Raw genomic sequence first — 112,878 nt, 5'->3', positions numbered from 1 at the left:
ACGTCAGCCGCCTGTCGGGGCTGTCGGTGTACACCGTGTCCAAGGCCCTCAACAACGCCGACGGCGTCTCCGCCCGCAGCCGCGAACTCGTGCTCAAAGCCACCCGCGAACTGGGCTACGTGCCCAACAGGGCGGCGCAGGAACTGCGGAGGAACACGCGCAGTTCCGTGGCCGTCATCACCGCCAGCACATCGAACTACTACTACATCGACCTGATGAAGGGCATCGAGCGGACACTGCGGCTCAGCGACCGCACGGCGGTGGTCGCCGACATCGCCGCCGAGGGCGTGTACACGCCCGATCTCGAGGACGCCACCATCCGCAACCTCATCCAGTCGCGCACCGCGGGCGTCATCTCCACACTGACGCTGCGACAGGAGAACGTCGAACTGCTTGCCGACTGGGACATCCCCGTGGTGTTCGTGGACTCGCACCCGCCGGAGAACACCGGGCTGCCGAGCATCACGATGGACAACGCGGCGGCCAGCCTGCGCGTGGGCGCGCATCTGGCCGAACACGGCTACCCAGACTGGCTTTTCCTGGTCTACCCGGCTTTGTGGTCGACCCGGCTGGCCCGGGAGCGAGGCATCCGCGAAGCCGCCCGGCTGCACGGCGCCGAGCTGACCGTGCTGGAGAGCCGCAACGACGCCGCCTCGGCCCACGCGACCCTGAGCGCCCACCTGGACCGGCCCGGGACGACGGCACCTCGCGCGATCATCGCCGGTAACAACCCGATGGTGCACGCGACGCTGACCGTGCTGGGAGAGCGCGGCCTCCGCGTACCCGACGACGTCGCGATCATCGGTTTCGACGACTTCGCCTGGGCACCGCTGCTCGATCCGCCACTGACCATGTTGGACGAGGACAGCGAGCACATCGGCGTCCTCGCCGCACAGACTCTGGCTCGCCTCATCGACGAGCAGCTGGACGCAGAACGCCAGGGCCGGTCACCTACTCCGGTGTATCGCCCTGAGGACAGCCGGGAGGTGAGCGCCGATCTCGTCATCCGGCGGTCCTGCGGCTGCTGAGCTGCCGCGCCGACAACCGCACACCTTTCCCGTTCCGGGCCCGCTCACGGAGCACGGCTCGCCGGTACCCCCATGCCTCGTGGCGACCGGTATGCCCTCCTGTTCCGCGAAGGCTCCCCCACCGAGGAGGCACAATGAAGTCCCACTCGTTCCGGGCCGCCCTGCTGAGCATCGCGGCCGCCGCCACCATCGGTCTCGCCGGGTGCACCTCGGGTGACGCCGACACGCAGGCGAACCGGCCGGAGAGGATCGAGTCGATCGGCCTGATGGTGCAGGACATGTCGAACCCGTTCTTCTCCGCCATGGACAAGGGCGCCAAGCAGGCGGCCGAGCGCATCGGCGCGACGATCAACACGCAGGACGCACAGCTGGATCTGGCCAACCAGAACAACCAGATCGACGCGTTCATCCAGCAGGGCGTCGACCTCATCATCATCAGTGCGGTGGACGAGAGCGGCATCGAACCGGCCATCGTCAGGGCGCGCCAGGCCGGGATCATCGTGATCGCGGTGGACACCCCGGCGAAGGGCGCGGACGCGGTCGTCATGACCGACGCGGTGCAGGCGGGCGAGAAGTCCTGCCGGTACCTCTTCGAGCAACTGGGCGGCAAGGGCAACGTGCTCATCGTGGACGGCACGCCGATCCAGACCATCCGCGACCGGATCACCGGTTGCCGCAGGATGGTCGAGGAGTATCCCGGCATCACGGTGGCCGGTCAGCAGGCGTCCAAGAACGACCGTGCCTCGGGTCTGGCGGTCACCACGGACATGCTCACCGCCACGCCCGACGTGCAGGGCATCTTCGGAATGAACGACCCGTCCGCGCTCGGCGCGGTGCTCGCGGTGGAACAGGCGGGCCTCAGCGACCGCGTCAAGGTGACCGGTGTGGACGGCAGCCCGGAAGCCGTGGCCGAGTTGAAGCGCAAGGGCTCCCCGTTCATCGGTACCGCGACGCAGGATCCGGCCGAGATGGTGCGCCGGGGAGTCCGGATCGCACAGGACATCGTCGCGGGCAACCCGCCGAAGGAGTCCACGATCCTGATCCCCAGCGAGCTGGTCACCCGCGAGACCGTCACCGAGTACCCCGGCTGGTGACGAGCGAAGGACGAGCGATCATGACATCCGACGACGTCTTGCTGCGCCTGGAGGGCGTGACCAAACGATTCGGCGCGACCCTCGCGCTGAACCGGGTCGACTTCGACCTGCGCGCCGGCGAGGTGCACGCGCTGGTCGGCGAGAACGGCGCGGGCAAGTCCACGTTGATGAAGATCCTGGCGGGCAACGAACAACGGGATGCCGGACGCATCCTCGTCGACGGCCAGGACGTCGAGATCCGATCCCCCAACGAGGCGGCCCGGCACGGCATCGCGATCATCCACCAGGAACTGAACACGGTGCCCACCATGACCGTCGCGGAGAACCTCGCGCTCGGGCAGGAGCCCCGGAACTGGCACGGGGCACTCGACCGCCGCGGCATGGTGCGGGCGGCGCGGGCCAAGCTCGCCCGCATCGCCGCAGACATCGATCCGCGCCGCACGCTGGGAACGCTGAGCGTCGGCATGCAGCAGATGGTGGAGATCGCGCGCGCCGTGAGCGAGGACGCGAGGATCCTCGTGCTCGACGAACCCACCGCCGCGCTGTCCCGTGCCGAGGCCGCGCAGCTGTACCGGCTCGTCGGCGAGATGCGGCGCGGCGGAGCCGGACTCGTCTACATCACCCACCGCATGGAGGAGGTGTGGCAGCTCGCCGACCGCATCACCGTCTTCCGTGACGGCGCGCACATCGGCACCCGCCGCCGGGACGAGGTGCATCCCGACGACGTCGTGCGGATGATGGTCGGCCGCCCGGTGGAAGACCTCTACCGGCACGACCGTCAGCGGCCCGGCGACACCGTGCTCGACGTCGAGAACCTGGCCGGCCCCGGCGTCGGTCCCGTCACCTTCCGGGTGCGAGCCGGCGAGGTCGTCTGCCTGGCGGGGCTGATCGGCTCCGGCCGCACCGAGGCGGCCCGGCTCGTGTTCGGCGCGGACCGGGCGACGGCGGGCACCGTGCGGGTGCGTGGCCGCGTCGTCAACGCGAGGACGCCACGCGAGGGCATCCGCGCCGGGCTGGCGATGGTTCCGGAGAGCCGCAAGGACCAGGCGCTGTTCCTGCCGCACTCGGTGGAGCACAACATCGCCATCAGCTCGCTCGACCGGCTCAGCAGCGCCGGCGTGCTGCAGCGGCGCCGGATCCGGCAGGAGGTGACGGCGCGGATGGACCGGCTACGCCTGCGGCGCAGCGCCCTGCGGCTTCCGGTGCGGTCGCTCTCCGGCGGCAACCAGCAGAAGGCCGCGCTCGCGCGGTGGCTGATGCGCGAGCCGGACGTGCTGATCCTCGACGAACCCACCCGCGGCGTCGACATCGGCGCCAAACGGGAGATCTACGAGCTCGTCAACGAGCTCACCGAACGCGGCAAGGCGGTGCTCGTGGTGTCGTCCGATCTGCCCGAGGCCATCGGAATCAGCGACCGCATCCTCGTCATGCGGGCAGGCCGGATCGTGCAGGAGCTCGACTCGCGTCTCGCGAGCGAGGAGGACGTCATGTTCCACGCGACCGGTGCCGCGCGGCGGAACCAGGGAGAGACCCATGACTGACCGCACACTCGACAAGGCCGAGCTGACCGCCCCCCGGCCGGAGCAGAGCACCCCGTCGTTCGACTTCGCCTACTGGTGGGACCGGGTCGGCATCCTCGTGGTGCTGATCGCCCTGGTGGTGCTGATGGCCACGATCGCGCCGAACTTCGCCTCGATCGACAACCTGTTCAACATCGCCAGGTCCATCGCGATCAACGCGATCCTCGCCGCGGGCCTCACCTTCGTGATCCTCACCGCGGGTATCGACCTTTCGGTCGGCTCCACCCTCGCCGTGTCCGGGGTGGTGGCCGTGCTCGCGGCGATCGGCGGACTGCCCGCCCCGGTGGCCGTGCTGCTCGGGGTGCTCGCGGGCGCGGCCGCCGGCCTCGTCAACGGCCTGCTCACCGCGTATCTGTCGCTCGCCGCCTTCATCGTCACGCTGGGGTCCATGACCTATCTCCGCGGGCTCGCGTACACGATGACCGACGGGCAGCCGGTGGTGGACAACATGCTCGGCTTCCGCGACATCGGCAACGGCTACTTCGCGGGCATCCCGGTGCCCGTCGTGGTCATGGCGGTGGTCTACGTCGCCGCCTGGTTCGTCCTCGAGCGCACCCGGTATGGCAGGCACGTCTACGCCGTCGGCGGCAACGCCGAGGCGGCCCGGCTCGCGGGCATCAACGTCAAGCGCGTGATCACCTCGGTGTACGTGATCGCGGGCGCGTGCGCGGGGCTGGCGGGCGTCATCTTCGCCGCCCGGGTGGTGTCCGCGCAGCCCACCGCGGGCACCAGCTACGAGCTGGACGCGATCGCCGCGGTGGTGCTGGGCGGCACGAGCCTGATGGGCGGTCGCGGCCGGATCATCGGCACCCTCATCGGCTCGGTGATTCTCGGCGTGCTGAGCACGGGACTGATCCTCATGAACGTGCCGTTCTTCACGCAGCTGCTCATCAAAGGTGGCGTGATCATCTTCGCGGTCGCCGTGGACAGCCTGAAGCAGCGCCCGCTGCGGCTGGGCCGCCGAACGGGCGGCGCCGCACCGGCACACTGACGGCCCACACCGGCACCGATCCTTCACCGCACCGGCGGCACCGCCCGGTGCGCCCCAGGCAGCCCGAAAGGAGTACGACGTGCCCTTCACCGTCGTCGTGACAGACCCCCGCCCCGGCAGGCGGAGCAAGGAGCCGGTGACGTTCACCGTTGACGGCGTGCTGGAGGGCGACCTCTGGCGCGCCCGCACCTCCGGCGGCGAGGAGGTGCTGTGCCAGCGTCTGTCTACTCAGAGCTGTCCCGGACGTACCACACTGGTGGCCGTGCTCGATCTCGATGGCCGCACCGAGTTCAGCCTGGTCGAGCCGGTCACTCGAGCGCAGGCAGGGATCCGGCTCGGGCAGCCGCAGGAGCCCGACGGCTTCGCCCGGCTCGACACCGGCTACTTCGACCTCGAACTCTGCTCGGGCACCGCACAGGGCACCGGCTCGTCCAAGTGGGGACTCCGCCACTTCCGGCAACTGGACGAGGACGTCGACCTGCTGCCGTCGGGCAACAACGCCATCGGCGGCTTCTACGGACCGTTCTTCACGCCCGAGAACGGGCTCATCAACCCACCGGAGCACACGATGGTCGAGATCGAGACCGTCGAGCACGGGCCCGTCCTGCACCACTACCGGATGCACGGGAGGATCCCGGACGGCCTGCTCGACGAGCTGAAAGGCAAGACGTTCTCGATCGACTGGTGGTTCACCTACGGCACGCCGTACTTCCGCCGCCGCTACCGCGTGGACGACTTCGAAACCGTCGTCAACGGGCGATCCGTGACCAACAGGATCACGGTCGGCGACGAGTTCGAGGGCGGCCAGGGCCGGCTCGTGTTCGACCGGTTCGAAAGCTACGCCGGAACCTGTTACCGGCCCGGCGATCCCTACGCCGACGAACTGGCGGCCATGGTGGAGGAGACGCTGGCCGACTCCGCGTCCGACTCCCCGAAGTTCAAGGATTTCCGCGGCCAGCTCACCGGGGACATCGAGGCCGCGCACTGGGACCTGTACTGGCGCCTGTTCTGTGTGTGGGAATCCGCGCTCGACGAGACCGAGATCCGCAAGCGCCTCGACCGGGTGCGGGCGGCGGCCCACGTGCGCGCGGACCTGCGGGACCGCTGGTGGCTGCGGGCAGACGGTCCGATCGACGTCTCGGCAGCACCCGGCGAGACGGTCTTTCCGGGTCCCGCGGCGAAGACCGCGGAGTTCCGGTCGGATTCGCGGCGGTGCATGGTGTGGTGGACCTCCCTGCCCTCCGGTGCGTTCCAGATCGTGCAGCGACCCCGGTCCGGCTGGGTCAACTGGGGCACCAACGGCGAGAACGAGTGCCCGGAGCTGCCGGTCGGCGTCGAGATCAAGACGGCCTACGGGATGTTCGCCGACACCTGGCGGGAGGTGGCGGACCAGCTGGAGTCACCACCCGAGGTTCGTATCCTGCCCGCGAACCGGTGACTTCGGCCGCGCGAGTTCGGTGGTGGGATCGATCGCCGTCCGGGACCCGTTACGTGAACGGATATCACGTTCCAGACTCGGCACTGGCTACCGCACTGGTCGACCGGATCGTGACGGATTCACCGTGCTCCCACGCCGTTCCCGAAGCTCCCCAATGTGGCATTCGTAGCGTTCAGCGCCACCAATGCGGCATTCGTAGCGCCCCCACCCCGTCAGCGGCGGGTGCGCCGCACCAGCCGCGCCACGGCACGCTCGACGCGCTCGCGTTCGCGGTCGTCGGTGAGGGCGCCGCCGCGCGTCCTGCGCAGCGTTCCCCACACCGTGCGGCCCTCCTCGAACGCCGTCACGACACGCGGATCCACATAGGACCTTCGCGCGACGGCAGGCGTGTTGCCGAGTTCCTCGGCCACCTCCCGCATCACGGCCGCGACCGCACGCCTGCGGCCCCGCTGCGACGGCGGCCGGTCGGTGCACGCCAGCGCGACGGCGGCCAGCACGGTCGCGTTCCAGGTCCGCAGGTCCTTGACGGTGAACTCCGGTCCGGCCAGTTCCTTGAAGTGCTCGTTGACCTCGCCGGAACGCAACTCGTGCCAGCCATCACCGTTGCGGCACACGAACAGCCGCCGCGAGCCGGTCCGGCACCGGCGCAACGCCGCCAGCGCCTCGGCCAGCTCCCGGTCGCGCAGGGTCAGCTGCCGGTCGAGGCCTCCCTTGGCGGGGTATCGGAAGGTCAGCTCGTCTCCGCGAATGCGCACGTGTTCCCGCAGCAGCGTGGTGGCACCCCGGGAACCGTTGGCCTCCGCGTACTCCTCCCCGCCGGTGCGGAACACGCCGCGATCGATCATCCGCAGCGCCGCGGCGAGCATGCGCCGCCGGTCCACGCCACCGCGGCGGAGATCGGCGACGATCTCCTCCCGCACGGCGGGCAGCTTCCCGGCCAGCGCCAGCACCCGGTCGTGCTTCTCCTCGTCGCGGGCCCGCCGCCACTCCGGGTGGTACAGGTACTGCCTGCGTCCGGCGTCGTCGAACCCGACGGCCTGGATGTGGCCGAGCGGATCCGGCGAGATCCACACGCGCCGCCACGCGGGCGGGACGACGAGCCCGCGCACCCGGTCGAGCGTCTCCGGATCGGTCAGTGGCGAGCCGTCCGAGTTCAGGTAGCGAAAGTGCCTGCCCTGCCTGCGTCGGCGGATTCCCGGCCGAGACAGCTCGCTGCGCCGCAGCCGCATCGTCAGTGCTCGCCGTCCAGCCTGCGCAGTGGCCGGACCGCGGGACCCTGCACCACCGTGCCGTCGAGCGCGAACCGGGAGCCGTGGCACGGGCAGTCCCACGTCCGCTCGGCGTTGTTGAACGCCACCAGGCAGCCCAGGTGGGTACAGCGCGCGCTGAGGGTGCGCGTCTCCCCGTCGAGCGCCCGGTAGACGGCGGCCATCGTCGTGCCGATGCGGGTCACCGTGGCCTCGCCGGGCGCAAGATCGTCCACAGCGGACCGGGTGGCCAGCGCACGCACGTGGTCGCCCACCAGGTACCGGGCGACCGTCGCGTTGTCCTTGGCCACGGCGGGCGCCGACCGCGGGTCGAGCCGGTTCGGATCGTACAGCGACGCCGCCGGGTTCTCCCTGCCCAGGATGGCGTCGCGCAGCAGCAGGCCGGCCGCGGTGCCGCCGGTCATCCCCCACTGGCCGAACCCGGTGGCCACCCACAGTCTGCGCGCCACCGGGTGGTAGCGCCCGACGTAGGGCACCGAGTCCGGAGTGGACATGTCGTGCGCCGACCAGCGGTGGGTGACGCGGTGCAGGCCCGCGTGCTCGGCAGCCCACCGCGCGAGCCTGCGGTAGCGGGCCTGCACGTCCTGCCGGTCGCCGGTGCGGTAGTGCTCACCGCCTGCCAGCGTCACCGCGTCCTCCCCCTCGCCGTGCCCGCGCACCGAGTGGTGGGTGCGCGCGTCGAGGTACATGCCCGGCGGTGGTTTCCCGGCCGACGACGGCCCGGCCAGCACGAGGTCACGGACGACGTCGAGACGGGCGAAGAACAGCCCCCGGTCGAGGATCGGGTAGTGCGTGGCGATCACGACGTCCCCTGCGCGCACGGAGCCGCGTGGCGTGCGCACGAGCGGGCGGGGCCACTCGTCGACGCCGGTCACGCGCACGTCCTCGACGATGCGCCCGCCCAGCCGCTCGATGTGCTCGGCAAGTCCCAGCAACCACTGCCGGGGATGGAACTGGCCCTGGCCGGTGAAGCGCACCGCGCCCACGGCGGGCACGTCCAGCGCGACGTCCGTGGTGAAGGACGCGGGCAGGCCCGCGCGTTGTGCGGCGTCGGTCTCGGCCTTCAGCTCGTCGAGCTGCGCGCTGTCGGTCGTGTAGACGTAGGAGTCGAGCACGCGGAAACCGCAGTCGATGCCCAGCTCGGCGGAGGTGCGGGCGATCCAGTCGAGCGCGCCGAGCTGGCTCCGCCCGTAGCGGGCGGCGTCGTCGGCGCCGCGGCGCCGCTCCAGGTAGCGGTACTTGAGCGCGTGCTGGGCGCTGACCTTGGCGGTGGTGTGCCCGGAGACGCCGGAGGCCACCTCGCCGGATTCCAGCACGAGCACCGAGCGTCCCTCCGCCGCGAGCAGGTATGCGGTGGTCAGCCCGGCGATCCCGGCGCCGACCACCACCACGTCCGCGTCGGGCGGCAGACGGCGCCCGCGCCGGTCCGGCGCGGGCGCGGTGTCCACCCACAACGATCGTGGCGGCGGCAGCTCAGCCGTGTCCGCGTCCATGACCGGCCTCCTCCTCGTGGGTACCGCGGTCCGTCTGCGGGTACCCACGGGCGGGAAACCGACACGACACCGGCTCGCTCCCCCGGAGCGTCACGTCGGCGCCGTTCCCGCGCACGAGGTCGGCAAAGCGCCCGACGAGGCCGTCCAGGCCTCCTCCGCCGCGCAGGCCCGGACGGTCCGGAAGAACGCCCGGACGTCGGCGGTCAGCGCCTCCGGCACCTCCAGCGCGGCGAAATGACCGCCCCGGCCGAACTCGGTCCAGTGCGTGATCGTGTACTTCCGCTCCACCAGCGACCGCACCGGAAGGATGAGGTCGTGCGGCGACACCGCGACACCGATCGGTGCCGGGCACGGCAGCGGCGCGCCACGCACGCCGGCATTGGCCCGGTAGTACCACGCCGAGGACGCGCCCGCGCCGGTGAGCCAGTACAGCATCACCGTGGTGAGCACCCGGTCGGCGGCGATCGGATGGCCGGGATCGGCCCACCCGACGAACTTTTCCGCCAGCCAGGCCAGCTGCCCCGCCGGTGAGTCGGTGAGCGCGAACGCGAGCGTCTGCGGCCGCGTGGACTGCTGCACGAGGTGCCCGGAGGGCGCCGCGAGGTAGCGCCGCGCCCGCTCGACCCGCGCCAGGTCCTCGTCGGACAGTCCGGTCGTCTCCTCGGGAGGCACGAAGGGCAGGTAGTTCAGGTGCACGCCCACCACGTGGCCGGGATCGACCGCGGCGACGAGACGGGACACGACGGAGCCCCAGTCGCCGCCCTGGGTCCCGTACCGCTCGTAGCCGAGCCTGTGCATCAGCTCCGCCCATGCCCTGGCGGTGCGCTCGACGGTCCAGCCGCCGTCGAGGACGGGCTGCGAGAAGCCGAAACCGGGCAGGGAGGGCACCACGACGTGGAACGCGTCGGCGGGATCGCCGCCGTGCGCGGCCGGATCGGCCAGCGGGGCCACCACATCCAGGAACTCGGCCACCGAGCCGGGCCAGCCGTGGGTCAGCAACAGCGGCAGCGCGTCCGGCTCCGGCGAGCGCAGGTGGAGGAAGTGGATGCGCTGGCCGTCGATGACCGTGGTGTACTGCGGGATCGCGTTGAGCGCCGCCTCGTGCGCGCGCCAGTCGTAGCCGGTGCGCCAGTACTCGGCGAGGCCCCGCAGGTAGCTCACCGGCACGCCGTGGTCCCACTCGGCCGCAGGCGCCTCCGCGGGCCAGCGGGTGCGCTCCAGACGTGCCACGAGATCGTCGAGGTCGACTTGCGGGATGGCGATGCGAAACGGCTCGATCAGGTCGGTCATGACCCGCCTCCTGTTCGTTGGTAGCGCCAACGTTAGTGCAACCAACGATCTGCCGCCAGCGCCCGCGCACGAACGACAGCCGCCCGCGCCCCCGGGGTCAGGGAGCGCGGGCGGCTCACGTCCACCGCCTGTGCGGGCTAGCGGAACCGGCGCAACCGAAGGCTGTTGCTCACGACGAACACCGAGCTGAACGCCATCGCGGCGCCGGCGAGCATCGGGTTGAGCAGCCCCGCGGCCGCCAGCGGCAGTGCGGCGACGTTGTAGGCGAACGCCCAGAACAGGTTTCCCTTGATGGTGCGCAGCGTCCGTCGCGACAGCCGGATGGCGTCGGCCGCGGCACGCAGGTCACCGCGCACGAGCGTCAGGTCACCCGCCTCGATGGCCACGTCGGTGCCGGTGCCCATCGCCAGGCCGAGGTCGGCCTGGGCGAGCGCGGCGGCGTCGTTGACCCCGTCGCCGACCATCGCCACCGCCCTGCCCTCGGACTGCAGGCGCTTGACCACGTCCACCTTGTCCTTCGGCAGCACCTCGGCGATGACCTCGTCGATGCCGACCTCCGCCGCCACGGTGCGCGCGACCGCCTCGTTGTCGCCGGTGAGCAGCACGGGGGTGAGCCCGAGCTCCCGGAGCCTGCGCACCGCCTCGGCCGAGGTGGGTTTGACGGCGTCGGCGACCACGAGCACGGCCCTGGCCTCACCGTCCCAGCCGACCGCGACGGCCGTGAAGCCCTTGGCCTCCTCGGCCGCCTTGGCCTCGGCGAGCCCGGCGGGCAGCCGCTGGCTCCACTGTTCCAGCAGCGCCGTCCGCCCGGCGAGCACGGCGTGCCCTTCGACGACGCCGTGCACGCCAAGACCCTCCACGTTGGTGAAGCCCTCGGCCTCCGGCAACGCGCCGACGCGCTCCCGGGCGCCCTGGGCGATGGCCCGCGCGATCGGGTGCTCGGAGGCGTTCTCCAGCGCTCCGGCCAGCCGCAGTGCCGTGGCCTCGTCGACACCCTCGGCCACGTGGACCCCGGTCAGCGTCATCGTGCCGGTGGTGACGGTGCCGGTCTTGTCGAGCACGACGGTGTCGACGCGGCGGGTCGACTCCAGCACCTCCGGCCCCTTGATGAGGATGCCCAGCTGGGCGCCGCGGCCGGTTCCCACGAGCAGCGCCGTCGGCGTGGCAAGGCCGAGCGCGCACGGGCAGGCGATGATGAGCACGGCGACGGCGGCCGTGAACGCCGCCGACGCCGCCCCGCCGGAGCCGAGCCAGAATGCGAGCGTGCCGACGGCCAGCGCGATGACGATGGGCACGAACACCGCCGACACCCGGTCGGCGAGGCGCTGCACCTCGGCCTTGCCGGTCTGCGCCTCCTCGACCAGCCGGGCCATCTGCGCCAGCTGCGTGTCCGAGCCGACGCGGGTGGCCCGCACCAGGAGCCGGCCGCCCGCGTTGACCGTCGCGCCCACCACCGTGTCGCCGGGGGCGACCTCGACGGGCACCGACTCACCGGTGAGCATGCTCGCGTCCACCGCCGAGCTGCCCTCCTCGACGACGCCGTCGGTGGCGATCTTCTCGCCGGGCCGGACGACGAAGACGTCGCCGACGGCGAGGCTGCCGATGGGCACCCGCTGCTCGATGCCCCCGCGCAGCACGGCCACCTCCTTCGCGCCCAGCTCCAGCAGCGCGCGCAGGGCCGCGCCCGCCCGCCGTTTGGCGCGGGCCTCGAAGTAGCGGCCCGCGAGCAGGAACGTGGTGACGCCCGCCGCGACCTCGAGGTAGATGCTGGCGCTGCCGCTCATCCGCTCGATGGTCAGCTCGAACGGGTGCTTCATGCCGGGCATGCCCGCGCCGCCGAACAGCAGCGCGTACACCGACCAGCCGAACGCGGCGAGCGTGCCCATCGAGACGAGCGTGTCCATCGTCGCGGCACCGTGCCGCAGGTTGACCCACGCGGCCCGGTGGAACGGCCAGCCCGCCCACGCCACGACGGGCGCGGCGAGAGTGAGGGAGATCCACTGCCAGTAGTCGAACTGCAGGGCCGGGATCATCGCCAGCGCGATGACGGGCACGGACAACACCGCCGCGCCGATCAGCCGGTGCCGCAGGGAACGGGCCGGGTCGTCGGCCCCGGACGGCTCCTCGCCGCCGGCGCCCGCCTCGTCGGTGGGTTCGGGCGGCAGCGTGGCCGCGTAGCCCGCTGCCTCCACGGTCTCCAGCAGCTGTTCGGGCCGGACCTCCTCGCCGTAGGTGACCTTGGCCTTCTCGGTGGCGTAGTTGACCGTCGCGCTGACGCCGTCGAGCTTGTTGAGCTTGCGCTCGATGCGCGTGGCGCAGGACGCGCACGTCATGCCGGTGATGTCGAGCTCGATCTCGCGTTGCGCGACCGGCCTGCTGCCGATGCCGGAGGTCATGAGTGCTCTCCTTCCACCGTGAACGCGGCCGTGTGGACCTCTCCGTCGTGCTGGAAGTCCAGGAACAGCCGGTAGGTACCCGCCGAGGGCACCTCGGCGAGGAACCGGATCCGCGGCCCGCCCGTCTGCTCGCCGGGGTGGACGTGCAGGTAGGCCAGGTCGCCCGTGCGCAGGGCGACGAGGTGGCCGTCGGCGCCGAGATAGGGCTGCAGGTCGGTGACCGGCCTGCCGTCCCTGCTGACGCTCAGCGTCACCGGCGAGGTCCGACCGGCCACCAGATCGCCGTCGAGACGTACCCGGTAACCGTCGACCTCGTCCACGCGCGACGGCTCGTGGCCGACGGGCCGGAACTCGCCCTGCGCGGCCAGGTCGACGCCCAGTGTCGTCGGCTCGCCCCCGGCGGGCGCGAAGTCGGCGAAGGCGCGGTAGCTGCCCGCCTCGGCGACCGTCAGCGGCACCGTCCAGGTGCCGTCGGCGGACATCGTGGGATGCACGTGCCGGAAGAACGCGGCGTCCCGGCGCACGACGATGAGGTGCATCCGCTTCTCGTGCTCGACCTCGAACCGGGTCACCGGGTGGCCGTCCGGTCCGACGATGCGGAAGGAGAAGTCCGCGGTGGTGCCCGTGGGCAGCGTCGTACTGGTGGGCGTGAGGGTGTAGCCGCCCCTGGACGACGCGAGCCCCGCGGGCTCGTCGACGTGCTCGGCCTCCGCGACGGTGCCGCTGTGGGTGTCCTCCTCCGCGTGCCCGGCGACCTCGGGGCCGGGCGCACCAGCGGTGCTGGTGAGGGGACCGACAGCGTTGCCGATCGCCCACGCGCCACCGGCGACGAGGGCGAGCGCCACACCGTAGGCGGAGAGCTTCGCTGCTGTGTTCATGTCAGGTCACATCGCGTCCGCTGCTAGGCGGCCAGCTCGTAGCCGGCCTCTTCGACCGCCGCCCGCACGTGCTCGGCGCCGATCTCCCGGGTGCTGGTGACGGTGACCTTGCCCGTCGGCAGGTCGACCGCGACGTCGGTGACGCCCTCGATGGCGCCGACCTCCTCGGTCACCGAGCGCACGCAGTGCTCGCAGGTCATGCCGGTCACGGTGTAGGTCGTCGTCTCAGCCATCGGAATTCCTCTCGTCGTGGTGGGTCGGTACGTCAGGAGCGGACGAGCCGCGCGATGGCCTCGCTGGCCTCGCGCACCTTCTCCTCGGCGTTCTGGCCGCCCTCGGCCAGGGCCTCGGCGACACAGTGTTTGAGGTGCTCGTCCATCAGCCCGAGGGACACCGCCTGCAGCGCCTTGGTGGCCGCGGCGATCTGGGTGAGCACGTCGATGCAGTACTCGTCGTTCTCGACCATCCGCTGCAGTCCGCGGATCTGCCCCTCGACGCGGCGCAGCCGCTTGAGGTAGGCGTCCTTGTCTCCGGTGTATCCCCGCATGGCCTGTCTCCCTTGCTGCTGCCGGAACCTGGTGCCGATTTTACCCCCTACCCGTATCGGTCGGGGACGGCGCGGCTCCGGCATCGCGATTTATACCCTACGGGGGTAAGGCAGTCAACACTGGCGCGGCGCGCACCCGCCTGCTAGGTTCGCCATCGCCATATACCCCCTACAGGTATGGAGTAATGATGTCGACAACGGAACAGCGGGCAGGCACGCGCCGATGGTGGGCGCTCGGGCTCATCGCCGCGGCGCAGTTCATGGTCATCATGGACACGTCGATCATCGGCGTCGCGCTTCCCCGCATCCAGACCGATCTCGGCTTCTCGCAGGAGAACCTCTCCTGGGTGTTCAATGCGTACGTCGTCGCCTTCGGCGGGCTGCTGCTGCTCGGCGGCAGGATCTCGGATCTGCTGGGCGCACGCAGGGTGTTCGCGGCAGGCTGGGCCGTGCTGCTGGCCGGGTCGGTGGTGGCCGGAGCGGCAGGGCACGTCTGGGTGGAGCTCACCGGCCGCGCGGTGCAGGGCGTCGGCGCGGCGCTCATCGCCCCCTCCGCGCTGACCCTGCTGATGATGCTCTTCGGCGGCGAGCCCCGTGAGCTGACCAAGGCGCTGTCCCTGTACGGCGCGGCGGCACCCGCGGGGGGTACCGCGGGTGTGTTCCTGGGCGGCGTGCTCACCGAGTACCTCAGCTGGCCCTGGGTGTTCTACATCAACGTTCCGATCGCGCTGGCGGCCCTGGCCGCGACCCCGGCCCTCATGCCCGCGGGCAGGGCCCGGCGCGGCGGCACGGACCTGCTCGGCGCGGCCAGCGTCACGGCCGGACTCGCCGTGACCGTGTTCGCGATCGTCCGCGCGCCCGAGGCGGGCTGGGGATCGGTGGAGACGGTGCTGACGCTGCTCGCGGGCGCCGCGCTGCTGACCGCGTTCGTCGGTCTCCAGGCGAGGCGGCGCAACCCGCTGGTCAGGCTGGGCATCTTCCGCACGCCGAACCTGGGCGCGGCCAACGTCGCCCAGTTCCTGCTCGGCGCGGCGTGGATCCCGATGTGGTTCTTCCTCAACCTCTACCTGCAGCAGGTGCTCGGCCTCGGTGCGTTCGAGAGCGGATCCGCCCTGCTGCCCATGACCACGGTCATCATGGTGGTCATGATCGCGGTCGCGCCTCGGCTCATGGCCACGTTCGGCGCCAAGCGGCTGGTGGTGGCGGGCCTGGTGGTGCTGGCACTGGGCCTGGTTTGGCTGGCGACCGCACGCGACGCCGGAACCTACTGGGTGGACGTGCTTCCCGCGTCGCTGGTCGCCGCGCTGGGCATGGCGCTGGCGTTCGTGCCCTCGCTCGGCACGGCGATCTCGAGCGCGCGCCCGGAGGAGGGCGGCCTGGCCTCCGGCATCGTCAACACCAGCTATCAGGTCGGCTCGGCGCTCGGCCTCGCCACGGTGACCGCGTTCACCACCGGGCTGTCCGGCGCGTTTCTCGCGGCGGCCGGAATCGCCGCGGCGGGCGCGCTCATCACGAGTGCGGCCCTCGGCAGGGAAGCCAGGCGGTGACACCGTGCTGTAACAGCCTGTGCGTCCGGCGTGTCGAGCCGCGCCCCTCCAGCAAAGATCCGATGTATCCTGACGCCTCCGGAAGAGGAAGGATCAGCGATGCCGCAGATCGCGCTGCACACGGTCTTGCAGGAGGGGCGCGAGCTCGACTACGAGGCTGTGCACGAGACCATCCCCTCCGATGTCGCCGCGGCGCTGGCCGAGCACGGCGTGCGCGACTGGCGGATCTGGCGGGACGGGACCCACCTGTTCCACCTCATCGACGTCGACGACTATCCGGCGATGCGGCACGCGCTGCGCGACCACCCGGCCAACATACGCTGGCAGGCGACCGTCGCCCCGATGCACGCGAAGGCCGACGACTACTCGGGCGAGGACGAGGGCATACCCCTGCTCTGGAGCCTCGCAGGCCAGCTTGCCCGCCAGGAACGCTGAGGAGCACCATGTCCGTCACCGACGACGCCATCGAGGCGATCAAGCAGATGATCGTCGACGGCGAACTGCGCCCCGGCGACCGGCTGCCGCGCGAACCCGACCTGGCCGAGCGGCTCGGCCTGTCCCGCAACTCGCTGCGCGAGGCCGTCCGGGCGCTGTCGCTGATCCACGTGCTCGACGTCCGGCAGGGCGACGGCACGTACGTGACGAGCCTGGAACCGTCGCTGCTGATGGACGCCATGGGCTTCGTGGTCGACTTCCATCGCGACGACACCGTGCTGCAGTTCCTGGAGGCCCGCCGCATCATCGAGCCCGCGGCCACGGCCATGGCCGCCGAAAAGATGTCCAAAGAGGACATCGCCGGCCTTGCGGACCTGCTGGACGCGCTCGGCGAGAACCCCACTGTCGACGAGCTGGTGGCCAACGACCTGGAGTTCCACCGCCGGATCGCGGTCGGTTCGGGCAACCAGGTGCTGTCCTCGCTCGTGGAGAGCGTGTCGGGCCGCACCCAGCGGGCCCGGACCTGGCGCGGCATCACGCAGGAGGCCGCCGTGCAGCGCACCCTCTCCGAGCACCGGGCTATTCAGCAGGCACTGGCCGCGGGCCAGGGCGAGGTCGCCCGCGCGTGGGCCACCGTGCACATCGCCGGCGTCGAGCAGTGGATCCGCCAGACACTGGTCGACAACGTCTGAGCGGCAACGCTCAGCCGCGGGGGCGCAGGCGCAGGTCCTGCATGCCGCCGTCCACGGCGAGACCGACGCCGCTGGTCGAGGCGGCCAGCGGGCTGGCGAGATAGACCACCGCGTGGGCGATCTCGGCCGGCGAGACGAGCCTGCCGTGGGGCTGCCTGGCCTCCAGCGCCGCGCGCTCGGCGGCAGGGTCGTCGGCCCGGTCGAGCAGCCTGCCGATCCACGGTGTGTCCGCGGTTCCGGGGTTGACGCAGTTGACGCGGATCCCCTCGGGCAGGTGGTCGGCGGCCATCGCCCGCGACAGCGCCAGCACCGCGCCCTTCGACGCGCTGTACAGCGCCCGCTGCGGCAGCCCTGCCGTCGCGGCGATCGAACCGACGTTGACGATGGCGGCCGACGCCGAGCGCCGCAGGTACGGCAACGCCGCGCGCGTCGTGCGCACCATCCCGAGCACGTTGACGTCGAGCACCCGGTGCCATTCGGCGTCGTCGTTGTCGGCGACCGTGCCCTGCGCGCCGATGCCCGCGTTGTTGACGAGGATGTCCAGCCCTCCGAAGCGTTCGGCGACCGTCTCGATCGCGCGGCGCACCGAGGCGTCGTCGGTGACGTCGGCCCGTATCCCGGCGACGCCGCCCGCGCTCACCTCGTTGACGTCCAGTGCGGCCACCGCCGCGCCGCGCTCGGCGAGCTCTGCCGCGACGGCGGCCCCGATCCCGGACGCCCCTCCGGTCACCGCCGCGACCAGACCGTCGAACTCCGCCATGCCTCACGCGCCTTTCTCGTACGCCACGAACTCCTGGCGCTGGCGGCCGAGGCCCTCGATCTCCAGCTCCACCACGTCGCCCGGCTTGAGGTACGGGAACTTCCCGGACAGCGCAACGCCCTGCGGCGTGCCCGTCATGATCAGATCACCCGGCTCGAGCGTCAGGTACTGGCTGACGTGCCACACGAGGTGCTCGACGCCGAAGATCAGGTCGGCCGTCGTCGAGTCCTGCCGGGGCTCGCCGTTGACCCAGCTGCGCAGCCGCAGGTCGGCGTGGTTCACCTCGTCCGGGGTCACCAGCCACGGCCCGAGCGGGTTGAACCCGGGCGCGCACTTGCCCTTGCTCCACTGCCCGCCCGAGTCGACGAGCTGGAACTGCCGCTCGGAGACGTCGTTGCCGACGACGAAGCCCGCCACCCGGGCCATGCTGTCCTCGGCGGAGTCCAGGTACGCGGTGCGCGCACCGATGACGATGCCGAGCTCCACCTCCCAGTCCGTGCGCTCGCTGCCGGGCGGGATGGTCACCGCGTCGTGCGGGCCCACCACCGTGTTGGGAGTCTTCAGGAACAGGATCGGCACCTCCGGCGGCGCCGAGCCGGATTCGGCGGCGTGGGCGGCGTAGTTCATGCCGACGCAGATCACCGCACTGGGCCGCGCGATCGGCGCACCCACCCGCAGCGTGTCCGCTCCCGCCAGCTCCTGAAGCTCACCGGCCGCCAGCGCGCGCCGCGCGGCGTCGATCCCGCCCGCGGCGAGGAACCCGCCGTCGATGTCGCCGGTGAGGCCGCTCAGGTCGTAGGTCGTCGAGCCGTCGAGCAGGGCGGGCCTCTCGGCGCCGCCGGGTCCGAGCCGGGCGAGCTTCACAGCATGCTCCTCGTCGAGTGATCGGGTGTCTGCGCCGCGGCGACTGTAGATCATCCGCGCCCGCGGCGACCAGCATGGCGGCAGAACCCACCTTGACGCGAAATACATCCGATGTCTAGGGTTCCGCTCAGCAGTGACCTAGACCATACCGACAGGAGCTGGTTCGTGGCGCGCATCGTTGCCCTGCAGACCCATGACGTGCGGTTTCCGACATCCCAGTCGTTGGACGGGTCGGACGCCATGAACCCCGACCCCGACTACTCGGCCGGCTACGTGCGGGTGCGCACCGACGCAGGCGACGGGCTGGAAGGCCACGGCTTCGTCTTCACGATCGGCCGCGGCAACGACGTCCAGGTCGCCGCGTTCGCCGCGCTGGAGGAGCACCTCGTCGGCCGCGACGTCGAGGAGGTGCTCGGCGACCTCGGCGGCGTGTGGCGCGAGCTGGTGCACGACTCGCAGCTGCGCTGGCTGGGCCCCGAGAAGGGCATCATGCACATGGCCATCGGTGCCGCGGTGAACGCCCTGTGGGACCTCAAGGCGAAGCGGGCGGGCAAGCCGCTGTGGCAGCTGCTGGCGTCGATGACCCCCGAGCAGATCGTCGACCTCGTCGACTTCCGCTACCTCACCGACGCGCTGACCCGCGACGAGGCGCTGGAGATCCTGCGCGCCGCCGAGCCGGGCCGCGCCGAGCGCGAGGCGGAGCTGCTGCGGGACGGCTACCCCGCCTACACGACGACACCGGGCTGGCTCGGCTACGACGACGGCAAGCTCGCACGGCTGTGCCGCGAGGCGGTCGAGGAGGGCTTCACCCTCGTCAAGCTCAAGGTCGGCGGCAACCTCGACGACGACGTGCGCAGGCTCGGCATCGCCCGCGACGTGTGCGGCCCGGACATCCGCATCGCCGTCGACGCCAACCAGCGCTGGGACGTCGCGGAGGCCATCCACTGGCTGGAGGCGCTCGCGCCGTTCGACCTTGCCTGGATCGAGGAGCCGACGAGCCCCGACGACGTGCTCGGGCACGCCGCCATCGCCAGGGCCGTGGCGCCGATGCCGGTGGCCACCGGCGAGCACGTCGCCAACCGGGTGCTGTTCAAGCAGTTCCTGCAGGCCGGGGCGCTGCACATCCTGCAGCTCGACGCCACGCGCGTGGCCGGGGTCAACGAGAACATCGCGATCCTGTTGCTGGCGGCCAAGTTCGGGGTGCCGGTGTGCCCGCACGCGGGCGGTGTCGGGCTGTGCGAGGCGGTGCAGCACCTGGCGATGTTCGACTTCGTGGCCGTGTCGGGCAGCACCGAGGGCAGGGTGATCGAGTTCGTGGACCACCTGCACGAGCACTTCGTCACGCCGGTCGACGTGCACGACGGGCGCTACCACGCCCCGAAGGCGCCCGGCGCGGGCACCGAGATGCTGCCTGCCTCCATCGCGGAGTACTCCCGTGGCTAGCCCGGTGCTCGGGCGGCTTTCCCTGGGCACGGCGAGCCTGGGCAACCTCTACCGGCCGATCAGCGACGAGCAGGCCCACGCCGTGCTGGAGGCCGCGTGGGAACTCGGTGTCCGTTACTTCGACACGGCGCCGCACTACGGCCTCGGGCTCGCGGAGCGCCGCCTCGGCGCGTTTCTCGCGGGCAAGCCGCGTGGCGAGTACGTCGTGTCCACCAAGGTCGGCAGGCGGCTGGTGCCCGACCCGGCGGGCGCGGGGCGCGGCGACGACGCCAACGGCTTCGCCGTGCCCGCCGACCACCGGCGGGTGTGGGACTTCTCCGCGGAGGGCGTCCGTCGCGGGCTCGCCGAGTCGCTGGAGCGGCTGGGCCTGGATTCCGTCGACGTGCTCTACCTGCACGACCCGGACGAGCACGACACCGGGCCCGCGCTGGCCTCCGGGTTGCCCGCCGTGGCCGCGCTGCGCGAGGAGGGCGTGGTGACGGCGGTGGGTGTCGGCTCCAAGTCGGTGCCCGCCCTGCTGGCCGCCGCGCGGTCCGGTGTGCCGGACCTGCTCATGGTCGCGGGCCGGTTGACCCTGCTCGAACAGCCCGCGCTGGACGAGCTCGTGCCGGAGTGCCGCGTGCGCGGCATCGGCATCGCCGCCGCGGGCGTGTTCAACTCCGGCCTGCTCGCCTCGCCGGAACCCCGCGAGGACGGCAGGTACGAGTACGGCACGGTGCCCGCCGACGTGCTGGCCAAGGCCCGCGTGCTCGCGGGCGTCTGCGCGGGGTTCGGTGTCGAACTGCCCGCCGCCGCCCTGCACTACCCGCTGCGCGAGCCGATGGTGCGCACCGTCGTGGTGGGCGCGGCCTCGGCGGGCGAGATCCGGCAGAACCACCGCCGCCTGAACACGCCGATCCCCGACGAGCTGTGGGCGGCGTTGCGAGACAAGGGACTGACCCGGCCATGACGTCCATTGTGGATACCCACCTGCACCTGTGGGACCTCACGGTCAGCGACTACGCGTGGCTGCCGGAGGGCACCCCGCTGCACGCCACGTTCACCGCGGGGCAGGCGCACGCCGAGCTGGCCGCGGCGGGCGTCGGCGCGGCCGTGCTGGTGCAGGCCGAGGACTCCGAGGCCGACACCGAGTTCATGCTGCGGCAGGCCGCCGAGCACGACTGGATCGCCGGGGTCGTCGGATGGGTCCGGCTCGACGACCCGGCAGCCGCCGAGCGGCAGCTGGACAGCTGGCTCGACCACCCCGCGCTGCGCGGCATCCGGCACCTCGTGCACGACGACCCGCGTGACGGCTTCCTCGCCCTGCCCGGCGTGCGCCGGTCGCTGGCGCTGCTCGCCGAGCGCGGGCTGCCGTTCGACGTCCCCGATGCCTGGCCGCGCCATCTCGGCGCCGTCGCGGAGCTGGCGGCGGCCCTTCCCGAGCTGACGGTCGTGGTGGACCACCTCGGCAAGCCGCCCCGCGACACCGAGTCCTTCGACCGCTGGCGGGCCACGCTGGCCGAGGTGGCCCGGCGGCCGAACACGGTCGCCAAGGTCTCCGGCCTCCAGCTGCCCGGCGAGCCCTTCACCGTCGACGCCGTGCGCCCGGCGTGGGAGGCGGCGCTGGAACTGTTCGGACCCGCCCGCCTGATGTACGGCGGGGACTGGCCGATGACGGTGCCCTTCGGCGGCTACGCCACGGCCTGGCGAATCGCCACCGAGCTGATCGGCGACCTGAGCGAGGCCGAACGGGACCGCGTGCTCTCGGGCACGGCGTACGCGGTGTACGGCGTGCGGGAGCCGGCACGATGACGGGGGTCGCGACCATGACGAAGCCGCTGCTCGAGGTCGAGGGCGTCAACAAGAGTTTCCCCGGCGTGCGCGCGCTGCGCGACATGCGGCTGGAGCTGCGCGCGGGTGAGGTCCTGGCGCTGGTGGGCGAGAACGGCGCGGGCAAGTCCACGCTCATGAAGCTGCTGTCGGGCATTCACGTCCCCGACTCGGGGACGTTCCGGCTGGCGGGCCAGGACTACCGGCCGCAGGGGCCGCGCGAGGCGCTGGAGCTGGGGATCAGCATCATCCACCAGGAGTTCAACCTGGTGCCGCACCTCACCGTCGCGCAGAACATCTTCATCGGGCGGGAACCGCGGCGGCTGCGGATGATGCTCGACGAGGGCAGGCTCAACGCCGGCACGCGCACGTTGCTGGAGCGGCTGCGGCTGCCGCTGGACCCGCGGGCGGTCGTCGGCACGCTCACCGTCGCCAACCAGCAGATGGTCGAGATCGCCAAGGCACTGTCCTACGAGCCGAAGGTGCTCATCATGGACGAGCCCACGGCGGCGCTCAACGACGCCGAGGTGGCCACGCTGCACGAGCTGATCCGGCGCTTCGTCCGGCCCGACACCGGCGTCATCTACATCTCGCACCGCATGGAGGAGATCCGCCGCATCGCCGACCGCGTGACGGTGATCCGCGACGGCGAGTACGTCGGCACCCGCGAGATCGCCTCGGCGAGCACCCCGGAGGTCATCTCCCTGATGGTGGGCAGGGCCATCAACACCGAGGCGCGGCCGGAGAACGTGCGCCCCGGCCGCGAGACGGTGCTCACCGCCACCGGGCTGAGCACCAAGGCGCTGCTCAAGGACGTCAGCTTCGACCTGCGGCGCGGCGAGATCCTGGGCTTCGCCGGGCTCATGGGCGCCGGTCGCACCGAGACGGCCAGGGCGCTGGTGGGCGCCGACAGGCTCGACGCGGGCACGATCACGGTCCATGGCAGGCAGGCCCGCATCGGCAACCCGGCCGACGCCGCCCGGCTCGGCATCGGCTACCTGTCGGAGGACCGCAAGCGGTACGGGCTGCTGCTGGAGCAGGACGTCCAGGCCAACGTCGTGCTGGCCGCGCTGCGCGACCAGTTCACGACGGGTGGTTTCGTGCAGGACGGCGCGGCCCGCGCCAGGGCGAAGGAGTACGTCGACACGTTGCGCATCAAGACACCGTCACTGGATCAGACCACCAAGCATCTCTCCGGCGGCAACCAGCAGAAGGTGGTCATCGCCAAGTGGCTGGCCAAGGACTGCGACATCCTCATCTTCGACGAGCCCACCCGCGGCATCGACGTCGGCGCGAAGGAGGAGATCTACACCCTGCTCAACGAGCTGGCGGGCCAGGGCAAGTCGATCATCATGATCTCCTCCGAGCTGCCGGAGATCCTGCGCATGTCCCATCGCGTCGTCGTGATGAGCGAGGGACGCGTCACGCACGTGCTCGACTCGGACGAGGCGACCCAGGAGAACATCATGCACTACGCGACTCTGCGGCCGGACGAAAACCCGGCCGATGCCGCGGAACTCGGACTGGACAAGGCAGGGCAGTCATGACAGCGGTCAAAGCTCCGGCGCCGGAGCAGCAGGCGGGTGGCGGTCTGGTGACGGCTGTCAAGGGCAGGCTGCAGCAGCTGCTCGCGTTCGCCAGCCTGCTCGTCATCTACGCGTTCTTCTCGTTCGCCAGCCCGTACTTCTTCTCCTACGGCAACTTCACGGCGATCCTGTTCTCCACCGTGGTCATCGGCACGCTGGCGATCGGCACGACGTTCGTGATCATCGCGGGTGGTATCGACCTTTCGATCGGCACGGGCATGGCCCTGTGTGCGGTGATGTCCGGTGTGTTCCTCACCAAGCTGGGCCTGCCGCTGGCGCTCGGCGTTCCGGCCGCGATCCTGTTCGGCGGCCTGATGGGCCTCATCAACGGGATCAACGTGGCGCTGCTGAAGATTCCGCCGTTCATCGCGACTCTGGCCATGATGCTGGTCGCCGAGGGGCTGGCGCTCGTGTTGTCGGACAGCGCGCCGATCTACTTCAACAACGTGCCCGGCTACACCGACATCTCCACCGGAAACCTGATTCCCGGCGTCGAGTTCCCCAACGCCGTGCTGATCCTGCTCGCGGTGGCGCTCATGGCCGGGCTGCTGCTGACCAAGAGCGTGCTCGGCCGCTACACCTACTCCATCGGCAGCAACGAGGAGGCCACGGCGCTGTCGGGCATCGACGTGCGCCGGTGGAAGATCGCGATCTACTGCTTCGCCGGGCTGTTCATCGGCCTGGCCGGCGTGATGATCTCGGCCCGCCTCGGCTCGGCGCAGCCCGCCACCGGCATGGGCTACGAGCTGCAGGCGATCGCGGCCGTGGTGATCGGTGGCACGTCGCTGTCCGGCGGCAAGGGCTCCATCGTGGGCACGCTGATCGGCGCGCTGATCATCTCGGTGCTCAACAACGGCCTGCAGATCATGTCGATCCCGCAGGAGTGGCAGAACGTGATTCTCGGCTGCGTGATCCTCGTGGCCGTCTACACGGACCGCATCCGCAAGAAGGAAGCTTGACCAGGACAAAGGAGATCTGGCGATGAGAATGCGAAAGGTCGTCGCGGCGTTCGCCGGTGCCGCCATGGCGCTGGGCCTCGCGGCGTGTGGTTCGGACGGCGGCTCGGGTGGTGGATCGGGTGGCGACGGCCCGTTCATCGCGATCGTGTCGAAGGGCTTCCAGCACCAGTTCTGGCAGGCCGTGAAGAAGGGCGCCGAGGAGGAGGCCGCCAAGCACGGTGCCCGGATCACGTTCGTCGGCCCCGCGACCGAGCAGGAGGTCGAGGAGCAGATGAACATGCTCACCAACGAGCTCGCCAAGAGCCCCGACGCGCTCGGGTTCGCCGCGCTGGACTCCCGCGCGGCCGCGCCGCTGCTGCAGCAGGCGCAGTCGCAGGACATCCCGGTGATCGCGTTCGACTCCGGTGTGGACAGTGATGTTCCGGTGACCACCGTGGCCACGGACAACAAGGCCGCCGCGGCGGAGGCCGCCAAGCACATGGCGGAGGAGCTCGGCGGCAAGGGCAAGGTCGCCATGGTCGTGCACGACCAGACCAGCAAGTCCGGCACCGACCGCAGGGACGGCTTCAAGGAGTGGATGCAGCAGAACGCTCCCGGCATCACGGTGCTCGACGCCCAGTACGGCGGCGGTGACCAGCTGGAGTCCGCCAACATCACCAAGTCGATCATCTCGGCGAACCCGGACCTGAAGGGTATCTACGCGTCCAACGAGGGCTCGGCGATCGGCGTCATCAAGGGCGTGCAGGAGAGCGGGAAGAAGGGCATCACCGTGGTCGGCTTCGACTCCGGCAAGGCCCAGATCGACGCCATCAAGGACGGCGTGATGGCCGGCGCGGTGACGCAGGACCCGATCGACATGGGCCGCCAGCTGGTCCAGTCCGCGATCAAGGCGGTCAACGGGGAGCAACTGCCGAAGACCATCGACACCAACTTCTACTGGTACGACAAGAGCAACGTGGAGGACCCGAAGATCCAGGCGGTGCTGTACCAGTAACCACCAGCCCCGCGGCAAGCTCCCCAATGCCACATTTGTAGCGCTCAACGTCCCCAATGTGGCATTCGTAGCGCTCAACGCTACGAATGCCACATTGGGGAGCTTTGGGCTGCGCGGCTACGGGCGGCGACCGGTGAGCGCGGGGTAGCGGGCACGCCAGGGGTATCGGCGGCGACCGGTACCGGTTCCCGGTGGATACCCCGCTCGCGCCGGCATTGGTGACCCGGCAGGGCCGCCTCCCCGGCCGCCTCCTTGGCCGCCGCCATGATCCGCCGGACATCGCCGGCGGCACCCACGCCTCGTCACAGGCCGCTTCGCCGGCCTGCACGAACTCCTCTGCTTCGCGGATCCTCGTCGGTCGCTTCCGTCCTCTCTGCACTGTCTCGCGCTGCCGGCACGAGCACTCAGGTCAGGTTTCGGCCTGAAAGACGGCTGGTTCATTACTCCGTTCGGCCCATCACTTCTGTCTCAACGCAGCATAAGTCGGCTTACTTCGACCGTGCATATTTACGTACGCCACAAAAGTGATTAACGTCCGAGCCGAAATCCTCGGCAAGGACGGGCGGGGTTGGGGGTGGTCGGGCATGTCACGACACGGCGAGACGGTGCCGCGTTCCCCTCCTCACCCCGCCGGAGCCCGCGGCGGCCGCCGCGCTCCCCCGCGCTCTCCCTGAATCCCCCACCACGGCGCGGGGTCGTCCCCGTCCCGCGCCACCGCTGTTCTGCCTGGTCCCCGGGGACACCGAATGGAGAACACCACGATGCACAACCATGCTCAGAACGGGCCGTCCGGCCGCACGGTCTCCCGCAGATCGATGCTGGCCGGGGCCGCCGCGGTCGGGGTCACCGCCCCGGCGCTGGCGGGGCTCACGGCGGCCGCGGCCCCGGTCGCGGCGGCGCAACAAGGCAAGACCCGGCGCATCACGATGTACGCCGAGGAACTGCCCGGCGGCGACATCGGCTACGGCCTCACCCCCGGCGGGGCCACCGTTCCCGGGCCCGTGCTGGAGATGTGGGAGGGCGACACCCTCGAGATCGACCTGGTCAACAACACCGACAAGCGGCTGTCGATCCACCCCCACGGCGTCGACTACAGCACCGACTCCGACGGCAGCCCGCTCAACGACTCGTTCAACGAGCCGGGCGAGCGGCGCCGCTACGTCTGGCGCACCCGGGAGCCGTTCCGCAAGGACGGCGTGTGGCTGCCCGGCAGTGCGGGCTACTGGCACTACCACGACCACGCGATGGGCACCGACCACGGAACACAGGGCCTCATCCGCGGCCTCTACGGCGCACTCATCGTGCGGCGCAAGGGCGACGTGCTGCCGGACAGGCAGTTCACCGTCGTGTTCCAGGGCATGACGATCAACAACAAGATGGCCCCGCACGCCCCCCTGCTGGAGGCCCGGCTCGGTGAACGCGTGGAGTTCATCGCGATCGGCCACGGCGACTTCTTCCACACCTTCCATCTGCACGCCCACCGCTGGGCGGACAACCGCACGGGACTGCTCAGCGGCCCGAACGACCCGACCCCGGTCGTGGACAACAAGGACCTCAACCCCGGCTCCTCCTTCGGCTTCCAGGTCGTGGCGGGAGAGGGAGTCGGGGCAGGCGCGTGGATGTACCACTGCCACGTCCAGAACCACTCCGACACCGGTATGGCCGGTGTCTTCCTGGTGCGCAACGCCGACGGCAGCATGCCCGCCGGCGCGCAGGAGGCCCTCGATCGCTACTACGGCCACAACCACCCCCACCACTAGACCCGGCACCACGTGAGGTGAAGGAGCACACCACATGGGACGAAGAGGTCTCTTATCCCGCAGCGGACGGCAACGGCCGGCTTCGCTGCGCCGCACGATGGTTCTGGTGACCAGCGCGACGCTGGCACTGGGACTGTCCTCGATCCCCGCACTGGGGCAGGCACAACAACCCGTACCACAGCAGAACGCGCCCCGGCAGAACGCCGAGAGCCCGGTCGACGTGCTGGTGTTCCACGGCGCCGCCGACAAACAGGACGACCCGGTCGGCGCCGCCACGCAGGCCATCAAGGACCTCGGCGCGCAACACGGCTTCGACGTCGAGTCCACCACCGATCCGGCCGTGTTCAGCCCGGACAAGCTCGACGACTACCGCGGCGTGGTCTTCCTCTCGGCGGAGGGCACCGAGCTGACCAACGGCCAGGAGGCCGCGCTCAAGGACTACGTCAACGACGGCGGCGGCTTCCTCGGCATCCGGGACGCCGCCCGCGCGCAGGCGCGCTCCGAGTGGTTCACCGGGCTGATCGGCAGCCGCCCGGTGGGCAACCTCCCCGACCCGGCCGAGGTCGCCGAGATCAGCGCCACCGGCGAGAACCCGCCCAACGAGATCGCCACCAACCTGGTCGACGGCGACGTGGACACCAAGTGGCTCACGTTCAACCCCACCGCCACGATCACGCTGCGGCTGGCCGAGCCCGCCGTGGTGTCGCACTACGCGCTCGCGTCGGCCAACGACTTCGCCGGGCGTGACCCGAAGGACTGGACCCTGCGGGGCTCGACGGACGGCCAGAACTGGACCGACCTGGACAGCCGGTCGAACGAGGACTTCCCCCAGCGGTTCCAGACCAAGGAGTACCGCTTCGACAACACCGAGTCCTACGCCTATTACCAGCTGGACATCACGGCCAACAGCGGTGACGGCCTCACCCAGCTCGCCGAATGGCAGCTGTTCTCGGGCGAGGGCACCACGGAGCCGCCGCCCGAGGTGCCGGTGCAGGAGGCGACCGTCAGCCTCACCGACCGCCAGCACCCGGCCAACGAGGGCCTTCCGCTGACGTGGACGCGCTCGGACCGCTGGCTCAACTGGTCGCCGAACCCCATCGGCGAGGTGCACACCGTCGCGCAGGTGCAGGAGCACACCTACAACCCCGGTGAGGGCGCCAACGGCCCCTTCCACCCGGTGTCGTGGTGCCGCGACTACGACGGCGGCCGGTCGTTCTACACCGGCATGGGCGGCACCGAGCAGTCCTACTCGGAACAGCGCTTCCGCAACCACCTGCTCGGCGCCCTGCAGTGGACCACCGGCATGGTGCGCGGTGACTGCCAGGCCACCATCGGCTCCAACTACAAGATCGAGCGGCTGACCGCGCAGAACAAGCAGGGTCAGCTCGACCAGATCGGCGAGCCGCACGGCCTGACCATCGCCCCGGACGGCACGGTGTTCTACATCGGCAAGGCGGCCTGTGCCACCGGGCCCGTCCCCAGCTGGGACGACCCCAACGTCGGCCTCGGCTGCGGCACGATCCACCAGTGGGACCCGGAGACCAAGCAGGTCAAGCTGCTCACCACGCTCGACGTGATGGGCAACCGCGGCAGCGGTGACGAGCTGGTCAAGAACGAGGAGGGTCTCGTCGGCATCACCCTGGACCCGGAGTTCGCCGACAACGGCTGGATCTACGTGTACTGGATGCCGCACGAGTCGATCGACCGCGACAAGCGGATCGGCAAGCGGACCGTCTCGCGGCTGACCTACGACCACGCGAAGCAGTCCATCGACCAGTCGACCCGCAAGGACCTGCTGTCCTGGGACACGCAGATCCACAGCTGCTGCCACGCCGGTGGTGGCATGGCCTTCGACAACGACGGCAACCTCTACATCGGCTCCGGTGACAGCAACTCGTCGGGAGGCTCGCAGGGCTACTCCGGCAACAACTGGACGCAGGACTACAAGGGCATCTCGTTCCAGGACGCGCGCCGGACCGCGGGCAACACCAACGACCTCAACGGCAAGATCCTGCGGATCCACCCGGAGGACGACGGGACCTACACGATCCCCGAGGGGAACCTCTTCCCCGAGGCCGAGGACCCCGGTGACAAGACCCGCCCTGAGATCTACGTGATGGGCGTGCGCAACATCTCGCGGCTGGCCTACGACAAGAAGAACGACTGGCTGACCGCGGCCTGGGTGGGGCCCGACGCGTTCTCGCCGAACCCCGAGCTGGGACCGGCGAAGTACGAGACGGCCACCATCATCACGTCGGCGGGCAACCAGGGCTGGCCGTACTGCATGGGCAACCGGCAGCCGTACCGCGACCGCAGCAACACCGACGCCAGCGTGCTCACCGGCTGGTACGACTGCGACAACCTGAAGAACACCTCGCCGCGCAACACCGGCCTGGTGGACATCCCGCCCGCCAGGGACAACATGATCTGGTACTCGCCGGGTGGCGGTGGCCCCGTGTTCCCGCCGCGCGGGGACGGCAGCGGGGTGCCGACGTACGACAACGACGACGCCACCTACACCTGGCCGTACCTCAAGGGCGGTGGCCAGGCCGTCATGGACGGCCCGACCTACCATCGCTCGGAGGTCGACACCAACAGCGGTGTGGCGTGGCCGGAGTACTGGGACAACAAGTGGTTCATCGGCGACCAGTCCAACCCGAACAACCGCATCGCGGTGACGGTGGACCGCAAGAGCGTCGAGGAGCAGAAGCCCCCGCCGTTCGCGGAGGACCTGCGCCACATCATCCGCTCCGGCAACGGCGGCAACCAGCTGCAGAGCTGGATGGACGCCAAGTTCGGGCCGGACGGCGCGCTGTACCTGCTCGACTACGCGGGCGGTTTCTTCAGCCTGCACGGCAACCAGAAGCTGATCAGGGTCACCTACGAGGGCGGCCCGGCGACGCCGAGGCCCACCGCGCAGGCGACGGCGGTCCAGAACAAGCCGCTGATGATCGGCTTCACCGGTGAGCGTTCCGGCGGCGTGTCCTACCACTGGGACTTCGGTGACGGCTCCACCTCCACCGAGGCCAACCCGAGGCACACCTACGCCGACACGGGCACGTACACGGCGACGCTCACGGTGACCTACGCCGATGGCGAGAAGGCCACCACGAAGACCGAGGTCAACGTCGGCTGCGCGGTGCCGGACGACCGGCGCAACGTGTGGCTGCGCGACACCGAGACCTCGGTGGCCAACCACCAGGCAGGCGGCGGTTGCACGGTCAACGACCTGATCGACGACGAGAGCACGTGGCCCAGCCACGGCGCGTTCGTCGACCACGTCACCAGCGTGGCCAACAAGCTGCGTGGCGACGGCGTGCTCACCGCCAAGGAGGCGAGCACGCTGAAGCAGGCGGCGGCGCGCTCCGACATCGGCAGGAAGGGCGACACCGGCTACGAGGCCATCTTCGACGGGACGCCACAGTCTCTCGAGCCGTGGCAGCAGGCACCGGGTGGCCGCTTCGACCTGATGCCGGACGGCTCGCTTCGCAGCATCGGCGGGCTCGGCATGCTGTGGTACCCGGAGAAGGCCTACGGCGACTTCTCGCTGAAGTTGCAGTTCAAGGACGTCTCGACCGGTGACCACCGGGCCAACAGCGGCGTGTTCGTGCGGTTCCCCGATCCGAGGACACCGCTCGACCAGCGGCCGGACTCCAGCTGTGGCACGCAGGGCTCGGCACGGGACTCGCAGGCGTGGGTCGCGATCTACTGTGGACACGAGATCCAGATCTACGACGGTCAGACCGGTGAGCCGCAGAAGACCGGGTCGATCTACAACTTCGACCCGATTCCCTCCGGCCAGGCCGGGGTGACGCCGAAGGGCGAGTGGAACGACTACGAGATCCGGGTCGTCGGACAGCACTACACGATCATCCGCAACGGCGTGGTGATCAACGAGTTCGACAACACACCCGGCAAGCAGTCGTCGCGAGCCAGCGACCCGCCGACCGACCTGCGTCAGTTCATCAACGGGTTCATCGGGTTGCAGAACCACGGCAACAGCGACCTGATCGAGTTCCGCAACATTCGGGTGCGGGAGCTGTGACCGCCATGACCCGCATGTCGAGAAGTGGAGACCACTCATGATCCAGCGGTTACTCGCGGGCTGGAAGGGCCTGCGGAGATCGCGGCGGGCACTGGCGGTGGCCGGGCTCAGCGTGGCACTGGCCGCGCTGTGGCTCGGGCCGGTGTCGGCGGCCCAGCAGGGCCAGGTGCGCGAGGCGGCGGCTCAGGCCGCGGACCAGGTGCTGACCTGGACCGCGGACGACAGCATGACCGAGTACGCCTCCGCGCCTGCCACCGCGACGGCCGGGCCGGCGACGATCGTGTTCGAGAACAGCGAGGCCACCGGCAACACCACGTTCATGACCCACACCCTGACGTTCGACACGTCGACGCCCGGGTACAACCACGACGTCAACCTGAACATCACCGCCAGCCCGCTGGACTCCAACGGCGGGCGGCACGAGGCCCAGGTGACGCTCACGCCGGGCAAGTACCGGTACTTCTGCGCCATTCCCGGACACGGCCAGATGGTCGGTGAGCTCGTGGTCACCGACGGCGGCAGCCAGGACACCACGCCGCCGGAGGTGACCCCGGAAATTACCGGTGACCAGGACGCCGAGGGCAACTTCATCGGCTCGGCGACCATCACGCTGAACGCCACCGACACCGGGTCCGGTGTGGACACCATCGAGTACGAGATCGACGACACCGGGTTCCAGCCGTACACGGGCCCGGTGACGGTGGACCGGATCGGCGACCACACCGTGCAGTACCGGGCCACCGACCTGGCGGGCAACACCTCCGAGACCGGCTCCACGCCGTTCCGGGTGGTCGAGCCCACGCCGGACGACACCACGCCGCCCGAGGTGACGGCGCAGGTCTCCGGTGACCAGAACGACGAGGGCGGCTACATCGGTTCCGCCACGGTCACGCTGAACGCGACCGACGCGGGCTCGGGCGTCGCCGGCATCGAGTACAACCTCGACGGCGCCGGCTACCAGCCCTACACCGCTGCCGTCCAGGTCAGCGAGGTCGGCGAGCACACGGTGACCTACCGGGCCACCGACAACTCCGGCAACACCTCGCCGGAGGGCTCGACCACGTTCACCGTGGTGGAACCGGCCGGGGACGACACCACGCCACCGGAGGTGACCGCCGAGGTCACCGGTGACCAGGACGAGTCCGGCAACTACGTCGGCTCGGCGTCGGTGACCCTTGCGGCCACCGACGCGGACTCGGGCGTCGCCAGCGTCGAGTACAACCTCGACGGTGCCGGCTACGAGCCCTACACCCAGCCGGTGACGATCGAGGGTGCGGGCGACCACACCCTGACGTACCGGGCGACCGACAACTCCGGCAACACCTCGCAGGAGGGCTCGGTGATCGTGACGATCGTCGACGCCGACCCGCAGGACACCACGCCGCCGGAGGTGTCGGCCGACGTGGCCGGTGACAAGGACGACCAGGGCCGCTACGTGGGCAAGGCCACAGTGACCCTGACCGCCACGGACACCGGGTCCGGTGTGGACACCGTGTCGTACGCACTGGACGACGGCTCGTACGGGCCCTACACATCGCCCGTGGAGGTCACCGAGCCCGGCGAGCACACGCTGCGCTTCCGGGCCACGGACAACGCGGGCAACACCTCGGAGATCAAGTCGGTGTCGTTCACCGTGGTCGAGGCCGACCAGGGTGACAAGGAGCCGCCGCAGGTGTCGGTGCAGCTGGTGGGCCCGCAGGACGCCCACTGGAACTACGTCGGCATGGCGACGGTGAGCCTGTCGGCCACCGACGCGGGTTCCGGTGTGCGCTTCGTGCGGTACTCGCTGGACGGCGGTTCCTACACCGCCTACAACGAGCCGGTCGTGATCACGGCGCCGGGCAAGCACACGGTGCTGTACCACGCGGTGGATCACGAGGGCAACCGTTCGGAGGACGGCAAGCTCACCTTCAACCTCGTCGCGGAAGAGGGCGACCAGTGTGTCGCCTCCGACGTGCGGAGGACGGTGGTCATCGATGGTCACGACAGCACGGTGCTCAACGTCGACACGGGCAACGGCTGCACGATCAACGACCTGATCAACGAGAAGGGCGAGTACGCCAGCCACAACGCCTTCGTCAAGCATGTCCAGGACGTCACCGGGGACCTGCGGCGCGACGGCGTGATCACGGCGAAGGAGCGTGACCGGATCGTCAAGGCCGCCAAGGCCTCCGACATCGGCCGGTAACCTCCCGAGCCACTGTCCTCAACGGCCCGTTACCGGCGGCGACGCCGGTAACGGGCCGTTGCCGTTGCCGAGGCGACCGGAATCGGTCCGCACAGGCTGTTCACAGGATGCGGGTGCATCGTGGACGATGCCGGTGGACGTGAAGGAGGAGTGACGATGACCGAGACCGACATCAGCAGGAGGCGCTTTCTGAGAAGGGCGGGGTGGGCAGGCGCCGCGGTCGCCGTCCCCGTCACGTCCGGATACGTCGGCTACCGGCTCCCCCGCTCGACAGCCAGTACCGAGCAGACGCCACCCGCCCCGGCGCCGCAGGCGGCCGATCCCACTCCCGACGTGCACCACTTCGTCTCCCGCCCCGACCTGTCGCCGCCCCGGCTCACGTTCACCGACGCCAAGGACGACGAGAGTGCGCTGCCCACCACGCCGGGATACCTGTTCCTCGGGCCGAAGGGCTACCAGGAGACCGGCCCCGGCCAGCAGGGCTGCATGCTGGTCGACCGCAAGGGCCGTCCCGTCTGGCTGCTGCCGCTGACCGGCGAGGACGAGGTGCCGATGGACTTTCGCACGCAGACCTACCGGGGCGAGCCCGTCCTCACGTGGTGGCAGGGAACGGTGCACACCGGGTACGGCACCGGCGTCGGCGTGATCTACGACAGCTCCTACCGCAAGGTCGCGGAGGTGCGCACCGGCAACGGGATCGCCGAGGCCGACCTGCACGAGTTCCTGCTGACCGACGAGGACACCGCGCTGCTGGTGGCCTACCAGCCGCACCGCGCCGACCTCACGGCCGTGGGCGGCCCGGCCGACGGCTGGCTGCACTCGGGCGTCGTGCAGGAGGTGGACGTCGAGACCGGCGAGGTGCTGTTCCAGTGGGACAGCATCGATCACGTCGCGCTCACCGAAACCGAGCAGAAGCTGGGCGAACAGGGTTCGAAGGACGCACCGTTCGACTACTTCCACATCAACTCCGCCGGCGTCGACGCCGACGGCGACCTGCTCGTCTCCGCCCGCAACACCTGCGCGATCTACAAGATCTCCCGCCGCGACGGCTCCGTCGTGTGGCGGCTCGGCGGAACGCGGTCCGACTTCGAACTCGGCGACGGCGCGCGGTTCTCCTGGCAGCACGACGCGCGGGCACTGCCCGGCGACCGGCTGTCGCTGTTCGACAACGCATCCTCGCCGCCGAGGGCCAAGCGCTCGCGAGGCCTGATCCTCCGCCTGGACCCCGGGGCCATGCGCGCCACGGTGCATCGCGAGTACGTCCATCCGGCCGATCTGCTCGCCGACAACCAGGGCAGCATGCAGGTGCTGCCCGAGGGGCGGGCGCTCGTCGGCTGGGGCGCGCAACCCTACACGTCGGAGTTCTCCGCCGAGGGCGAGCTGCTGGCCGACTGGCGGTTCCCCGCGCCGGACCAGTCGTATCGCGCCTGGGCCGGCGAGTGGACCGGCAAGCCCGTCGACCGGCCGGCCGTGGCGGTCCAGCGCAACAACGCCAGGGGCAACCTCGTCTACGCCAGCTGGAACGGCGCGACGGAGGTCCGGCGGTGGCGCATCCTGGCCGGGCCGAGCGCGCAACGCCTCGAGCCGGTGGCGACCATGCCACGGTCGGGGTTCGAGACCGCCGTCGCGGTCAACGCCGACGGCCCCTTCTTCGTCGCCGTGGCGCTCGGCGAGGACGGCACCGAGCTGGGCCGGTCCGACCCGATCCGCAAGGCGGGCTGAGCCGCCCGGCGCCGTGCCCACGGTGCCCGTGGGTACACAATGGGAACCCACGGGCACCATGGGCACGGAGGGAGACAGGACGTGGGCGCGAGCCAGGCGGTCACGCTCCGGTTTCGCGGACGCGTCGTCGAGCGTGACCGGGCGCTCGTGATGGCCATCGTCAACCGCACCCCCGACTCGTTCTACGACAAGGGCACCACCTACGGGCTCGCCGAGGCCCTGCGCGCGGCAGACCGGGCGGCCGCCGAGGGCGCCGACATCGTCGACATCGGCGGCGTGAAGGCGGGCCCCGGCGGCGAGGTCGGCGTCGCGGAGGAGATCCGCAGGGTGGTGCCGGTGGTGTCGGCCGTGCGCGAACGGCACCCGGATCTGGTCATCAGCGTCGACACCTGGCGCGCCGAGGTGGGCAGGAAGGCCTGTGCCGAGGGCGCCGACCTCATCAACGACACCTGGCAGGCCGCCGACCCCCGGCTGGCCGAGGTGGCCGCCGAGTTCGGTGCGGGCTACGTCTGCTCGCACACGGGGGGCGCGGCGCCGCGCACCCTGCCGCACCGGGTGCAGTACGCCGACGTGGTGGCCTCCGTCGCCGAAGAGGTCACCGCCAAGGCCGAGCGGCTCGTGGCCCTCGGTGTGCCCCGCGAGGGCGTGCTCATCGACCCCACGCACGACTTCGGCAAGAACACGTGGCACGGGCTGGAGCTGCTGCGCCGCCTCCGCGAGCTGACCAGCACCCCGTGGCCGGTGCTGATGGCCCTGTCGAACAAGGACTTCGTCGGCGAGACGCTCGGCGCCGGGCTGCGCGATCGCGTCGACGGGACCCTCGCCGCCACGGCCGTGGCGGCCTGGGAGGGTGCGGCGGTGTTCCGGGCGCACGAGGTGCGGCGCACCCGGCAGGTCCTCGACATGGTCGGCAGCATCCGCGGCACCCGCCCGCCCGCGGAGGCCCTGCGCGGCCTGACCTGAGGGCGTCCGTCCACTGCGGATGGTGCCGGGGCGGTCGCCGATCGCGGTCGCATATCCGGGACCCGCGCCGGGTAGCCCCTGGGCATGGCTGAGTTCGAGCACCAGCGAGTGATCCCCGCCGAGCCCAGGGCCGTCTTCGAGGTCGCGGCCCAGCCGGAACTGCTCAACAGCTGGACCCCGGACGGCGTCGACGTCGAGCCCTCCGGCCCCGGCGTGCTGCGCGCGTGGGTGTCCAGCGGCAGTGAGGTCGCCGACGAGCCCGGTTTCGTCGAGGCCAACGCCGACGAGCTGCGCCTGGAATGGGGCGGAGCGGGCGAGCAGGGCTACGGCGGCTGGCTGCAGGTGGAGCCGGACGGCGGTGACGGGCGCGGCAGCGTCGCCACCCTGCATCTGACGTTCACCGGCGGTCAGTCCGAGACCCTCGACGGCGAGATCAGCGAGGAGGCCGACCGGCGCGTCGAGGAAGCGCTCGACCGCCTCGCCGCACTCGTCGCCGAGCAGACGGCAGGAGAGTCACCATGACCACCCAGGGGCTGCGCGTCGTGGTCACCGGCGCGACCGGCAACATCGGGACAAGCGTCGTCGAGGCGCTCAGCGAGGATCCGGCGGTCGGCTCGATCGTCGGCATCGCCCGCAGGGAGCCGGACTGGACCCGGCCGAAACTGCAGGTCGTTCCTCTCGATCTGCCCGAGGCCGGCGCGGACGAGCTCGACGGTGTCCTGCGTGGCGCCGACGTGGTGATCCACCTGGCGTGGCTGTTCCAGCCCACGCACGACCCGGTGACCACGTGGCGCAGCAACGTGCTCGGCAGCGTGCGGGTGTTCGAGTCGGTGGCGCGCACCGAGGTGCCCGCGCTCGTGTACTCGTCGTCGGTGGGTGCCTACTCGCCCGGCCCCAAGGACAGGGCCGTGGACGAGCACTGGCCGACGCACGGCTGGCCGGAAGCCGCCTACCCGCGGGAGAAGGCGTACCTGGAGCGCGTGCTCGACGCCTTCGTCCGGGGCAACCCGCAGACCCGCGTGGTGCGGATCCGGCCCGGTTTCGTGTTCAAGCGCGAGTCCGCCACGCAACAGCGACGCCTGTTCGCGGGGCCGTTCGTGCCGGGCCGCCTGGTGCGGCCGGGCGTGATCCCCGTGGTGCCGGACGTGGCGGGGCTGCGGATGCAGGCGGTGCACTCGGCCGACATCGGCGAGGCGTTCCGGCTCGCCGCGGTGAATCCCGTCCGCGGCGCGTTCAACGTCGCCGCCGAGCCGGTCGTGGACGCGACGCTGATCGCCGGGCTGCTGGGCGCCCGTACCGTGCCGATGCCGGTGTGGGCCGCCCGTGCCGCCGTGGCGGCCGCGTGGCGGCTGCACGCCGTTCCGGCGTCACCGGGGCTGTTCGACGCCGTGCTCCGGCTGCCGATCATGGACACGACGCGGGCACGGACGGATCTGGCCTGGACTCCCCGGCACACCGCGGAGGACGCCCTCGGGGAGTTCCTCGCCGGGCTGCGGGGCAACGAGGGGCTGGCGACGCCTCCGCTGGCGCCGTCGTCACCGGGCTCGCGGCTCGGGGAGATCGCCTCCGGTGTGGGAAGCAGGCCGTGAAAGAGTGGAAGGGCGAAGCGCGATGGCGGATCCGGAGCTGCAGAAGATGACCATGGCCGAGCTGGCCGAGGTGGCGCACCGGGAGGGCATTCCCTCCGTCGAGCACATGAGTACCGAGGAACTGATCGAGGCGATCGAGCAGCAGCGGGAGACCAACGACGTGCTGACCGCCGAGCGTCGCACCTCGGCGCGGCAGAAAGGCGAGTCGAAACGCGGGAGCCACGGCAGCCTGCCGCAGGGCTGGGAGAACTTCCCCGGCTGAGAACCGGAGTTCCGGAGTTTCCGATGAGGACCGGCAGGAACGGCAGCGATGGCGGCGGCTCAGCGAGCCGCCGTCAGCTGCCTGCTGGCGTGCAGGGCCAGTCCCAGCTCACGGCCCAGCTCGGCACTCATCCGGTGCCCGCGGGCCAGCGCGACGACGGTCTCGAAGGTCAGCTTGGTGAGCTCGTCGAACTCCGCCCCGTCGCCGTCGCCGAGGGTGCCCGACCACATCCGCTGTTCCAGCCAGGTGCTCAGCTGGGGCAGGCAGCGCGCGACGTTCTCCATGGTCCGCTTGAGTGAGGACACGATCTCCGTCAGCTCGGCGGGATCGGCGACGCCGTCCTCGTCGAGAGTGCCCGCCATGCGCTGGAACAGCGTTCTGGCGGCGTCCTCGGCGCGGGCGGCGAGGACGGCGGCGGTCTCGGTCTCGGTCTCGTTGTTGCCGGGTAGGCCCATGATGCAGATGTCCTTTACCTGAAACGGACTCGCGTAGTCAGGCCTACCCGTTCGGGCCACCGCCAAACCACCTCCGGGCCGGTGCCGCGGTCAGCTGCCGCGGTTCTCCCCGAGTTCGTCGACGATCGGGTGCCCGGTGACGTCCTTCTCCTGCTGCGCCAACCCGGGCTTGTCGTGCTCCTGGCGGCGCTGCGCGACCTCACCGGGCTCGTGGCCCTGGTCGAACGGAGCCGACTGCATCACCTCGGCGAGGTTGTCGTACTGCACGGGCGGAATCGCGTTCAGCGCGCCGATGGTGCCGGAGTCGGCCTCGGCGCGCTCGGCGCAGCGCACGAGATCCTCCTTGCTCGCAGGGAAGTCCGCAGTGGACAGTGCGGCACGCAGCCGCTCGGCGGTCGTGACCATGGTTCTCACCTCCGCTGCGCGCGTACCCGCCCGCGCGGGCCGGGAAACGCTCCAGCCGGGCCTTCCACCGGTGCCGAGCGCAGGACTCGCGGGCGTGAGCGCAGGACTCGCGGGCGTGAGCGCAGAACTCGCGGGCCTGAGCGCAGGACTCGCGGGTCAGGTGAGGGCGTCCTCGTCGTCGGGGCTCGCCGTGGCGAGTGCCGCGAGCACGTCCAGCGCCCCGGACAGGGTGGCGGGCGGAGGGGACGCCAGCGCCAGGCGCACCGCGTTCGGGGCGTGCCCGGCGCCGACGGCGAACGCCCCGGCCGGGCTGACGGCGATGCCGCGCCGCGCGGCGGCGGCCACGAACGTTTCCGCGCGCCAGTGCTCGGGCAGCTCCCACCAGCAGTGGTAGGCCGCGGGGTCTCCGTGGACGGCCAGGCCGGCCAGCCGCGCCTGGACGATCCGCTGCCGGTGTGCGGCATCGTCGCGCTTGGCATCCTGCACCGCGACGGCCGTGCCGTCCTCGATCCAGTGGGTCGCCGCCTCCAACGCGAAGCCCTGCGCGGTCCACGTCCCGGACCGCACCGCGGAGGCGACCCGCCCGGCCAGCGCGGCGGGCGGCACGGCGAAGCCCAGCGTGAGCCCCGGCGCCAGCCGTTTCGACAGGCTGTCCACCAGCACCGTGCGTTCCGGCGCGTAGGCCGCCAGCGGCGGCTCGTCGCGCAGGAACGCGTAGATGGTGTCCTCGACGGCGGGGATGTCCAGCGACCGCAGGACGGCGGCAAGCTCCTCCCTCCGGGGTCCGGGCATGGTGCTGCCCAGGGGGTTGTGCAGCGTCGGCTGGACGTACACCGCGTGCGGCCGCGCCGCGCGCACGGCCTCGGGCACCAGTCCCTCGCCATCGGTGACCAGGGGCACGAGCGTGACGCCGAGCCTGGCCGCGACGCCTTTCACCACGGGGTAGGTCAGTGCCTCCACGCCGAGCCTTCCGCCGGTGGGCACCAGCGCGGCCACGGCGGCCGCGATCGCCTGCTTGCCGTTGCCCGCGAACAGGATCCGGCGTTCGTCCGGCGCCCAGCCGGAACGGGTGAGCAGCGCGGCCGCCGCGGCCCTGGCCCGCGGCGTGCCCGCCGTACCGGCGGGGCGGGTGGCCTCGGCGAAGGCACCGGGCCGCAGCAGCGGCGCCAGCGAGCGCGCCAGCAGGTCCGGCTGTTGCGGCAGCACGGGGAAGTTCAGCTCCAGATCGACACGGGCCTGTCCCGGCTCGACGAGCGCGGGCTCCCCCGGCGCCTGTCCCGCCCGCACGTAGGTGCCGCGGCCCACCTCGCCGACGACGAGGCCGCGGCGGCGCAGTTCGGTGTAGACCCTGGCCGCCGTCGAGGCTGCGATGCGGCGGTCGCGGGCGAACCGGCGTTGCGGCGGAAGGCGCTGGCCGGGGCGGAGCCTGCCCGCGGCGATGTCGGCGGCCATGGCGTCGGCGAGAGCACGGTAGTCGTCCACGGTGGGAGATTATTGCACCGAGCGCAATGTTTTTATTGCACCGACGTATCGCTCCGCATAGCGTCGGATGTGTGACCACCACACGCGCCAACGGCATCACGATCGGCTACGACGACGAGGGCACCGGCGACGCGGTCGTGCTGGTGCACGGCCACCCGTTCGACCGCTCGATGTGGCGACCGCAGACCCGCAGCCTCGCCGAGGCCGGCTGGCGGGCGATCGCGCCGGACCTGCGCGGGTACGGGCAGAGCAGCGTGGTCCCGGGCAGCACGTCGCTGGAGACCTTCGCGCGGGACATCCTCGCCCTGCTCGACCGGCTGCGGGTGCGCCGGTTCGCGCTTGCCGGGCTGTCCATGGGCGGGCAGATCGCCCTCGAGTTGCAGCGGCTCGTGCCCGACCGGATCCGTGCCCTCGTGCTGGCCGACACCTCCCCGCACGCCGAGACGCCGGAGGGCAGGGTACGCCGCCGGGCGCAGGCCGACCGGCTGCTCGCCGAGGGCATGCGCGGCTACGCCGACGAGGTGCTGACGACGATGATCGCGCCGCACACCGTGGAGACGGCGCCCCTGGTGGCGCTGCACGTCTCGGCGATGATGCGCGGCGCCCCACCGCAGGGGGCGGCGGCGGCCCTGCGGGGCAGGGCCGAACGAAGGGATTATGTGGACCTGCTCGGGCGTATCACGGTGCCGACGCTGGTGATGGTTGGCAGCGAGGACGAGTTCACCCCCGTGGAGGTGGCCCGGTTCCTGCACGAGCGCATCCCCGGCTCGCAGCTCGCGATCATCGAGGGCGCGGCGCACCTGCCGAACCTGGAACGGGAGCGGGAGTTCAGCGAGATCGTGGAAAAATTCCTTCTCACTACCTGAGATGGTTGTTGCTCACTGTGACAATTTGAGGCCCCATGTCCCCACATCGAGTGATGTCCTACCGTAAGTAGCCTCCGTTGAGTACCAGCCCGAAAGGCCTCACGCGGTGGACAACGACGTGTCGGTGACGCGGCTGCCCGACGACGACTGGAACGATCGCGGCCTTCCGGGGCCCGGGTCCCGGTTCCGCGTCGTGGCGGTCATGGGCGCCGTCGTCATCGGCTGCCTCGTCGCCGCGCTCGTCGTCGGCATCACGGGCGGCGGCTTCGACGAGCACGACGAGCGCGCGATCGTCGCGTTGCCCGAGGCCACCTCCGGCGTCGCTGGCCCCGACACCACGCCCACCACCGAGGTGACCTTCACGACCGGCAATCCCGAGGGCGGCGGCACGCCGGTGCAGGCCACCACCACGAGCAGCGCGGCATCGACCAGCACGACGACGACCACCTCGTCGAGCACCACCACCACGACGACGAGCGTGCCGACCAGCAGCGTGGTCACGACCACCACCACCGCGCAGCCGGACCCGATCGAACCGGACCCCTCCCAGCCGGGCGGCCCCACCACCTCCCAGCCGACGCCCCCGAACTCGCCGCCGCCGACCACCCCCACGGAACCGGACGACGACGACTGCTGGTGGATCTTCTGCCTGTAACCGCCGCGAGTCCTGCGCTCAGGCCCGCGAGTTCTGCGCTCAGGCCCGCGAGTTCTGCGCTGAGGTCGGCGGAGCCCGCGTACGGGTCGCCCCGGCCGCGTCGGCGGTCGATCGATCAGCCGTCGTGGTCGGTGGCCACGACCTCGGCCAGTTCGGCGAGCACCCGTTCGGCCTCCGGCCCCTCGGCGCGCAGCACGACCTCCTCGCCACTGCGCGCGCCGAGGCCGATCACCGAGAGCACGCTGCGCGCGTCCACCGGGTCCTGGCCGTCCTTGCCGATGGTCACGGGCACCGGCTGCGCGGCGGCGGCCTTGGCGAACACGGCTGCGGGGCGGGCGTGCAGGCCGACTCGCGACCCCACGGTCACTCGACGTTCCAGCATGGCTGTCTCCTCACTCTCAGACGGTGACCGGCGCCTGGGCCGACACGTTGGTGGTGTCGTCGGCGGCCTTCTGCCTGCCGACGCTCTTGGCCAGCACCACGCAGGCACACGTCACCACGGTGCCGATGGCGATCGCCAGCAGGTACAGGAGCGGCTGCCCGACGAGGCCGACCACCCAGACGCCGCCGTGCGGAGCGGGCGAGGTCGATCCGAAGAGGACGGACAACGCACCCGTGGTGGCGCTGCCGACCATCAGGGACGGGATGACCCGCAGCGGATCGCCCGCGGCGAACGGGATGGCGCCCTCGGTGATGAACGACAGCCCGAGCAGCCAGCCCGCCTTGCCCGCCTCCTGCTCGGCGGGGCTGAACAGCCGCTTGCGGATCACGGTGGCGAGCGCGAGACCGAGCGGCGGAGTCATGCCCGCCGCCATCACCGCGGCCATGATCACGGTGTCACCGCTGGAGAGCGCGGCGATGCCGAAGGTGTAGGCGACCTTGTTCACCGGGCCGCCCATGTCGAAGGCCATCATCAGCCCGAGCAGGCCGCCGAGCAGCCACGCGGTGCCGCCGGAGAGCCCGGAGAGCCAGTCGGTCATGCCGCTCTGCGCGGCCGCGATCGGCTCGCCGACGACGATGACCATCAGTAACCCGACGACCACAGTGGACACCAACGGGATCACCACGACGGGCATCACCCCGGCGACGCCGCGCGGCACCGTGAGCCTCTTCAGGCCCAGCACGACGAAACCGGCGAGCAGGCCCGAGACCAGGCCACCGAGGAACCCGGCACCGATCGCGGAGGCTAGCAGGCCACCGACGATGCCGGGCGCGATGCCGGGGCGGTCGGCCATGCCGAAGGCGATGAAGCCGGAGAGGATCGGCACGAGCATCTCGAAGGCCGTCGAGCCGATCTTGAACAGCACGCCCGCGATGCCCGCCTCGCCGAGCAGGTTGGACAGGTCGCTGACGCCCTCGTACTCCCGGCCGCCGAACTCGCCGCCGTCGACGATCGTGGCGATCTCGGCGCCGCCGAGCAGGAAGGCGATCGCGATCAGGATGCCGCCCGCCGCGACGAACGGGATCATGTAGCTCACACCGGTCATCAGCCACTGGCGTACGCGGGTCGCGGCGCCCGCGGTCGGGTCCACCTTGGTGGCCGGTGCGGGCTCGGCCGCCTGCTCGCGCTCCGGGCGCCGGGCGCCCTGCTCGGCGGCTCGGACGGCTTCGGCGACGAACCCCGCGCCGTCGTTGATGGCGGCCTTGACGCCCTTGGCCACCACCGGCTTGCCCGCGAACCGTTCCCGGTCGCGCACGTCGACGTCGGCGGCGAACAGCACGGCGTCGGCCGCGGCGATGTCCTCCGCGCTCAGCGGTTGCGAGCCCGCGGCGCCCTGGGTCTCCACGGTGATCTCGTGGCCCGCCGCCGTGGCGGCCTGTTCGAGCGACTCGGCGGCCATGTAGGTGTGCGCGATGCCCGTGGGGCACGACGTCACGGCGACGAACCTCACTGTCCGAGCACCTCCTCGCGCACGATCCGCACGACCGCGTCGGCGTCCGGCGCCTCGTGCAGCGACTGGCGGAACGACTGGTGCATCAGGCGCCGCGCGAGCGAGGCCAGGATGGTCAGGTGCGCGTCCCCGCCGCCTTCGGGCGCGGCGATGAGGAAGATGAGGTGTGCGGGGCCGTCGGTGGCACCGAAGTCGACACCGGACTTGCTGCGACCGAAGCCCAGCGTGGGCTCGGTGACGTGGGCGGAGCGCGCGTGCGGGATGCCGATACCGCCCTCGATGCCGGTGGGCATCTGCGCCTCGCGGGCACGCAGGTCGGCGAGGAAGCCCTCCGTGTCCGTGACGCGGCCCGCGTCGGCGAGCCTGCGGGTGAGGTCGCGGGTGACCTCGTCGCGATCGGTGCCTGCCAGGTCCAGCTCGACCAGGTCGGCGGTGATCAGTTCGGCCATGTCAGCGGCCCTCCTCGAGTACACGGTCGTCCTCGACCGCGGGATGGATCGTGACGCCGACGCGGTCGACGTCGGCGGGTGCGGGCATCCGGCTGCCGGGCAGCCCGGTGGCGGCGGCGCCCCAGGCGAGAGCCTGGCGCAGGCCTTCCGGTCCGCCCCCGGCGGCGAGGAACCCGGCGAGCAGCGCGTCGCCCGCCCCGACGCTGCTGCGGGCGGCCTCGACGGAAGCCTCGCCGTGGACGGCGCCGTGCTCGCCGACCAGGACGGCACCGTCGGCGCCGAGGCTGGCGAGCACGGTGCGCGCGCCGCGGGAACGCAGCGCCTCGGCGGCCCGCACCGCGTCGCCGAGGGTGCGCACGGGCAGCCCCGCGCACTCGGCGAGCTCGTCGCGGTTGGGCTTGACCAGGTCCGGTCCCGCCGCGAGACAGGCGGCCAGTGCGGGGCCCGACGAGTCGACCGCCACGCGCACGCCGGTGCCGCGCATGCGGGTCACCAGCCGGGCGTAGGTGTCGTCGTCGGCGCCGGGCGGCAGGCTGCCGCATCCGGCGACCCACGCGGTGTCCTCGCCGCACACGGCGAGCACGGCGTCCAGCAGCCCCGTGGCCTCGCCACGCGGGCAGACGGGGCCGGGCAGGTTGAGCTTGGTGACCGTGCCGTCCGGCTCGGCGATGGTGATGTTGGCGCGGGTGTCGCCCGCGGCGGCGACGTGGTGCACGGCCACGCCGAGCTCGTCGAGCAGCTCGGTGAGCCTGCTGCCCGCCGCGCCGCCCGCGAACAGCACGGCCGTGGTCTTGCGCCCGTGCGCGGCGAGCGCACGCGACACGTTGACCCCCTTGCCACCGGGGTCCACATGCGACCGGTCGGCCCGCAGCACCTCGCCCCGGCGTAGCCCGCGGAGCTCGACGGTGTAGTCGAGGCTGGGATTGGGGGTGAGCGTGACGATCACGCGCGCACCACCTCGGGTCCCGCCGCGGCGCGCCGGCGCTTCTGTGCATACATGTGGCTTCCCTGCCCGTTGATTTGGCTTTGGTTGGTTATATGTGGGTTACGGGCAGGTGTCAACCCCACACCCGTCCTCCGCGCACATACCGAGCCGGATTTGCGGGTAACCGGCGCCCATGCACACCCCCACGGCTCCGACCGAAGCGGCCACGCTGCCGCTGCCCCGCGGCCCGCTGTCCGCCGCGATCATCGCGGCGCTCGGCAACGGCCCGCGCCGCGACGTCCCCCTGCCCACCGACACCGGCCCCGCGCACCCCTACGGCGACGACCTGCAACTCGCCCTCCAGGTGTGCTACGAGCTGCACTACCGGGGCTTTGCCGGGGTGGACCCGGACTGGGAGTGGGACCCCGCCCTGTTGCGCACGCGGGCCGCGCTCGAAAGGACGTTCCTGGCGGCTCTGCGGGCCGACGTGGCCGGCGGCGACGACGTGGCAGGGACACTCGACGAGCTCCTGGTGGAGCCGGTCGACGGCACCGGGCTCACCCACTGGCTGCAGGACGAGGGCACGTGGGAGCAGACGCGCGAGTACCTGGCGCTGCGCTCGATCTATCACCTCAAGGAGGCCGACCCGCACGCGTTCGCGATCCCGCGGCTGCAGGGCCGGGCCAAGGCGGCGCTGGTGGCGGTGGAGTTCGACGAGTTCGGCGGCGGGCGGTACGAGCGGATGCACTCCCGGCTCTACGCCGACCTGCTCACCGCCGCCGGACTGGACGCGCGCTATCTGGGCTACGCCGAGCACGTGCCGCCCCACGCGTTCGCCACGGTGAACCTCATGTCGATGTTCGGGCTGCACCGCAACCTGCGGGGCGCGCTGGTCGGGCACTTCGCCGCCGCGGAGATCACCACGGCGCCGAGCGCGCGGCGGATGGAGAAGGCGCTGCGCAGGCACGGCGCCGACGAGGCGTGCGTGCACTTCTTCACCGAGCACGTCGAGGCCGACGCCGTGCACGAGCAGGTGCTGCGCCGCGACGTGGTCGGCGACCTGCTGGAGCGAGAGCCGGACCTAGCCGCCGACGTCGTCTTCGGCGTCCAGGCCACGAGCCTGCTGGAGGACCGGCTGGCCGACCACGTGCTCGGCTGGTGGCGCGCCGGCGAGTCGACCCTGCGCCGGCCGCTCGCCTGAGCCCCGAGCTCCCCAATGTGGCATTCGTAGCGCTCAACTTCCCCAATGCGGCATTGGTTGCGTTCAACGCCACCAATGCCGCATTGGGGAGCTTTCCCCTAGCGGCGGCGGCGGTGGCTGGCGTCGCAGAAGGGGTAGGCGCGGCTGCGGCGGCACGCGCACACCGCGACCTGGAAGCGGTCGGAGGACACGGTGGTGCCGTCGTCGAGCGTCAGCTCCACCGGGCCCTCGATGAGAACGGGACCGCCGGGGACCACGGTGACCCTCCTGCGGTCCCGCGGCCCCCGGCGGTCCTGCCGCTCGCCGGTCACGTCGCTCCCGGCCCTCGCTCACCCGGCCGGTCGGCGCGGATCACCACCAGTTCCTCCTCACGCTCACCCGGCTCGATGAGCCCGCAATGCTCGAGAAACGCCGCCCGCTCCCGCAGGACCGGCCCGAACGGCAGCCAGCGGCGCGCCACCACCGACGTCTTCAGCCCGGAGTCGCGCAAGGCGGTCAGCGTCTGCTCCACCCCGCTGAGCGCCGACTGCACCAGCAGGAGAAAGCCCTCCGCCGAGAGCAGCCGGGGCGCCTGGGCGCACAGCGGATCGAGCACGGACCTGCCGTCGCCGCCCGCGTCCCAGCGGCGCGAACGCGTGCGGAACGCGGGTACGTACGGCGGGTTGGCGATCACGACGTCGAACGGTCCATGGTGGATGGTGTCCGTGACGTCTCCCCTGCGAACCGTCACGGGAAGCCCGCGCAGCCGGGCGTTGAGCCACGCGCTGGCGACGGCGCGGCGGGAGACGTCGAGCGCCACCACCCTGCCCGCGCCCGCACGGGCGGCCGCCACCGCGAGGGCGCCCGAGCCCGTGCCCACATCGAGCACGGAGGCACCCGCCGGTACGGCGGCCGTCCGCACGGCCTCGGCGAGCAAGCCGGTGTCCTCCTGGGGCCGGTACACGCCAGGGGTTCTCAGCAGCCACATGCCGGGCTACTCGTCGCCCGGCCAGTCGCCGGTCGCCTTCTCGATGCCCGCCGCGCCGGCGCGGTCCACGGCCGCCTTCACGGCACCGAAGATCGCGCCCTGCACGGCGGCCGCGGTGACCACCTGCCACAGCGCGTACTTGCGGTCCGTGGCGTCCGGTGCGTCCTGCTCGCCGGTCACGCGGCGCCACACCTGCTTGAACACGACGCTCGACAGCATGGCGCCCGCGGTGCTGACCACCAGGCTCAACGGCTTGTAGATGGCCTTCATCGGCGGATCCTCCAGGTGATCACACCGCCGACGGCGAGCGCGGCGACCGCACCCGTCGCGATCACCGGCACCGGGTTGTGCTGGACGGTCTCCTTGACCTTCGTCGTCCCGTGCTGGAGCTGCTCCTTGGCACGCGCGGGCACGTTGAGCTTGTACGCCAGCGCCTGCGCGGTTTCGCCCAGCTCCTGCCGGGTCAGCTCGATGTCCGTCCGCGCCTGTTCGGGATCGCGGGGGAACTCGTCGGGAGTGCTCATCGGCGCAGGTTCTCCTTCACGGTGTCGACGTCCCGGCGCACGCTCTCGGTCGCCTCTCTCGGCATGGGTGGCGTCGCCTGGCTCACCTGACGCTTGCCCGCGAGCCCGAGCACGCCCGCGACGAGCAACAGGGCGCCGCCGATCACGAGCGCCGAGGCCCATCCGGGCAGCACCAGCGCGAGTGCCAGCACGGCGGCCGCCACGAGCGCACCGCCACCGAACCACGCGATCACGGCCGCGGCACCGGCGAGACCGGCCCCGGCGCCGAGGCGCTTGCCCTTGCTCTGCATCTCGGCGACGGCCAGTTTCATCTCGTCCTTGACGAGCCTGCTGGTCTGCTCGGAGAAGTCGTTGACCAACTGCGCCACCGAGCGCTCCTCCACCAGGCTGTCGCGGTGTCCGTCGTAGACCATGGCTACCTCCATCCGTCGGGTTGTGCGGCGCCCCGACGCTGGTCACCGGTTTGCCCCGGATGCTCAGCGGACAAACATGGGCCCAGCCCAGGACAAGCGGGTGTCGGGCGGGGTCCGGCGGGTATCCGCCGGGAACCATGCCTAGCCACGAACTGGTCGAGTGGACCGGTCCGCAGGCGGCGGGTCCCGTCGAACTGCGGGTGCCCGCCGACTCGCGGCAGCTTCCCCTCATCCGCGCACTCGCCCGGCTGCTCGCCGAGCGCGAGGGGCTCGGGCGAGAGCAGGTCACCGACCTCGTTGTCGCCGTCGACGAGGCCTGCACGTGCCTCATCACCCGGTCGGTTCCCGGAGCCATCCTCACCTGCCGCTACGCCGTCGCGTTCGGCAGTCTGCGGGTCGCCGTGTCGACCACGACCGTCGACGGAACCGGCCCCGCCGCCCACGCGCTGGGCTGGCGGCTGCTGGTCGCGCTCACCGACTCGCTCAACGCCTGGCGCTACGAGCACGACCCGCAGCGCGAGACCGGCCGCGTCGTGCACATCGACTTCGCCAAGCAGTTTGCCGGGCGTTTCGCCGGGTAGCCGCCCGGAAAAGGCGTCCGGCAACGCGCGAAGCGGAAGGCAGGAAGATCGTGCCTGACCCAGCACACGGCGACAAGGACAGGAAGAACGAGCAGCTCGGCGATTTCCGCGTCTCGCCCGAGCAGACCCCCGATGCCGCCCTGACCACGCAGCAGGGCGTGCGCGTGGACCACACGGACGACTCGCTCAGCGTGGGTGAGCGCGGGCCGACCCTGCTCGAGGACTTCCATTTCCGGGAGAAGCTCACCCACTTCGACCACGAGCGCATCCCCGAACGCGTCGTGCACGCGCGCGGCGCGGGGGCCTACGGCTACTTCGAGCCGTACGACGACGGGCTCGCCGGCCACACGGTCGCGCGCTTTCTGACCGACCCGGGCAAGCGGACACCGGTGTTCGTCCGGTTCTCGACCGTGGCGGGCTCGCGCGGCTCGGCCGACACCGTGCGCGACGTGCGCGGCTTCGCCACCAAGTTCTACACCGACGAGGGCAACTACGACCTCGTCGGCAACAACATGCCCGTGTTCTTCATCCATGACGGCATCAAGTTCCCCGACTTCGTGCACGCGGTGAAGCCCGAGCCGCACAACGAGATCCCGCAGGCGCAGTCGGCGCACGACACGCTCTGGGACTTCGTGTCGCTGCAGCCGGAGACCATGCACATGATGATGTGGCTGATGTCGGACCGCGCACTGCCACGCAGCTACCGCATGATGCAGGGCTTCGGCGTGCACACGTTCCGGCTGGTCAACGCCGAGGGCAGGGGCACGTTCGTCAAGTTCCACTGGAAGCCCGTGCTGGGCACGCACTCGCTGGTGTGGGACGAGACGCAGAAGATCGCGGGCAAGGATCCCGACTTCAACCGCCGTGACCTGTGGGACGCCATCGAGTCCGGGCAGTACCCCGAGTGGGAGCTGGGCGTGCAGCTGGTGGACGAGAGCGACGAGTTCGCCTTCGACTTCGACCTGCTCGACCCGACGAAGATCATCCCGGAGGAGCAGGTGCCCGTGCGGCCGGTGGGGCGCATGGTGCTCGACCGCAACCCGGACAACTTCTTCGCCGAGACCGAACAGATCGCTTTCCACACGGCCAACGTCGTCCCCGGCATCGACTTCACCAACGACCCGCTGCTGCAGGCCCGCAACTTCTCCTACCTCGACACCCAGCTGATCCGGCTGGGCGGGCCGAACTTCGCGCAGCTGCCGGTGAACCGCCCGGTGGCCGAGGTGCACACCAACCAGCGGGACGGCTACGGCCAGACGAGGATTCATCGCGGCCGCACGTCGTACTCCAAGAACAGCCTCGCGGGCGGCTGCCCGGCCATCGCAGGCTCCGGCGCGTTCAGCCACTACGTGGAGAAGGTCGACGGGCACAAGATCCGCAAGCGCAGCGAGAGCTTCCAGGACTACTACAGCCAGGCCACGCTGTTCTGGAACAGCATGTCCGGCGTGGAGGCCGAGCACCTGGTGGCGGCGTTCCGGTTCGAGCTGGGCAAGGTCGAGACCAAGGAGATCCGTGCCCGCGTGGTCGAGCACCTCGACCACGTCGACCACGAACTGGCCACCCGGGTGGCCACCGGCATCGGCGTCACCCCGCCCGCGGAGGCCGCGACCACCAACCACGGGCGCTCCTCCCCCGCGCTCTCCCAGCTCAACTCGGCGATGCGCAGGCCGGACACGCGCAAGATCGCCGTGCTCGTCGCCGACGGTGTGGACGGCACCGGCGTGCGCAGGCTCGTCGACGCGCTCACCAAGCAGGGCACAATCCCCGAGGTGCTCGCGCCCGCCGACGGCCCGGTCCGCGCGGCCACGGGGCCCGACATCGAAGCCGACCGCGCGCTGAACACCATGGCCTCGGTGCTCTACGACGCCGTGGCGGTGCCGTGCGGGCCGGACAGCGTCGAGGCCCTGTCCGGAGACGGCTACGCGGTGCACTTCGTCGCCGAGGCGTACAAGCACGCCAAACCGGTGGCCGGGTTCGGCTCCGGGCTCGACCTGCTCCGCAAGGCGGGCGTGTCCGACCGGCTCGCCGACGGCGCCGACGTCACCGTCGAGGCCGGGGTCGTGTCGTCGACGGCGGCCGAGGACTCACTGCCCGAGGAGTTCTTCGCCCGGTTCACCGACGAGATCGCCAGGCACCGGGCCTGGGAACGCGTCACCGACTCCGTGCCCGCGTGAGGAGGCAGGGCCATGATGCGAAGGCCCGTTTCACCGGATGAGACCGAGACCCGGCGCACGCCGTGGCTGCGGCTCGCCGCGCTGTTCTTCGGCGTGGTCTACCTGGCGCTGGGCATCGCGGGATTCGTGCTGCACGGCGGCGGCGACCTCGGTCCCGACGCGGACCGCACCGTGTGGGTGTTCGGGGTGAGTGCGCTGTTCAACATCGTGCACACCGGTGTGGGCCTGCTCGGTCTGCTGTGCTCGCACCGGACGGTCACCGCGCGGATCTACGGCTGGCTGCTGTTCTTCGGCTTCGCCGGGCTCACCGCCTACAGCGTCGCGGGCACCGTGCTCGGCGGCTCCGGTGACATCGCCAACGCCACGGCGGCCAACACGGTGCTCTACGCGTGCACGGCCGCGATCGGGCTTGTGGTCAGCCTTCTTCCGGGAAGCGGCCGTACCCCCGCGGGCGACCGGCCATAGTGTTTAGTGTCCGTACGGTACGGGCACTTATTCGGGCATGAGGTTGCTCGTCTGGCACGTCCACGGTTCGTGGACCACATCGCTGGTCCAAGGTGGTCACACGTATCTGCTGCCCACTGTGGACGAAGGGGGCCCGTGGGGGCGGGGCCGCTGCGGCCGGGACTGGCCGGACGGTGCGGTCGAAGTGCCCGCCGAGCGCCTTCGCGACACCGACGTCGACGCCGTCGTCCTGCAGCGCCCCGAGGAGATCGAGCTGGCCGAGCGCTGGCTGGGCAGGCGGCCGGGCATCGACGTGCCCGCGGTCTACGTCGAGCACAACACCCCGCGTGAGCACGCCGCGACCACGCGCCACCCGGTGGCCGACCGCGACGACATCGTGCTCGTCCATGTCACGCACTTCAACGAGCTGATGTGGGACAACGGGCGCGCGCCCACCGTGGTGATCCCGCACGGGATCGTCGATCCCGGCTACCGCTACACCGGCGAGATGGCGCGTGCGGCGGTGCTCATCAACGAGCCGATGCGGCGCGACCGCATCGTCGGCACCGACCTGCTGCCCGTGTTCTCCGAGGCGGCGCCCCTCGACATCTACGGCATGGGACTCGGCGGCGTGGCGGCCTTCGGCGTCACTCCGGTCGGCGACCTGTCGCAGGAGGAGCTGCACACCGACATGGCGCGGCGGCGTGTGTACGTGCACACGGCGCGCTGGACGTCCCTCGGGCTGTCCCTCATCGAGGCGATGCAGCTGGGCATGCCCGTGGTGGCGCCCGCGTGCACCGAGGTGGCCACGGCGGTGCCGTGCGAGGCGGGAGTGGTGTCCACCGACGTCACCGTGCTCACCGCCGCGGTGCGGGAGCTGATGGACCAGCCCGAGCGGGCGATGGCCATGGGCAAGGCCGCCAGGGAGCACGCGCTGTCGCACTTCGGCCTCGATGCCTTCCTGCACAACTGGGACGTCGTTCTCGACCGGGTTCTGCCCTGACTTTCCGGGAGGAAACATGAAGATCGCCATGGTTTCCGAGCACGCCAGTCCGCTGGCCGCACTCGGCGAGGTCGATGCGGGGGGCCAGAACGTCCATGTCGCCGAGCTGTCGGCCGGGCTGGCGAGGGCAGGCCACGACGTCACGGTCTACACCCGGCGCGACGACCGCGAGCAGCCGGACGAGGTGCGGGCCCCGGCGGGCTACCGCGTCGTCCACGTGCCCGCGGGCCCGCCGCGGCCGGTGCCGAAGGACGAGCTGCTGCCGCACATGGACGCGCTCGCGAAGTTCCTCGCCCGCGAGTGGGCGGCCGCACCCCCCGACCTCGTGCACGCGCACTTCTGGATGTCCGGGGTGGCTTCGGTGCTGGCGGCGCGAGCCGCGGACGTTCCTGTGACACAGACGTTCCACGCACTGGGCGTGGTGAAGCGGCGCCACCAGGGCGCCAAGGACACCAGCCCACCGGAGCGCATCCGGCTGGAACGCCTGGTGGGCAAGGACGCCAACCGCGTCATCGCCACCTGTTCCGACGAGGTGTTCGAGCTGGTGCGCCTCGGCGTGCCGCGCGAACGCATGTCGGTCGTCCCGTGCGGCGTGGACCTGCAGCGGTTCACCCCGGCCGGTCCCGCCGCCCCGAGGGGACGGCGCAGGCGGCTCGTGGCCGTCGGCAGGCTGGTGCCGCGCAAGGGTTTCGACACCGCCATCCAGGCGATGCCGGGCTTGCCCGACGCCGAGCTGGTCATCGCGGGCGGCCCGCAGGAGGGAAAGCTGGCCGAGGACGAGGAGGCACAGCGCCTGCTGGCGCTCGCCGACCGGCTCGGCGTCGCCGACCGGGTGCGGCTGCCCGGCCAGGTGGCCCGCAAGGACATGCCCGCGCTGCTGCGCTCGGCCGACGCCGTGCTGTGCACGCCGTGGTACGAGCCGTTCGGCATCGTGCCGCTGGAAGCCATGGCCTGCGGCGTGCCCGTGGTCGCCTCCGCGGTGGGCGGGCTGACCGACACCGTGGTGGACGGCGTCACCGGGCGGCTCGTTCCGCCGAAGCGGCCGGACGCGCTCGCCGAGGCGGTGCGCGGGCTGCTCGCCGACGAGGCGCTGCGCGAGGCCTACGGCATCGCGGGCAGCGACCGGGCCCGCTGCCGGTACTCGTGGGACCGCGTCACCGCCGACACCTACCGGATCTACGAGCGGTTGGTGCCCGCGGCCGCGCTCAACAGCAAGGAGACGGGCTGAGCGGCAACACCGCGGGCGCCGTCACCGGCTGACGGCGCCCGCGGTGACGTCGAAGCTCAGCCTGCCGTCGGCCACGCCGACCCGGACCGTCGACCCCGGCTCCACCTCGCCGCTGAGCAGCATCCTCGACAGGACGTTGTCCACCTCGCGCTGGATGGTGCGGCGCAGCGGCCGGGCGCCGTACTCGGGCTGGTAGCCGGCCTCGGACAGCCAGCGCACCGCCTCCGGCTCCACCTCGACGTCCACGTCCTGGGCGTGCGCCTTGCGGCGGGTCTCCTCCAGCAGCAGCGACGTGATGCGCTGCAGCTGCTCCGCCGAGAGCTTGCGGAACACGATGATCTCGTCGATGCGGTTGAGGAACTCCGGACGGAACGACTCCCGCAGCCTGCGCATCAGCCGCTCCCGCAACGGCTGCTCGGTGTCGTCCTCGCGCGGCGGCACGAAGCCGAGCGCGCCCTGGGTGCCGGACAGCACCAGCTCCGAGCCGACGTTGCTGGTCATGATCAGCACGGTGTTGGTGAAGTTCACCGTGCGGCCTCGCCCGTCGGTGAGCCTGCCGTCGTCGAGCACCTGCAGCAGAACGTTGAACACCTCGGGGTGCGCCTTCTCGATCTCGTCCAGCAGCACCACGGAGTACGGCCGCCTGCGCACGGCCTCGGTCAGCTGGCCCGCCTCCTCGTAGCCGACGTAGCCGGGCGGGGCGCCGATGAGCCGCGAGACCGTGTGCCGCTCGCCGTACTCGGACATGTCGAGCCGGATCATGCGGTCCTGGTCGCCGAACAGCGCCTCGGCCAGCGCCCTGGCCAGCTCCGTCTTGCCGACGCCGGTGGGGCCGAGGAACAGGAAGCTGCCCGAGGGCCGGTCGGGCTCGGCGAGCCCCGCGCGGGTCCTGCGCACGGCCTCCGCGACGGCCTCCACCGCCTCGTCCTGCCCGACGACCCTGCCGTGCAGGTGCTCCTCCAGGTGCAGCAGGCGCTCCCGCTCCTCCTGGGTCAGCTGGCTGACCGGAATCCCGGTGATCCGCGCCACCACCTCGGCGATGTCCACGGCGCCGACCTCGGGCACGCCCGCGGGCCGCTCGCCGTCGCGGCTCTCCTCGATGCGGCGGCGCAGTTCGTTGATCTCGTCCCGCAGCGACGACGCCCGTTCGTAGTGCTCCTCGCTCACGGCCTGGTCGCGGTCGCGGCACAGCTGCTCCAGCCGCTGCTCCATCTCGCGCACCTGGTCGGGCCGCCGCCCCGCGCGCATCCGCACGCGGGCGCCGGCCTGGTCGACCAGGTCGATCGCCTTGTCCGGCAGGAACCGGTCGTTGATGTAGCGGTCGGACAGCGTCGCCGCGGCGCTGAGCGCCTCGTCGCTGAACCGCACCTGGTGGTGCGCCTCGTACTGGTCGCGCAGCCCGTGCAGGATCGCGAGCGTGTCCTCCACGTTCGGCTCCGGCACCAGGATCGGCTGGAAGCGGCGCTCGAACGCCGGATCGGACTCGATGTTGGCGCGGTACTCGTCGAGCGTGGTGGCGCCGACGATGTGCAGTTCCCCCCTGGCGAGCGCGGGCTTGAGCATGTTGCCCGCGCCCATCGAGCCCTCGGACGCGCCCGCGCCCACCACGGTGTGCAGCTCGTCGATGAAGACGATCAGGTCGTCGCGGTGGCTGCGGATCTCCTCGAGCAGCTTCGTCATGCGCTCCTCGAAGTCGCCGCGGTAGCGGGTGCCCGCCACCATGGCGGTGACGTCGAGCTGCACCACGCGCCTGCCGGTGAGCGTCTCGGGCACCTGCCCGTCGGCGACGCGCTGGGCGAGCCCCTCCACGATCGCGGTCTTGCCGACGCCCGCCTCACCGATGAGCACCGGGTTGTTCTTGGTCCGCCGCGACAGCACCTCGATGGTCTGCTCGATCTCGTCGTCGCGGCCCACCACCGGGTCGATCTGGCCGTCGCGGGCCATCGCGGTGAGGTCGCGCCCGTAGGAGTCGAGCGTCTCGGTGCCGGTGGGCTCCTGGCCCGGCCGCAGCTGCCCTGGGCGGCCCTGCGGTGCCGGTCCGGGGCTCGGGCCCTGGATCGCCCGCTGCATCGCCTCCGGGGTGACGCCCGCCCCCGTCAGCAGCCTGCGCGCCGTGGAGTCCTGGCCAGCGACCAGGGCGAGCAGCAGGTGTTCGGGCCCGATGTAGGACGAGTGCAGGCCGCGCGAGATCTGGTGCGCGTCGATGAGGGTCCGCTTCGCGCCCGGGGTCAGGGTGGGCGCGGTCTCCCGCTGGGGCATGCCCGGCTGCCCGCGCCTGGCCTCCCGTTCGATGCGCTCGGCCAGCGCGTCCGGGTCGGCGCCCGCGCGCTGGATGAGCTCCCGGCTGCCGGGCGCACGGGTGGCCGCCCACAGCAGATGCACCGAGTCGAGCTCGCCGCCACCCCACTCGCCGACCTGGCGGACCGCCTCGGAGACCAGCGCGAGCGTCTGTTCGCTCATGAGCTTGGTGATGCCGACCGCGTACGGCCTGCGCCCTGGCATGGCGTTGCCGAAGAACTGGGCGAGCAACTGGTCGAATGGGCTCGGTCCGGGATCGCCGCCGAAGAAGCCGGTCATCACACCCCTCCTGAGGTCCGCGTCTGCTTCCCAGGAGGGCCTACCCGTCGGGCGGCGGCGTCAACCCACGTAGCGGCGGGCCCGCGAGGTGTTCTGCGTGTGCTCCAGCGAGCGCAGCCCCTGCTCGACGGCGGCGGGCACGACGCGGCGTTCGCGCAGCACCCACGGCAGGCCCCGCAGCGCCTCGGCGACAGCCGCGAGCGTCGCGCGGTCGGCGGGCGCGGAGCGCAGCACCGCGGCGGTGCGCCGCGCGGCGCTGCGCAGCGGCCTGCGCAGCCACTGGGTCCACAGGGTGTTGCGGATGCCGAGCTGGCGGCGCCTGCGCGGGTCGCGCTGCCGGGACGGCGCGTGGTGGATGACGACGTCCTCGGCCCAGCACATCCACCAGCCGCGGGCGGCCAGGTCGATGGCCAGCAGCTCCTCCTCCCCGCCGAGCCACATCCTCGGGGAGAACCCGCCGACCTCGCGGAACGCGGCGACGCGGAAGGTGGTGAGCCCGGCCATCACGCCGAGCAGCGCGGGCCCGGGCAGCCAGTCCGGTCCGCGCACCGGCGAGTGCCGCAGCTCCGGGGTGATCGGGTCCTCGGTGAGGTCGGGCTCCACGAGGCAGCGGCCGGTCACCGACGCCAGCCCGGGGTGGGCATCGAGCAACCCGGCCGCCCGGTGCAGCGAGCCCGGCTGCCAGCGCGTGTCGTCGTCGCAGAACGACACGTAGGGCGTCCGCACGTGCTGCACGGCGAGGTTGCGGGCGAGCGCGCCGAGATTGCGGTCGCAGCGCAGCAGCTCCACCCCGGGATGCCGTTCGGCGATCGCGTCGGCGGTGCCGTCGGTGGAGGCGTTGTCGGCCACGATGATCGGCGCCGCGTCCGGCAGGCTCGTCATGGCCTCGAGCGTGCGCAGCGCCTCGTCACGGCGGTTGTGCGTCATCATCACGACGGTGACGCGCTGGTTCATGCGAGCTCCCTGATCTGCTGCTCGACGGTGCGCGGCAACCGGTGCCGCCGGGTCAGGGCGTGCGGCAGCCTGCGCAGGGCGCCCACCGCCGCGCCGGGGTCGCGCAGCAGCGGGCCCGCCGCGCGCACGCACTCGTGCGGCGGCCTGCGCAGCCACGCGATGAGCGCGTTGTTGCGCCGTTCCATGCTGCGCCGCCATGCCGGTGCCGGCCTGCTCGGCGACGGGTGGTGGTGGGCCACGACGTCGTCGGCGTAGCACAGCCACCAGCCGCGCGCGGCCAGGTCGTAGGACAGCAGCTTCTCCTCCGCGCCGAAGTGCAGCAGCTCGCTGAACCCGCCCACGTCGAGGAAGGCGTCGCGGCGCACGATCGCCGAGCACGCGAGGAACCCGAGCACGAGGGGGCCGGGGGCGCCGGGCGGTGTGCCGAGCGGGCTTTTCGCCATCAGCTCGCACACCGGGTCGGGCCGGTTCTGCTCGCCCACCAGCGTGCGGCCCGCGAGCAGGCCGAGACGCGGATGTTCGGCGAACAGCGCCTCGGCGCGGGCGAGCGCGCCGGGCGCCCACCAGGAGTCGTCGTCGCTGAACGCCACGTACGGGGTGCCTGCCGCCTCCACCCCGAGGTTGCGGGCCGCGGCCGCGCGGTTCTCCGGCGCGCTGACGACCCGCACGCCCGGCTGCTGCTCCCGGACCAGGGTGGCGGTGCCGTCGGTGGAGGCGTTGTCCACCACGATGATCGGCGGCACCGGCCGCAGCGTGCGCAACCGCGCGAGCGTGCGCAGCAGCTCGTCCGCCCGGTTGCGGGTCGCGATGACGACTGTGGTCCTCACCGGCTCACCTCGTCGAGTAGTGCGGTCAGCGCGCCGTCGAGCGGGCGGACCCTGCGCCGCGGCGCCGCGGCGGCATCACCGGCCCGTGTGGACAGACACCAGTTCCACCAGTGGCCGAGCCGCCCCGCGTCCGCCTGCTCGGCGGGTACCAGCGCGGGCCAGTCGAGCGCGTGGGCCTGCGCGCTCACCTTGCCGCCGCCCGCGACCGGGTCCACGGCGAGGGCGGGCACCCCGGCGTGCAGCGCGAGCACCAGACCGTGCAACCGGGTGGTCACCACCACGTCGAGCCGCTCCACAAGGGACACGAACGCGTCACCGGTCGCGCAGTGCCGCCAGTCGGCGCTGTCCAGCCGGGTGTCCAGCGGCACGCGGGCGCAGTCAAGCCCGCCCGCCCAGTCGAGCAGTGCCTCGTGCACCTGCTCGTGCCTGCGCCGCTCGCCGTACTCGTGCTGGCCGGGTGCCAGCACGAAACCGGCCACAGGCACGCGGGTGGTACTCGCCGCGAGTGCGAGGTCGGCTCTGGCGACCGCGTCGCCGTCGCGGGCGAGCACCCGGTGGAACCCGGTGACGGCCCGGTCGGCGGGGTCGATGACGGACACGCCGACGGCGATGCGCCTGCAGGACGCGTAGCGGTCGTGCAGCCAGCGCAGCTGCTCGCCGTGCGCGGGTCCACAAGCGAACACGACGTGGCTGTAGGCGGCGGGCTCCGCGTCGTCGAGGTGCAGCGCGCCCGGCCGGAAGGCGGGACTCCACGCGGTGTCGAATGCGACGCCCGCCGTGTCGAGGGCGGCGGCCACGGTGCGCATGCTGAGCACGTCGCCGGCGGTCGCCTCACCGTGCAGAAAGCTCGGCCAGCCGGTGACGAGGACACGCATGATCACCGGCTACCCGCTCGCCGGGCGTTTCACACTGACCCGGCAGGGTAACCGGGCGGCATGGCAGCTGAGGGCGGACACGCGGTGGTCACCGGCGGCGCCGGGTTTCTGGGGTCTCACCTGTGTGAGTGCCTGCTGCGCAAGGGATACCGGGTGAGCTGTCTGGACAGTTTCGCCACCGGCACCCCCCGCAACGTGGCCCGGCTGGAGTCGCGTCCGGGGTTCCGGCTCGTGCAACACGACGTCACCGATCCGTTCCCCGACGTGGGCAGGGCCGCGCTGGTGCTGCATCTGGCCTCGGCGGCGTCGCCAAAGGACTACGCGCGCCTGCCCATCGAGACACTGCGGGCCGGGGCCATCGGCACCGCCAACGCGTTGGAGTTCGCGGGCAGGCACGGCGCCCGGTTCGTGCTCACCTCGACCAGCGAGGTCTACGGCGATCCGCTCGAGCACCCCCAGCGCGAGACATACTGGGGCAACGTCAACCCGATCGGGCCGCGCAGCGTCTACGACGAGGCCAAGCGCTACGCGGAGGCGCTGACGATGGCACACCACCGGCAGTACGGCGCGGATGTGGGCATCGCCCGCATCTTCAACACCTACGGCCCGCGCATGCGTGCCGACGACGGGCGGATGATCCCGAACTTCATCACGCAGGCGCTGGCCGGTGAACCGTTGACGGTCGCGGGGACGGGAAGGCAGACGCGCTCGGTGTGCTACGTGGACGACACCGTCGCGGGACTGCTGGCACTGGCCGAAAGCACGGTTCCGGGGCCGGTGAACATCGGCAACCCGCACGAGCTTTCCGTGCGGCACATCGCCGACGAGATCCGCGCGCTCAGCGGGTCACGGTCGCCGGTGACGTCGATCCCGGGCGCGGTCGACGACCCCCGGCGCCGCTGTCCGGACATTTCGGTCGCCCTGTCGCTCCTGGGCTGGCAACCGGAGGTCACCCTTCGTGAAGGACTGCGGCGCACCATCGACTGGTTCGCCGCCGAGCGCGGCGCGGCCGCCTGAACCCGCGCGAGCCCGTCCCGCCACGCAGAACTCGCGGGCCCGAACGCAGGACTCGCGGGCCTGAACGCAGGACTCGCGACTCGTGCACCGACCGTAGTGACGTCCAGGGCTTTTGCTCCAGAACGGTTTAGGCACCGCTGCAACGGGTAGCGACATAGTACGGCCACCGCGCCGGGACCACGGTCGAGACGAGAGGCAGAAAACCGTGCGAGTACTGGGAATCAACGCCGTCTTCCACGACCCCGCCGCCGCGCTCGTCGTGGACGGCGAGATCGTCGCCGCCGCCGAGGAGGAGCGGTTCAGCCGCCGCAAGCACGGCAAGGAACCGGTCCCGTTCGCGGCGTGGGAACTGCCCGAGCAGGCGGCGAGGTGGTGCCTGGACACGGCCGGGCTGAGCCCGGCCGACCTCGACGCGGTCGCCTACTCCTACGACCCCGGGCTCGTCAGCCACGACGTCGGCGGCCTCGACGAGGGCGGCTGGGAGAAGCTGCGCACCCTCTACGCACAGCGTGCGCCGTCGTTTCTCAAGACGGCACTGCCCGGTCTGGACCCCGGCATCGTCCGCTTCGTGCGCCACCACCTCGCGCACGCCGCGTCCGCGGCACTGGCCGCACCGTTCGGCGACTGCGCCGTGCTCACCTCCGACGGCCGCGGCGAGGCCGAGTCCTATCTGGCCGGTGAGTACCGCGACGGCAAGTTCGAGGAGCTCGCGCACCAGCCACTGCCCCACTCGCTGGGCCTGGCCTACGAGGACGTCACGGCGCACCTCGGCTTCCGCCGCTCCAGCGACGAGTACAAGGTCATGGCGCTCGCCTCCTACGGCACACCACGCTTCCTGCCCGCCCTGCGCGAGCGCATCCACACCGACGGCACCGGCGGCTTCCGCACCGAGCCGATCGACTTCGCGGAGTTCGCGCCCGCCCGCGGCAAGAACGACGAGCTGCTTCCCGAGCACGCCGACCTGGCCGCGAGCCTGCAGTGCGTCGTCGAGGACGTCCTGCTGGAGCTCGCGACGTGGCTGCACGAGCGCACCGGACGGCGCGATCTGGCGCTCGCGGGCGGCACCGCCCTCAACTGCGTCGCCAACACCCGCCTGTACGCCGAGAGCCCGTTCGAGCGCGTGTGGGTCCAGCCCGCCGCTGGCGACGCGGGCACCGCGCTCGGCGCCGCGCTGCAGCTGTGCGCCGACGCCGGTGAGCGCACCGCGCCCATGTCCGGCGCCGACCTCGGCCGCGGGTGGTCCGATGAGGAGCTGGAAACGTGGCTGGGGGAGGCGAACGTCCGCTACGAGCGGCCCGCCGACATCGCGCAGACCGTGGCCCGCGCCCTCGCCGACGACAGGATCGTCGCCTGGTTCCAGGGCCGCGCCGAGTTCGGTCCCCGCGCGCTCGGCCACCGTTCGCTGCTCGCGCATCCCGGCCGCGCCGAGAACCTGGAGCGCCTCAACGCCGTGAAGGGCCGCGAACAGTTCCGTCCGGTCGCGCCGATGGTGCTCGCCGATCGTGCCGCCGAGCTGTTCACCCGTGGACCCGTTCCCAGCCCGTACATGCTGTTCGTCCACGACGTCGTGCCGGAGTGGCAGGAGCGCATTCCGGCCGTGACGCATGTGGACGGCACCGCGCGCATCCAGACCGTCGACGCGGACACCGAACCGCTCGTGGCGCGGATGCTCGCCGCCTTCGAGGGCCACACCGGGCTGCCCACCGTGGTCAACACGAGCCTCAACACCGCGGGCAGGCCGATGGTCGACGACCCGAGGGACGCGCTCGAGTGCTTCGGATCGTCGCCTGTGGACCTGCTCGCCATCGGGCCGTTCGCCGTGTGGAGGAACGCATGAACTACAGCATCGTGATCCCCACGACGGGCAGGCCTCAGCTCGCGACACTGCTGCGCGCGCTGGACGCCTCCCGCGGCCCGCGCCCCGCCGAGGTGATCGTCGTGGACGACCGCCCCGCGGGCGAACCGCTGACGTTGCCTCGGATCCGGTTCCGGGTGCGGCAGCTGCGCTCGGGCGGGCGCGGCCCCGCCGCGGCCCGCAACACGGGGTGGCGCGCCGCCCGCACGGAGTGGATCGCGTTCCTCGACGACGACGTGCTGACCGATGTGGACTGGACACAGCGGCTTTCGGAGGACCTCGACGGGCTCGGCGACACCGTCGCCGCGTCGGTGGCCCGGCTGGACGTGCCGCTGCCCGGCTACCGGCGCCCCGACGACGACGAGCGCGACACGCTGGCGCTCACCGGCGCGAGGTGGATCACCGCCGACATGGCCTACCGGCGCAGCGCGCTGGTCGAGGTGGGCGGATTCGACGAGCGCTTCCCGCGCGCCTTCCGCGAGGACGCCGACCTCGCCCTGCGCGTCTGCAAGGCCGGTTACCGCATCGCCGACGGCCGGAGGGTGACCACGCATCCCGCCCGTTCCGGCGGGTTCCTCGCCAGCGTGCGCAGGCAGCGGGGCAACGCCGACAACGCCCTGATGCGCGCCAAGCACGGCAGGCACTGGCGGCAGCTGACCGGCGAGGGCCCCGGCAGGCTCGGCAGGCACGCGCTGACCACGCTCACCGGGGTGGCCGCGGCCGGGCTGGCGGCCACCGGGCGCCGCAGGGCCGCCACACTGGCCGGTGGCGCCTGGGCCGGGCTGACCGCGGAGTTCGCCACGCGCCGCATCGCGCCGGGACCGCGCACGCCGCGCGAGATCACCAGGATGGTCCTGACCAGCGCGCTCATCCCGCCGGTGGCATGCGCGCACCGGCTGCGGGGCGAGCTGCGGGTCCGCGAGCCCGCCGCCGCCGTGCTGTTCGACCGCGATGACACCCTCATCGAGGACGTGCCCTACCTCGGCGACCCGGCCGGGGTGCGCCCGGTGCCGGGCGCCGCCGCCGCGCTGGGCGTCCTGCGCTCGGCCGGTGTGCAGCTCGGCGTGGTGAGCAACCAGTCCGGCGTCGCCCGCGGCTACCTCACCACCGACTCGGTGCGGGCGGTCAACGAGCGCGTCGACGAGCTGCTGGGGCCGTTCCAGACCTGGCAGGTGTGCCCGCACGGGCCCGAGGACGCGTGCGCCTGCCGCAAACCCAGGCCGGGCATGGTACTGCGGGCCGCGGAGGTGCTTGGCGTGGACGTGCGCCGCTGTGTCGTCGTCGGCGACACGGGCGCCGACGTCGAGGCCGCCGCCGCAGCGGGAGCCACGGGGGTGCTGGTGCCGACCGCCCGCACCCTGCCCGACGAGGTCGAGAGGGCGCGGCGGGACGCGCTGGTCGCCACCGACGTCACCGCTGCCGCGCGCCTGGCCATGGAGGTCCTGTGAGAACGCTCGTGGCGAGGCTGGACAACGTCGGCGACGTGCTGCTCGCCGGGCCGTGCGTGCGCGCCGTGGCGGCAGGCTCCGACTCGGTCGCACTGCTGGCGGGTCCGCGCGGCCGTGCGGCCGCCGAGCTGCTGCCCGGCGTCGACGAGGTGCTGGAGTGGTGCGCGCCGTGGATCGACCCGGAGCCGCCGGAGCTCACCGAGGACGCGGTGCTGGAGCTGGCCAAGCGCGTCCGCGACCTGCGCCCCGACCGGGCGCTGATCCTGACCTCGTTCCACCAGTCCCCGCTGCCGCTCGCGCTCGTGCTGCGCATGGCCGGGGTGCCGTGGATCGGCGCGATCAGCGAGGACTACCCGGGCTCGCTGCTGGACCTGCGCCACCGCGTCGACGGCGACCCGCCCGAGGCCGAACGCGCCCTGTCGCTGGCCACGGCCGCCGGGTTCCGGCTGCCGGACGGCGACGACGGCAGGCTCGCCCTGCGCGGTCCGCTGCCGGACACGCACGCGCTCACCGGCGGGCCCGGCTATGTCGCGGTGCACCCGGCGGCGTCCGTTCCGGCCCGCCAGCCGACGCCGGAGCGGGCCCACGCGATCGTGCGGGCACTCGCCGGGAACGGCCACCGGGTGGTGGTCACCGGCGCGCCCGCGGAACGGGACCTGACCGCCACCGTCGCCGGAGACGTCGCGCTGGACCTGGGCGGCGCCACCGGTCTCGAAGAGCTGGCGTCGGTGCTCGCCAACGCGCGCGCCGTCGTCGCGCCCAACACCGGGCCCGCCCACCTGGCCGCGGCCGTGGGCACCCCGGTGGTGTCGCTGTTCGCCCCGGTCGTGCCGGCCGCCCACTGGGCGCCCTACGGGGTGCCCACGGTGCTGCTCGGTGACCAGACCGCGCCGTGCCGCGACAGCAGGGCCCGGCACTGCCCGGTCGAGGGGCATCCGTGTCTGGCGATCGACCCGGCACGCGTCGTCTCGGCCGTGCACCGACTCACAGGAGGTATGTCGTGATCGAAGAGCACTTCGCCGCGCTGGCCGGTGCCCTGGACCGCGTCCAGGCCGCAGCGCCGACGATCCAGCGCTGGGGCGCGCAGCTGGCCGACGTGCTCGGCGACGGGGGCAGGCTGCTCGCGTGCGGCAACGGCGGCAGCGCTGCCGAGGCCCAGCACCTGACCGGTGAGCTGGTGGGCAAGTTCCTGCACGACCGGCAGCCGCTGTCGGCCATCGCTCTGCACGCCGACACCTCGGCGGGCACGGCCATCGCCAACGACTACGGCGAGCACGAGCTGTACGCACGGCAGGTCCGGGCCCACGGCAGGCCGGGTGACGTGCTGGTGGCGCTGTCGACGAGCGGACGAAGCCAGAACGTCGTCGCGGCCGCCAAGACCGCACACGAGGCCGGGCTCACGACGTGGGCGCTGACCGGGCCCGCCCCCAACCCGCTGGTGTCCCTGTGCGACGACGCGATCGCCGTCGAGGCCGACAGCGTCGCGACCGTGCAGGAGGTTCACCTCGCCGTCGTGCACGCCCTGTGCGCGCGGCTCGACGAGCGCCTGGGGGTTCCGTCGTGACGCCGCTGGTGGTGGTCGGTGACGCGCTGCTGGACGTCGACGTCGAGGGCACCGCCGAGCGGCTGTGCCCGGAGGCGCCGGTGCCCGTGGTGGACGTCGAGCGGCGCTGGCAGCGACCCGGCGGCGCCGGGCTGGCCGCGACGCTGCTCGCGACCAGGACGGCCCCCGAGGTGGTGCTGGTGACCGCGCTCGGCGACGACGACGCGGGCAGGCGGCTCGCGGAGCTGCTGGCGCACGACGTGCAGGTGGTGCGGCTGCCGATGGACGGCGAGACCGTGTGCAAGACCCGGCTGCGGGCGGCGGGCCAGTCGCTGGCCCGGGTGGACACCGGCGGCGGGAGGGCCGCGCGGGCGCCGCTTCCCGGGCGTGCCGTGCGGGCTCTGCGCTCCGCCGGGGCGATCCTGGTCTCCGACTACGGCCGCGGAGTGGCCGCGCATCCCGGACTGCGGGACCTGCTGACGGAGCTGGCGCCCCGCGTGCCGGTGGTGTGGGACCCGCATCCGCGCGGGCCCGCGCCCGTGCCGGGCGTCCGGCTGGCCACGCCCAACGACAGCGAGGCGCTGGCGTTCGCCGGCGACTGCTCCGATGCCGCCGATGCGGCACACACCCTGCGCAGCACCTGGTCGTGCACGGCGACGGCGGTGACCGTGGGCCCGCGGGGCGCGCTGCTGGCCGGGCCGGGCGACGGTCCCCCGGTGACCGTTCCGGTGTCGGCGCCTGCCCGCGCGGCCGGGCACGGCAGGCCCGACACCTGCGGTGCGGGCGACCGGTTCGCCAGCGCCGCCACGGCCGCGCTGGCCGGGGGCTCCGAGCTCACCGCCGCCGTCAGCTCCGCCGTGGACGCCGCGTCCCGGTTCGTCGCGGCGGGCGGCGCCGCCGCGCTGTCGGTCGACGGCACCCCGGCGGGGGAACCCGAGTCGGCGTTCGGGCTTGCCGACCGCGTGCGCAGGCAGGGCGGCAGGCTGGTGGCCACCGGCGGCTGCTTCGACCTGCTGCACCCCGGCCACGTGAGCCTGCTGCGGCAGGCGCGCTCCCTCGGAGACGCGCTCGTGGTGTGCCTCAACTCGGACGAGTCGGTGCGCGGCCTCAAGGGTCCCGCCCGCCCGGTCGTGCCCGCCGAGGACCGCGCCCGGCTGCTGCTGGAGCTGGAGTCGGTGGACGCCGTCGTCGTGTTCGACGAGCCGTCGCCGGAGCAGGTGCTGGCCCGGCTGCGCCCCGACGTGTGGGTCAAGGGCGGCGACTACGCCGAGGCCGACCTGCCGGAGGCGGGCGTCGTGCGGCGGCACGGCGGCGAGGTGGTCCTGGTGCCCACCGTGGCCGGCTACTCGACCACCCACCTGCTCACCCACCACCGCTGACCCGAGGGAGGAGACGTTTCGTGAAGGTACTGATCACAGGAGGTGCGTCCGGCCTGGGTGCGGCCACGGTCGAGGCCGTGCGCGCCGAGGGCGGCACCCCGCTGGTCGTCGACCGTGCCGCGCCCGCCGACGGCGTCGACCACGAGCTGGCCGACCTGGCCGACACACCCGCCGCCGAGAACGCGGTGCGGGCGCTCGCCGACCGGGCGGGCGGGCTGGACGCGGTGTTCACCGCCGCGGGCATCGACACACCGGGCAAGCTCGGCGCCGTGCCCGCCAAGGAGTGGGAGCGCGTCGTGCAGGTGAACCTGCTCGGCACGGTGGCCGCGGTGCGCGCCTCCCTGCCCTACCTCGAGGCCTCCGGCGGCACGGTCGTGACGTGCTCGTCGACACTGGGCCTGCGCTCGGTGAGCGATGCGACGGCGTACTGCGCGTCGAAGGCGGGAGTCGTCGGGTTCACCCGCGCGCTCGCGGCCGAGACGGCGGGCCGCATCGGCGTCACCCTGCTCGTGCCCGGCGGCATGGACACGCACTTCTTCGACAGCCGCGACGAGCAGTACAAGCCGCCGCCGGGAGCGAAGCTGAACAAGCCGGAGGACGTGGCGCGCAGCGTGCTGCACGCGCTGCGCCAGCCACCCGGCTGCCAGGTGCGGGAGCTGGTGGTCTGCCACGAGGAAGAGGGCTCGTGGCCGTGACGTCCTCCCCGCCGGAGCGCGGCACCGTGCTCGTGCTGCGCGCGCTCGGCCTCGGCGACCTGCTCACGGCCGTGCCCGCGCTGCGCGCGCTACGCCGCGCCCGTCCCGGCGACCGGCTGGTGCTGGCCGCGCCGGACGCGCTGCGGCCCCTTGCCTCGCTGTCGGCCACGGTGGACGAGCTGCTGCCGACACCGGGGCTCGGGGCCCTGGACTGGCGTGGCGAGCCGCCCGCGCTGGCGGTGAACCTGCACGGCAGCGGCCCCGAGAGCATCGCCGACCTGCTCACCACGAGGCCGGCCGGGCTGATCACCCACCGGCATCCCGGCCACCCGGACGTGCCCGGCCCCGAGTGGCCCGCCGGGGCGCACGAGGTGGACCGGTGGTGCTCGCTGCTGGAGTGGCACGGCATCCCGGCCGACCGCACCGACCTCGGCCTTGCCGAGCCGGACACGCCCAGCCCGGCACCGGGTGCGGTGGTGATCCATCCCGGCGCCGCCTATCCGGCGCGCCGCTGGCCCGCCGAACGGTTCGCGGAGGTGGCCCGTGCCCTGTCCGGGCATCCCGTCATCGTGACGGGCAGCGACGCCGAACGGCCGCTGGCCGAGCAGGTGGCCGCGCTGGCCGGGCTGCCGCCGGAGTCCGTGCTGGCGGGACGCACCGGCCTGGACGGGCTGTCCGCGCTGGTCGCGGGAGCCGCGCTGGTGGTGTGCGGCGACACCGGCGTCGGCCATCTGGCGACGGCGTTCGGCACGCCGTCGGTGCTGCTGTTCGGCCCGACCCCGCCGCACCGGTGGGGACCCCCGCCCGAGCGGCCGCGGCACGTGGCGCTGTGGGCGGGCATCGAGGGTGATCCGTTCGCCGAGCGGCCCGACCCGGGCCTGCTGCGGCTCACGCCGCGCGACGTGCTCTCCGCGGCACGGCGCCTACTGCCGGAGGGAACCCATGTCTGAGCGCACCGCTGAGCCCGCCGGTGTCGGGGTGGCCGGGGCCGGCTACGTCGGGTTGACCACCGCGGCCTGCCTCGCCCACCTGGGTCACCGGGTGACGTGCGTCGACACCGACGCCGCCAAGGTCACGGCGCTGCGCGCCGGGCAGGTGCCGATCGCCGAGCCCGGGCTGCCCGAGCTGGTGGAGCAGGGACTCTCCGACGGCGGCCTCGCCTTCACCACCGACCTGGCGGCGCTGCGCGAGCCCGCGCTGGTGTTCCTCTGCCTGCCCACGCCCACCGGCGACCGCGGCGCCCCCGACCTCGGCGCGTTCGACGACGCGCTGGCTCAGCTGCGCGGCGGGCTGCGCCCCGGTTGCGTGGTGGTGATCAAGTCGACGGTGCCGGTGGGCACCGCCGACCGGGTGGCGGACACGCTCGGGGTCTCCGTTGTCAGCAACCCGGAGTTCCTGCGTGAGGGCCACGCCGTGCACGACTTCCTGCATCCCGACCGGGTGGTCGTCGGCGCCCGCGACGAGACGGCGGCGCGCGCGGTCGCCGGCCTGTACGCCGGGCTCGACGCGCCGCTGCTGCACACCACCCCGGCCAGCGCGGAGCTCGCGAAGTACGCCAGCAACGCGTTCCTGGCCGTCAAGGCGTCCTACGTCAACGAGCTGGCCGAGCTGTGCGAGCGGCTCGGTGCCGACGTGGTCGACGTGGTGCGCACGATGGGCCTCGACAACCGGATCGGCTCGGCGTTTCTGTCCCCCGGCCCCGGCTGGGGCGGCTCGTGCCTGCCGAAGGACACGCGCGCGCTGCTGCACACCGCGGGCGAGAGCGGGCTCGACTTCTCCGTGCTCGCCGACGCCGTCGCCGCCAACGCCCGGCAGTGCGACCGGGTGGTGGCCAAGGTCAGGCACGCCGTGACGGGCTCGGCCGAAGGGTCACTGGCCGGGCTGCGGCTCGGCGTGCTGGGCGTGACGTTCAAGGCGGGCACCGACGATGTGCGCGAGTCGCCCGCGCTCGCGGTGGCCGAACGGCTGGCCGCCGAGGGTGCGCAGCTGACGGCCTACGATCCCGGCGCCCAGGCCGACCTCCGGCTGGAGCACGTGCATCTCGTGGACGACCCGCTGCTGGTCGCGAAGGACGCCGCCGGGATCGTCGTGCTCACCGACTGGCCACAGTTTCGCGACCTGAACTGGGCGCAGCTGGGCCAGCTGGCCGAGCAGGCCACGGTGGTCGACGCCCGCAACCTGCTCGACCCGGGTGAGCTGGGACAGGCGGGATTCGCCTACTGGGGGCTCGGCCGCCGGTGAGCTCGCCGGTGGCCGTCACGACTCGGAGATCGACTCCACGGTCCCGCCGACCTTGCGCTCGTCCAGGTGCCGGGCGGCGTCGGCCTGCGCCACGATGCCGACGAGGCGCTGACCCTCGACCACAGGAAGGCGCCGCACCTGGTGGCGCGCCATCTTGTCCAGGGCCTCGGCCACGTCGTCGTCGGGCCGCACGGTCACCACGTCGCCGCGGGCAAGCTCGCTGGCGTGCAGGGCCACCGGGTCCTTGCCCTCGGCCAGCACGCGCACCACGATGTCGCGGTCGGTGAGCATGCCCTTGAGCTGGTTGTCCTCACCCCGGATCGGCAGTGCGCCGACATCGGCGTCGGCCATCTTCCTGGCGGCGTGGGCCACCGTGTCGCTGCTGTCGACGCAGGCGGGGTCGGACGTCATGATCTCGCGTACCTGAGTCACCGAAACTCAGCTCCCTCGTTGTCGTCGGTTGTGACGCGGTCACCTCCGGACTACCCGTCCCGCGGGCTATGCACTCGGCCTGCCCGCCGCTACGCTGCAGTCACTAAGGCGGTTGAGCAGCAGCGGCCCGCGAAACCCTGCCGATCCGTCCTGGGCGTTCCTTCCGCTGGAGGTGCCGTGCCCGAGCTGCCACCGCAGAGCCCGCTGCTCGACGTGACCGACGAGCGCCAGGGCCAGAGCCTGATCGTCCGGGTCACCGGCGACATCGATCTCGCCACCGCGCCCCGGCTGGAGCGGTACCTGACGGAGGCGCTGGAGGCGGTGCCGCCTCCCCATCCGCTCGTGGTCGACCTGACCGGCGTGGGCTTTCTCGGCTCGTGCGGGCTGGCGCTGCTGCTGCGGGCGCACGACGCCGCCGCCGAGCGCGGCACCCCGCTGCGGATCGTCGCCGTGCAGCGCGCGATCCGCAGGCCGGTGGACGCGGTCGGACTGCGCGCCACGCTCGTGCTTCACCCGACAGTGGAATCCGCCCTCGAGCACACCGGTTGAGTGACGGATTCGAACGGCATCGCCATGGGTATATCGATGGCGTGACATCGCATCGCCGGCGCTGGGCCGCGAGGCTGCGCGAGGAGGCCGAGACGTTCGGCGACCTGACGAGGGCCGCCGAGGTGCACTGCCCCACCTCGGACGGGGTGATCGCGTCGGGCTTCACGTTCGCGGGCCCGTTGCACGCGGTCGTGCCGCTGCTGGGGGCGTTGCGCGACAACTCGCGGCTGCGCGTGGTCAGGGGCTGCCTCGAGGTCCGCTATGGCGGCTGGTCGTTCGAGACGCCGCTGTCGAACATCTCCGGCGTGCGGGCGTCCGGCGACCGGGTGCACCTCGACTTCCACGAGGCCGTCCACGGCCACGAGCCCTTCGGTATCCGGCACCGCTCGCTGACGGTGTGCGTCGACGACCCGGAGCGCGTGGCAGGCGAGTTGCGCACGGCCTGTGAACGCGACCGGCGCGGTGTCCGGTCTGTTCAAGACTGAGCACGCTGGCCGGGGCAAGCTGGCCGCATGACACTCGACATCACCGCGGCCCACGACTTCATGGCCGCCCATGCCCGGCTGCTCGATCAGCATCGGTTCCGCCTCGCCCTCGGCGAGGGCGACCCCGGCCCCGCGCTCGCCGCGCTCGAGGCCTACCGCAACCCCGACGGCGGGTACGGCTGGGGTCTCGAACCGGACCTGCGCTCGCCGGAGAGCCAGCCCGGCCCCGCGCTGCACGCCTTCGAGGTGTTCGCCGACGTCGCGCCCGTGACGAGCCCGCGCGCCGCCGAACTGTGCGACTGGCTGGCGTCGGTGACCCTGCCCGACGGTGGCCTGCCGTTCGCGTTGCCCGTGACGAGGCCTGCCGCGTCGGCGCCGTTCTGGACGGGCGCCGACCCCGCCGCGTCGTCGTTGCAGATCACGGCCATCGTTGCCGCCAACGCCCACCGCGTCGCGGCCCACGACAGGGCCGTCGCCGAGCATCCGTGGCTGCGCACGGCCACCGAGTACTGCCTGGCCACCATCCGCGAGCTCGACACCGCGCCGTTCGCCATCGAGCTCGCCTTCGCCGTCCGGTTGCTGGACGAGGCCGCGCCGGCCTACCCCGAGGCGGCCGCCCTGCTCAAGCGCCTCGGCGCGTTCGTACCGGAGAACGGCCTCGTGCACGTCGACGGCGGCGCCGAGGAGGAGTACATGCGCCCGCTGGACTTCGCGCCGTGGCCGGACACGCCCGCGCGCGGGCTGTTCTCCGACGACGTGGTCGCCGCGGACCTCCGGCGGCTGGCCGCCGAGCAGCACGACGACGGGGGCTGGCGCGTCGACTTCACCAGCTACTCCCCCGCCGCCGCGCTGGAATGGCAGGGCTACGCGACCGTGAGTGCCGTGGCGATCCTGCGTGCCGCGGACCGCCTCGGCTAAAGCTCCCCAATGCCACATTTGTTCCACTCAGTGGAGCGAATGCGGCATTCGCTCCACTGGATGGAGCGAATGCCGCATTGGGGAGCTTGGGGCTACGCGTCAGAAGCGCAGGTCGCGCAGGTACTCGAAGCCCACCTTGGCGGTGCTGAGCGGGTCGGTGGGCTGGTCGTGCTCGACGATGTACTGCTTCATCCCGCCGCGCCAGGTGTCGCGGAAGATGCGCGCGAAGTCGATCGTGCCGGTGCCCAGGTCGGCGAAGCCACCGTCGGCGGCCCTGTCCTTGACGTGGAACTGCTTCACGCGGCCGAAGTAGCGGTAGTACTCCTCCACCGGGTCGGCACCACCGGTCACCACCCAGTACAGGTCGTACTCGAAGTGGATGTTCTGCCGCGTGGTGTTGCGGGCGATGATGTCGATCGGCCGCACACCGTCGATCGGCTGGTACTCGTGGGCGTGGTTGTGGTAGCCGTAGGCGATCCCGGCCTCGCGGAACGCCTTGCCCGCCTGCTCCAGCCGCTGCGCGAACGCCGTCCAGTCGGCGACCGTCGAGTAGCTGGCCCACGCGCAGTCGGCCTTGTGGTAACCGAGGATCTTGGCGTCGGCGATGAGCTGGTCGACGTCCGCCCCGTCGAAACCGACGTGCGCGGAGGTGGCCCGCAGGTGGTGCTTGTCCAGCAGCGCGCGGAACTCCGTGGCCGAGCGGCCGTAGGTGCCCGCCAGCTCGACACAGCGGTAGCCGATGTCGGCCAGCGCGCCGAGCGTGCCGTCGGGGTCGTCCTGCATCAGGCTGCGCAGCGTGTAGAGCTGGACGCTGATGTGGTGCAGCGGGATGCGCCGCGTGCCGTGGCCCCAGCCCGCGTGCGCCGTGCCCGACAGTGTGCCCGCGACTCCCACGGCGGCCGCCGCGGTCGCGGCGGTACGCAGGAACGCGCGGCGGGGCAACGAGGATTCGGTCATGGTGAATCAGTTCCCTTCGGTGCTGAAGGCGGCGTCGAATGCCGCCGCCGGCTTGTCGAAGTTGAGATTCCGGATGTAGTGCACGGCTTCGGCGGCTCCACGCAGGCGATCCATGCCCGCGTCTTCCCACTCCACCGAGATCGGCCCGGTGTAGCCGATCGAGTTCAGGGCGCGAAACGCGCTCTCCCAGTCGACGTCGCCGTGGCCGGTGGACACGAAGTCCCAGCCCCGGCGCGGGTCGGCCCACGGCAGGTGCGAGCCGAGCCGCCCGTTGCGGCCGTCGAAGCGCTTCTTGGTGTCCTTGCAGTCCACGTGGTAGATACGGTCGGCGAAGTCGAGGATGAACCCGACCGGGTCCAGGTCCTGCCACACGAAGTGCGAGGGGTCCCAGTTGAGGCCGAACGCGGGCCGGTTGCCCACGGCCTCCAGCGCGCGCTTCGTGGTCCAGTAGTCGTAGGCGATCTCGCTGGGGTGGACCTCGTGGGCGAAGCGCACCCCCACCTCGTCGAACACGTCGAGGATGGGGTTCCAGCGCGCCGCGAAGTCGGCGTAGCCGTCGTCGATCATGTCCTGGGACACGGGCGGGAACATCGCCACGTACTTCCAGATCTTCGACCCGGTGAAGCCGATGACGGTGTTCACGCCCAGCTTGGCCGCGGCGCGGGCCGTGTCGGCCAGCTCGGCCGCGGCGCGCTGCCGCACACCCTCGGGCTCTCCGTCACCCCAGATGCGGGCGGGCAGGATGTTGCGGTGCCGCTCGTCGATCGGGTCGTCGCACACGGCCTGGCCGACCAGGTGGTTGGAGATGGCCCACACCTTGAGCCCGTACGAGTCGAGCAGCTTCAGCCTGTCCGAGACGTAATCCTCTTCGGACAGTGCGCGGTCGACCTCGAAGTGGTCTCCGGAGCAGGCGATTTCCAGCCCGTCGTAGCCCCACTCGGAGGCGTACCTGCACACCTCCTCGAACGGCAGGTCGGCCCACTGGCCGGTGAACAGCGTAACCGGTCGGCTCATCGGTAAGCTCCCTCTCGGATCCCTTGCACTTGCAGGAGAAGGTCTCGGACGTCGGTGGCCGGCACGCGACCACTGCTCTCTACTGTGGACGGCATCTCGGGCTCTGAGCAGAGCAGCACAGGACCGTCGGCCTTGGAGTCCGGGAGCCTGCCGTGCGAGCCCCGGACGTAGCGGGGGTCGGTCGGCACCACGTTCATCGCGTAACGCAGGCCGGCCTTCTTGCGGACGAGGTTGGCGCCCGCCTTGACCTTGACGAGACGGTCGGCGGGATCGAAGAACAGCTCCGCCGGATCGTAACCCGGCTTGCGGTGGATCTCCACTCCCCTGGCGAAATCCGGCGCGTGTGCGTCGTCGAGCCAGTAGTAGTAGGTGAACCACGCCCTGGGTTCCGCCACGGCGACGAGCTCGCCGGCCCGCTCGTGGTGCAGCCCGTATCGGGCCTGTTCCTGCCTGTCCAGCACCTCGTCCACACCGGACAGCCCGGCCACCAGATCCCGCACGCGAGGCAGGTCCTGCTCGTCGGCGACGTAGACGTGGGCGACCTGGTGGTCGGCCACCGCGAACGCCCGCGACACCCACGGGTCCAGGTACTCCATGCCGTCCTGGGTGTAGACCTCCAGCAGGCCCTCGCGGCGCAGCACGCGGTTGATGTCCACGGGGGTGTCCACCGCGGTGATCCCGTACTCCGACAGCGCGATGACCGCGTAGCCGTCGGCCTGTGCGTCGGTCAGCAGCGGCGCCAGCTCCGTGTCGACGGCCCGTGCCGCGGCGGCCGCCTGCGGCGATTCGGGGCCGAAGCGCTGCAGGTCGTAGTCCAGGTGCGGCACGTACACCAAATGCAGGTCCGGGCGTTCGGTGCGCAGCAGCCTGCGCGCGGCGGCGACGATCCACCGGGTGGACGCGATCGACGCCGTCGGCCCCCAGTAGTGGAACAGCGGGAATGGACCGAGCGCCTCGGTCAGCTCGTCGTGCAGGGACGGAGGGCGCGTGTAGCAGTCGGGTGACTTGCGGCCGTCGGCGTGGTAGATCGGCCGCGGGGTGATGGTGAAGTCGGTGGTCGCGCCCATCGCGTACCACCAGCACACGTTGGCCGCGGTGTAGCCGGGGCGGGCATCGCGCGCGGTCTCCCACACCTTCTGGCCGCCGACGAGCTTGTTGTGCTGGCGCCAGAGGTAGACCTCGCCGAGGTCGCGGAAGTACCAGCCGTTGCCGACGATGCCGTGCTCGGCGGGCATGAGCCCGGTGAGAAACGTCGACTGCGCGCTGCACGTCACGGCGGGCAGCACCGTGCCCAGCTCCGCCTGCCAGCCCCGGGTCGCCATCGCCGTCAGGTGGGGCATGTGCCGCAGCAACGCGGGCGTCATGCCCACGACGTCGATCACGAGCAGCTTCTTCATCGGGTCACCTCCGTGCGGGCCCAGGCGAGTTCTCCGGCGATCCCGGCAGCCAGGTCCTGCCGTTGCCGGGGCGGCAGGACGTTCCAGGTGTAGGTCTCGACCTCCACGTGCGGCAGCTCGCCGCGCGCGGCGAGCGCCCGCAGGCTCGTCTCCAGCACACCGGTCGTGGACGTCAGCGGCGGGTCGGGCGGGGCGTGCAGCGGCACGTGGAAGTGCACCCGCCACGGGCCGGTCGCGGGCAGCTCGGCCAGCGCCTGCGGCAGGTCGTCGGCGGCGAGAACGTCGCCGGTGGGCAACAACTCGCGTACCTGGTGCAGGTAGCGCGGCTCGGCGAACTCGGCCAGTGCCGCCCTCGCCTCCTCCGTGCCGGGCCGCTCGACGTGCAACGCGGCCGAGGCCTGCACCTTCACCACCCGCAGGCCCGCCTCGTAGATCCGGTCGACGGTGGCCGCCGGATCGGCGAACGACACCGCCAGGTGGCAGGTGTCCAGGCAGAGCCCGACGTGCTCGGGGTCGACTCGGCCGGCCAGCCACGTCACCGCGTCGGCCACGGTGTCGAGCACGCAGCCGGGCTCGGGCTCGATCGCGAGCCGGATCGGCTGCTCGTGCCGGGCCAGCGCCGTGCGCAGCACCCGGGTGACCTCCTCGAACGCGATGCCCGCGCGCACGTCGTGCGAAGGGCTCCACGGCTCGCGCCAGGCCAGCGGCAGCGTCGAGATGCTGCCGTAGCCCACGTCGGGCGGCAGCAGGTCGGCCAGCACCGTGATGCAGTCGAGCGTGTAGCGCAGTCTGCGGGTGTCGGTCCACGTCGGCAGGTACACCGAGTGCTTGACGACCTCGTCGTGGAACCCGCCGTAGGGAAACGCGTTGAGGGTCTGCACCGCAAGCCCGCGGGCCGACAGCTCCGCCCGCAGCCGGTGGCGCGCGGTGCGGTCGCCGGCCAGCCCGGCGGCGACCTCGGCGGCCAGCCAGAGGCCGACACCGAGCCGCTCCTCGCCCAGCCTCTGGCGCACCGGCACCGCGTAGGCGTCCAGCTGGCGCAGGATGCCGTCGAGGTCCTCGGCCGGATGCACGTTCGTGCAGTACGACAGCAGCATGGGCGCCGTCACTGCCTCGCACCGCGGAGCACGGAGTTGCCCTCGAACGTCGCTCCGGTCGGGCTCGACTCCTCCAGCGGGTCGAGCATCAGATTGCCGCTCTGGCCGTAGAATTCCACCGGGTTGCGCCACAGCACGGTGTCCACATCGGACTCGGTGAACCCGCCCGCGAGCATGGCCTGCCCGGTGCGGTAGGTCTTGAGCGGGTCGGAGCGGCCCCAGTCGGCCGCCGAGTTCACCAGCATCCGCGCCGTGCCGTACTCGGCGAGGATCGCCACCATGCGATGCTCGTCCATCTTGGTGTGCGGATAGATGGAAAAGCCCATCCAGCATCCGGCCTCGGCCACCAGGCCCACCGTGACCTCGTTGAGGTGGTCGACGACGACGCGCTCCGGCGCGATCCCCGACTCGCGCACCACCTCGAGCGTGCGCTTAGTGCCCGCCAGCTTGTCGCGGTGCGGGGTGTGCACCAGGACGGGCAGCTCGTACTCGACGGCCAGCTGCAGCTGGTGCGCGAACGCCTTCTCCTCCGCCTCGGTCATCGAGTCGTAGCCGACCTCGCCGACGGCGACCACGCCGTCCTTGGTGAGGTAGCGCGGCAGCACGTCGAGCACGTCCGTGCACCGTGGGTCGTTGGCCTCCTTGGGGTTGAGCGCGATCGTGCAGTGATGCCGGATCCCGAACTGCGAGGCGCGGAAGCGTTCCCAGCCGATCAGCCCGTCGAAGTAGTCGGTGAACGAGCCGACGCTCGTGCGCGGCTGGCCGAGCCAGAACGCGGGCTCGACCAGCGCGCGGACCCCGGCGGCGTACATCGCCTCGTAGTCGTCGGTGGTGCGGGACGTCATGTGGATGTGCGGATCGAAGATCCTCATTGCGCGCCAGCCTCCTGCAGGATCACGTCGATGTCGGACGGCACGTCGCGGCCCGCGGCCCGCCGCTCGGCGGCGTAGTCGCCGACCATGCGGACCAGTTCGTCGTCCACCCGGTCGCCCAGCCCGGCGACGGCCGCCACCGGCACGCCGACGAACAGGCACTTGAGCACGCCGTGCCGCCACGTGTGGGCGTCGAGGTGCTCGGCGGCGAACGGGCCGAGCGCCGCGGCCACCAGACCGATGTCGTTGGCGCGCAGCGCGTCCTCCACCAGCCGCACGCCGGTGCCCGCCGCCTCGGGCGGAAGCAGGTGCAGCCCGCGCAGCACGGCCCTGCGCTCGGCGCCGTCGCCGTAGCGGTACAGGTCGGGCACCTCGGCGGCCAGGTCCTCCGGCTTGAGCGCGGCGAGCAGCCGCACGCGGGCCTTGTCGTCCACGGTGCCGTGGACGAGGCCGTGGGCGTCGAGCGCCGAGCGGCCCGCCTTGCGTCCCACGGCGGGGAACAACGTGCGGATCCTCGCCGGGTCGGCCCGCACGGTGCGCTCGGCGTCGGCCAGCCAGTCGGCCGCGCGCAGCGCCCGCAGGCCGCGCCGCGCCACGTCGGGTGCGGCGTGGCTGTGCCGGGGCAGCTCGATGGCGGCCAGCCCCCGGTAGCCGACCTCGGCCAGCGCCGCGAGCGTCGCGGTCAGGTCCAGCTCGCCCTCGCCGAACTCCAGGTGCTCGTGCACGCCGGTCCGCATGTCGTCCAGCTGCACGTTGAACAGCAGGTCCCCGGCCTGGCGCACGCAGGTGGCCGCGTCGAAGGGCTCGACGGCGACGCAGTGCCCGACGTCGAGCGTGATGCCCAGCTGCTCGGGACCGCCGAGCTCGTCGCGCAGCCGCAACGCCTCGGCGAGGTGCTGCACGAAGTGGCCGGGCTCCGGTTCGAGGGCGAACCGCGCGGGGGTGTCCTCCAGCACGGCCGCCACGCCGTCGAGCAGCCGCCGCCACGCCGTCGTGTCGTCCACCTCGGCCGGCTTGACGCCGGACCAGAACGACACGCACTCGGCGCCGAGGTCGGCGGCGATGCGCGCGGCCCTGCGCAGGAAGTCGATCCGGGGGCCCGCCTCGTCGGAGAGCAGGGTCGGCTGGTGCTTGCGCCACGGGTCGAGCAGGAACCGGGCGCCGGTCTCCACGACGACCCCGAGCCCGAGCTGCTCCAGGCGCGCCCGCACCCGCCGCGTCTGCTCGGCGACGTCGCCGGCGAACGGGTCGAGATGGTTGTGGTCGAGTGTGAGCGCCACGCCCGTGTAGCCGAGGTCGGCGATGATCGCGAGCGCGTCGTCGAGCCGGTGGTTGGCGAAACCGTTGGTGCCGTAGCCGAACCGCAGGGTGCTCATGTCGGGCTCACCTTCCTCGCCAGCCGACGCGCCAGCGGCAGTGCCCCGGCCAGCACGGCGGCGGTGCGCACGGCGCCGTGCCGCGCCGCCAGCGACGCCTGCAGCGGCACCATGCCGTGGATGCCCGCGGCGGTGGCGGCCCTGATCCGCGCGGCCGACGGCGCGCCAACGGCGCCGTACTGCGCCCGGCCCACCGTCGCGGCGTACCCGGCACCGAACGCGAGCGCGGCGAGCCGCTGGGCCCGGCTCCCGCCGCGCCCGGCGAGCGCGACGGAAGCGGACACGGCGGTCCCGGCCAGCGCGGCCTTCGCCGTGGCCGGGGACCCGCCGTGTACCTCGCCCCCGGAGAGAGCCGTCACGCCCAGGGTGTGCACGCCCAGCGCCACCGCGGCCCCAGCCGCGGCACGCCACCGGCCACGCGCACCCATCAGCACGTCCAGTGCCCGGCACGCGGCCATGCCGAGCGGCCCGGCCGCCGTGCCCTTGAGCGTCGTGTCGTAGGCCCAGACCGCGCCCGCGAGCAGCGCGGCGGTGCGGGCCGCGCGCTGCCCGCCGCCGAACCCGGCCAGTCCGAGTCCGGCGGCGGTCAGCACACCCCCAGTGGCCAGGGCCGCGCCCGCACTCACCCGGCCGGAGGGAATCGGGCGCTCGGGCCGTTCGACGGCGTCGAGCTCCCGGTCGGACCAGTCGTTGAGGGCCATGCCCGCCCAGTACAGCGACGCCGACGCCAGCGGAAGGGCCCAGCGCCGCCCCCGCAGCGGCTCCCCCGCCGCCGCCGCGCCCGCCACCGTGTCGCCGAGCACCGTCAGCGCCGCCGGTGCCCGCACGAGCTGGACATACGCTGTGTTCACAGGCTCTCCGCCCAGTCGGTGAGCGCGGCGAACTGCTCGGCGAGGCGATGCTCGGCCGTGCCGATCGGGTCCTTGAAGAAGAACGCGAGCGCCGGCAGCGGCCCCACGGAGCCCGCCGCGTGCGCGGCGGCGGTGAACCGGGCCAGGTCCAGCACGAGCGGCGCGGCCAGCGCGGAGTCGTAGCCGGTCCAGGTGAACTGCAGGCTCATCCGCGCGCCGAGGAAGCCCTCGAAGGACACGTGGTCCCAGGCGATCTTCTGCTCACCGAGGTCGGGCACGTTGTCGATGTGCAGGGGCGCGGTCACCTCACCGCCGAGCAGCGACGCCAGCCCGCGCCCCTTCGACGCGAGCTTGCTGCCCGCGTGCTCGGCGTCGGCGAGGGTGAGCCCGTCCCCGCCACCGAGCAGGTTGGTGCCCGCCCAGGAGCGCACGGTCAGTGCCCGCGTCGTGAACATCGGCGCGAGGGTGCTGCGCACGAGGGTCTCCCCCGTCTTGCCGTCCGACCCGGCGTAGGGCAGCTTCTGCCCGGCGGCAAGATCCTCCAGCGCGGGCAGCCGGATACCCGTGGACGGCGTGAAGTCGACAAAGGGACATCCGGCCCGCAGCGCCGCGTAGGCGGACACCGAACTCGGCGGCAGCACGGTGCGGCCGGGCACCGCCATCGCCGCCTCCAGCGCCTTGAGCGTGGCGTGCTCGGGCAGCGAGGGGAACACCGGCTCGGTGGACGACACGTTCACCACCACGACCTGCTCCAGCTCGTGCCGGGCGGCGAAGTCGCCGATGTCGTCGGCGAGCCGTCGTGCGGCGTCGGCCTGGGAGCCCGAGTGGGTGGCCGGATGGTAGCCGGGGCGGATCTCGGAGTCCACGGAGGACAGTCCGGAGCGGACCGCCTCGAAGACCCGGTGCGGGATCACACCGGCCTCGGTGAGCAGCTCGGCCCGCTTGTCCAGCGCGAGGTCGGCGATGTCGTGCCCGCCGATGCGGAACGAGTCCCAGTCGGGAAGCGCCGCGCCGGAGAACCGGGGCAGCGCGCTGACGCAGCCCGTCGGCTCGATCACCCTGGCCCGCAGCGCGAGCAGGCCGGTGATCGCCGTCGTGGCGACCGACCCGCGCGCGCCGACCAGCCACAACCCTATCGAAGACATTCGCCTCACCTTCCGTGCCGGAGAACAATCGCGACTCCCGGGCGGGTGCCCCGGAACCGGTCCGGGGCACCCGCCCGCAAGGTCACTGGCAGCCGCCCGACGCGGTCACCGCAGCTCCTTGATCTGGATGTTGCGGAACGACACGTCGTCGCTGTCACCGTGGTTCTGGATACCCACGAACCCGTCCTTGAGGTTCCGATTGGGGTCGGTGTTGTGGAACTCGTTGATCTGCGTGCCGTTCAGGAAGACCTTGATCTTCTGGCCGCGCACCACGATCTCGTACGAGTTCCACTCGCCGGGCGGGTTGAGCGCGGCGTCGCGGGCCGCGATGTCGGCCGACTGGAAGTCATAGATCGCTCCGGTGGTCTTCTCCGGCGCGTCCGTGGCGTCGATCTGGATCTCGTAGCCCCGGTTCACCGCGACCCACGGATCGTCGCCGGGGTCGGGGAACCCGACGAACACACCGGAGTTGTCGTCCCCGGACATCTTCCAGTCCAGCTTGAGGCTGTAGGCGCTGAACTCCTTGCCGAACCAGAACAACCCCATGCCACCGACCGAGCGGATGGAGCAGTCCCGCTGCAGCGCGAACGAGCCCGGGCCCGCCTGGTTCCACCGCTCCAGGCTCCGCTGGGTGCCGTCGAACAACATCCGGTAACCCTTGGCAGGCTCGGCGGCCTCGCACGGGACCGGTGTCGAGCAGTCGCCCGCGACCTCGCCCGCGGCGTAGAGAATGCCGCCCGCGAGGTGCTGGCGGAACTCCGGCTCGGCGTAGGACTCCGCGGTGTGCCCGCCGCCGGTGTACCAGGCACGGCCGCCGCTGTTCTCGTGGCACCACGCGATGGGATGGTCGCCCATGGCACCGGCGCCCACGTCGTAGCTTCCCTCGTCCAGCGACGCGAGCACGTGCACGTCCTGGCGCGGGTTGTCCCGGAAGTTGTACCACTCGTCGGTGCGCGTCCACTGGTCCGGAAGGTGCGCTGTGGACGGATGCTGCCCGTCCTCGACGTGGACCGTCGCTTCCTGGATGTGCGGGTGGGAGTCGAAGTAGGCGCCGACGAGGTCGCCGTACCACGGCCAGTCGTACTCGGTGTCGGATGCCGCGTGCACGCCCACGTAGCCGCCGCCCCCGCCGACGTAACGCTCGAAGGCGGCCTGCTGCGCGTCGTTGAGCACGTCCCCGGTCGTGGACAGCCAGATGACCGCGTCGAAGCGGGACAGGTTGTCGTCGGTGAACGCCGCGGCGTCTTCGGTCGCCTCAACGGTGAAGTTGTGGGCGGCCCCCAGTTCGTGGATCGCGGCGATTCCGGTGGGGATCGAGCCGTGCCGGTAGCCCGCGGTCTTGGAGAACACCAGGACGCTGGGAGTTTCGGCGCTTGTCTGATCCTGTGTGGCTTCGGCGGCGGTGGCGGTGACCGCGCCGCCGAAGCCGGTGCACAGTGCGAGTACGGCGGCTCCGAACCGCCATCGGTTGCGAGGAGATCTGCTGCGGGTGCTGGTACTGCTGCTTCGTCGCACTTGTACCTTTCTCCTTGTCCGGTGGGGTGGGGACTCAGGTAGCGCTGTCCACCTGCATCCAGCGCGCCCCTTCGGCCGCGCTGTCTTCCACCGCCGCCAGCACTCGCTGAACGCGAAGGCCGTCGGCGAAACTCGGTTCGGGTGCGGTGTTCGTGCCGATCGCCGTCAGCAGGTCGGCGATCTCGTGGGTGAAGGTGTGTTCGTAGCCGAGCCCGTGGCCGGGTGGCCACCACGCCTCGACGTAGGGATGGTCGGGCTCGGTGACGACGATCCTGCGGAACCCGGCGGTGGCGCCGGGCTCGTCGCCGTCGTAGAACCACAGGTCGTTCATCGCCTCGAAGTCGAACGCGAGACTGCCCCGGGACCCGTTGATCTCGAAGCGCATCGCGTTCTTCCTGCCGAGTGCGTAGCGGGTCGCCTCGAACACCGCCACCGCGCCGGAGGCGAACCGCCCGGTGAACACCGCGCAGTCGTCCACGGTCACGTCCTCGTGCGTGCCGTCGCTGCCGGGACGGCGCGGCACGAAGGTGTGCGTGAGCCCGGAGACGCCGGTGAGCGGCTCGCCCGTGACGAACTGGGTGGCGTCGACGATGTGCGCGCCGATGTCGCCGAGCGCGCCCGAGCCGGCCTTGTCCTTGCGCAGCCGCCAGGTCATTGGCGCCTCCGCGTCGGAAAGCCAGTCCTGCAGGTACATCGCGCGCACGTGCCGGACCTCGCCGATCCGGCCCTCCGCGACCAGCCGCCTGGCCAGTGAGAGGGCGGGCACCCGGCGGTAGTTGAACGCCACCATCGAGTGCACGCCACGCGCCCGCGCCTTCTCCGCCGCCTCGGCCATGCGCTCGGCCTCGTCGACCGTGTTGGCGAGCGGTTTCTCACACAGCACGTGCTTTCCGGCCTCCAGCGCGGCGATCCCGATCTCCGCGTGCGTGTCGCCGGGCGTGCAGATGTCGATCAGGTCGACATCGTCGCGCTCGAGCAGTGCCCGCCAGTCGGTCTCCACCGACGCCCATCCGTACCGGTCGGCCGCCTCCTTCGTCCGGCGCTCATCGCGCCCGGCCAGCGCCACCATGCGGGGCGCCAGCGGGACGTCGAAGAACCGGTGCACGGTGCGCCACGCCTGCGAGTGCACCGCCCCCATGAAGGCGTGGCCCACCATGGCCACGCCGATCGTGCTTCCCCCGGCGTCGTTCGTAGTGCCTTCGGTCACGAGTCGAACCCGACATCCATGTAGTTGTCCACGTTCTCCTTGGTCACGACGGCGGAGTAGGTCGTGAGCTCGGCAGGGATCTCGTGCTCGGCGAGATCCTCGAGGCCCTTGTTCTGGCCGAGCAGCCGCGCCATCGCGATGGCCGACGAGGCCATCGACGGGCTGTAGAGGACGGTCGCCTTCACCGGGCCGGAGTCGGCCTTGATGAGCTCCATCATGTTGCGCGAGCCCGCGCCGCCGACGACGAAGAAGTCGCTGCGGCCGGAGTTCTCGATGGCCGCGACCACGCCGATGCCCTGGTCGTCGTCGTGGTTCCACAGTGCGTCCAGCTTCTGGGCGCCCTGCAGCAGGTTGGCGGTCTGCCGCTCACCCGACTCCGGGGTGAACTCGGCAGCCACCCTCGGGCCGACCCTGAAGCCGTGGCGCTGCAGCGCGTCCTTGAAGCCCTGGCTGCGCTCCTGGGTCAGCGGCAGCGAGTCGATGCCCGCGACCTCGCCGATCACCGGGTTGTTCTTGTTCTGCCGCTTGAGCTCCTCGGCGATGTAGTTGCCCGCGTTGACGCCCATGCGGTAGTTGTCGCCGCCGATCCAGCAGCGGTAGGCCAGCGGCGTGTCGAAAACCCGGTCCACGTTGACCACCGGGATGCCGTCGTCCATCGCCTGCCGGGCGACCTGGGTGAGCGCCTTGCCGTCGAAGGGCAGGATCGCCAGCACGTCCACGCCGCCGTTGATGAGCGACTCGACCTGCGCGATCTGCTGGTTGACGTCGTTGGTGCCCTCGGTGGCGTTGAGGGTGACGTCGGAGAACTGCTCGGCCATCGCCTTGGCGTTGATGGTGACGGCGGCCATCCAGCCGTGGTCGGCGGCCGGTGCCGAGAACCCGATGGTCACCTGCTTGCCGGGCTCCGAGTTGGCGCCCTGGCCACCGGCGACGGGCTGCTGGTTGTTCTGCCCCTCCGGCTCGTTCGAGGTGCAGCCGACGAGCACGGCACCGGCGCCGAGGCCTGCCGCGCCGAAGAGAAATCCACGGCGGCCGAGGTTGGTTCTTGTCATCACTGGCTCCTGCTGGGTTCGGTTTCGGGGTTGCTGGAGGGAGCTCGAGGTTTGCCCTTGCGGCGGCGGGCCGTGTGCTGCAGCAGCACGGCGCCGACGATGATCGCGCCCTTGGCGATGTTCTGGATGTCGGTGTCGAGGTTGTTCTGCGTGAAGATGCTGTTCAGCACGGTGAAGATGAGGACACCGATCAGCGTGCCGATGATGCTGCCGCGCCCGCCGGAGAGCAGCGTGCCGCCGATGACGACCGCGGCGATGGCGTCCAGCTCGTAGAACAGGCCGTTGGTCGAGGCGCCGGAGGTGGTCCTGGCGACGACCATCATCGCGGCGACACCGCAGCAGAGGCCGCTGATGCCGTACACGAGTGCGGTGTGCAGTTTGACGTTGATGCCGGACAGTCGCGCGGCCTCGGCGTTGCCGCCGATCGCGTAGGTCCTGCGGCCGAACGTGGTGCGGTTGAGCACCACCCAGCCGATGACGTAGGCCAGCGCGAGCATGATCACCAGCACGGGGACGCCGAGGACGGAGGCCCGGAAGAACTCCGTGAACCCGGTCTCGGTCACCACCTGCGTCTGCCTGCCGCTGAGCCGCTCGGCGAGACCGCGGGCCGAGGCCATCATCGCCAGCGTCATGATGAACGGCACCACGCGGCCGTAGGCGACGAGGAAGCCGTTGACCAGGCCACAGCCCAGGCCGACGAGCACGGCGCAGAGCACCATGACGAACGGCCCGTAGGACTGGGTGGCCAGTGTCGTCATCCAGACGCTCGACAACGCGACGATGGAGCCGACCGAGAGGTCGATCCCGCCCGCGATGATCACGAACGTCATGCCGACGCTCACCACGCCGATGGCGGCGGCCAGCCGCAGCATCGTCGAGATGTTCGCCTCGGTGAGGAATGTGTCGGGGTTGGTGATGAACCCGATGAGGCACAACAGGACCAGCACACCGGCGAGGCCGAGCATGCGCACGTCGAGGGCGAACCCGCGACGCCGCCCGCCGGCCGACTCGCCCGAGTGCACCGGTGACCGGTCGAGAGCCTTAGTCACGCCGTACTCCTTCTCTCCGGCGGTGTCGCGCACACGTTCACGCCGCGCTTCCTTCCATGACCATGTCCAGCACGTCTGCCTCCGTCAGTTCGCCCGCGGGCCGGTCCACGAGCAGGTCGCCGTCCCGGAGCACCAGCACGCGGTCGGAGAGCCCGAGGACCTCGGGGATCTCGCTGGAGACCAGCACGATCGCCACCCCGCTCGCGGCCAGCTCGTGGATCAGGCGGTACAGCTCGGCGCGTGCGCCGACGTCGACGCCGCGTGTGGGCTCGTCGAGCAGCAGCACCCGGCAGCCGTGGACGAGCCAGCGCGCCACGACCGCCTTCTGCTGGTTGCCGCCCGACAGCGTGCGCACGATGCGCCGGGGGTCGGCGGGCCGCAGATCCAGCTTCTCCAGCGTCGAGTGGGCGTCGCGCCACTCGCGGCCCTGCTGGGAGAACCCGGCGGTGCTGTACTCGGCGAGGCTGGCGAGCGTGACGTTGTGGGTCACCGACATGTCCAGCAGCAGCGCCTGGCTCTTGCGCTCCTCGGGCGCGAGCCCGACCCCGGCCTTGACGGCGGCGGCCACACTGCCGGGACGGATCTGCTTGCCGGCCACGCTGACGGTGCCCGCGTCGGCCTTGCGGGCGCCGAAGATGGTCTCGAGCACCTCGCTGCGGCCCGCGCCGACGAGGCCGGCCAGCCCGACGATCTCGCCGGCGCGCGCGGTGAAGCTGATGTCGCGGAACTCGCCCTCCCTGGACAGGCCCTGAACCTCGAGCAGCACGTCGCCGAACTCGACGGCACCCTCGCCTGCCTCGCGGAAGGCGGTCTGTACCTTGCGGCCAGCCATGAGGTCCACCAGGTCGGAGGTCGCGGCCTCGCGCGCGTCCAGGTTGGCCGCCACCGTGCGGCCGTCCTTGATCACGGTGACGCGGTCGCCGATCCGGCGGATCTCCTCCAGCCGGTGCGAGATGTAGACGACGGCGACGCCCTGCTCGGTCAGTTCGCCGATGATGCGGAACAGGTTGTCCACCTCGTCGCTGGCGAGCGCGGCTGTGGGCTCGTCGGCGACGATCAGCTTGGCGTCGTGGGCCAGTGCCCTGGCCATCGACACGAGCTGCTGTCCTGCCGCCGAGAGCTCTCCCACCTCGGTGTGGGGCGAGATCTCGGCGTGTCCGAGCCTGCTCAGCAGCTTCGCGGTGGCCGCGCGGGCCGACGAAGGGCGGGTGAAGCCGAAACGCGCGCGCTCATGGCCGAGGAAGATGTTCTCCGCCACCGACAGCGAGGGGATCAGGTCCAGCTCCTGGTACATCGTGGCGATGCCAAGCTTCAGAGCCGCCACCGGCGACGGGAGCGTCACCGGCTCGCCGCGCCACACGATCTCGCCGCCGTCGGGCTGGTGTGCCCCGGCGAGCGTTTTGATCAATGTGGACTTGCCCGCACCGTTCTGGCCGAGCAGGCAGTGCACTTCGCCCTCACGAACCTCCAGGTCAACGCCGTCGAGCGCGCGCACGCCCGGGAAGAGTTTGACGATGTCCCGCATCGCGAGCAGCGGCATATCGCGCTCCTCTGCGCTCGCCGCATGCAGACTTATATCCACATCAGCCCCACTTCATCCTGTGACATGCAAAAGTAGAGTGACCCAGATAACCCAGTCAAGGTGAAGTTTCCGGAGCGTTAGCAACTACGCCCCGTAGTAGGACGTGGTGCGGGCCGCTACCAGGCAAAAGTCATGTGACGTAGTTCCGGCCACAGCTGGGCCCACGGAGCCTCGCGGCCCTCGCAAAGCCACACCGGCGCGCCCTGGTTCACGTTGTTGACGTCGCGTCCGTTGTCGAGTGCGCCGACCTGGGTGACGGTGGCGAAGTAGGCCGCGAGCCGGTCGCGCTCGGCGCCGACGAACAGGGTGTCCGTCGCGTGTTCGGGCGGGCTGCCGAAGTACCAGTAGCCACGGCTGCCGCTGTGGGCGCGGGGCAGCTCGGGGGCGAACTTCTCGACGGCGGCGGCCTGCCAGTAGGTCTCGGTGACGATGGTGGTGTTCGCCTGCTGTTCGGGCGACAGGGATGCGTACGCGTCGGCGACGCTGCCGGCCACCTCGGGCCAGCCGAACTCCTCCAGCGCCATGTTCATCGGGCTGTAGGGCTGGCCGACGTAGGCGGAGATGGGCTTGACCGGCAGCCAGCTGATCGCCACGGCCGCGGACACCACGTAGGCCACGGCCACCACAGGCCACCACCGGGGGCGCAGCAGTCGGTCGAGCTCCACGGCCGCGGCGGCGAAACACAGCGCGAACAGCCCGGCCATGTAGTACGGGCGGCCCGCCATGAGCCAGAAGATCGCCACGACGGCGAGGACGGTGACGCCCAGGAAGCGGTACGCCCCCAGCCGGGGTGAGCGCAGCAGCCACCACGTCCCGAGCACGACGAGCACGGCACCCACGCCGATCCCGGCCTGCTGCAGCGCCATCGGCACGAAGGTGAGCCTGCCGCCCGCGTAGGACACCTCGCCGGCGACGATGGCGTTCATCTCCAGCTGCGGCCAGCCGTGGTGTGCCTGCCACAGCAGCGTCGGCACCACCGCGAGCACGGCGACGGCACCACCCGCCCACAGGGGCGGCCTGCGCAGCAGCTCGCGCGGCCCGAACACGAGCGCCGCGACGGCCAGCGCGGCCCAGAAGACCGGGATGAGGAACTTGACCTGCAGGTCGATCGCGGTCACCAGACCCGCGGCGAGCAGCAGACGATCGTCACGGACGCGGACCCAACGCACCACCAGCCACACGATGACGGTCCACAGGAACGCGTCGACCATGTGCGTGGCGAGGATGTGCCCAGCGCCCGCGAGCAGGAAGGGTGAGCACGCGTACGCACCGGCGGTGAGCACCTGCGCACGGCGGGTGCCGTGCAGTTCTCGCGCGGTGAGGGCGGCGACGACGATGCCCGCGCCGGTGAGGAGGACGGCGGGCAGCCGGAAGCCCACCACGGAGCCGGGGAACAGCGTGTCCATCAGCCTGGCCAGCAGCGGCAGCAGCGGCGGCTGGTCGGCGTAGCCCCAGTCGAGATGGCGTCCCGCGGCGATGAAGTACAGCTCGTCGCCGTGGTAGCCGTACCGTCCCGCGAAGGCCAGCAGCACGGCCATCGCGGCGACCGCGATGGCCAGCACGGGACGCCAGGCCGGAGCCGGGGCGGCGGCGCGGTGCTCGGCCGCGACGTACCCGCCCGCCCGCGTCGACTCGCGGACCGGCTGCTGTTCGACCATGCCGGGCACCCTAGGTGACCTCACCACACGAGGAACCGGAGGGCACGCGTGGTCGTTCACAACGGAGTGTCCCGCTGTCGCGCCAGGGTGAGGGCGGGGGTGGGGGCCGGTCGCGGTGCTGCCATGCCCCGACCACCCCGTGGGCGCTGTTGCGCAGGGGTCTTCGTTGGGGGTCGAGCCGGGCGGGGGGCAGGAACTCCGGCAGCCCGTCGGCCGGGTTGATCCGCACCTCCCAGTCGGTGTGGTGCAGGATCCGGTGGTGGCGGGTGCAGACCAGCACCAGGTTGTCGATGTCGGTACCACCGTGGTTGATCCAGTACCGGATGTGGTGGGGCACGGTCCACTTGGGTGGCCGGTCGCAGCCGGGGAAGGCGCAGCCACGGTCCCGCAGCGCCAGCGCCCGCCGTTGGGCCTTGCTGGCGTGGCGTTCCCCCCGCCCCAGGTACAGCGGCTGGCCGGGGTGGCCGAAGATCGCGGGCACCACCTCCGCCTCACACGCCAGGCGGCGAAGTTGGTCGAGGCTGGCGCAGCCGGGCACCTCCAGCAGGCGCCGGTTGACCCGGGATTCGAGCTCGGTCAGGGGGATGGTCACGGTCAGCACCGCCCGCTCCCCACCCTGCACCGTCAGCTCGTCCGCGCGCGCGGCGGAGTCGATCACCTCCGCCAGGGCGTCGCCTTGGCGTTGTTCGCGGGTGCGCCAGTCCGGGTGGCCCTCGGCATCGGCCGGGCGGGGTGTCGCGAGCGGCCCGAACAGCCCCTCCAGGGTGGTGGCGGTCTCCGGGTCGAGGAAGCCGGAGAACACCATCTCCCCGCGGCGGTTGCGGCGGTAACGAAACGCCCGCTGCGGCTCCGGCGGATCCACCGGCGGCCGATCGTCGGTCTGCCAGCAGGCGATCAGCCTCCGCCCCGCGGCCCGCACCGCCTCCGGCCGCGCCTGCACCGCCAGCTCCAGCAGAATCCGCTCCGCCTCGACCCGCTCCTGGTGCGACAGGGATTCCGGGCAGCGGGTGAACACCCGCCCGATCTCCCGCACCTGCTCCACCCCAACCCGCCCGGCGGCCAGCGCGGCACCGGTCGCGGCCAGCGGCGCCGCCCGCATCTCACCCAGCAGGTTCCGGCCCTGCTGGGTGGCGTCCGCATCCGCCAGCCGGGCCTGGATCTCCCGGGCCGACAGGCGCAGCTCCTCGGCCAGAAACCCCCGCACATCGGCATACCCACCCGACAACCCCCGCCGCCGCGCCTCACCCAACAACCCCAGCATCTCGGCATAGGCCTGCCGCAGCACCACCTCCTGCCCGACCAGAGCCGCCGCCAGCTCCCCATCGGACACACGCCACCCCTCCACCGAGGCGGCACTGGCGCTGACGGTGATGACAGTCGATGTCTCGGACACCCCACCATGGTAGCGCGATACTCGAACACATGTTCGTACTAAATCGGGTGGTCCTCGGCTCCGGAACCCCGCAGAATGCCCGAATGGCCCGGCTACGCGACGTGGTGTTCGACTGCCGTCATGCGGCTTCGCTGGCCCGTTTCTGGGCGGCGGCGCTCGACGGTTACGTCGTGGCTCCGTACGACGCGGACGAGTTGCAGCGGCTCCGCGGCCTCGGCATCACGGATCCGGAGGACGACCCGTCCGTCCTGGTCGAGCCCACGGCAGGTGGGCGGCCACGGCTGTTCTTCAACAGGGTGCCGGAGGCCAAGGCAGGCAAGAACCGCGTGCACATCGACCTTGACACCGACGATCTCGCCGCCGAGATCGAACGGCTGTGCGGTCTCGGCGCGACGGTGCTCGCCGAGCACGCCGGACAGGTCGTGCTGGCGGACCCGGAGGGCAACGAGTTCTGTCTGATGTCCTGACTTTCCCGTGTGGACGGTCACTGCCCGAGCGAGCGGGCGACGCGGAAGCCGGCAGCCCCCAGGCGTTGGGCTGTTTCCCGCCGACCTCGTGACTTCGCTCCCCCGCGTTGCCGCGATACCAGGCGATGTCGTCGAGCGGGCCGTACCGCGCGCCGGTGGTGCCCGCGCGGCACGCGTGTTCCCACTCCGCCTCGGCTGGTAGCCGATACCCGTCCGAGCCGCCGAGCCACTCGACATCCGCCTCGGCCGTGAACCGGTAGGCGGGTGTCAGACCGTCCCGTTCGGACGCCGCGTTGCAGAACCGCACGGCGTCCCACCACGACACGCCGTCCACCGGCAGCCGGTCGCCGCCCGCGCTGCCGATGATGTCGGCGTACCACGCCCGCGTGACCGGAACGGTCGCGAGCCGGAAGGAGGCGACCTCGACCGTCCAGCTGCGGCGTGACCGGCGATCCGACAGCGTCACGCGCCCCGCGGGGACGGTGACCATCCTGCTCCCCGCATCCACGGCACCGATCCTACGGACCGCCCCGGGCCGCGCCGGTGCTGCCGGGAAGCGATCGCCACCGCCTAGGCTCGCCGGGTGCCGGACGCGCTCTTCGCCCACCCTCGCCTCGCGGCGCTCTACGACGTCTTCGACGGCGACCGCGCGGACCTGGCGGCCTACCTGGCGATCGCCGACGAGCTGGGCGCGCGCCGGGTCCTCGATGTCGGCTGCGGAACCGGCTGCCTGGCCATCCTGCTCGCCGACACGGGCCGCTCGGTGGTCGGCGTCGATCCGGCCGAGGCGTCGCTGGCGGTCGCGAGGGTCAAGGACGGCGCCTCCCGCGTCACCTGGCTGGCGGGAGACGCCACGACCGTGCCCGCGTTGGATGCCGACTTGGTGGTGATGACAGGCAACGTGGCCCAGGTCTTTCTCACCGACGACGACTGGAACCGGACGCTGCGGGGCATCCGGGGCGCGCTGCGGCCGGGTGGTCACCTCGTGTTCGAAACGCGGCGCCCGCAGTACCGCGCGTGGCAGGAGTGGACCATCGAGCCGGGACAGGTGGTTCTCGACGTGCCTGGTGCGGGCCCGGTCGAGCACAGCCGTGTCGTCACCGACGTCGACCTCCCGTTCGTCTCCTTCCGCAGCACCTACCGGTTTCTCGCCGACGGCGCCGTGCTCACCTCGGACTCCCGTCTGAGGTTCCGCGACCGGGACGAGGTGGCATCGAGCCTGGCCGATTGCGGTTACCGCGTGCTGGATGTCCGCGACGCACCGGACCGTCCCGGCCGGGAGTTCGTCTTCGTCGCCCAGCGCACGGAGGCCCGGGAGGCCGCGGTGGCGGCCGCGACCCGCGTCCACGGCGCTCTGCGCTGAACGCAGGATGGCGTCAGGCCCCGTTTCCTGACATCATCGTCTGGCTCACGATGGGGGACGCCATGATCCTGGTGACCGGCGCGACCGGCAATGTCGGCTCCGAACTGGCCAGAGCACTGGCCGAGGCAGGCGTGTCCGCGCGGGCGCTCACGCGCGATCCCGCGGCCGCGACCCTGCCGCGCGGTGTGGAGGCCGTGGCGGGCGACCTGAACCGTCCGGAGACATTGACCGGCGCGCTGGAGGGAGTCCGCGGGATCTTCCTGCTTCCCGGGTACGAGGACATGCCGGGGATGCTGGAGCGAGCGCGGCAGGCGGGAGTGGAGCGGGTGGTGCTGCTGTCCGGCGGCTCGGCCGCGCTGCAGGACATGAACAACGCCGTGTCGCGGTACATGACCCTGGCCGAGAGGGCCGTCCGCGAGTCGGGACTGTCGTGGACGTTCCTGCGGCCGAGGGCGTTCATGTCCAACGCCCTGCGCTGGCTGCCGCAGCTGCGAACCGGTGACGAGGTGCGCGTGCCGTTTCCCGAGGTGCCGGTGGCGGCCATCGATCCGTACGACATCGCGGCCGTGGCCGCGCAGGCGCTGCTCACCGACGGCCACGACGGCCAGATCCACGAGCTGACGGGGCCGGAGTCGCTGCTGCCCGCCGACCAGGTGGCCATCCTCGCGAAGGCCCTCGGCCGCGACCTGCATTTCCGCGGGCTCACCAACGCCGAGGCACGGGCAGAGATGAGCCAGGACATGCCCGTCGAGTACGTCGACGCCTTCTTCAGCTTCTACGTCGACGGAGCCCTGGACGAGTCAACGGTCCACCCCACGGTCCGCGAGGTCACCGGCCGCGAGCCCCGCACCTTCGAACAGTGGGCCCGCACCCACGCCGACGAGTTCAAGTAGGAGCCCGCCCGGCTCACGTGCTCTCGTCTCTCTGCCCGTCCCGACCTGGGTGATGACTCACCGCATGACCGTCGACCGACGCGCACGACCGCTGGTCTGCGTCGCCTCGGGTCAGCCGGTCGATGTCGGCGTCGTCGTAGCCGAGCTCGCGCAGCACCTCGCGGGTGTCGGCACCGCGGTCGCGTGGCGGGATGCGGACGGTGGCCGGGGTGCGGGTGAGCTTGATGGGGTTGCCGACGCCGCGGTAGCCGTCGTGCTCCACGACCATGCCGCGATGCAGCACCTGAGGATCGGTCAGCGTCTCCCCCACGTCGTGCACGGGAGAGGACGGCACTCCGCGCTCGAGCAGCCGGGCCCGCAGGTCCTCCCGGTCGTGCTCGGCCAGCAGGGCGCCGATGATCGCGCTCAGCTCGGCGCGGTTGATCACGCGGTCGGGGTTGCTGGCGAAGCGGTGATCGTCGGCGAGCGACGGCCTGCCGAGCACGGCCACGAGGGACCGGAACTGCCGGTCGTTGCCCACACCGAGAAACAACGGTCCGGTACGCGTGGTGAACGTGTCGTAGGGCGCGATGGTGGGGTGCGCGGAGCCCGTGCGCTCGGGCACCGTCCCGCTGGCGAGCCAGGTCGCCGAGTGCGGGTGCAGCAGGCTCACCGCCGTGTCGAGCAACGCGTTGTCGACGAGCTGGCCGCGACCGGAGCGTTCCCGCTCGCTCAGTGCCAGCAGGATCCCCGAGACCGACAGGATTCCGGTGACCATGTCCACAATGGGCACGCCGACGCGCAGGGCGGGACCTTCCGCCTCGCCGTTGACGCTCATCAGCCCCGCGTATGCCTGGAGGATCGCGTCGTAGCCCGGCGTCGCTCCTCGGGGGCCGTCGACGCCGAAGCCGGTGATCCGGCAGTGAACGAGCCTCGGGAACTCCTGCCGGAGCCGGTCGTCGCCGAAACCCCACCGGGCCAACGTGCCCGCCTTGAAGTTCTCGACCAGCACGTCCGCGCCGGCGAGCAGGCGCGCGAGGACGGCCTGGCCTTCGGCCGAACGCAGGTCGAGCGCGATGTTGCGCTTGTTGCGGTTGAGCCCGGCGAAGTACGCGCTCGTGCCCTCGCTCACGAACGGTGGCCCCCAGCCACGGGTCTCGTCACCACCGGGCGGCTCCACCTTGATGACATCCGCACCGTGGTCGGCCAGCAGCTGCGTGCACAGCGGTCCGGCGAGTACCCGGGACAGATCGACGATCCTGATCCCCGCCAGTGCGGCGGCTGCGGTCGGCAACGCGTCCTCCAATGCTGCGTTCTCCGCTGAGCTGTCAGTACGATTTGGGCAGTCCGAGCACGTGCTGGGACACGTAGTTCAGCACCATCTCCTGGCTGACCGGAGCGAGCCGGAGGATCCGGGACTCCCGGAAGTACCGCTCGACGTGGTACTCCTTCGCATACCCCATCCCGCCGTGCGTCTGGATCGCCTGATCGGCCGCCGCGAACCCGGCGTCGGCGCACAGGAACTTCGCCATGTTCGCCTCGCGCCCGCACGACAGTCCGCTGTCGTAGCGCCACGCGGCGTTCCGCGCCATCAACTCGGCGGCGTCGAGCCGCGTCGCCGCCTCCGCGAGCGGAAAGGCGACGCCCTGGTTCGTCCCGATAGGACGGTCGAAGACCACGCGCTCGTTCGCGTAGCGAACCGCGCGCCGCAACGCGGCCCTGCCGATCCCGAGCGCCTCGTGGGCCAGCAGGATCCGCTCCGGGTTCAGCCCGTCGAGCAGGTAGGTGAAGCCCTTGCCCTCCTCGCCCACCCTGGCCGATGCCGGCACGCGAAGCTCGTCGATGAAGACCTCGTAGGAGGACACCGCGTTGCGGCCCAGTTTCGGGATGGGTCTCAGTTCGACGGCGGGCGAGTCGATGTCGATCAAGAACAGCGACATCCCCTCGGTCGGCTTGGTGACCTCGGCGCGTGGGGTGGTCCTGGCGATCAGCACCATCTTCTGCGACTGTCCCGCCTTGGTGATCCAGACCTTGCGGCCGCTGATCACGTAGTCGTCCCCGTCCCGGCGGGCGAACGTCGAGATGCGAGTGGTGTCGGTGCCCGCGTCGGGTTCGGTGACACCGAAGCAGACGTGCAGGCTGCCGTCGGCGGCGCGTGGCAGGATCTCCTCACGCAACTCGGCGCTGCCGTGCTTGACGATGGTGTTCAGGCCGAAGATCGTCAGGTGCATGGTGCTGCACCCGTTCATCCCGGCCCCTGACGCGGCGATCTCCTCCAGCAGCAGCGACGCCTCGAGCAGGCCGAGCCCGCCACCGCCGTAGGACTCGGGGATCGCGATGCCGAGCCAGCCGTCGTCGGCGAAGGCGCGGTAGAACTCCCACGGGAATGCGCCGCGCTCATCGCAGTCCGCCCAGTAGTCGTCGGTGAACGTCGCGGCACGCTCGCGAGCGGCCTCACGAAGCCGCCGCTGGTCATCAGTCAGCTCGAAATGCACAGCCGTCCCTATATAAGACCTCAAGTTCTTATATATGAACGTAGGTGGCAAGGTCCCCGCTGTCAACCTCAACCCCGGCCGGTATCGTTCGTACATACGAACGCGGCAGGAGCACACATGACGGAGCCAGTGGTCAAGTCCCACCGCACGGTCAGCAGGGTGACCGCCATCCTCGAGCTGGCAGCGGGAGAACCGGGCATCCGGCTCGCCCCGCTCGCGGCCGCGCTCGACGCACCGAAATCCTCGGTGTTCGGACTGGTCAAGGGGCTGGTGTCGACCGGCTATCTCATCGAGGAGGACGGCGGCTACCACCTCGGTCCCGCACTGGGGAACCTGCTCACCGCGGACCGGCCGACACTGGTCGACGCGGCACGCTCCACGCTCGAGGAGCTGCGAGACACGTTCGACGAGACGGCCATGCTCGGCACCGCCGTCGGGGACTCGGTCGTCTACGTCGCGGCGGCCGAGTCGCGGCAGCCGATCCGTTACTCGGCTCCGTTGCGTGTCCGCAGGCCGCTGTTCCCGCCGAGCGCGGGCAAGGTTCTGCTGGCGTCGTGGCCCGCACGCAAGCGCGATTCGTATCTGGAGTCGGTCATCGACGATCCCGCCGCGCTCGAGCGGGCACGACAGGAGCTCGACCGCGTGCGCACCGAGGGTTTCGCGATCAACCGGGGCGAGACCCTTCCCGACGTCAGCGCCACCGCGAGGCCGATCGTCGTGCACGACCGCGTGCTCGCCGCCGTCGCGGTCGCAGGGCCCACCACCCGTATCGCCGACCGGCTGCCGGACATCGCCGAAGCCCTCCTCGGCGCCACCCGGACCGTGGCGGCACGGCTGTCCTGACCGCCGATCCCTCTCGCCGCAGGCGTTCCACTGCCGTTGACAGTGGAACAGCTCACTCTTTACGGTGGCATATCGGAACAGCCATTCGTATTTAGGAACGGTGATGCAATGCGGCAATCACCTCGGCGGTCCGGCATGCGTTATGCGATACCCCTCGCACTGCTGGCCCTGACCGGTGCGTGCGCACCCCCTGCACCGAGCCTCGAGAACGACGGCGTGTACACGCTGACCGTGGCCGACTCGTACCCGGTCGGGCATCCCTTCGCCGAGGCCGGGGTCAGCGTGCTCATGGACACCGCACGCGAGCTCTCCGGTGGCCGGATCCAGTTCGACTACTTCCCCGCCGAGCAGATGGGCGATGCCGAGGACCTGCCGTCGCTGATCCGGTCCGGCGTGGTCGACCTCGGCTCCGTGGCGCCCGCCTACGTTCCCGCCGAGCTGCCGCTGTCGGGGGTTGCGGACCTGCCCGGGCTGGTCGAGGATTCCTGCACGGGCTCGCTCGCGGTGTCCCGGCTGGTGTCGGAAGGCGGCATCCTCTGGCGTGAGGACTTCGAGCCCAAGGGCCTGCGCCCGCTCGTCGTCGGCATGATCCCCGACTACGAGGTCCTCACCGGCTCCCGCACCGTACGCGAACCGGCCGACCTGCGCGGGCTGCAGCTTCGCTCGTCCGGCGGCACGATCGACCGAGCCGTCGAGGGTTTCGGTGCCGCGCCGGTCGGGATGCCCGCCACCGAGATGTACGAGGCGATCTCGCGCGGAACGGTCGACGGGACCGTGCTCGGGCCCGTCAGTGCCGCGCCGTACCACCTGGAAGAGGTGACCCGGCACGCGACGCTGGGGGCGAGGCTCGGCAGCTTCACCATGACCTACAGCATCAGCGAGGCCGCCTGGGACACCCTGCCCGCCGACCTCCGCGACGTGCTGCGGCGCGCGGGAGACGAGGCCACGCGCAGCCTTTGCGCCGGCCTGCAGGAGGGTAACGCCGAAGGCAGGCAGACCCTGCGTGACGCGGGCGTGCGCATCCATCGCATCACCGCCGGTGAGCGCCGGGCATGGGACAAGGCGACCGCGCCTATCCACCGGCTGTGGGCCGCCGACATGGCCGAGATCGGCAGGCCGGGTGAAGCGGCCCTGAAGGCAATGAAGGACCAGCTCCGGCGAGTGGAACGAGAGTCCCATGACGACTGACACGGCCCCGCACCCCGACCTCGGTTCCCGTCACGACCCGCGGGCACGTGCCGTGCTGCGGGCCGTTTCGGCGATCGAACGCGCCGGCCTCGCACTGGCGGGCACGGCACTGGTCGGCATGACCCTGCTCATGGTCGTCGAGACCGGGATGCGCTACTTCGTCGGCGCTCCCCTCGGCTGGAGTTTCGGCTTCATCCAGGACTACCTGTTGCCGGGCTACTTCTTCCTCGCGCTGGCGTACACGGTCCGGTCGGGCGGACACGTCACCATCGACGTCGTCTACCGCCGCTGCCCGCCGAAGGCGCGCGCGGCGATGACGCTGACCGCACGAGTCCTCATGCTCGCACTGTCAGCGCTGCTGCTCTGGGCGGGCCTGCTTGCCACGCGGGATGCCTGGCACTCCCACGACATCCCACCGCCCGGCGGCGCCGAGCTGAGCCTTCCCACGTGGACATGGCATGTGCTCGTCCCCGTCGGCGCCGTCCTGCTGACCGTGCGGCTGCTCTGCGACATCGTGTCGCGGCGACAAGAACCTGCCGGCAGTGACCCCGAAGGGACCGTCTGATGTCCGTCATCGTCGTCATCCTGGTGATGTTGCTGCTGCTGCTCATCAGGGTTCCGGTCGGCTTCGCGATCGCCATCGCGGGCACGTTGGGGCTGTACATCCACGGTGGACTGTCCGACGTGCTCGGCGTGCTGCAATCGGCTCCCGCGGACGCGGTCTCGTCGTACTCGCTGTCGCCGATCCCGCTGTTCATCCTCATGGCACAGTTCGTCGTCGCCAGTGGCGTCATGGACGACCTGTTCGAGGCGACCAGGGTCTGGGTCGGGCGGATCCGCGGCGGCGCGGGCATCGCCGCCACCGGCGCGGGCGCGATGTTCGCCGCAGTGTCGGGATCGAGCACGGCCGCCGCGGCCACCCTCGCGCACACCTCGACCACCAAGATGATCGAGTCGGGCTACAGCCCCAGGATCTCGACAGGGCTCGTGTCCGTGGTTGGCACGCTGGCCGCCATGGTGCCGCCCAGCATCATTCTGGTGTTCTACGCGATCCTCGCCGAGGAAAGCGTCGGACAGGTGCTCGTCGCGGGGTTCCTGCCGGGCGCGCTGGTGACGGTCGCGCTCATCGTGACACTGCTGATCCTCATCAAGGCCGACCCCGCTTCGGCGCCACCGGGCCAGCGTCACGCGTGGGCCGACAAGCTCCGCAACCTGAAGTCGGCCGGCCCGGTCCTCCTGCTGTTCGCGCTCGTCACCGGCACCGTCTACTTCGGAATCGCCACGCCCACCGAGGCCGCGGCGCTCGGGGCGGTGGGCGGCTTCGCGCTGCTGGCCGCACGGGGACGCGCGAGCTGGCAGACCATCAGGCACGCGATCACCGAGACCATCAGCTCGAGCGTCATGATCCTCATGATCATCCTCGGGGCGCACATCCTGGGCTACTTCATCACCTCGACCAGAGTCACCCCGACCGTGGTGAGCTGGGTCGCCTCCCTCGATGTCGCACCGGTCGTGGTGATCATCGTATTGGCGCTGTGCTACATCGTGCTCGGGTTCTTCCTCGACCAGATCGCGATCCTCGCGCTCACGGTGCCCGTGGTGCTGCCGCTGGTCACCGAGCTCGGTTACGACCCGATCTGGTTCGGTGTGCTGATCGTCCTGCTCGCCGAGATCGGTCTGGTCAGCCCGCCACTCGGCCTCAACGTGTTCGTGGTCGCGCGCACGGCACGCCGCCCCGCGGCGGAGGTGTTCTGGGGCGCGCTCCCGTTCGTCCTCGCGGTCGTGGCGGTGGCAGCGCTACTCATCGCGTTCCCCGAGATCGTGCTCTGGATACCGGACACCATGTCGGCGACCGAATAGCGAGGCCACCAGCAGTGAGCGCCGGCTACGAGTGCACCAGGCCACAGGGGCACGTGGCTACATGTTGATCATATGACCGGCGAGGCCGTGGATGGCTTCCTTCACGGCCTCGCCCAGGGTCGGGTGGGCGTGGACGTTGCGGGCCACCTCGTGCACCGTGAGGTCCCACTGCTGGGCCAGGGTCAGCTCCGGCAGCAGTTCGGTGACCTCGGGGCCGATCAGGTGGGCACCCAGCAGCTCGCCGTACTTGGCGTCGCTGATGATCTTCGCGAAGCCGACGGTGTCGGCGAGGCCGTGCGCCTTTCCGTTGGCGCTGAACGGGAACTTCGCCACCTGCACGTCGTGGCCCTGCTCGCGTGCCTGCTCCTCGGTGAGGCCGAAGCTCGCGATCTGCGGCTGGCAGTAGGTGGCCCGCGGGATCATGCGGTAGTCCAGCTCCATCGTCTCCGCGTCGGCGATGGTCTCGGCGGCGATGATGCCCATCGACTCGGCGGCGTGCGCCAGCATCAGTTTCGCCGTCACGTCGCCGATGGCGAAGATGTGCGGCACGCTGGTGCGGCAGCGGCCGTCCACCTCGATCGCACCACGCTCGGTCAGGCGCACACCGGTGTTCTCGAGGCCGTATCCGTCCACATTGGGCTGGAATCCCATCGCCTGCAGCACCTTGTCCGCATCGATGGTCTTCGTCTCGCCGTCCTGCGTCACCGTGACGCGCACACCGCTGCCGGTCTCCTCGATCGACTCGACCCGCGTCGAGGTCAGCACGTCGATGCCCAGCCTGCGGTAGCGCCGCGCCAGCTCGGCCGAGACCTCCTCGTCCTCCAGCGGCACCATCCGGTCGAGGAACTCGACGATCGTCACCTTCACGCCGTAGTTGTGCAGCACGTAGGCGAACTCCACGCCGATGGCGCCCGCGCCGGCGATCACGATGCTCTCCGGCAGCTCCGAGGCGAGGATCTGCTCCTCGTAGGTCACCACGCGCTCGCTCACCGAGGTGCCGGGCAGCAGCTTCGGCGACGCACCGGCCGCGATGATGCAGTGGTCGAACGTCACGGTCTCGGTCTCGCCGTCGGCGCGGCGCACCTCGATGCTCCGGTCGCCCGCGAACGTGCCCCGCCCCTCGAACTGCGTGATCGCGTTCTTCTTCATCAGATAGTGCACGCCCTTGACGCGGCCGTCGGCGACCTTGCGGCTGCGCTGGAACGCCGCCAGGTAGTCGAACGTCACCGGCCCCTCGGCCTGGATGCCGAAGGTCCGGGCCTCGGTGGTGAACAGGTGCGCCAGCTCCGCGTTGCGCAGCAGCGCCTTCGACGGGATGCACCCGACGTTCAGGCACACGCCACCCCAGTAGCGCTCCTCGATGATGGCCGTGTCATAGCCGAGCTGCGCGGAGCGGACGGCTGCGGTGTACCCGCCGGGACCCGCACCCAGCACCACGACGTCGAAGTGTTCACTCATGCTCGCGATTATGCCTTCACGCTGTCGGGTGGCGGGTCCTCGCCGCGCACCTCGGAGAGCAACGAGGTGACCGAGGTCATGATCCGTTCGGTCGCCTCCCGGAGCTGCGTCGCGGAGGGCTTGTCCGCGACCAGATCGGACAACTCGACCGGCAGGCCGGCCACCAGGTCGATGCGCCGCCGGGGAGACACCCTGGGCAGCCGCGCGTCCGGCGGCAGGTACTCCCGTGTGCCCCAGCAGGCCAGCGGCACCACCGGCGTGCCCGTGGTCAGCGCGATGCGCGCCACCCCGGTCTTCGCCTTCATCGGCCAGCCGTCCTCCCGGTCGGTGAACGTGCCCTCGGGAAACACCACCACGCACTCGCCGTCGCGGACCGAACGGACCGTCGCGTGATAGGCGTCCAGTGCGCTCGACCGGCCTCGGTGCACCTGGATGTGCCTGCCCGAGCGCATGACCGACCGCACCACGGGCGCCTTCCACAGCCCGGCCTTGGCGAAGAAGCGCGGCACCCGGCCCGAGGCGAGGCCGAACACGGTCACCACGATGGCGTCGGCATTGGAGAGGTGGTTGCTCGCGATGAGCACACCACCCTCGCGCGGCACGTGCTCGGTCCCGCGCACCCGCAGGCGCGTGGACAGCGCGAGCGGGGGCGCGAGCAGGTCGATGGCCAGGCCATACCAGAAGCCGCGCCCCCGCCGCGGAAACCAGCGATACGCCGTCAGCGGTCCGAATCGGCCTCCACGGGCCAGCCCGCGAGCTCCCGCACCAGGCGCTGAGCCCGCACCAGGCCGGGCAGCTCCGCCGGATTCAGCTCCCCGCGCTCCGCCTTGCGCTGGGCCTCCGCGAGCGTGGCCAGCAGCCCGGCGACGTCGACGGTCGACTGCTGCGCCATGCTCGTCCCCTCTCTCGAACGTCAGTCGGCACGCTCCAGGATCACGACCGGAATGTCCCGGTCGGTCTTCTTCTGGTACTCGTCGTAGTCCGGCCAGACCGCGACCATCCTGGGCCACAACGCGGCCTTCTCCTCCGGGCTCGCGGTGCGGGCCTTGGCCGGGAACCTGTCGGCCTTGACCTGCACCGTGACGTCCGGGTTCTCCACCAGGTTCAGGTACCAGCCGGGGTGCGAGTCGGCGCCGCCCTTGGAGGCGACGATGACGTAGTCGCCCTCGTGCTCCTGGTAGATCAGCGCGAACTTGCGTTCCTGCCCGGTCTTGCGGCCGACGGTGGTGAGGATGAGGCACGGTGCGCCCTTCATCCAGTCGTGCCCGACCTCACCGTTGGTCTCTTCGTAACGACGGACGTGCTCGTCGCCAAACAACATCTGCCAGCGTCCCTTCGTCGGATGCTTTCCACCCTAACTGTCAGCGTGCCAGCACGTCGGCCAGCAGCGCGGGATCGACGTTGCCGCCCGAGACGACCACCACGGTGCGCCCCCGTGGCAGCTCGTCCGCGCGGTGCAGGTACGCGGCGAGCCCGACCGCGCCACTCGGTTCCGCCACGATCCGCCCCCTCGTGGCCAGCACGGCCATCGCGGAACGGATCTCGTCCTCGCTGACGGTGACGATGTCGTCGAGCACGGCGCGCAGGTGGGCGAACGTCAGCTCGGACGGCTGTGATCGCAGGCCGTCGGCGATGGTCCGCGCCCTGTCCTCGATCGGCCAGCCGGTGAGCGCACCCGCCCGCAGGCTCGCCCGCGCGTCGGCCGCCAGCTCCGGCTCCACACCGACGACCGCCGCCGCGGGGCACAACGCCTTGACGGCGGTGCCGATGCCCGAGGCCAGCCCGCCGCCGCTCACCGGCACCAGCACCAGCTCCACCTCGGGCAGGTCGGTGCCGATCTCCAGCCCGATCGTGCCCTGCCCGGCGATGATGTCGGGGTGGTCGAACGGCGGCACCAGCACCGCCCCCAGCTTCTCGGCCAGCTCGCAGGCCGCCGACTCACGGTCCGCGATCGGCACCAGCACCACCTCGGCGCCGTAGCCACGCGTGTTGTCGACCTTGACCTGCGGAGTCACGTCGGGCATCACGATGTGCGCGGGGATGCCCGCCTCCCGCGCCGCGTAGGCGACGGCCTGCGCGTGGTTGCCGCTGGAGTAGGACACCACGCCGCGGGCCCGCCTCCGCTCGTCCAGCCTCGCGATGGCGTTGTGCGCCCCGCGCAGCTTGAACGCTCCGATGGGCTGCAGGTTCTCGGGCTTGAGCCACAGCGGCCTGCCCGGCTCGGCCCACGGGCTCGGCAGCAGCGGCGTGCGCACGACGGTTCCGCGCACCCGCTCCGCCGCCGCTCTGATGTCGTCGATCGTCACGAGTTCCACGGCACGAGTCTGCCCGACACCGGCTGTCCGGCCGGGCACACTGTGGCGAACACTGCTGCTACGTGCTCGCGAACGTGTCGGTCGCGCGCAGCAGCTCGCGCAGGATGCCCGGCTCGTCGAACGCGTGGCCGGCGTCCTCCACCATGATCAGCTCGGAGCCCGGCAACGCCCGATGCACCTCCCAGGCACCCACCGGCGGGGTGCACACGTCGTGCCTGCCGTGGATGAGCACCGCCGGGATGCCCGCGAGCCTGCCCGCGTCGCGCAGCAGCTGGTCGCCGGTGAACCAGCCGCCGTGCGCGCAGTAGTGGTTCTCGATGCGCGCGAACGCCAGCGCGTACTCCGGGTCGGAGAACTGCTCGACGAGCTCGGGACGGCGGCGCACCGTGATCGTGTCGGCCTCCCAGGTGCTCCACGCCACGGCCGCGGGCCGGTGGACGGCGGGATCCGGGTCGAACAGCAGATCGTGGTAGGCGGCGATCAGGTCACCGTCCCTGCGCCGAGGGGGCACCGGCTCCAGGAAGCGTTCCCAGCGTTCGGGGAACAGACACCCGGCCGCCCCGCCGTAGAACCAGTCGAGCTCCTTGCGGCGCATCGTCCAGATGCCCCGCAGCACCAGCTCGCTCACCCGGCCCGGATGGGTCTCGGCGTAGGCGAGCGCGAGGGTGCTGCCCCACGAGCCGCCGAACACCAGCCAGCGTTCGATGCCGAGATGCTCGCGCAGCCGTTCGAGGTCGGCCACCAGGTGCCACGTGGTGTTGGCGGCAAGGCCGGCGTCGGCGTCGTGCGCGCAGTGCGGGCGGCTGCGGCCGCAGCCCCGCTGGTCGAGCAGCACGATCCGGTACCGCTCGGGGTCAAACAGCCTGCGGTGCGCCGGTGCGCTGCCGCCGCCGGGACCACCGTGCAGGAACACCGCCGGCTTGCCGTCCGGGTTGCCGCACACCTCCCAGTGGATCTCGTGGCCGTCGCCGACGGGCAGCAGGCCGTGCTCGTACGGTTCGATCTCCGGATACAGCTCCGTCATGTCGTTCACTCTGCCCTGTCGATTCGCGCCCGGGCCGTTCGTGTGGGGGGTGAGACCCCGACTGGAAGGAGCCATCATGACCGGGACGAGGACGATGACGACCCTGCTGAGCGGCCTCGGCGTCGGCGAGTCGCCGCGCTGGCACGACGGGCGCCTGTGGTTCGCCAACTGGGGCGCGCAGGAGATCGTCGCCGCCGACCTGGCGGGCCGGGCCGAGGTGATCGCCAAGGGGCCCAAGCTCGCCGGGTACTCCCTCGGCTGGCTGCCCGACGGCCGCCTCGTGGTCACCGGCGAGAGCGGCCTGCTGTGTGCCGGGGCCGACGGCACGCTCACCCCGTACGCCGACCTCAGCGCACTGGGCGAGGGCTGGAACGAGATCGTGGTGGACGGCCGCGGCAACATCTACGTCAACCGCGTCGGCTTCCGCTTCGGCGAGGAGGACTTCAAGCCCGGCACGATCGCGCTCGTCAACCCGGACGGCACGGCCCGCCAGGTCGCCGCCGACATCGCCTTTCCCAACGGCATGGTCGTCACCCCGGACGGCTCGACCCTGGTCGTCGCCGAGTCGTTCGCGGGCAGGCTGACCGCCTTCGACATCGCCGACGACGGCAGCCTGTCCGGACGCCGCGTGTGGGCCGAGGTCGGTGGCGACGGGCTCTGCCTGGACGCCGAGGGTGCCATCTGGTGCGCGGACATGACCGACGGCGGAGCGGTGTGCAGGCGGGTCCGCGACGGCGGCGAGGTGCTGGAGCAGTTCGAGCTGGACGCGCCGTGTTTCGCCTGCATGCTGGGCGGCGACGACGGCAGGACGCTGTTTCTGATGCTCGCCGACTGGCAGGGTGTCGAGGGGATGGACACGCTGTTCTCCTCCCGCACCGGGCGGGTGGTGACCACCCGCGTGTCCGTGCCGCACGCCGGACGGCCGTGAGGCGGCCCGCGGACTGAGCAGCGCCCGGAAAGTACCTGATCGAGACCAGGTTCCCGGCAGGTGAATGCGCTTTCTGAATGCGCTTACAGGTAGAGTGGGCAGACCGGGATCGCCCGGTCAAGCGTTCTTTACCAGGAGTTGCGTATGGACGGCCGACCCCACGTGACGCTCGAGGACGTCGCCCGCGCCGCCGAGGTGTCGCTGGCGACGGCCTCCCGGGCGCTCAACGGCACCACGAAGGTGCGTGCGGACCTGCGCGAACGGGTCCTGGCCGCCGCCGAACAGCTCGCGTACACCCCCAACGCGCACGCACAGGCGCTGGCCGGAGCGTCGCACCGCACGGTGGGTGTGATCTGCCACGACGTCAGCGACCCGTACTTCGCCGCCATCGCCCGCGGCGTCATGCGGGTCGCGGGCGACAACGGCCTGCTCGTGATGCTCGCGAGCACGTTCCGGGATCCGCAGAAGGAGATCGCCTACATCTCGATGCTGCGGGCGCAGCGGGCATCGGCGATCCTGCTCGTCGGCTCCGGCTTCGAGGACAAGGCGTGGGAGCGGGCGCTCGCGGCCGAGATCGACCCGTACCGGCGCGGCGGCGGCCAGGTGGCCGTGGTCAGCAGGCACCGCAGCCTGCGGGTCGACAGCGTGCAGCCGGAGAACCGCGAGGGTGCCGCCGCGCTGGCCAGGGCACTGCTGGAGCTGGGGCACCGCAGGTTCGCGGTGCTCGCCGGCCCGCGCGCGCTCACGACCGTGGTCGACCGGCTCGCCGGGTTCCGCGAGGGGCTCGCCGAGGCCGGTGTCGAGCTGGCGGAGTCCGACATCGTCGAGGCCGCCTTCACCCGCGACGGCGGCCATTCCGCGATGTCGCGGCTGCTCGCACGCGGCTTGGAGGCCACGTGCGTGTTCGCGGTGACCGACGTGATGGCCATCGGAGCGATGACCGCGCTGCGCGAGGCGGGACTGTCCGTGCCCGCCGACGTCTCACTGGCCGGGTTCGACGACATCCCGGTGGTGCGGGACCTGACACCCGCGCTCACCACCGTGGCCCTGCCGCTGGAGGAGCTCGGCGAGCGGGCGATGGAGCTGGCGATCCGCGACAGCCGGGGTACCCGCAGCCGGGTGCTGCGGCTGCCCGGCGAGGTCGTGCTCAGGCAGAGCACCAGCCGGGTCCCGGCCTGAGCTCCACAGTGGACGCCGCCGGCGTGCGCGGGACGACGGCGGCGACCACACTGGGTGACGATCCCGGCGAACCGATCCCTGAAAACGGTGTTTAGCGAAGACGCCTTCCGGGTAGTAGAGTGGTCACGTTACGCCTCGGGAGGCCACCATGGCCGACGAAGACACACTCGACCGGTTGTTGCGGGCTTGGCGGGACGACATCGACAGCGAGCCCTTCCCCGTCATCTCCGATGTCGTGCTGCCCAGGCAGACACGGCGGCGGATGCGGGAACACTCGGAGGACCCGCCGCGGCGCGAACGGCCGAACTCCCACTGGACCGGCCGGCCGACACCACAGCCGTGACCTGCGCCTCGTCGCAACCTCCACCTAGGTGGAACTCAGGGTACTGTGGCGGTCGTGACGACGAAGCTTGGCGACTACCTGAGCATCGGCCAGGTCGCGGACCGTAGCGGCGTGCCGCACACCGCGCTGCGATTCTACGAGGACCGGGGCCTCATCACGTCGGAGCGTTCCGCGGGCAACCAGCGTCGTTACCCGCGTACCGTCCTGCGCCGCATCGCGTTCATCCGTGCGGCGCAGCGGGTGGGCCTCAGCCTGGAGCAGATCGGCGAGGCACTGGCCACGCTGCCGCGCGACCACGCGCCCACCAAGGCGGACTGGGCCCGGCTGTCGCGCAACTGGCGCGACGAGCTCGACGCGCGCATCGACGCCCTACAGCGGTTGCGCGACCAGCTCACCGGCTGTGTCGGCTGTGGCTGCCTGTCACTGCGCACGTGCGGCCTGCACAACGTCGACGACCGGCTCGCCCGGTTCGGCCCTGGCGCGCCGCTGCTCAAGCCCGCCGCCGAGGGCGGCATCTGAACGCGAACGACGCTCGGGTTAATCGCTTGCGTCCCGGCCCCCGTCCGTGTGCCAATGGCGTCCGGAATGAAGGACAACGACATCGTGCGCGTGTCCAAGCGACTCGCGCTGCATCTGCGCCATGCGCCGGAGCGCATCGGCATCCGCCTGGACGACAACGGCTGGGTCGAGGTGAGCACACTGCTCGCCGCCCTCGGCAGGCACGGTCTCGCGCTGACCCGTGAGCAACTCGCCGAGGTCGTGGAGCGCAACGACAAGCGGCGGTTCAGCTTCGACGACACCGGCACGAGGATCAGGGCCAGCCAGGGACACAGCGTCGCCGTGGACCTCGGCCTGCCCACGGCGACTCCTCCCCCACTGCTCTACCACGGCACGGTCGAACGGTTCCTGCCCGCGATCCTGCGCGAGGGGCTGCGCCCGCAGCGCAGGCACGACGTGCACCTGTCGGCGGCACCGGCCACCGCTGCCTCCGTCGGCGCCCGGCGCGGAACGCCGGTGATCCTGGAGGTCGGCGCGCGGGCGATGGCCGCCGACGGCCATGAGTTCCGGCTCAGTGCGAACGGGGTCTGGCTGACCCGTCACGTTCCGCCGCGGTTCCTGCGCCGGATGGCTCCTCCGCAGTAGTGAGGCGGGCGGTGGCACCGTCCATTGGGGATGGTCGCGTCGCTCGCCGTCGGTTCCGGCACGCGGCGTGCCGCCCGTCTCAGGACCGGGGCCTGCGCCTGCCCAGTAGCCGCCGCCCGATCTCGATCAGGCGCTCCCGCAGGGTGTCGTCGTCGATGTCGGTGTTGTCGGGTGACCCGCCCGCGAGCGCGAGTCCGGCGAGCAGCACGTCCACCGTCAGCCGGGCCGAGGTGTCGGCGTCGGGACCGACCAGCAGGCTCAGCATGCGCAGCTTGAAGTTCTCCGCGCCCTGCAGCGTGCGGTCGATCGCCCGCACGACCCCGGGATCGCTGTTGAACAATGCCACCAGCGCCCTGTGCCGCACGACGAGGTCGACGAACCCGGCCAGCGCGTGGTCGATCTGCGCGCCCCGGGTGCGCTGTGCCGCCGCCGCGTCGAGGATGTCCTCGAGCTCGGCCAGCGCGGGCTGCGCGACGGCCTCGGTGATCTCGTCCTTCGTCTTGAAGTGGTAGTAGACGGCCGCCTTCGTGACGCCGAGCTCGTCGGCGATCATCTGCAGCGACGTTCCCTCGACGCCGTGCTCGCTGAACAACCTCAGCGCCGTGGTCAGCAACCGCGAGCGGGTGCTTTCGGCAACAGTGCCGGCAGACATGGCACCTCCTCACAAGCAGCACGACGGTACCTGCCGATCGGCTAGCTCGCCACTTGCTGTTCGGCTAGTCACATACTTGCCGATCGGCTTGGATGGGCCTTGCCGATCGGCTAGCTTCGGAGGTACCCGATCGTATGAACCCGCACCAGAACGGAGTCCTGGCGTGGCCGTCCTGCTGTCCCGTCTCGGCCGGCTGTCCTTCCGCCGCCGAGGCCTCGTCACCGGCCTGTGGGTGGTGCTGCTGCTGGCGCTGGGCGTCGGCTCGTTCACCCTGTCCGGCCAGCTGACCAACTCGGTCACCATTCCCGGCACCGAGTCGCAGCGTGCCATCGAACAGCTGCAGACGAAGTTCCCGGAGGCCAACGCCGGGGGCGCCACGGCCCGGGTGGTGATCGCCGCCCCCGAGGGCAGCACCCTCGACAGGGCCGCCGTCGAGGGCGTGGTGTCCGAGCTGCGTGACGCGCCCAAGGTCACCAGCGTGGCCGACCCGTTCCAGACCCGCTCGGTGTCGCCCGACGGCCGGGTGGCGCTCGTGCAGGTGAGCTACGCGGTGCAGGGATTCGAACTCACCGACGCCGAACGCGAGGCGCTGTTCGCGGCCGCCGAGCCGGGCCGCGAGGCGGGCATGCAGGTGGAGTTCGGCGGCGACGCCGCGCAGGCACCGTTCGAGACGCAGGCGACCGAGGGCATCGGGGTCGCGGTCGCCGCCGTCGTCCTGATCGTCACGTTCGGCTCGCTCATCGCCGCCGGTCTGCCGCTGCTGACCGCGCTCATCGGGGTGGGCGTCGGTATGGCGGGCATCACCGTAGCCTCCGGCTTCCTCGACCTCAACTCCAACACGCCCGTGCTGGCACTGATGATCGGCCTCGCCGTCGGCATCGACTACGCGCTGTTCATCGTGTCGCGTTACCGGCACGAACTGCGTACCGGGCGAGAACCCATCGACGCCGCCGCGCACGCCGTCGGCACGGCGGGCTCCGCGGTGGTGTTCGCGGGCCTCACCGTCATCATCGCGCTCGCCGGGCTCACCGTCGTCGGCGTGCCGCTGCTGGGCGAGATGGGCCTGGCCGCGTCGGCCACCGTCGCCATCGCGGTGCTCATCGCGGTGACGCTGCTTCCGGCCGTGCTCGGCTTCGCGGGCACGAAGGTGCTCGGCGGCCGCATCCCCGGCCTGCGCGCCAACCACCACGACGGCCCGACCGCGGGCGGGCGCTGGGCGGCGTTCGTCGCGCGCCACCGGGTCGTGATGCTGCTCGGTTCCCTCGCGGCACTGCTGGTCGTGGCGATCCCGGCCACCGCCATGCGGCTGGGCCTGCCCGCCGACAACGCCGCGCCGCCGGACTCCACGCAGCACAAGGCGTACAACCTCATCAGCTCCGGTTTCGGCCCCGGCGCCAACGGGCCGCTGACCGTCGTGCTGCAGACCGACGGCAACGCAGGGCAGGCCGTGCAGCAGGTCGCCAGGGAGATCACCGCGCTCGGCGACGTGGCCGCGGTGACACCGCCGCGGTTCAACGCCCAGGGCGACACCGCGCTGCTGAGCGTGATCCCGCGCAGCGGCCCCGACACCGAGGCCACCGAGAACCTGGTCACCGACATCCGCGACCACGCGCAGGCCTGGCAGGCCGAGTCCGGCGTGCAGGTGGCCGTCACCGGGCAGACGGCGATGAACATCGACGTCTCCCGGAAGATGGCCGACGCGCTGCTGCCCTACCTCTCGCTCATCGTCGGGCTGGCGTTCGTGCTCATGACGCTGGTGTTCCGCTCGCTGATCGTGCCGCTGAAGGCCACCCTGGGATTCCTCGGTTCGGTGGCCGCCGCGTTCGGCGCCGTCGTCGCCGTCTTCCAGTGGGGCTGGCTCGCCGGCGTACTCGGTGTCGAGAGCACCGGGCCGATCATGAGCATGCTGCCGATCCTGCTGATCGGCGTCCTCTTCGGACTCGCGATGGACTACCAGGTGTTCCTGGTGACCCGCATGCGCGAGGAGTACGTCCACGGCGCCGAGCCGGACGCGGCGATGGTCACCGGCTTCCGGCACGGCGCGAGGGTGGTCGTGGCGGCGGCGCTGATCATGACGAGCGTGTTCGCCGGGTTCGTCCTGGCGCAGCAGACGCTGATCCAGTCCATCGGCTTCGCGCTGGCGTTCGGGGTCGCGGTGGACGCGTTCGTGGTGCGCATGACGATCGTGCCCGCCGTGATGTCACTGCTCGGCAGGCGGGCATGGTGGCTGCCGCGCTGGCTGGACCGCATCCTGCCGAACGTCGACGTCGAGGGCGAGCGCCTGGCGACCAGGCCTGGAGAAGGTGGCCAGGGCACCGCGAAAACCCTCGAACCGGTGTAACCCTTCGCCGGCGGCACGCTCCCCAATGCGGCATTCGCTCCACTGGATGGAGCGAATGCCGCATTCGCTCCATCCAATGGAACAAATGTGGCATTGGGGAGCTTGGGGCTAGGCGAGCCAGGCTACGGCTCCGCCGACCGCCAAGGCGGCGGCAAAGCCCAGCGTGACGGCGAGGGCGCGCGAGTTCTTCCACGTGCTGTACGCGCCGCCTGCCAGGAACCCGGCGACGGCGAGCAGCAGCAGGGCCACCCACTGGCCCGACATCTACAGCACGCCCTTGGTGGACGGGACACCCCCGGCACGCGGGTCGGCTTCCGTGGCGGCCCGCAGCGCGCGGGCGACCGCCTTGTACTGCGCCTCCGCGATGTGGTGCGGGTCGCGGCCGTGGATGACCCGGACGTGCAGCGCGATCTGGGCGTGGAACGACAGCGAGTCGAACACGTGCCGCGTCAGCACGAACGGGTAGTTGCCGCCGATGGTGAACGTGTTGAACTGCTCCGGCTCCCCGGCGTGCACGCAGTACGGGCGCCCGGAGACGTCGATCGCGGCGTGCGCGAGCGTCTCGTCCATCGGGATCCACGCGTCGCCGAACCGCCGGATGCCCTTCTTGTCCCCCAGCGCCTCGCGGATCGCCTGCCCGAGCACGATCGCGGTGTCCTCGACGGTGTGGTGGGCGTCGATGTGCACGTCGCCGGTGGCGTCGATCTTCAGGTCCAGCGAGCCGTGCACGCCGAACGAGTGCAGCATGTGGTCGTAGAAGGGGACTCCGGTGGAGATCTCGACCTGCCCGGTGCCGTCCAGGTCCACCTCGATCCGGATCGAGGACTCCTTGGTGGTGCGCTCCACCTTGCCGACGCGGGTCACCGCGGGACCTCCTTGCTCGCCTCCAGGAAGGCGTCGTTCTCCTCGGGCGTGCCGACGGTCACCCGCAGGTGCCCCACGATGCCCACGTCACGGATCAGCACTCCGTGGTCCGCATAGGAGCGCCAGCTGGCCTGCGCGTCGGCGAACCGTCCGAAGAGGATGAAGTTGGCGTCGCTGGGCACCGGCGAGAAACCCAGCCCCTGCAACGCCTCCGCCACGCGGTCGCGCTCGGCCGCGAGCCTCGCCACCGACGCCAGCGTCTGTTCGGCGTGCTGCAGCGCGGCACGCGCGGCGGCCTGGGTGAGCGTCGACAGGTGGTACGGCAGCCGCACCAGCTGCAGCGCGTCCACCACGGCGGGCGCGGCCGCCAGGTAGCCGAGCCGCCCGCCCGCGAACGCGAACGCCTTGCTCATGGTGCGCGACACGATCAGCGTCGCAGGGTAGGCGTCGAGCAGGTTCGCCGCGCTGGGCTGCGACGAGAACTCCGCGTAGGCCTCGTCCACGACCACCAGTCCCGGCGCAGCCCGCAGCACCGCCTCGAGATCCTCGAGCGGGATCGAACCGCCGGTCGGGTTGTTGGGGCTGGTGAGGAACACGACGTCCGGCGCACGCTCGGCCACCAGCTCGGCGGCCTTCGCGGTGTCGAGCGTGAAGTCGGGCCTGCGCGGTGCCGGGATCCAGTCGGTGCGCGTACCCGCGGCGATGATCGGGTGCATCGAGTACGACGGCTCGAAACCGAGCGCGCTGCGCCCGGGGCCACCGAACGCCTGCAGGATCTGCTGCAGGATCTCGTTGGAGCCGTTGGCGGCCCACACGTTGCGTTCGGTGAGCGGCACCCGCGTCGACACCGACAGGTACGCGGCGAGGTCCTGCCGCAGCGCGACGGCGTCGCGGTCGGGGTAGCGGTGCAGCTCCGCCGCCGCCGCGCGCACCGACTCCGTCACGTCGGCCACCAGCTCCGGCGGCGGCGGGTACGGGTTCTCGTTCGTGTTGAGCCGCACCGCCACGTCCAGCTGCGGCGCACCGTAGGGGGTACGGCCCCGCAGGTCCTCCCTGAGCGGGAGCTCGTCGAGGGTCACGTCGTCGGCGGTCACCGGGCGTCCCCCTCGAAGCGCGCCGTGACGGCCTCGCCGTGCGCGGGCAGGTCCTCGGCGTTGGCCAGCGCCACCACCTTGTCCGCGACCTCGCGCAGCGCCTCGGCGCTGTAGTCGATCACGTGAATGCCGCGCAGGAAGCTCTGCACCGACAGTCCCGACGAGTGCCGCGCGAAACCACCGGTCGGCAGGACGTGGTTGGAGCCCGCGCAGTAGTCGCCGAGCGAGACCGGCGCGTACGGGCCGACGAACACCGCGCCCGCGTTGCGCACCCGCGCCGCGACGGCGCGCGCGTCGGCGGTCTGGATCTCCAGGTGCTCGGCCGCGTAGGCGTCGACGACCGCGAGACCGTCGTCGACGCTCGACACCAGCACGGTGCCGGACTGCGTGCCCCGCAACGCCTGCTCGACGCGTTCGGTGTGCTTGGTCGCGGCGACGCGGCGCTGCAGCTCGGCGTCGACGGCGTCGGCCAGCGCCTCCGAGGTGGTCACCAGCACACTGGCGGCGAGCGTGTCGTGCTCGGCCTGGCTCACCAGGTCGGCCGCCACGTGCGCCGGGTCCGCGGTGTCGTCGGCGAGGATCGCGATCTCGGTGGGCCCGGCCTCGGAGTCGATGCCGATCACTCCGCGCAGCATCCGCTTGGCCGCGGTGAGGTAGATGTTGCCGGGCCCGGTGACCATGTCGACGGGCTCCAGCGGGCTGCCGTCGGTGTCGGTGCCGCCGTAGGCCAGCAGGGCCACGGCCTGCGCACCGCCGACGGCCCACACCTCGTCCACGCCGAGCAGCGCGGCGGCGGCCAGGATCGTCGGGTGCGGCCGCCCGCCGAACTCCGCCTGCGGCGGCGAGCACACCACCAGCGAGCCGACACCGGCGGCCTGCGCGGGCACGACGTTCATCACGACGCTCGACGGGTACACGGCAAGCCCGCCGGGGGCGTACAGGCCGACGCGCGCCACCGGCACCCAGCGCTCGGTGACCGTGCCGCCGTCGGCCACCCGCGTGGTCACGTCGGCGCGGCGCTGGTCGGCGTGCACCCGGCGCGCCCGGTCGATCGACTCCTCGACGGCCGCCCGCACCGCCGGGTCCAGCTCGGCCAGCGCGCGGTCCAGTTCCGCGGCGGGCACCCGCACCGCGGACGGGCGCACCTTGTCGAAGCGTTCGGTGTACTCGAGCGCGGCCTCGACACCCCGGTCGCGCACCGCCT

Annotated in this window: 108 protein-coding genes and 2 pseudogenes (2 of these 110 cut by a window edge); 55 read left to right on the top strand and 55 right to left on the bottom strand. The window is 71.6% G+C overall.

Translation table 11 applies throughout. The features are described from left to right. From BAY60_RS14015 to BAY60_RS13995, 5 genes are all read left to right on the top strand, one after another. Window positions 1-1,028 carry the 3' portion of a LacI family DNA-binding transcriptional regulator gene (locus BAY60_RS14015; RefSeq protein ID WP_112281373.1) on the top strand. 25 nt of this gene lie to the left of the window's left edge, so only the last 1,028 of its 1,053 coding nucleotides appear in the window; its start codon lies beyond the left edge, outside the window; the stop codon is at window positions 1,026-1,028. Window positions 1,029-1,162: 134 nt separating this feature from the next. After that, window positions 1,163-2,122, top strand: coding sequence for an ABC transporter substrate-binding protein (locus tag BAY60_RS14010; protein ID WP_112281372.1), 960 nt, complete (start codon window positions 1,163-1,165; stop codon window positions 2,120-2,122). Between the two features lie 20 nt (window positions 2,123-2,142). Further along, window positions 2,143-3,663 (top strand): sugar ABC transporter ATP-binding protein, encoded by a 1,521-nt coding sequence (locus tag BAY60_RS14005; RefSeq protein WP_112281371.1) that lies wholly within the window; start codon window positions 2,143-2,145, stop codon window positions 3,661-3,663. After that, the gene (locus BAY60_RS14000; RefSeq protein ID WP_112281370.1) at window positions 3,656-4,693 is read left to right on the top strand and encodes an ABC transporter permease; all 1,038 of its coding nucleotides are present in this window, start codon (window positions 3,656-3,658) and stop codon (window positions 4,691-4,693) included. Before BAY60_RS14005 ends, BAY60_RS14000 begins: the two co-directional genes overlap by 8 nt. A gap of 79 nt (window positions 4,694-4,772) precedes the next feature. Beyond that, window positions 4,773-6,131: a hypothetical protein gene (locus tag BAY60_RS13995; protein ID WP_112281369.1), complete on the top strand. Its 1,359-nt coding sequence runs from the start codon at window positions 4,773-4,775 to the stop codon at window positions 6,129-6,131. A 212-nt stretch (window positions 6,132-6,343) separates the two neighbouring features. Here BAY60_RS13995 and BAY60_RS13990 read toward each other — a convergent pair whose 3' ends face one another. From BAY60_RS13990 to BAY60_RS13960, 7 genes are all read right to left on the bottom strand, one after another. Next, window positions 6,344-7,360 carry a DNA topoisomerase IB gene (locus tag BAY60_RS13990; protein ID WP_112281368.1) on the bottom strand — a complete coding sequence of 339 codons (1,017 nt, stop codon included), beginning with the start codon at window positions 7,358-7,360 and terminating at the stop codon, window positions 6,344-6,346. 2 nt (window positions 7,361-7,362) lie between these two features. Then, the gene (locus BAY60_RS13985; RefSeq protein ID WP_112281367.1) at window positions 7,363-8,892 is read right to left on the bottom strand and encodes an FAD-dependent oxidoreductase; all 1,530 of its coding nucleotides are present in this window, start codon (window positions 8,890-8,892) and stop codon (window positions 7,363-7,365) included. Between the two features lie 90 nt (window positions 8,893-8,982). Further along, window positions 8,983-10,182 carry an epoxide hydrolase family protein gene (locus BAY60_RS13980; RefSeq protein WP_112281366.1) on the bottom strand — a complete coding sequence of 400 codons (1,200 nt, stop codon included), beginning with the start codon at window positions 10,180-10,182 and terminating at the stop codon, window positions 8,983-8,985. A gap of 137 nt (window positions 10,183-10,319) precedes the next feature. Beyond that, window positions 10,320-12,578, bottom strand: coding sequence for a heavy metal translocating P-type ATPase (locus BAY60_RS13975; protein WP_112281365.1), 2,259 nt, complete (start codon window positions 12,576-12,578; stop codon window positions 10,320-10,322). After that, the gene (locus tag BAY60_RS13970; RefSeq protein WP_112281364.1) at window positions 12,575-13,456 is read right to left on the bottom strand and encodes a hypothetical protein; all 882 of its coding nucleotides are present in this window, start codon (window positions 13,454-13,456) and stop codon (window positions 12,575-12,577) included. Before BAY60_RS13970 ends, BAY60_RS13975 begins: the two co-directional genes overlap by 4 nt. 23 nt (window positions 13,457-13,479) lie before the next feature. Continuing rightward, on the bottom strand, window positions 13,480-13,689 hold the full coding sequence (locus tag BAY60_RS13965) for a heavy-metal-associated domain-containing protein (protein ID WP_112281363.1): 210 nt from the start codon (window positions 13,687-13,689) through the stop codon (window positions 13,480-13,482). A gap of 32 nt (window positions 13,690-13,721) precedes the next feature. Next, window positions 13,722-14,003, bottom strand: coding sequence for a metal-sensitive transcriptional regulator (locus BAY60_RS13960; protein ID WP_112281362.1), 282 nt, complete (start codon window positions 14,001-14,003; stop codon window positions 13,722-13,724). A 188-nt stretch (window positions 14,004-14,191) separates the two neighbouring features. On the opposite strand from BAY60_RS13960, the gene BAY60_RS13955 reads away from it, so the two are divergent. From BAY60_RS13955 to BAY60_RS13945, 3 genes are all read left to right on the top strand, one after another. Further along, a complete protein-coding gene (locus tag BAY60_RS13955) occupies window positions 14,192-15,550 on the top strand; it encodes an MFS transporter (protein ID WP_112281361.1) in 1,359 nt (452 codons plus the stop codon). A 99-nt stretch (window positions 15,551-15,649) separates the two neighbouring features. Next, window positions 15,650-15,985 carry an L-rhamnose mutarotase gene (locus BAY60_RS13950; RefSeq protein WP_112281360.1) on the top strand — a complete coding sequence of 112 codons (336 nt, stop codon included), beginning with the start codon at window positions 15,650-15,652 and terminating at the stop codon, window positions 15,983-15,985. 8 nt (window positions 15,986-15,993) lie between these two features. Continuing rightward, on the top strand, window positions 15,994-16,677 hold the full coding sequence (locus tag BAY60_RS13945; RefSeq protein WP_112281359.1) for a FadR/GntR family transcriptional regulator: 684 nt from the start codon (window positions 15,994-15,996) through the stop codon (window positions 16,675-16,677). Window positions 16,678-16,687: 10 nt separating this feature from the next. Here BAY60_RS13945 and BAY60_RS13940 read toward each other — a convergent pair whose 3' ends face one another. Both BAY60_RS13940 and BAY60_RS13935 read right to left on the bottom strand, forming a co-directional pair. Then, window positions 16,688-17,437, bottom strand: coding sequence for an SDR family NAD(P)-dependent oxidoreductase (locus tag BAY60_RS13940; protein ID WP_112281358.1), 750 nt, complete (start codon window positions 17,435-17,437; stop codon window positions 16,688-16,690). A 3-nt stretch (window positions 17,438-17,440) separates the two neighbouring features. After that, window positions 17,441-18,301, bottom strand: a complete 861-nt coding sequence (locus tag BAY60_RS13935) for a fumarylacetoacetate hydrolase family protein (RefSeq protein WP_112281357.1) — start codon at window positions 18,299-18,301, stop codon at window positions 17,441-17,443. Between the two features lie 165 nt (window positions 18,302-18,466). Here BAY60_RS13935 and BAY60_RS13930 point away from each other — a divergent pair, with 165 nt between their 5' ends. From BAY60_RS13930 to BAY60_RS37870, 14 genes are all read left to right on the top strand, one after another. Continuing rightward, entirely contained in the window at window positions 18,467-19,744 is a 1,278-nt protein-coding gene (locus tag BAY60_RS13930) for an L-fuconate dehydratase (protein WP_112281356.1), read from the top strand. Then, window positions 19,737-20,693, top strand: coding sequence for an aldo/keto reductase (locus tag BAY60_RS13925; protein WP_245992489.1), 957 nt, complete (start codon window positions 19,737-19,739; stop codon window positions 20,691-20,693). The genes BAY60_RS13930 and BAY60_RS13925 overlap by 8 nt, the downstream gene beginning before the upstream one ends. Further along, on the top strand, window positions 20,690-21,535 hold the full coding sequence (locus tag BAY60_RS13920; RefSeq protein WP_112281354.1) for an amidohydrolase family protein: 846 nt from the start codon (window positions 20,690-20,692) through the stop codon (window positions 21,533-21,535). Before BAY60_RS13925 ends, BAY60_RS13920 begins: the two co-directional genes overlap by 4 nt. Next, the gene (locus BAY60_RS13915; protein ID WP_112281353.1) at window positions 21,532-23,100 is read left to right on the top strand and encodes a sugar ABC transporter ATP-binding protein; all 1,569 of its coding nucleotides are present in this window, start codon (window positions 21,532-21,534) and stop codon (window positions 23,098-23,100) included. The genes BAY60_RS13920 and BAY60_RS13915 overlap by 4 nt, the downstream gene beginning before the upstream one ends. Continuing rightward, window positions 23,097-24,098, top strand: a complete 1,002-nt coding sequence (locus tag BAY60_RS13910; RefSeq protein WP_112281352.1) for an ABC transporter permease — start codon at window positions 23,097-23,099, stop codon at window positions 24,096-24,098. Before BAY60_RS13915 ends, BAY60_RS13910 begins: the two co-directional genes overlap by 4 nt. A gap of 22 nt (window positions 24,099-24,120) precedes the next feature. Continuing rightward, window positions 24,121-25,092, top strand: a complete 972-nt coding sequence (locus BAY60_RS13905; protein ID WP_112281351.1) for an ABC transporter substrate-binding protein — start codon at window positions 24,121-24,123, stop codon at window positions 25,090-25,092. Between the two features lie 815 nt (window positions 25,093-25,907). After that, window positions 25,908-26,852 carry a multicopper oxidase domain-containing protein gene (locus tag BAY60_RS13900; RefSeq protein ID WP_112282376.1) on the top strand — a complete coding sequence of 315 codons (945 nt, stop codon included), beginning with the start codon at window positions 25,908-25,910 and terminating at the stop codon, window positions 26,850-26,852. A gap of 34 nt (window positions 26,853-26,886) precedes the next feature. Next, window positions 26,887-30,897 carry a ThuA domain-containing protein gene (locus BAY60_RS13895; RefSeq protein WP_112281350.1) on the top strand — a complete coding sequence of 1,337 codons (4,011 nt, stop codon included), beginning with the start codon at window positions 26,887-26,889 and terminating at the stop codon, window positions 30,895-30,897. A gap of 37 nt (window positions 30,898-30,934) precedes the next feature. Further along, a complete protein-coding gene (locus BAY60_RS13890) occupies window positions 30,935-33,085 on the top strand; it encodes an OmpL47-type beta-barrel domain-containing protein (RefSeq protein ID WP_112281349.1) in 2,151 nt (716 codons plus the stop codon). A 156-nt stretch (window positions 33,086-33,241) separates the two neighbouring features. After that, window positions 33,242-34,807 (top strand): arylsulfotransferase family protein, encoded by a 1,566-nt coding sequence (locus tag BAY60_RS13885; protein WP_112281348.1) that lies wholly within the window; start codon window positions 33,242-33,244, stop codon window positions 34,805-34,807. A 150-nt stretch (window positions 34,808-34,957) separates the two neighbouring features. Continuing rightward, window positions 34,958-35,770, top strand: coding sequence for a dihydropteroate synthase (gene folP, locus BAY60_RS13880; RefSeq protein ID WP_245992639.1), 813 nt, complete (start codon window positions 34,958-34,960; stop codon window positions 35,768-35,770). A gap of 84 nt (window positions 35,771-35,854) precedes the next feature. Further along, a complete protein-coding gene (locus BAY60_RS13875) occupies window positions 35,855-36,292 on the top strand; it encodes an SRPBCC family protein (protein WP_112281346.1) in 438 nt (145 codons plus the stop codon). Then, window positions 36,289-37,359: an NAD-dependent epimerase/dehydratase family protein gene (locus BAY60_RS13870; RefSeq protein WP_211330321.1), complete on the top strand. Its 1,071-nt coding sequence runs from the start codon at window positions 36,289-36,291 to the stop codon at window positions 37,357-37,359. Before BAY60_RS13875 ends, BAY60_RS13870 begins: the two co-directional genes overlap by 4 nt. A gap of 22 nt (window positions 37,360-37,381) precedes the next feature. After that, window positions 37,382-37,621: a Rho termination factor N-terminal domain-containing protein gene (locus BAY60_RS37870; protein WP_112281345.1), complete on the top strand. Its 240-nt coding sequence runs from the start codon at window positions 37,382-37,384 to the stop codon at window positions 37,619-37,621. A gap of 59 nt (window positions 37,622-37,680) precedes the next feature. Here the strand turns inward: BAY60_RS37870 and BAY60_RS13860 are convergent, their stop codons facing one another. The 3 genes from BAY60_RS13860 to BAY60_RS13850 form a co-directional block, all read right to left on the bottom strand. Beyond that, on the bottom strand, window positions 37,681-38,076 hold the full coding sequence (locus BAY60_RS13860) for a hypothetical protein (protein WP_112281344.1): 396 nt from the start codon (window positions 38,074-38,076) through the stop codon (window positions 37,681-37,683). A 90-nt stretch (window positions 38,077-38,166) separates the two neighbouring features. Continuing rightward, a complete protein-coding gene (locus BAY60_RS13855) occupies window positions 38,167-38,481 on the bottom strand; it encodes a DUF2795 domain-containing protein (RefSeq protein ID WP_112281343.1) in 315 nt (104 codons plus the stop codon). A 156-nt stretch (window positions 38,482-38,637) separates the two neighbouring features. Further along, on the bottom strand, window positions 38,638-39,963 hold the full coding sequence (locus BAY60_RS13850; protein WP_112281342.1) for an aminotransferase-like domain-containing protein: 1,326 nt from the start codon (window positions 39,961-39,963) through the stop codon (window positions 38,638-38,640). Window positions 39,964-40,034: 71 nt separating this feature from the next. On the opposite strand from BAY60_RS13850, the gene BAY60_RS13845 reads away from it, so the two are divergent. Both BAY60_RS13845 and BAY60_RS37095 read left to right on the top strand, forming a co-directional pair. Further along, entirely contained in the window at window positions 40,035-40,829 is a 795-nt protein-coding gene (locus BAY60_RS13845; RefSeq protein ID WP_245992488.1) for an alpha/beta fold hydrolase, read from the top strand. Between the two features lie 106 nt (window positions 40,830-40,935). Further along, window positions 40,936-41,484, top strand: coding sequence for a hypothetical protein (locus tag BAY60_RS37095; protein ID WP_170160402.1), 549 nt, complete (start codon window positions 40,936-40,938; stop codon window positions 41,482-41,484). A gap of 115 nt (window positions 41,485-41,599) precedes the next feature. On the opposite strand, the gene BAY60_RS13835 is transcribed toward BAY60_RS37095, so the two are convergent. From BAY60_RS13835 to pfkB, 4 genes are read right to left on the bottom strand one after another with little or no spacing between them, the layout of a single operon-like run. Further along, on the bottom strand, window positions 41,600-41,866 hold the full coding sequence (locus BAY60_RS13835) for an HPr family phosphocarrier protein (protein ID WP_112281340.1): 267 nt from the start codon (window positions 41,864-41,866) through the stop codon (window positions 41,600-41,602). 16 nt (window positions 41,867-41,882) lie between these two features. Beyond that, window positions 41,883-43,376, bottom strand: coding sequence for a PTS fructose transporter subunit IIC (locus BAY60_RS13830; protein ID WP_112281339.1), 1,494 nt, complete (start codon window positions 43,374-43,376; stop codon window positions 41,883-41,885). Next, window positions 43,373-43,825, bottom strand: a complete 453-nt coding sequence (locus BAY60_RS13825) for a PTS sugar transporter subunit IIA (RefSeq protein ID WP_112281338.1) — start codon at window positions 43,823-43,825, stop codon at window positions 43,373-43,375. The genes BAY60_RS13830 and BAY60_RS13825 overlap by 4 nt, the downstream gene beginning before the upstream one ends. A gap of 1 nt (window position 43,826) precedes the next feature. Then, window positions 43,827-44,771 (bottom strand): 1-phosphofructokinase, encoded by a 945-nt coding sequence (pfkB, locus tag BAY60_RS13820; RefSeq protein ID WP_112281337.1) that lies wholly within the window; start codon window positions 44,769-44,771, stop codon window positions 43,827-43,829. Window positions 44,772-44,943: 172 nt separating this feature from the next. Here pfkB and BAY60_RS13815 point away from each other — a divergent pair, with 172 nt between their 5' ends. Beyond that, window positions 44,944-45,951, top strand: a complete 1,008-nt coding sequence (locus BAY60_RS13815; protein WP_112281336.1) for an iron-containing redox enzyme family protein — start codon at window positions 44,944-44,946, stop codon at window positions 45,949-45,951. A 98-nt stretch (window positions 45,952-46,049) separates the two neighbouring features. Here the strand turns inward: BAY60_RS13815 and BAY60_RS13810 are convergent, their stop codons facing one another. From BAY60_RS13810 to BAY60_RS13790, 5 genes are read right to left on the bottom strand one after another with little or no spacing between them, the layout of a single operon-like run. Continuing rightward, window positions 46,050-46,262, bottom strand: a complete 213-nt coding sequence (locus BAY60_RS13810; protein WP_112281335.1) for a CDGSH iron-sulfur domain-containing protein — start codon at window positions 46,260-46,262, stop codon at window positions 46,050-46,052. Next, entirely contained in the window at window positions 46,259-46,918 is a 660-nt protein-coding gene (locus BAY60_RS13805; RefSeq protein ID WP_112281334.1) for a HemK2/MTQ2 family protein methyltransferase, read from the bottom strand. Before BAY60_RS13805 ends, BAY60_RS13810 begins: the two co-directional genes overlap by 4 nt. 6 nt (window positions 46,919-46,924) lie before the next feature. After that, window positions 46,925-47,188, bottom strand: coding sequence for a DUF4235 domain-containing protein (locus tag BAY60_RS13800; RefSeq protein WP_112281333.1), 264 nt, complete (start codon window positions 47,186-47,188; stop codon window positions 46,925-46,927). Further along, complete coding sequence (locus BAY60_RS13795; protein ID WP_112281332.1) at window positions 47,185-47,442, bottom strand: DUF3618 domain-containing protein; 258 nt, start codon at window positions 47,440-47,442, stop codon at window positions 47,185-47,187. The genes BAY60_RS13800 and BAY60_RS13795 overlap by 4 nt, the downstream gene beginning before the upstream one ends. Next, complete coding sequence (locus BAY60_RS13790; RefSeq protein ID WP_112281331.1) at window positions 47,439-47,855, bottom strand: phage holin family protein; 417 nt, start codon at window positions 47,853-47,855, stop codon at window positions 47,439-47,441. Before BAY60_RS13790 ends, BAY60_RS13795 begins: the two co-directional genes overlap by 4 nt. 137 nt (window positions 47,856-47,992) lie before the next feature. On the opposite strand from BAY60_RS13790, the gene BAY60_RS13785 reads away from it, so the two are divergent. Genes BAY60_RS13785 through BAY60_RS13765 form a run of 5 tightly spaced genes read left to right on the top strand, consistent with a single transcriptional unit; the run spans window position 47,993 to window position 53,285 of the window. Next, window positions 47,993-48,436, top strand: coding sequence for an ATP-binding protein (locus BAY60_RS13785; RefSeq protein WP_112281330.1), 444 nt, complete (start codon window positions 47,993-47,995; stop codon window positions 48,434-48,436). A 50-nt stretch (window positions 48,437-48,486) separates the two neighbouring features. Continuing rightward, complete coding sequence (locus tag BAY60_RS13780; RefSeq protein ID WP_112281329.1) at window positions 48,487-50,610, top strand: catalase; 2,124 nt, start codon at window positions 48,487-48,489, stop codon at window positions 50,608-50,610. Between the two features lie 15 nt (window positions 50,611-50,625). Beyond that, window positions 50,626-51,075 (top strand): DUF4383 domain-containing protein, encoded by a 450-nt coding sequence (locus tag BAY60_RS13775; protein ID WP_112282374.1) that lies wholly within the window; start codon window positions 50,626-50,628, stop codon window positions 51,073-51,075. Window positions 51,076-51,112: 37 nt separating this feature from the next. Then, on the top strand, window positions 51,113-52,057 hold the full coding sequence (locus tag BAY60_RS13770) for a glycosyltransferase (protein ID WP_112281328.1): 945 nt from the start codon (window positions 51,113-51,115) through the stop codon (window positions 52,055-52,057). A gap of 16 nt (window positions 52,058-52,073) precedes the next feature. Further along, on the top strand, window positions 52,074-53,285 hold the full coding sequence (locus BAY60_RS13765; RefSeq protein ID WP_112281327.1) for a glycosyltransferase: 1,212 nt from the start codon (window positions 52,074-52,076) through the stop codon (window positions 53,283-53,285). A gap of 21 nt (window positions 53,286-53,306) precedes the next feature. On the opposite strand, the gene BAY60_RS13760 is transcribed toward BAY60_RS13765, so the two are convergent. The 4 genes from BAY60_RS13760 to BAY60_RS13745 are packed head-to-tail and all read right to left on the bottom strand — an operon-like array spanning window position 53,307 to window position 58,518. Continuing rightward, window positions 53,307-55,862 carry an ATP-dependent Clp protease ATP-binding subunit gene (locus BAY60_RS13760; protein WP_112281326.1) on the bottom strand — a complete coding sequence of 852 codons (2,556 nt, stop codon included), beginning with the start codon at window positions 55,860-55,862 and terminating at the stop codon, window positions 53,307-53,309. A 60-nt stretch (window positions 55,863-55,922) separates the two neighbouring features. Next, entirely contained in the window at window positions 55,923-56,816 is an 894-nt protein-coding gene (locus tag BAY60_RS13755; protein WP_112281325.1) for a glycosyltransferase family 2 protein, read from the bottom strand. Next, window positions 56,813-57,643, bottom strand: a complete 831-nt coding sequence (locus BAY60_RS13750; protein ID WP_112281324.1) for a glycosyltransferase family 2 protein — start codon at window positions 57,641-57,643, stop codon at window positions 56,813-56,815. The genes BAY60_RS13755 and BAY60_RS13750 overlap by 4 nt, the downstream gene beginning before the upstream one ends. Next, on the bottom strand, window positions 57,640-58,518 hold the full coding sequence (locus tag BAY60_RS13745) for a polysaccharide pyruvyl transferase family protein (protein WP_112282373.1): 879 nt from the start codon (window positions 58,516-58,518) through the stop codon (window positions 57,640-57,642). Before BAY60_RS13745 ends, BAY60_RS13750 begins: the two co-directional genes overlap by 4 nt. Before the next feature lie 60 nt (window positions 58,519-58,578). Here BAY60_RS13745 and BAY60_RS13740 point away from each other — a divergent pair, with 60 nt between their 5' ends. The 9 genes from BAY60_RS13740 to BAY60_RS13700 all read left to right on the top strand — a co-directional run bounded on the left by BAY60_RS13740 (window position 58,579) and on the right by BAY60_RS13700 (window position 68,696). Then, window positions 58,579-59,535, top strand: a complete 957-nt coding sequence (locus BAY60_RS13740; protein ID WP_112281323.1) for a UDP-glucuronic acid decarboxylase family protein — start codon at window positions 58,579-58,581, stop codon at window positions 59,533-59,535. 205 nt (window positions 59,536-59,740) lie between these two features. Further along, entirely contained in the window at window positions 59,741-61,372 is a 1,632-nt protein-coding gene (locus tag BAY60_RS13735) for a carbamoyltransferase family protein (protein WP_112281322.1), read from the top strand. Continuing rightward, a complete protein-coding gene (locus BAY60_RS13730; protein WP_112281321.1) occupies window positions 61,369-62,838 on the top strand; it encodes an HAD-IIIA family hydrolase in 1,470 nt (489 codons plus the stop codon). The genes BAY60_RS13735 and BAY60_RS13730 overlap by 4 nt, the downstream gene beginning before the upstream one ends. Beyond that, entirely contained in the window at window positions 62,835-63,842 is a 1,008-nt protein-coding gene (locus tag BAY60_RS13725; RefSeq protein ID WP_245992487.1) for a glycosyltransferase family 9 protein, read from the top strand. Before BAY60_RS13730 ends, BAY60_RS13725 begins: the two co-directional genes overlap by 4 nt. Then, entirely contained in the window at window positions 63,839-64,402 is a 564-nt protein-coding gene (locus tag BAY60_RS13720) for a D-sedoheptulose-7-phosphate isomerase (RefSeq protein WP_112281320.1), read from the top strand. The genes BAY60_RS13725 and BAY60_RS13720 overlap by 4 nt, the downstream gene beginning before the upstream one ends. Then, window positions 64,399-65,760 (top strand): PfkB family carbohydrate kinase, encoded by a 1,362-nt coding sequence (locus BAY60_RS13715; RefSeq protein ID WP_112281319.1) that lies wholly within the window; start codon window positions 64,399-64,401, stop codon window positions 65,758-65,760. Before BAY60_RS13720 ends, BAY60_RS13715 begins: the two co-directional genes overlap by 4 nt. A 20-nt stretch (window positions 65,761-65,780) precedes the next feature. Further along, complete coding sequence (locus BAY60_RS13710; RefSeq protein WP_112281318.1) at window positions 65,781-66,455, top strand: SDR family oxidoreductase; 675 nt, start codon at window positions 65,781-65,783, stop codon at window positions 66,453-66,455. Continuing rightward, window positions 66,446-67,405, top strand: a complete 960-nt coding sequence (locus tag BAY60_RS13705) for a glycosyltransferase family 9 protein (protein ID WP_112281317.1) — start codon at window positions 66,446-66,448, stop codon at window positions 67,403-67,405. The genes BAY60_RS13710 and BAY60_RS13705 overlap by 10 nt, the downstream gene beginning before the upstream one ends. Then, window positions 67,398-68,696 (top strand): UDP-glucose dehydrogenase family protein, encoded by a 1,299-nt coding sequence (locus tag BAY60_RS13700; RefSeq protein WP_112281316.1) that lies wholly within the window; start codon window positions 67,398-67,400, stop codon window positions 68,694-68,696. Before BAY60_RS13705 ends, BAY60_RS13700 begins: the two co-directional genes overlap by 8 nt. Before the next feature lie 15 nt (window positions 68,697-68,711). Here the strand turns inward: BAY60_RS13700 and BAY60_RS13695 are convergent, their stop codons facing one another. After that, a complete protein-coding gene (locus BAY60_RS13695; RefSeq protein WP_112281315.1) occupies window positions 68,712-69,128 on the bottom strand; it encodes a CBS domain-containing protein in 417 nt (138 codons plus the stop codon). Window positions 69,129-69,305: 177 nt separating this feature from the next. Here BAY60_RS13695 and BAY60_RS13690 point away from each other — a divergent pair, with 177 nt between their 5' ends. From BAY60_RS13690 to BAY60_RS13680, 3 genes are read left to right on the top strand one after another with little or no spacing between them, the layout of a single operon-like run. After that, entirely contained in the window at window positions 69,306-69,677 is a 372-nt protein-coding gene (locus tag BAY60_RS13690) for an STAS domain-containing protein (protein ID WP_245992486.1), read from the top strand. 41 nt (window positions 69,678-69,718) lie between these two features. Continuing rightward, window positions 69,719-70,162, top strand: coding sequence for a hypothetical protein (locus BAY60_RS13685; protein WP_112281314.1), 444 nt, complete (start codon window positions 69,719-69,721; stop codon window positions 70,160-70,162). Window positions 70,163-70,189: 27 nt separating this feature from the next. After that, window positions 70,190-71,080 (top strand): hypothetical protein, encoded by an 891-nt coding sequence (locus BAY60_RS13680; protein ID WP_112281313.1) that lies wholly within the window; start codon window positions 70,190-70,192, stop codon window positions 71,078-71,080. Between the two features lie 99 nt (window positions 71,081-71,179). On the opposite strand, the gene BAY60_RS13675 is transcribed toward BAY60_RS13680, so the two are convergent. From BAY60_RS13675 to BAY60_RS13605, 15 genes and pseudogenes are all read right to left on the bottom strand, one after another. Next, window positions 71,180-72,037, bottom strand: coding sequence for a sugar phosphate isomerase/epimerase family protein (locus BAY60_RS13675; protein WP_112281312.1), 858 nt, complete (start codon window positions 72,035-72,037; stop codon window positions 71,180-71,182). 6 nt (window positions 72,038-72,043) lie between these two features. Beyond that, window positions 72,044-73,051, bottom strand: a complete 1,008-nt coding sequence (locus tag BAY60_RS13670) for a sugar phosphate isomerase/epimerase family protein (RefSeq protein ID WP_112281311.1) — start codon at window positions 73,049-73,051, stop codon at window positions 72,044-72,046. After that, a complete protein-coding gene (locus tag BAY60_RS13665) occupies window positions 73,048-74,448 on the bottom strand; it encodes an alkaline phosphatase family protein (RefSeq protein WP_112281310.1) in 1,401 nt (466 codons plus the stop codon). Before BAY60_RS13665 ends, BAY60_RS13670 begins: the two co-directional genes overlap by 4 nt. Continuing rightward, entirely contained in the window at window positions 74,445-75,542 is a 1,098-nt protein-coding gene (eboE, locus tag BAY60_RS13660) for a metabolite traffic protein EboE (RefSeq protein WP_112282370.1), read from the bottom strand. Before eboE ends, BAY60_RS13665 begins: the two co-directional genes overlap by 4 nt. A gap of 11 nt (window positions 75,543-75,553) precedes the next feature. Then, window positions 75,554-76,417, bottom strand: coding sequence for a TatD family hydrolase (locus BAY60_RS13655; RefSeq protein WP_112281309.1), 864 nt, complete (start codon window positions 76,415-76,417; stop codon window positions 75,554-75,556). Next, entirely contained in the window at window positions 76,414-77,793 is a 1,380-nt protein-coding gene (locus BAY60_RS13650; protein ID WP_112281308.1) for an EboA domain-containing protein, read from the bottom strand. The genes BAY60_RS13655 and BAY60_RS13650 overlap by 4 nt, the downstream gene beginning before the upstream one ends. Continuing rightward, a complete protein-coding gene (locus BAY60_RS13645) occupies window positions 77,790-78,644 on the bottom strand; it encodes an SCO3242 family prenyltransferase (RefSeq protein ID WP_170160400.1) in 855 nt (284 codons plus the stop codon). Before BAY60_RS13645 ends, BAY60_RS13650 begins: the two co-directional genes overlap by 4 nt. Continuing rightward, a complete protein-coding gene (locus BAY60_RS13640) occupies window positions 78,641-79,789 on the bottom strand; it encodes an inositol-3-phosphate synthase (protein ID WP_112281307.1) in 1,149 nt (382 codons plus the stop codon). The genes BAY60_RS13645 and BAY60_RS13640 overlap by 4 nt, the downstream gene beginning before the upstream one ends. Before the next feature lie 111 nt (window positions 79,790-79,900). Beyond that, a pseudogene (locus BAY60_RS13635) lies at window positions 79,901-81,304 on the bottom strand (ThuA domain-containing protein); the annotation flags it as partial. A gap of 34 nt (window positions 81,305-81,338) precedes the next feature. Next, on the bottom strand, window positions 81,339-82,460 hold the full coding sequence (locus BAY60_RS13630; RefSeq protein ID WP_112282368.1) for a Gfo/Idh/MocA family protein: 1,122 nt from the start codon (window positions 82,458-82,460) through the stop codon (window positions 81,339-81,341). A gap of 47 nt (window positions 82,461-82,507) precedes the next feature. Next, window positions 82,508-83,563, bottom strand: a complete 1,056-nt coding sequence (locus BAY60_RS13625; protein ID WP_112281305.1) for a substrate-binding domain-containing protein — start codon at window positions 83,561-83,563, stop codon at window positions 82,508-82,510. Continuing rightward, window positions 83,563-84,612 (bottom strand): ABC transporter permease, encoded by a 1,050-nt coding sequence (locus BAY60_RS13620; RefSeq protein WP_211330320.1) that lies wholly within the window; start codon window positions 84,610-84,612, stop codon window positions 83,563-83,565. Before BAY60_RS13620 ends, BAY60_RS13625 begins: the two co-directional genes overlap by 1 nt. 37 nt (window positions 84,613-84,649) lie before the next feature. Then, window positions 84,650-86,152 carry a sugar ABC transporter ATP-binding protein gene (locus tag BAY60_RS13615; RefSeq protein WP_112281304.1) on the bottom strand — a complete coding sequence of 501 codons (1,503 nt, stop codon included), beginning with the start codon at window positions 86,150-86,152 and terminating at the stop codon, window positions 84,650-84,652. Between the two features lie 158 nt (window positions 86,153-86,310). Further along, complete coding sequence (locus BAY60_RS13610; RefSeq protein ID WP_245992637.1) at window positions 86,311-87,732, bottom strand: glycosyltransferase family 39 protein; 1,422 nt, start codon at window positions 87,730-87,732, stop codon at window positions 86,311-86,313. Between the two features lie 130 nt (window positions 87,733-87,862). Continuing rightward, window positions 87,863-89,245, bottom strand: coding sequence for an HNH endonuclease signature motif containing protein (locus tag BAY60_RS13605; protein ID WP_112281303.1), 1,383 nt, complete (start codon window positions 89,243-89,245; stop codon window positions 87,863-87,865). Between the two features lie 83 nt (window positions 89,246-89,328). Between BAY60_RS13605 and BAY60_RS13600 the strand changes: the two genes are divergently transcribed. Beyond that, on the top strand, window positions 89,329-89,712 hold the full coding sequence (locus BAY60_RS13600) for a VOC family protein (RefSeq protein ID WP_112281302.1): 384 nt from the start codon (window positions 89,329-89,331) through the stop codon (window positions 89,710-89,712). Window positions 89,713-89,845: 133 nt separating this feature from the next. On the opposite strand, the pseudogene BAY60_RS13595 reads toward BAY60_RS13600, so the two are convergent. Further along, window positions 89,846-90,202 (bottom strand): annotated as a pseudogene (locus BAY60_RS13595) (formylglycine-generating enzyme family protein); the annotation flags it as partial. A 93-nt stretch (window positions 90,203-90,295) separates the two neighbouring features. Here BAY60_RS13595 and BAY60_RS13590 point away from each other — a divergent pair. Together BAY60_RS13590 and BAY60_RS13585 are read left to right on the top strand one after the other, a co-directional pair. Beyond that, window positions 90,296-91,075, top strand: a complete 780-nt coding sequence (locus tag BAY60_RS13590; protein ID WP_112281301.1) for a class I SAM-dependent methyltransferase — start codon at window positions 90,296-90,298, stop codon at window positions 91,073-91,075. 50 nt (window positions 91,076-91,125) lie between these two features. After that, window positions 91,126-91,968: an NmrA family NAD(P)-binding protein gene (locus BAY60_RS13585; protein WP_245992485.1), complete on the top strand. Its 843-nt coding sequence runs from the start codon at window positions 91,126-91,128 to the stop codon at window positions 91,966-91,968. Between the two features lie 13 nt (window positions 91,969-91,981). Here the strand turns inward: BAY60_RS13585 and BAY60_RS13580 are convergent, their stop codons facing one another. Further along, a complete protein-coding gene (locus BAY60_RS13580) occupies window positions 91,982-93,241 on the bottom strand; it encodes a CaiB/BaiF CoA transferase family protein (protein WP_211330319.1) in 1,260 nt (419 codons plus the stop codon). Between the two features lie 34 nt (window positions 93,242-93,275). After that, window positions 93,276-94,442 carry an acyl-CoA dehydrogenase family protein gene (locus BAY60_RS13575; RefSeq protein ID WP_112281299.1) on the bottom strand — a complete coding sequence of 389 codons (1,167 nt, stop codon included), beginning with the start codon at window positions 94,440-94,442 and terminating at the stop codon, window positions 93,276-93,278. 117 nt (window positions 94,443-94,559) lie between these two features. On the opposite strand from BAY60_RS13575, the gene BAY60_RS13570 reads away from it, so the two are divergent. The 4 genes from BAY60_RS13570 to BAY60_RS13555 all read left to right on the top strand — a co-directional run bounded on the left by BAY60_RS13570 (window position 94,560) and on the right by BAY60_RS13555 (window position 98,333). After that, window positions 94,560-95,285 carry an IclR family transcriptional regulator gene (locus BAY60_RS13570; protein WP_112281298.1) on the top strand — a complete coding sequence of 242 codons (726 nt, stop codon included), beginning with the start codon at window positions 94,560-94,562 and terminating at the stop codon, window positions 95,283-95,285. A 108-nt stretch (window positions 95,286-95,393) separates the two neighbouring features. Further along, complete coding sequence (locus BAY60_RS13565) at window positions 95,394-96,473, top strand: TRAP transporter substrate-binding protein (RefSeq protein ID WP_112281297.1); 1,080 nt, start codon at window positions 95,394-95,396, stop codon at window positions 96,471-96,473. Beyond that, the gene (locus BAY60_RS13560) at window positions 96,463-97,038 is read left to right on the top strand and encodes a TRAP transporter small permease (protein WP_112281296.1); all 576 of its coding nucleotides are present in this window, start codon (window positions 96,463-96,465) and stop codon (window positions 97,036-97,038) included. The genes BAY60_RS13565 and BAY60_RS13560 overlap by 11 nt, the downstream gene beginning before the upstream one ends. Then, window positions 97,038-98,333: a TRAP transporter large permease gene (locus BAY60_RS13555; RefSeq protein ID WP_112281295.1), complete on the top strand. Its 1,296-nt coding sequence runs from the start codon at window positions 97,038-97,040 to the stop codon at window positions 98,331-98,333. The genes BAY60_RS13560 and BAY60_RS13555 overlap by 1 nt, the downstream gene beginning before the upstream one ends. Window positions 98,334-98,390: 57 nt before the next feature. On the opposite strand, the gene lpdA is transcribed toward BAY60_RS13555, so the two are convergent. Genes lpdA through pip form a run of 6 tightly spaced genes read right to left on the bottom strand, consistent with a single transcriptional unit; the run spans window position 98,391 to window position 103,130 of the window. Continuing rightward, window positions 98,391-99,791 (bottom strand): dihydrolipoyl dehydrogenase, encoded by a 1,401-nt coding sequence (gene lpdA, locus BAY60_RS13550; protein WP_112281294.1) that lies wholly within the window; start codon window positions 99,789-99,791, stop codon window positions 98,391-98,393. 8 nt (window positions 99,792-99,799) lie between these two features. Beyond that, a complete protein-coding gene (locus BAY60_RS13545; protein ID WP_112282364.1) occupies window positions 99,800-100,462 on the bottom strand; it encodes a lysophospholipid acyltransferase family protein in 663 nt (220 codons plus the stop codon). 47 nt (window positions 100,463-100,509) lie between these two features. Further along, complete coding sequence (locus tag BAY60_RS37090; protein WP_170160378.1) at window positions 100,510-100,683, bottom strand: hypothetical protein; 174 nt, start codon at window positions 100,681-100,683, stop codon at window positions 100,510-100,512. A gap of 21 nt (window positions 100,684-100,704) precedes the next feature. Next, window positions 100,705-101,112, bottom strand: coding sequence for a nitroreductase family deazaflavin-dependent oxidoreductase (locus tag BAY60_RS13540; protein ID WP_112281293.1), 408 nt, complete (start codon window positions 101,110-101,112; stop codon window positions 100,705-100,707). A gap of 40 nt (window positions 101,113-101,152) precedes the next feature. Next, window positions 101,153-102,106: a threonine ammonia-lyase gene (locus tag BAY60_RS13535; RefSeq protein ID WP_112281292.1), complete on the bottom strand. Its 954-nt coding sequence runs from the start codon at window positions 102,104-102,106 to the stop codon at window positions 101,153-101,155. Window positions 102,107-102,164: 58 nt separating this feature from the next. Next, window positions 102,165-103,130, bottom strand: coding sequence for a prolyl aminopeptidase (pip, locus tag BAY60_RS13530; protein ID WP_112282363.1), 966 nt, complete (start codon window positions 103,128-103,130; stop codon window positions 102,165-102,167). A gap of 76 nt (window positions 103,131-103,206) precedes the next feature. Here pip and BAY60_RS13525 point away from each other — a divergent pair, with 76 nt between their 5' ends. From BAY60_RS13525 to BAY60_RS13505, 5 genes are all read left to right on the top strand, one after another. Next, window positions 103,207-104,058 carry an SMP-30/gluconolactonase/LRE family protein gene (locus tag BAY60_RS13525; protein ID WP_112281291.1) on the top strand — a complete coding sequence of 284 codons (852 nt, stop codon included), beginning with the start codon at window positions 103,207-103,209 and terminating at the stop codon, window positions 104,056-104,058. A 144-nt stretch (window positions 104,059-104,202) separates the two neighbouring features. Then, window positions 104,203-105,237, top strand: coding sequence for a LacI family DNA-binding transcriptional regulator (locus BAY60_RS13520; protein WP_112281290.1), 1,035 nt, complete (start codon window positions 104,203-104,205; stop codon window positions 105,235-105,237). A 148-nt stretch (window positions 105,238-105,385) separates the two neighbouring features. Next, complete coding sequence (locus BAY60_RS13515) at window positions 105,386-105,580, top strand: hypothetical protein (RefSeq protein ID WP_112281289.1); 195 nt, start codon at window positions 105,386-105,388, stop codon at window positions 105,578-105,580. A gap of 54 nt (window positions 105,581-105,634) precedes the next feature. Then, a complete protein-coding gene (gene soxR / locus BAY60_RS13510; protein ID WP_112282362.1) occupies window positions 105,635-106,099 on the top strand; it encodes a redox-sensitive transcriptional activator SoxR in 465 nt (154 codons plus the stop codon). Window positions 106,100-106,165: 66 nt separating this feature from the next. Continuing rightward, window positions 106,166-106,723 carry an RNA 2'-phosphotransferase gene (locus tag BAY60_RS13505; RefSeq protein WP_112281288.1) on the top strand — a complete coding sequence of 186 codons (558 nt, stop codon included), beginning with the start codon at window positions 106,166-106,168 and terminating at the stop codon, window positions 106,721-106,723. 79 nt (window positions 106,724-106,802) lie between these two features. Here BAY60_RS13505 and BAY60_RS13500 read toward each other — a convergent pair whose 3' ends face one another. After that, a complete protein-coding gene (locus tag BAY60_RS13500; RefSeq protein WP_112281287.1) occupies window positions 106,803-107,375 on the bottom strand; it encodes a TetR/AcrR family transcriptional regulator in 573 nt (190 codons plus the stop codon). A 163-nt stretch (window positions 107,376-107,538) separates the two neighbouring features. On the opposite strand from BAY60_RS13500, the gene BAY60_RS13495 reads away from it, so the two are divergent. Continuing rightward, entirely contained in the window at window positions 107,539-109,716 is a 2,178-nt protein-coding gene (locus tag BAY60_RS13495) for an MMPL family transporter (RefSeq protein ID WP_112281286.1), read from the top strand. Window positions 109,717-109,824: 108 nt separating this feature from the next. Here BAY60_RS13495 and BAY60_RS37085 read toward each other — a convergent pair whose 3' ends face one another. The 4 genes in view from BAY60_RS37085 to hisD are tightly spaced (each overlapping or abutting the next) and all read right to left on the bottom strand, a layout consistent with a single transcriptional unit that may run on beyond the window. Next, window positions 109,825-109,980, bottom strand: a complete 156-nt coding sequence (locus BAY60_RS37085; protein ID WP_170160399.1) for a hypothetical protein — start codon at window positions 109,978-109,980, stop codon at window positions 109,825-109,827. Continuing rightward, complete coding sequence (hisB, locus tag BAY60_RS13490; RefSeq protein WP_112281285.1) at window positions 109,981-110,580, bottom strand: imidazoleglycerol-phosphate dehydratase HisB; 600 nt, start codon at window positions 110,578-110,580, stop codon at window positions 109,981-109,983. Beyond that, window positions 110,577-111,674 (bottom strand): histidinol-phosphate transaminase, encoded by a 1,098-nt coding sequence (locus BAY60_RS13485; RefSeq protein ID WP_112281284.1) that lies wholly within the window; start codon window positions 111,672-111,674, stop codon window positions 110,577-110,579. The genes hisB and BAY60_RS13485 overlap by 4 nt, the downstream gene beginning before the upstream one ends. Continuing rightward, window positions 111,671-112,878 carry the 3' portion of a histidinol dehydrogenase gene (hisD, locus tag BAY60_RS13480; protein ID WP_112281283.1) on the bottom strand. Its footprint extends 118 nt past the window's final position, so only the last 1,208 of its 1,326 coding nucleotides appear in the window; its start codon lies off the right edge, out of view; the stop codon is at window positions 111,671-111,673. Before hisD ends, BAY60_RS13485 begins: the two co-directional genes overlap by 4 nt.

The organism is Prauserella muralis, from assembly GCF_003202285.1.
Classification (GTDB): domain Bacteria; phylum Actinomycetota; class Actinomycetes; order Mycobacteriales; family Pseudonocardiaceae; genus Prauserella_B; species Prauserella_B muralis.
The sequence above is the reverse complement of the archived record's forward strand: the minus strand, read 5'-3'. Positions and strand labels throughout refer to the sequence as shown.

Excerpts from the sequence above, each read along its gene's own strand:
- BAY60_RS13600 (WP_112281302.1), top strand. The coding sequence starts at position 89,329 with ATGGCCCGGCTACGCGACGTGGTGTTCGACTGCCGTCATGCGGCTTCG.
- BAY60_RS13520 (WP_112281290.1), top strand. The coding sequence starts at position 104,203 with ATGGACGGCCGACCCCACGTGACGCTCGAGGACGTCGCCCGCGCCGCC.
- BAY60_RS13800 (WP_112281333.1), bottom strand. The coding sequence starts at position 47,188 with ATGAAGGCCATCTACAAGCCGTTGAGCCTGGTGGTCAGCACCGCGGGC.
- BAY60_RS13875 (WP_112281346.1), top strand. The coding sequence starts at position 35,855 with ATGGCTGAGTTCGAGCACCAGCGAGTGATCCCCGCCGAGCCCAGGGCC.
- BAY60_RS13585 (WP_245992485.1), top strand. The coding sequence starts at position 91,126 with ATGGGGGACGCCATGATCCTGGTGACCGGCGCGACCGGCAATGTCGGC.
- BAY60_RS13650 (WP_112281308.1), bottom strand. The coding sequence starts at position 77,793 with ATGAGCACCCTGCGGTTCGGCTACGGCACCAACGGTTTCGCCAACCAC.
- BAY60_RS13560 (WP_112281296.1), top strand. The coding sequence starts at position 96,463 with ATGACGACTGACACGGCCCCGCACCCCGACCTCGGTTCCCGTCACGAC.
- BAY60_RS37090 (WP_170160378.1), bottom strand. The coding sequence starts at position 100,683 with ATGGCGCAGCAGTCGACCGTCGACGTCGCCGGGCTGCTGGCCACGCTC.
- BAY60_RS13755 (WP_112281325.1), bottom strand. The coding sequence starts at position 56,816 with ATGAACCAGCGCGTCACCGTCGTGATGATGACGCACAACCGCCGTGAC.
- BAY60_RS13665 (WP_112281310.1), bottom strand. The coding sequence starts at position 74,448 with ATGAAGAAGCTGCTCGTGATCGACGTCGTGGGCATGACGCCCGCGTTG.
- BAY60_RS14010 (WP_112281372.1), top strand. The coding sequence starts at position 1,163 with ATGAAGTCCCACTCGTTCCGGGCCGCCCTGCTGAGCATCGCGGCCGCC.
- BAY60_RS13670 (WP_112281311.1), bottom strand. The coding sequence starts at position 73,051 with ATGAGCCGACCGGTTACGCTGTTCACCGGCCAGTGGGCCGACCTGCCG.
- BAY60_RS13910 (WP_112281352.1), top strand. The coding sequence starts at position 23,097 with ATGACAGCGGTCAAAGCTCCGGCGCCGGAGCAGCAGGCGGGTGGCGGT.
- folP (WP_245992639.1), top strand. The coding sequence starts at position 34,958 with ATGGCCATCGTCAACCGCACCCCCGACTCGTTCTACGACAAGGGCACC.
- BAY60_RS13990 (WP_112281368.1), bottom strand. The coding sequence starts at position 7,360 with ATGCGGCTGCGGCGCAGCGAGCTGTCTCGGCCGGGAATCCGCCGACGC.
- BAY60_RS13890 (WP_112281349.1), top strand. The coding sequence starts at position 30,935 with ATGATCCAGCGGTTACTCGCGGGCTGGAAGGGCCTGCGGAGATCGCGG.
- BAY60_RS13835 (WP_112281340.1), bottom strand. The coding sequence starts at position 41,866 with ATGCTGGAACGTCGAGTGACCGTGGGGTCGCGAGTCGGCCTGCACGCC.
- BAY60_RS13795 (WP_112281332.1), bottom strand. The coding sequence starts at position 47,442 with ATGAGCACTCCCGACGAGTTCCCCCGCGATCCCGAACAGGCGCGGACG.
- BAY60_RS13680 (WP_112281313.1), top strand. The coding sequence starts at position 70,190 with ATGACACTCGACATCACCGCGGCCCACGACTTCATGGCCGCCCATGCC.
- pip (WP_112282363.1), bottom strand. The coding sequence starts at position 103,130 with ATGACGGAGCTGTATCCGGAGATCGAACCGTACGAGCACGGCCTGCTG.
- BAY60_RS37085 (WP_170160399.1), bottom strand. The coding sequence starts at position 109,980 with ATGTCGGGCCAGTGGGTGGCCCTGCTGCTGCTCGCCGTCGCCGGGTTC.
- BAY60_RS13920 (WP_112281354.1), top strand. The coding sequence starts at position 20,690 with ATGACGTCCATTGTGGATACCCACCTGCACCTGTGGGACCTCACGGTC.
- BAY60_RS13770 (WP_112281328.1), top strand. The coding sequence starts at position 51,113 with ATGAGGTTGCTCGTCTGGCACGTCCACGGTTCGTGGACCACATCGCTG.
- BAY60_RS13655 (WP_112281309.1), bottom strand. The coding sequence starts at position 76,417 with ATGAGGATCTTCGATCCGCACATCCACATGACGTCCCGCACCACCGAC.
- BAY60_RS13525 (WP_112281291.1), top strand. The coding sequence starts at position 103,207 with ATGACCGGGACGAGGACGATGACGACCCTGCTGAGCGGCCTCGGCGTC.
- BAY60_RS13960 (WP_112281362.1), bottom strand. The coding sequence starts at position 14,003 with ATGCGGGGATACACCGGAGACAAGGACGCCTACCTCAAGCGGCTGCGC.
- BAY60_RS13765 (WP_112281327.1), top strand. The coding sequence starts at position 52,074 with ATGAAGATCGCCATGGTTTCCGAGCACGCCAGTCCGCTGGCCGCACTC.
- BAY60_RS13970 (WP_112281364.1), bottom strand. The coding sequence starts at position 13,456 with ATGAACACAGCAGCGAAGCTCTCCGCCTACGGTGTGGCGCTCGCCCTC.
- BAY60_RS14005 (WP_112281371.1), top strand. The coding sequence starts at position 2,143 with ATGACATCCGACGACGTCTTGCTGCGCCTGGAGGGCGTGACCAAACGA.
- BAY60_RS13945 (WP_112281359.1), top strand. The coding sequence starts at position 15,994 with ATGTCCGTCACCGACGACGCCATCGAGGCGATCAAGCAGATGATCGTC.
- BAY60_RS13775 (WP_112282374.1), top strand. The coding sequence starts at position 50,626 with ATGCGAAGGCCCGTTTCACCGGATGAGACCGAGACCCGGCGCACGCCG.
- BAY60_RS13565 (WP_112281297.1), top strand. The coding sequence starts at position 95,394 with ATGCGGCAATCACCTCGGCGGTCCGGCATGCGTTATGCGATACCCCTC.
- BAY60_RS37870 (WP_112281345.1), top strand. The coding sequence starts at position 37,382 with ATGGCGGATCCGGAGCTGCAGAAGATGACCATGGCCGAGCTGGCCGAG.
- BAY60_RS13500 (WP_112281287.1), bottom strand. The coding sequence starts at position 107,375 with ATGTCTGCCGGCACTGTTGCCGAAAGCACCCGCTCGCGGTTGCTGACC.
- BAY60_RS13790 (WP_112281331.1), bottom strand. The coding sequence starts at position 47,855 with ATGGTCTACGACGGACACCGCGACAGCCTGGTGGAGGAGCGCTCGGTG.
- BAY60_RS13905 (WP_112281351.1), top strand. The coding sequence starts at position 24,121 with ATGAGAATGCGAAAGGTCGTCGCGGCGTTCGCCGGTGCCGCCATGGCG.
- BAY60_RS13730 (WP_112281321.1), top strand. The coding sequence starts at position 61,369 with ATGAACTACAGCATCGTGATCCCCACGACGGGCAGGCCTCAGCTCGCG.
- BAY60_RS13615 (WP_112281304.1), bottom strand. The coding sequence starts at position 86,152 with ATGCCGCTGCTCGCGATGCGGGACATCGTCAAACTCTTCCCGGGCGTG.
- BAY60_RS13985 (WP_112281367.1), bottom strand. The coding sequence starts at position 8,892 with ATGGACGCGGACACGGCTGAGCTGCCGCCGCCACGATCGTTGTGGGTG.
- lpdA (WP_112281294.1), bottom strand. The coding sequence starts at position 99,791 with ATGAGTGAACACTTCGACGTCGTGGTGCTGGGTGCGGGTCCCGGCGGG.
- BAY60_RS13870 (WP_211330321.1), top strand. The coding sequence starts at position 36,289 with ATGACCACCCAGGGGCTGCGCGTCGTGGTCACCGGCGCGACCGGCAAC.
- BAY60_RS13540 (WP_112281293.1), bottom strand. The coding sequence starts at position 101,112 with ATGTTGTTTGGCGACGAGCACGTCCGTCGTTACGAAGAGACCAACGGT.
- BAY60_RS13745 (WP_112282373.1), bottom strand. The coding sequence starts at position 58,518 with ATGCGTGTCCTCGTCACCGGCTGGCCGAGCTTTCTGCACGGTGAGGCG.
- BAY60_RS13700 (WP_112281316.1), top strand. The coding sequence starts at position 67,398 with ATGTCTGAGCGCACCGCTGAGCCCGCCGGTGTCGGGGTGGCCGGGGCC.
- BAY60_RS13895 (WP_112281350.1), top strand. The coding sequence starts at position 26,887 with ATGGGACGAAGAGGTCTCTTATCCCGCAGCGGACGGCAACGGCCGGCT.
- BAY60_RS13760 (WP_112281326.1), bottom strand. The coding sequence starts at position 55,862 with ATGACCGGCTTCTTCGGCGGCGATCCCGGACCGAGCCCATTCGACCAG.
- BAY60_RS13515 (WP_112281289.1), top strand. The coding sequence starts at position 105,386 with ATGGCCGACGAAGACACACTCGACCGGTTGTTGCGGGCTTGGCGGGAC.
- BAY60_RS13785 (WP_112281330.1), top strand. The coding sequence starts at position 47,993 with ATGCCTAGCCACGAACTGGTCGAGTGGACCGGTCCGCAGGCGGCGGGT.
- BAY60_RS13815 (WP_112281336.1), top strand. The coding sequence starts at position 44,944 with ATGCACACCCCCACGGCTCCGACCGAAGCGGCCACGCTGCCGCTGCCC.
- BAY60_RS13805 (WP_112281334.1), bottom strand. The coding sequence starts at position 46,918 with ATGTGGCTGCTGAGAACCCCTGGCGTGTACCGGCCCCAGGAGGACACC.
- BAY60_RS13570 (WP_112281298.1), top strand. The coding sequence starts at position 94,560 with ATGACGGAGCCAGTGGTCAAGTCCCACCGCACGGTCAGCAGGGTGACC.
- BAY60_RS13975 (WP_112281365.1), bottom strand. The coding sequence starts at position 12,578 with ATGACCTCCGGCATCGGCAGCAGGCCGGTCGCGCAACGCGAGATCGAG.
- BAY60_RS13885 (WP_112281348.1), top strand. The coding sequence starts at position 33,242 with ATGACCGAGACCGACATCAGCAGGAGGCGCTTTCTGAGAAGGGCGGGG.
- BAY60_RS13630 (WP_112282368.1), bottom strand. The coding sequence starts at position 82,460 with ATGGTGGGCCACGCCTTCATGGGGGCGGTGCACTCGCAGGCGTGGCGC.
- BAY60_RS13900 (WP_112282376.1), top strand. The coding sequence starts at position 25,908 with ATGCTGGCCGGGGCCGCCGCGGTCGGGGTCACCGCCCCGGCGCTGGCG.
- BAY60_RS13740 (WP_112281323.1), top strand. The coding sequence starts at position 58,579 with ATGGCAGCTGAGGGCGGACACGCGGTGGTCACCGGCGGCGCCGGGTTT.
- BAY60_RS13965 (WP_112281363.1), bottom strand. The coding sequence starts at position 13,689 with ATGGCTGAGACGACGACCTACACCGTGACCGGCATGACCTGCGAGCAC.
- BAY60_RS13555 (WP_112281295.1), top strand. The coding sequence starts at position 97,038 with ATGTCCGTCATCGTCGTCATCCTGGTGATGTTGCTGCTGCTGCTCATC.
- BAY60_RS13940 (WP_112281358.1), bottom strand. The coding sequence starts at position 17,437 with ATGGCGGAGTTCGACGGTCTGGTCGCGGCGGTGACCGGAGGGGCGTCC.
- BAY60_RS13625 (WP_112281305.1), bottom strand. The coding sequence starts at position 83,563 with ATGACAAGAACCAACCTCGGCCGCCGTGGATTTCTCTTCGGCGCGGCA.
- BAY60_RS13505 (WP_112281288.1), top strand. The coding sequence starts at position 106,166 with ATGAAGGACAACGACATCGTGCGCGTGTCCAAGCGACTCGCGCTGCAT.
- BAY60_RS13610 (WP_245992637.1), bottom strand. The coding sequence starts at position 87,732 with ATGGCCGTGCTGCTGGCCTTCGCGGGACGGTACGGCTACCACGGCGAC.
- BAY60_RS13855 (WP_112281343.1), bottom strand. The coding sequence starts at position 38,481 with ATGGTCACGACCGCCGAGCGGCTGCGTGCCGCACTGTCCACTGCGGAC.
- BAY60_RS13950 (WP_112281360.1), top strand. The coding sequence starts at position 15,650 with ATGCCGCAGATCGCGCTGCACACGGTCTTGCAGGAGGGGCGCGAGCTC.
- BAY60_RS13955 (WP_112281361.1), top strand. The coding sequence starts at position 14,192 with ATGTCGACAACGGAACAGCGGGCAGGCACGCGCCGATGGTGGGCGCTC.
- BAY60_RS14000 (WP_112281370.1), top strand. The coding sequence starts at position 3,656 with ATGACTGACCGCACACTCGACAAGGCCGAGCTGACCGCCCCCCGGCCG.
- BAY60_RS13825 (WP_112281338.1), bottom strand. The coding sequence starts at position 43,825 with ATGGCCGAACTGATCACCGCCGACCTGGTCGAGCTGGACCTGGCAGGC.
- BAY60_RS13640 (WP_112281307.1), bottom strand. The coding sequence starts at position 79,789 with ATGTCTTCGATAGGGTTGTGGCTGGTCGGCGCGCGCGGGTCGGTCGCC.
- BAY60_RS13860 (WP_112281344.1), bottom strand. The coding sequence starts at position 38,076 with ATGGGCCTACCCGGCAACAACGAGACCGAGACCGAGACCGCCGCCGTC.
- BAY60_RS13915 (WP_112281353.1), top strand. The coding sequence starts at position 21,532 with ATGACGGGGGTCGCGACCATGACGAAGCCGCTGCTCGAGGTCGAGGGC.
- BAY60_RS13675 (WP_112281312.1), bottom strand. The coding sequence starts at position 72,037 with ATGACCGAATCCTCGTTGCCCCGCCGCGCGTTCCTGCGTACCGCCGCG.
- BAY60_RS13980 (WP_112281366.1), bottom strand. The coding sequence starts at position 10,182 with ATGACCGACCTGATCGAGCCGTTTCGCATCGCCATCCCGCAAGTCGAC.